Origin of the sequence: Variovorax sp. LjRoot84 (assembly GCF_964254305.1) — a bacterium.
GTDB lineage: Bacteria > Pseudomonadota > Gammaproteobacteria > Burkholderiales > Burkholderiaceae_C > Variovorax.
Genome location: NZ_CAXUTE020000001.1, coordinates 1097086 through 1200648 on the forward strand (window position 1 = coordinate 1097086; position 103563 = coordinate 1200648).

116 protein-coding genes, 3 tRNA genes and 2 pseudogenes (2 of these 121 cut by a window edge) are annotated in these 103563 nt (G+C 67.6%); 56 read left to right on the plus strand and 65 right to left on the minus strand.

Annotation, left to right across the window (positions count from 1 at the left end; all coding sequences use genetic code 11):
• The 4 genes from ACSQ9I_RS05485 to ACSQ9I_RS05500 all read left to right on the plus strand — a co-directional run.
• On the plus strand, window positions 1-288 hold the 3' portion of the coding sequence (locus ACSQ9I_RS05485; protein WP_436312500.1) for a 3-oxoacid CoA-transferase subunit A. The gene continues 414 nt to the left of window position 1, outside the view; the window shows 288 of its 702 coding nt (coding positions 415-702); its start codon lies off the left edge, out of view; it ends in the stop codon at window positions 286-288.
• A 2-nt stretch (window positions 289-290) separates the two neighbouring features.
• Window positions 291-935, plus strand: coding sequence for a 3-oxoacid CoA-transferase subunit B (locus ACSQ9I_RS05490; protein WP_093111553.1), 645 nt, complete (start codon window positions 291-293; stop codon window positions 933-935).
• Window positions 936-960: 25 nt separating this feature from the next.
• Window positions 961-2166 (plus strand): 3-oxoadipyl-CoA thiolase, encoded by a 1206-nt coding sequence (gene pcaF, locus ACSQ9I_RS05495; protein WP_436312501.1) that lies wholly within the window; start codon window positions 961-963, stop codon window positions 2164-2166.
• A 121-nt stretch (window positions 2167-2287) separates the two neighbouring features.
• Entirely contained in the window at window positions 2288-3265 is a 978-nt protein-coding gene (locus ACSQ9I_RS05500) for a Bug family tripartite tricarboxylate transporter substrate binding protein (RefSeq protein WP_436312502.1), read from the plus strand.
• Here ACSQ9I_RS05500 and ACSQ9I_RS05505 read toward each other — a convergent pair.
• Together ACSQ9I_RS05505 and rtcR are read right to left on the minus strand one after the other, a co-directional pair.
• Window positions 3262-4203, minus strand: coding sequence for an ornithine cyclodeaminase family protein (locus ACSQ9I_RS05505; RefSeq protein ID WP_436312503.1), 942 nt, complete (start codon window positions 4201-4203; stop codon window positions 3262-3264). The two genes, ACSQ9I_RS05500 and ACSQ9I_RS05505, sit on opposite strands and share 4 nt — an antisense overlap.
• A 13-nt stretch (window positions 4204-4216) precedes the next feature.
• On the minus strand, window positions 4217-5818 hold the full coding sequence (gene rtcR / locus ACSQ9I_RS05510) for an RNA repair transcriptional activator RtcR (protein ID WP_436312504.1): 1602 nt from the start codon (window positions 5816-5818) through the stop codon (window positions 4217-4219).
• 216 nt (window positions 5819-6034) lie between these two features.
• Here rtcR and ACSQ9I_RS05515 point away from each other — a divergent pair, with 216 nt between their 5' ends.
• From ACSQ9I_RS05515 to rtcA, 3 genes are read left to right on the plus strand one after another with little or no spacing between them, the layout of a single operon-like run.
• A complete protein-coding gene (locus tag ACSQ9I_RS05515) occupies window positions 6035-7258 on the plus strand; it encodes an RtcB family protein (protein ID WP_436312505.1) in 1224 nt (407 codons plus the stop codon).
• 18 nt (window positions 7259-7276) lie between these two features.
• On the plus strand, window positions 7277-7918 hold the full coding sequence (locus tag ACSQ9I_RS05520; protein ID WP_436312506.1) for a zinc-ribbon domain containing protein: 642 nt from the start codon (window positions 7277-7279) through the stop codon (window positions 7916-7918).
• Between the two features lie 42 nt (window positions 7919-7960).
• Window positions 7961-8998: an RNA 3'-terminal phosphate cyclase gene (gene rtcA / locus ACSQ9I_RS05525; RefSeq protein ID WP_436312507.1), complete on the plus strand. Its 1038-nt coding sequence runs from the start codon at window positions 7961-7963 to the stop codon at window positions 8996-8998.
• 10 nt (window positions 8999-9008) lie between these two features.
• Here rtcA and ACSQ9I_RS05530 read toward each other — a convergent pair whose 3' ends face one another.
• Window positions 9009-9458, minus strand: a complete 450-nt coding sequence (locus ACSQ9I_RS05530) for a MarR family winged helix-turn-helix transcriptional regulator (protein WP_436312508.1) — start codon at window positions 9456-9458, stop codon at window positions 9009-9011.
• 73 nt (window positions 9459-9531) lie between these two features.
• On the opposite strand from ACSQ9I_RS05530, the gene ACSQ9I_RS05535 reads away from it, so the two are divergent.
• The 5 genes and pseudogenes from ACSQ9I_RS05535 to ACSQ9I_RS05555 all read left to right on the plus strand — a co-directional run bounded on the left by ACSQ9I_RS05535 (window position 9532) and on the right by ACSQ9I_RS05555 (window position 12702).
• A complete protein-coding gene (locus ACSQ9I_RS05535; RefSeq protein WP_436312509.1) occupies window positions 9532-10521 on the plus strand; it encodes a Bug family tripartite tricarboxylate transporter substrate binding protein in 990 nt (329 codons plus the stop codon).
• Window positions 10522-10528: 7 nt separating this feature from the next.
• A complete protein-coding gene (locus ACSQ9I_RS05540) occupies window positions 10529-11500 on the plus strand; it encodes an amidohydrolase family protein (RefSeq protein WP_436312510.1) in 972 nt (323 codons plus the stop codon).
• Window positions 11497-11733 carry an NAD(P)-binding protein gene (locus tag ACSQ9I_RS05545; RefSeq protein WP_436312511.1) on the plus strand — a complete coding sequence of 79 codons (237 nt, stop codon included), beginning with the start codon at window positions 11497-11499 and terminating at the stop codon, window positions 11731-11733. Before ACSQ9I_RS05540 ends, ACSQ9I_RS05545 begins: the two co-directional genes overlap by 4 nt.
• Window positions 11657-12337 (plus strand): annotated as a pseudogene (locus ACSQ9I_RS05550) (hypothetical protein); the annotation flags it as partial. The gene ACSQ9I_RS05545 and the pseudogene ACSQ9I_RS05550, both read left to right, overlap by 77 nt.
• A 92-nt stretch (window positions 12338-12429) precedes the next feature.
• Window positions 12430-12702 (plus strand): hypothetical protein, encoded by a 273-nt coding sequence (locus ACSQ9I_RS05555; protein ID WP_436295687.1) that lies wholly within the window; start codon window positions 12430-12432, stop codon window positions 12700-12702.
• Between the two features lie 7 nt (window positions 12703-12709).
• Here ACSQ9I_RS05555 and ACSQ9I_RS05560 read toward each other — a convergent pair whose 3' ends face one another.
• Both ACSQ9I_RS05560 and ACSQ9I_RS05565 read right to left on the minus strand, forming a co-directional pair.
• Window positions 12710-13171, minus strand: coding sequence for a hypothetical protein (locus tag ACSQ9I_RS05560; RefSeq protein ID WP_436312512.1), 462 nt, complete (start codon window positions 13169-13171; stop codon window positions 12710-12712).
• A gap of 109 nt (window positions 13172-13280) precedes the next feature.
• The gene (locus ACSQ9I_RS05565) at window positions 13281-14915 is read right to left on the minus strand and encodes an adenylate/guanylate cyclase domain-containing protein (RefSeq protein WP_436312513.1); all 1635 of its coding nucleotides are present in this window, start codon (window positions 14913-14915) and stop codon (window positions 13281-13283) included.
• 52 nt (window positions 14916-14967) lie between these two features.
• Between ACSQ9I_RS05565 and ACSQ9I_RS05570 the strand changes: the two genes are divergently transcribed.
• Complete coding sequence (locus tag ACSQ9I_RS05570) at window positions 14968-15681, plus strand: Crp/Fnr family transcriptional regulator (RefSeq protein WP_436302959.1); 714 nt, start codon at window positions 14968-14970, stop codon at window positions 15679-15681.
• A gap of 9 nt (window positions 15682-15690) precedes the next feature.
• Here ACSQ9I_RS05570 and ACSQ9I_RS05575 read toward each other — a convergent pair whose 3' ends face one another.
• Window positions 15691-16137, minus strand: coding sequence for a DoxX family protein (locus ACSQ9I_RS05575; RefSeq protein WP_436302960.1), 447 nt, complete (start codon window positions 16135-16137; stop codon window positions 15691-15693).
• Window positions 16138-16301: 164 nt separating this feature from the next.
• Between ACSQ9I_RS05575 and ACSQ9I_RS05580 the strand changes: the two genes are divergently transcribed.
• The 3 genes from ACSQ9I_RS05580 to ACSQ9I_RS05590 all read left to right on the plus strand — a co-directional run bounded on the left by ACSQ9I_RS05580 (window position 16302) and on the right by ACSQ9I_RS05590 (window position 17759).
• Window positions 16302-17060, plus strand: coding sequence for a sulfite exporter TauE/SafE family protein (locus ACSQ9I_RS05580; RefSeq protein ID WP_093111528.1), 759 nt, complete (start codon window positions 16302-16304; stop codon window positions 17058-17060).
• 84 nt (window positions 17061-17144) lie between these two features.
• Entirely contained in the window at window positions 17145-17363 is a 219-nt protein-coding gene (locus ACSQ9I_RS05585; RefSeq protein WP_093111630.1) for a hypothetical protein, read from the plus strand.
• Between the two features lie 27 nt (window positions 17364-17390).
• Window positions 17391-17759 carry a hypothetical protein gene (locus tag ACSQ9I_RS05590; RefSeq protein WP_093111526.1) on the plus strand — a complete coding sequence of 123 codons (369 nt, stop codon included), beginning with the start codon at window positions 17391-17393 and terminating at the stop codon, window positions 17757-17759.
• Here ACSQ9I_RS05590 and ACSQ9I_RS05595 read toward each other — a convergent pair.
• The 7 genes from ACSQ9I_RS05595 to ACSQ9I_RS05625 are packed head-to-tail and all read right to left on the minus strand — an operon-like array spanning window position 17756 to window position 26130.
• Window positions 17756-18238 carry a MarR family winged helix-turn-helix transcriptional regulator gene (locus ACSQ9I_RS05595; protein ID WP_093111524.1) on the minus strand — a complete coding sequence of 161 codons (483 nt, stop codon included), beginning with the start codon at window positions 18236-18238 and terminating at the stop codon, window positions 17756-17758. The genes ACSQ9I_RS05590 and ACSQ9I_RS05595 overlap by 4 nt on opposite strands.
• A 49-nt stretch (window positions 18239-18287) precedes the next feature.
• The gene (locus tag ACSQ9I_RS05600) at window positions 18288-20009 is read right to left on the minus strand and encodes an acyl-CoA dehydrogenase family protein (protein WP_436315714.1); all 1722 of its coding nucleotides are present in this window, start codon (window positions 20007-20009) and stop codon (window positions 18288-18290) included.
• Entirely contained in the window at window positions 20009-21709 is a 1701-nt protein-coding gene (locus ACSQ9I_RS05605) for a tannase/feruloyl esterase family alpha/beta hydrolase (protein ID WP_436312514.1), read from the minus strand. Before ACSQ9I_RS05605 ends, ACSQ9I_RS05600 begins: the two co-directional genes overlap by 1 nt.
• Window positions 21710-21711: 2 nt before the next feature.
• Window positions 21712-22704 (minus strand): Bug family tripartite tricarboxylate transporter substrate binding protein, encoded by a 993-nt coding sequence (locus ACSQ9I_RS05610; RefSeq protein ID WP_436311903.1) that lies wholly within the window; start codon window positions 22702-22704, stop codon window positions 21712-21714.
• Between the two features lie 26 nt (window positions 22705-22730).
• Window positions 22731-23495 (minus strand): SDR family NAD(P)-dependent oxidoreductase, encoded by a 765-nt coding sequence (locus ACSQ9I_RS05615; RefSeq protein ID WP_436302964.1) that lies wholly within the window; start codon window positions 23493-23495, stop codon window positions 22731-22733.
• Entirely contained in the window at window positions 23492-25357 is a 1866-nt protein-coding gene (locus tag ACSQ9I_RS05620; RefSeq protein ID WP_436312515.1) for a feruloyl-CoA synthase, read from the minus strand. Before ACSQ9I_RS05620 ends, ACSQ9I_RS05615 begins: the two co-directional genes overlap by 4 nt.
• On the minus strand, window positions 25354-26130 hold the full coding sequence (locus ACSQ9I_RS05625; RefSeq protein WP_436312516.1) for a crotonase/enoyl-CoA hydratase family protein: 777 nt from the start codon (window positions 26128-26130) through the stop codon (window positions 25354-25356). Before ACSQ9I_RS05625 ends, ACSQ9I_RS05620 begins: the two co-directional genes overlap by 4 nt.
• Window positions 26131-26233: 103 nt before the next feature.
• Here ACSQ9I_RS05625 and ACSQ9I_RS05630 point away from each other — a divergent pair, with 103 nt between their 5' ends.
• Window positions 26234-27100 carry an amidohydrolase family protein gene (locus ACSQ9I_RS05630; protein WP_436293935.1) on the plus strand — a complete coding sequence of 289 codons (867 nt, stop codon included), beginning with the start codon at window positions 26234-26236 and terminating at the stop codon, window positions 27098-27100.
• 6 nt (window positions 27101-27106) lie between these two features.
• Here ACSQ9I_RS05630 and kefC read toward each other — a convergent pair whose 3' ends face one another.
• Both kefC and ACSQ9I_RS05640 read right to left on the minus strand, forming a co-directional pair.
• Complete coding sequence (gene kefC / locus ACSQ9I_RS05635; RefSeq protein ID WP_436312517.1) at window positions 27107-28957, minus strand: glutathione-regulated potassium-efflux system protein KefC; 1851 nt, start codon at window positions 28955-28957, stop codon at window positions 27107-27109.
• A gap of 2 nt (window positions 28958-28959) precedes the next feature.
• Window positions 28960-29598 (minus strand): NAD(P)H-dependent oxidoreductase, encoded by a 639-nt coding sequence (locus ACSQ9I_RS05640; protein ID WP_436312518.1) that lies wholly within the window; start codon window positions 29596-29598, stop codon window positions 28960-28962.
• 70 nt (window positions 29599-29668) lie between these two features.
• Here ACSQ9I_RS05640 and ACSQ9I_RS05645 point away from each other — a divergent pair, with 70 nt between their 5' ends.
• From ACSQ9I_RS05645 to ACSQ9I_RS05655, 3 genes are all read left to right on the plus strand, one after another.
• Window positions 29669-30289 (plus strand): ParA family protein, encoded by a 621-nt coding sequence (locus tag ACSQ9I_RS05645; RefSeq protein ID WP_093109067.1) that lies wholly within the window; start codon window positions 29669-29671, stop codon window positions 30287-30289.
• A gap of 159 nt (window positions 30290-30448) precedes the next feature.
• Window positions 30449-30907: a MaoC family dehydratase gene (locus ACSQ9I_RS05650; RefSeq protein ID WP_170855672.1), complete on the plus strand. Its 459-nt coding sequence runs from the start codon at window positions 30449-30451 to the stop codon at window positions 30905-30907.
• Window positions 30908-30983: 76 nt separating this feature from the next.
• Window positions 30984-31862, plus strand: a complete 879-nt coding sequence (locus tag ACSQ9I_RS05655; RefSeq protein WP_436312519.1) for a LysR family transcriptional regulator — start codon at window positions 30984-30986, stop codon at window positions 31860-31862.
• A gap of 20 nt (window positions 31863-31882) precedes the next feature.
• Here the strand turns inward: ACSQ9I_RS05655 and ACSQ9I_RS05660 are convergent, their stop codons facing one another.
• Window positions 31883-32344: a tRNA (cytidine(34)-2'-O)-methyltransferase gene (locus ACSQ9I_RS05660; RefSeq protein ID WP_436312520.1), complete on the minus strand. Its 462-nt coding sequence runs from the start codon at window positions 32342-32344 to the stop codon at window positions 31883-31885.
• A 95-nt stretch (window positions 32345-32439) separates the two neighbouring features.
• Window positions 32440-33158 (minus strand): annotated as a pseudogene (locus ACSQ9I_RS05665) (ComF family protein).
• A 22-nt stretch (window positions 33159-33180) separates the two neighbouring features.
• Between ACSQ9I_RS05665 and ACSQ9I_RS05670 the strand changes: the two are divergent.
• The 8 genes from ACSQ9I_RS05670 (at window position 33181) to ACSQ9I_RS05705 (ending at window position 39514) form a co-directional block, all read left to right on the plus strand.
• Window positions 33181-34095, plus strand: coding sequence for a biotin synthase (locus ACSQ9I_RS05670; RefSeq protein ID WP_436312521.1), 915 nt, complete (start codon window positions 33181-33183; stop codon window positions 34093-34095).
• A 123-nt stretch (window positions 34096-34218) separates the two neighbouring features.
• Window positions 34219-34695, plus strand: coding sequence for a DUF2244 domain-containing protein (locus tag ACSQ9I_RS05675; protein ID WP_214698851.1), 477 nt, complete (start codon window positions 34219-34221; stop codon window positions 34693-34695).
• A gap of 63 nt (window positions 34696-34758) precedes the next feature.
• Window positions 34759-35937 carry a cytochrome c oxidase subunit II gene (gene coxB / locus ACSQ9I_RS05680; protein WP_436312522.1) on the plus strand — a complete coding sequence of 393 codons (1179 nt, stop codon included), beginning with the start codon at window positions 34759-34761 and terminating at the stop codon, window positions 35935-35937.
• A 49-nt stretch (window positions 35938-35986) separates the two neighbouring features.
• Window positions 35987-37618 carry a cytochrome c oxidase subunit I gene (ctaD, locus tag ACSQ9I_RS05685; RefSeq protein ID WP_093109061.1) on the plus strand — a complete coding sequence of 544 codons (1632 nt, stop codon included), beginning with the start codon at window positions 35987-35989 and terminating at the stop codon, window positions 37616-37618.
• Between the two features lie 13 nt (window positions 37619-37631).
• A complete protein-coding gene (locus tag ACSQ9I_RS05690; protein ID WP_212733682.1) occupies window positions 37632-37742 on the plus strand; it encodes a cytochrome oxidase small assembly protein in 111 nt (36 codons plus the stop codon).
• Window positions 37743-37744: 2 nt separating this feature from the next.
• The gene (locus ACSQ9I_RS05695) at window positions 37745-38371 is read left to right on the plus strand and encodes a cytochrome c oxidase assembly protein (RefSeq protein ID WP_436312523.1); all 627 of its coding nucleotides are present in this window, start codon (window positions 37745-37747) and stop codon (window positions 38369-38371) included.
• Window positions 38368-38577, plus strand: coding sequence for a DUF2970 domain-containing protein (locus ACSQ9I_RS05700; protein WP_093109059.1), 210 nt, complete (start codon window positions 38368-38370; stop codon window positions 38575-38577). Before ACSQ9I_RS05695 ends, ACSQ9I_RS05700 begins: the two co-directional genes overlap by 4 nt.
• Before the next feature lie 55 nt (window positions 38578-38632).
• Window positions 38633-39514 (plus strand): cytochrome c oxidase subunit 3, encoded by an 882-nt coding sequence (locus tag ACSQ9I_RS05705; RefSeq protein ID WP_093109058.1) that lies wholly within the window; start codon window positions 38633-38635, stop codon window positions 39512-39514.
• Window positions 39515-39585: 71 nt separating this feature from the next.
• Here the strand turns inward: ACSQ9I_RS05705 and ACSQ9I_RS05710 are convergent, their stop codons facing one another.
• On the minus strand, window positions 39586-39807 hold the full coding sequence (locus ACSQ9I_RS05710; RefSeq protein ID WP_436312524.1) for a twin transmembrane helix small protein: 222 nt from the start codon (window positions 39805-39807) through the stop codon (window positions 39586-39588).
• 108 nt (window positions 39808-39915) lie between these two features.
• On the opposite strand from ACSQ9I_RS05710, the gene ACSQ9I_RS05715 reads away from it, so the two are divergent.
• From ACSQ9I_RS05715 to ACSQ9I_RS05735, 5 genes are read left to right on the plus strand one after another with little or no spacing between them, the layout of a single operon-like run.
• Window positions 39916-40638, plus strand: coding sequence for an SURF1 family protein (locus ACSQ9I_RS05715; protein WP_436293927.1), 723 nt, complete (start codon window positions 39916-39918; stop codon window positions 40636-40638).
• Window positions 40580-41305: an SCO family protein gene (locus tag ACSQ9I_RS05720; RefSeq protein ID WP_436312525.1), complete on the plus strand. Its 726-nt coding sequence runs from the start codon at window positions 40580-40582 to the stop codon at window positions 41303-41305. Before ACSQ9I_RS05715 ends, ACSQ9I_RS05720 begins: the two co-directional genes overlap by 59 nt.
• 9 nt (window positions 41306-41314) lie before the next feature.
• Window positions 41315-42502 (plus strand): COX15/CtaA family protein, encoded by a 1188-nt coding sequence (locus tag ACSQ9I_RS05725; protein ID WP_436312526.1) that lies wholly within the window; start codon window positions 41315-41317, stop codon window positions 42500-42502.
• Window positions 42499-43404, plus strand: coding sequence for a heme o synthase (cyoE, locus tag ACSQ9I_RS05730; RefSeq protein ID WP_436302976.1), 906 nt, complete (start codon window positions 42499-42501; stop codon window positions 43402-43404). Before ACSQ9I_RS05725 ends, cyoE begins: the two co-directional genes overlap by 4 nt.
• Before the next feature lie 8 nt (window positions 43405-43412).
• The gene (locus tag ACSQ9I_RS05735) at window positions 43413-44018 is read left to right on the plus strand and encodes an SCO family protein (protein WP_436306261.1); all 606 of its coding nucleotides are present in this window, start codon (window positions 43413-43415) and stop codon (window positions 44016-44018) included.
• Between the two features lie 65 nt (window positions 44019-44083).
• Here the strand turns inward: ACSQ9I_RS05735 and rpoH are convergent, their stop codons facing one another.
• The 3 genes from rpoH to ftsY all read right to left on the minus strand — a co-directional run bounded on the left by rpoH (window position 44084) and on the right by ftsY (window position 46834).
• On the minus strand, window positions 44084-45025 hold the full coding sequence (gene rpoH, locus ACSQ9I_RS05740; protein WP_436312527.1) for an RNA polymerase sigma factor RpoH: 942 nt from the start codon (window positions 45023-45025) through the stop codon (window positions 44084-44086).
• A gap of 167 nt (window positions 45026-45192) precedes the next feature.
• A complete protein-coding gene (locus tag ACSQ9I_RS05745) occupies window positions 45193-45654 on the minus strand; it encodes a DUF962 domain-containing protein (RefSeq protein WP_093109052.1) in 462 nt (153 codons plus the stop codon).
• Between the two features lie 61 nt (window positions 45655-45715).
• The gene (gene ftsY, locus ACSQ9I_RS05750) at window positions 45716-46834 is read right to left on the minus strand and encodes a signal recognition particle-docking protein FtsY (RefSeq protein WP_436312528.1); all 1119 of its coding nucleotides are present in this window, start codon (window positions 46832-46834) and stop codon (window positions 45716-45718) included.
• A 29-nt stretch (window positions 46835-46863) separates the two neighbouring features.
• Here ftsY and ACSQ9I_RS05755 point away from each other — a divergent pair, with 29 nt between their 5' ends.
• The 8 genes from ACSQ9I_RS05755 to pcp are packed head-to-tail and all read left to right on the plus strand — an operon-like array spanning window position 46864 to window position 54128.
• Window positions 46864-48303 carry a M16 family metallopeptidase gene (locus ACSQ9I_RS05755; protein WP_093109050.1) on the plus strand — a complete coding sequence of 480 codons (1440 nt, stop codon included), beginning with the start codon at window positions 46864-46866 and terminating at the stop codon, window positions 48301-48303.
• Between the two features lie 14 nt (window positions 48304-48317).
• A complete protein-coding gene (locus ACSQ9I_RS05760; protein ID WP_436312529.1) occupies window positions 48318-49754 on the plus strand; it encodes a M16 family metallopeptidase in 1437 nt (478 codons plus the stop codon).
• A 40-nt stretch (window positions 49755-49794) separates the two neighbouring features.
• Window positions 49795-50436 carry an RsmD family RNA methyltransferase gene (locus ACSQ9I_RS05765; RefSeq protein ID WP_436312530.1) on the plus strand — a complete coding sequence of 214 codons (642 nt, stop codon included), beginning with the start codon at window positions 49795-49797 and terminating at the stop codon, window positions 50434-50436.
• Between the two features lie 44 nt (window positions 50437-50480).
• Entirely contained in the window at window positions 50481-50984 is a 504-nt protein-coding gene (gene coaD, locus ACSQ9I_RS05770; protein ID WP_093109048.1) for a pantetheine-phosphate adenylyltransferase, read from the plus strand.
• Window positions 50981-51634, plus strand: a complete 654-nt coding sequence (pxpB, locus tag ACSQ9I_RS05775) for a 5-oxoprolinase subunit PxpB (protein WP_436312531.1) — start codon at window positions 50981-50983, stop codon at window positions 51632-51634. The genes coaD and pxpB overlap by 4 nt, the downstream gene beginning before the upstream one ends.
• On the plus strand, window positions 51634-52701 hold the full coding sequence (locus tag ACSQ9I_RS05780) for a biotin-dependent carboxyltransferase family protein (RefSeq protein ID WP_436312532.1): 1068 nt from the start codon (window positions 51634-51636) through the stop codon (window positions 52699-52701). The genes pxpB and ACSQ9I_RS05780 overlap by 1 nt, the downstream gene beginning before the upstream one ends.
• Before the next feature lie 24 nt (window positions 52702-52725).
• A complete protein-coding gene (pxpA, locus tag ACSQ9I_RS05785) occupies window positions 52726-53466 on the plus strand; it encodes a 5-oxoprolinase subunit PxpA (protein ID WP_093109092.1) in 741 nt (246 codons plus the stop codon).
• 20 nt (window positions 53467-53486) lie between these two features.
• Window positions 53487-54128 (plus strand): pyroglutamyl-peptidase I, encoded by a 642-nt coding sequence (pcp, locus tag ACSQ9I_RS05790; RefSeq protein WP_436315715.1) that lies wholly within the window; start codon window positions 53487-53489, stop codon window positions 54126-54128.
• On the opposite strand, the gene ACSQ9I_RS05795 is transcribed toward pcp, so the two are convergent.
• Window positions 54125-54838, minus strand: a complete 714-nt coding sequence (locus tag ACSQ9I_RS05795; RefSeq protein WP_436302985.1) for an alpha/beta fold hydrolase — start codon at window positions 54836-54838, stop codon at window positions 54125-54127. The genes pcp and ACSQ9I_RS05795 overlap by 4 nt on opposite strands.
• A 71-nt stretch (window positions 54839-54909) precedes the next feature.
• Between ACSQ9I_RS05795 and ACSQ9I_RS05800 the strand changes: the two genes are divergently transcribed.
• Window positions 54910-55581, plus strand: a complete 672-nt coding sequence (locus tag ACSQ9I_RS05800; protein WP_436293920.1) for a histidine phosphatase family protein — start codon at window positions 54910-54912, stop codon at window positions 55579-55581.
• Here the strand turns inward: ACSQ9I_RS05800 and ACSQ9I_RS05805 are convergent.
• On the minus strand, window positions 55576-58626 hold the full coding sequence (locus ACSQ9I_RS05805; RefSeq protein ID WP_436312533.1) for a transglycosylase domain-containing protein: 3051 nt from the start codon (window positions 58624-58626) through the stop codon (window positions 55576-55578). The two genes, ACSQ9I_RS05800 and ACSQ9I_RS05805, sit on opposite strands and share 6 nt — an antisense overlap.
• Window positions 58627-58738: 112 nt before the next feature.
• Here ACSQ9I_RS05805 and ACSQ9I_RS05810 point away from each other — a divergent pair, with 112 nt between their 5' ends.
• A complete protein-coding gene (locus ACSQ9I_RS05810) occupies window positions 58739-59104 on the plus strand; it encodes an SPW repeat protein (protein WP_093109043.1) in 366 nt (121 codons plus the stop codon).
• A gap of 27 nt (window positions 59105-59131) precedes the next feature.
• On the opposite strand, the gene ACSQ9I_RS05815 is transcribed toward ACSQ9I_RS05810, so the two are convergent.
• Entirely contained in the window at window positions 59132-60490 is a 1359-nt protein-coding gene (locus ACSQ9I_RS05815; protein WP_436312534.1) for a tetratricopeptide repeat protein, read from the minus strand.
• Between the two features lie 104 nt (window positions 60491-60594).
• Complete coding sequence (locus ACSQ9I_RS05820) at window positions 60595-60993, minus strand: tautomerase family protein (protein WP_436312535.1); 399 nt, start codon at window positions 60991-60993, stop codon at window positions 60595-60597.
• Between the two features lie 108 nt (window positions 60994-61101).
• On the opposite strand from ACSQ9I_RS05820, the gene ACSQ9I_RS05825 reads away from it, so the two are divergent.
• Window positions 61102-61968, plus strand: coding sequence for a LysR family transcriptional regulator (locus ACSQ9I_RS05825; protein WP_436293916.1), 867 nt, complete (start codon window positions 61102-61104; stop codon window positions 61966-61968).
• Window positions 61969-61992: 24 nt separating this feature from the next.
• Here ACSQ9I_RS05825 and ACSQ9I_RS05830 read toward each other — a convergent pair whose 3' ends face one another.
• The 6 genes from ACSQ9I_RS05830 to ACSQ9I_RS05855 form a co-directional block, all read right to left on the minus strand.
• On the minus strand, window positions 61993-63399 hold the full coding sequence (locus ACSQ9I_RS05830; protein WP_436312536.1) for an amidase: 1407 nt from the start codon (window positions 63397-63399) through the stop codon (window positions 61993-61995).
• Between the two features lie 55 nt (window positions 63400-63454).
• On the minus strand, window positions 63455-64945 hold the full coding sequence (locus tag ACSQ9I_RS05835; protein ID WP_093109039.1) for an ABC transporter substrate-binding protein: 1491 nt from the start codon (window positions 64943-64945) through the stop codon (window positions 63455-63457).
• An 84-nt stretch (window positions 64946-65029) separates the two neighbouring features.
• Entirely contained in the window at window positions 65030-65833 is an 804-nt protein-coding gene (locus ACSQ9I_RS05840) for an ATP-binding cassette domain-containing protein (protein WP_436312537.1), read from the minus strand.
• Window positions 65830-66816, minus strand: a complete 987-nt coding sequence (locus ACSQ9I_RS05845) for an ABC transporter ATP-binding protein (protein WP_436312538.1) — start codon at window positions 66814-66816, stop codon at window positions 65830-65832. The genes ACSQ9I_RS05840 and ACSQ9I_RS05845 overlap by 4 nt, the downstream gene beginning before the upstream one ends.
• 10 nt (window positions 66817-66826) lie before the next feature.
• A complete protein-coding gene (locus ACSQ9I_RS05850) occupies window positions 66827-67708 on the minus strand; it encodes an ABC transporter permease (protein ID WP_436293912.1) in 882 nt (293 codons plus the stop codon).
• Entirely contained in the window at window positions 67705-68655 is a 951-nt protein-coding gene (locus ACSQ9I_RS05855; protein ID WP_093109035.1) for an ABC transporter permease, read from the minus strand. Before ACSQ9I_RS05855 ends, ACSQ9I_RS05850 begins: the two co-directional genes overlap by 4 nt.
• Window positions 68656-68799: 144 nt before the next feature.
• Between ACSQ9I_RS05855 and ACSQ9I_RS05860 the strand changes: the two genes are divergently transcribed.
• Complete coding sequence (locus ACSQ9I_RS05860) at window positions 68800-69060, plus strand: YfhL family 4Fe-4S dicluster ferredoxin (protein ID WP_093109034.1); 261 nt, start codon at window positions 68800-68802, stop codon at window positions 69058-69060.
• Between the two features lie 188 nt (window positions 69061-69248).
• Here the strand turns inward: ACSQ9I_RS05860 and ACSQ9I_RS05865 are convergent, their stop codons facing one another.
• From ACSQ9I_RS05865 to ACSQ9I_RS05900, 8 genes are all read right to left on the minus strand, one after another.
• Window positions 69249-69509, minus strand: coding sequence for a hypothetical protein (locus ACSQ9I_RS05865; protein ID WP_093109033.1), 261 nt, complete (start codon window positions 69507-69509; stop codon window positions 69249-69251).
• Between the two features lie 31 nt (window positions 69510-69540).
• On the minus strand, window positions 69541-70173 hold the full coding sequence (gene pth / locus ACSQ9I_RS05870) for an aminoacyl-tRNA hydrolase (protein WP_436293910.1): 633 nt from the start codon (window positions 70171-70173) through the stop codon (window positions 69541-69543).
• Window positions 70174-70251: 78 nt separating this feature from the next.
• The gene (locus tag ACSQ9I_RS05875; protein ID WP_436302996.1) at window positions 70252-70914 is read right to left on the minus strand and encodes a 50S ribosomal protein L25/general stress protein Ctc; all 663 of its coding nucleotides are present in this window, start codon (window positions 70912-70914) and stop codon (window positions 70252-70254) included.
• Window positions 70915-71010: 96 nt separating this feature from the next.
• Window positions 71011-71985, minus strand: coding sequence for a ribose-phosphate pyrophosphokinase (locus ACSQ9I_RS05880; RefSeq protein WP_126838506.1), 975 nt, complete (start codon window positions 71983-71985; stop codon window positions 71011-71013).
• Window positions 71986-72063: 78 nt separating this feature from the next.
• A tRNA-Gln gene (locus tag ACSQ9I_RS05885) sits at window positions 72064-72140 on the minus strand.
• A 68-nt stretch (window positions 72141-72208) separates the two neighbouring features.
• The gene (gene ispE / locus ACSQ9I_RS05890) at window positions 72209-73069 is read right to left on the minus strand and encodes a 4-(cytidine 5'-diphospho)-2-C-methyl-D-erythritol kinase (RefSeq protein WP_436312539.1); all 861 of its coding nucleotides are present in this window, start codon (window positions 73067-73069) and stop codon (window positions 72209-72211) included.
• Complete coding sequence (locus tag ACSQ9I_RS05895) at window positions 73066-73557, minus strand: lipoprotein insertase outer membrane protein LolB (protein ID WP_436312540.1); 492 nt, start codon at window positions 73555-73557, stop codon at window positions 73066-73068. The genes ispE and ACSQ9I_RS05895 overlap by 4 nt, the downstream gene beginning before the upstream one ends.
• Entirely contained in the window at window positions 73554-75377 is a 1824-nt protein-coding gene (locus ACSQ9I_RS05900) for a tetratricopeptide repeat protein (protein ID WP_436312541.1), read from the minus strand. The genes ACSQ9I_RS05895 and ACSQ9I_RS05900 overlap by 4 nt, the downstream gene beginning before the upstream one ends.
• An 81-nt stretch (window positions 75378-75458) precedes the next feature.
• On the opposite strand from ACSQ9I_RS05900, the gene mutM reads away from it, so the two are divergent.
• The 3 genes from mutM to mutY all read left to right on the plus strand — a co-directional run bounded on the left by mutM (window position 75459) and on the right by mutY (window position 79364).
• Entirely contained in the window at window positions 75459-76274 is an 816-nt protein-coding gene (gene mutM, locus ACSQ9I_RS05905; RefSeq protein ID WP_093109027.1) for a bifunctional DNA-formamidopyrimidine glycosylase/DNA-(apurinic or apyrimidinic site) lyase, read from the plus strand.
• A gap of 71 nt (window positions 76275-76345) precedes the next feature.
• Complete coding sequence (locus ACSQ9I_RS05910) at window positions 76346-78307, plus strand: dynamin family protein (RefSeq protein WP_436312542.1); 1962 nt, start codon at window positions 76346-76348, stop codon at window positions 78305-78307.
• A gap of 25 nt (window positions 78308-78332) precedes the next feature.
• Window positions 78333-79364: an A/G-specific adenine glycosylase gene (gene mutY, locus ACSQ9I_RS05915; protein ID WP_436315716.1), complete on the plus strand. Its 1032-nt coding sequence runs from the start codon at window positions 78333-78335 to the stop codon at window positions 79362-79364.
• 13 nt (window positions 79365-79377) lie between these two features.
• Here mutY and rapZ read toward each other — a convergent pair whose 3' ends face one another.
• Genes rapZ through ACSQ9I_RS05930 form a run of 3 tightly spaced genes read right to left on the minus strand, consistent with a single transcriptional unit; the run spans window position 79378 to window position 82830 of the window.
• Complete coding sequence (gene rapZ / locus ACSQ9I_RS05920; RefSeq protein WP_436303001.1) at window positions 79378-80253, minus strand: RNase adapter RapZ; 876 nt, start codon at window positions 80251-80253, stop codon at window positions 79378-79380.
• Complete coding sequence (gene recN / locus ACSQ9I_RS05925) at window positions 80250-81932, minus strand: DNA repair protein RecN (RefSeq protein WP_093109023.1); 1683 nt, start codon at window positions 81930-81932, stop codon at window positions 80250-80252. Before recN ends, rapZ begins: the two co-directional genes overlap by 4 nt.
• Before the next feature lies 1 nt (window position 81933).
• Window positions 81934-82830, minus strand: a complete 897-nt coding sequence (locus ACSQ9I_RS05930; protein ID WP_093109022.1) for an NAD kinase — start codon at window positions 82828-82830, stop codon at window positions 81934-81936.
• 28 nt (window positions 82831-82858) lie between these two features.
• Here ACSQ9I_RS05930 and hrcA point away from each other — a divergent pair, with 28 nt between their 5' ends.
• Both hrcA and ACSQ9I_RS05940 read left to right on the plus strand, forming a co-directional pair.
• Entirely contained in the window at window positions 82859-83863 is a 1005-nt protein-coding gene (gene hrcA / locus ACSQ9I_RS05935) for a heat-inducible transcriptional repressor HrcA (RefSeq protein WP_093109021.1), read from the plus strand.
• A 34-nt stretch (window positions 83864-83897) separates the two neighbouring features.
• Window positions 83898-83974: transfer RNA gene (locus tag ACSQ9I_RS05940), tRNA-Ile, on the plus strand.
• 35 nt (window positions 83975-84009) lie between these two features.
• On the opposite strand, the gene ACSQ9I_RS05945 is transcribed toward ACSQ9I_RS05940, so the two are convergent.
• Entirely contained in the window at window positions 84010-84288 is a 279-nt protein-coding gene (locus tag ACSQ9I_RS05945; RefSeq protein ID WP_093109020.1) for a hypothetical protein, read from the minus strand.
• A gap of 253 nt (window positions 84289-84541) precedes the next feature.
• Between ACSQ9I_RS05945 and ACSQ9I_RS05950 the strand changes: the two genes are divergently transcribed.
• Window positions 84542-84618, plus strand: a tRNA-Arg gene (locus tag ACSQ9I_RS05950).
• A 91-nt stretch (window positions 84619-84709) separates the two neighbouring features.
• On the opposite strand, the gene ACSQ9I_RS05955 is transcribed toward ACSQ9I_RS05950, so the two are convergent.
• Together ACSQ9I_RS05955 and ACSQ9I_RS05960 are read right to left on the minus strand one after the other, a co-directional pair.
• Entirely contained in the window at window positions 84710-85834 is a 1125-nt protein-coding gene (locus tag ACSQ9I_RS05955; RefSeq protein ID WP_436312543.1) for a tyrosine-type recombinase/integrase, read from the minus strand.
• Window positions 85835-86148: 314 nt separating this feature from the next.
• Entirely contained in the window at window positions 86149-86469 is a 321-nt protein-coding gene (locus ACSQ9I_RS05960; protein WP_436312544.1) for a hypothetical protein, read from the minus strand.
• A 23-nt stretch (window positions 86470-86492) separates the two neighbouring features.
• Between ACSQ9I_RS05960 and ACSQ9I_RS05965 the strand changes: the two genes are divergently transcribed.
• Both ACSQ9I_RS05965 and ACSQ9I_RS05970 read left to right on the plus strand, forming a co-directional pair.
• Window positions 86493-87140, plus strand: coding sequence for a hypothetical protein (locus ACSQ9I_RS05965; protein ID WP_436312545.1), 648 nt, complete (start codon window positions 86493-86495; stop codon window positions 87138-87140).
• A 105-nt stretch (window positions 87141-87245) separates the two neighbouring features.
• Window positions 87246-87815 (plus strand): hypothetical protein, encoded by a 570-nt coding sequence (locus ACSQ9I_RS05970; protein ID WP_436312546.1) that lies wholly within the window; start codon window positions 87246-87248, stop codon window positions 87813-87815.
• Window positions 87816-87817: 2 nt separating this feature from the next.
• Here the strand turns inward: ACSQ9I_RS05970 and ACSQ9I_RS05975 are convergent, their stop codons facing one another.
• From ACSQ9I_RS05975 to ACSQ9I_RS06030, 12 genes are all read right to left on the minus strand, one after another.
• Complete coding sequence (locus ACSQ9I_RS05975; protein ID WP_436312547.1) at window positions 87818-88540, minus strand: hypothetical protein; 723 nt, start codon at window positions 88538-88540, stop codon at window positions 87818-87820.
• Window positions 88530-88805: a hypothetical protein gene (locus ACSQ9I_RS05980; protein ID WP_436312548.1), complete on the minus strand. Its 276-nt coding sequence runs from the start codon at window positions 88803-88805 to the stop codon at window positions 88530-88532. The genes ACSQ9I_RS05975 and ACSQ9I_RS05980 overlap by 11 nt, the downstream gene beginning before the upstream one ends.
• Before the next feature lie 294 nt (window positions 88806-89099).
• Window positions 89100-89306, minus strand: coding sequence for a hypothetical protein (locus tag ACSQ9I_RS05985; RefSeq protein WP_436312549.1), 207 nt, complete (start codon window positions 89304-89306; stop codon window positions 89100-89102).
• Window positions 89303-89449 carry a hypothetical protein gene (locus ACSQ9I_RS05990; RefSeq protein WP_436312550.1) on the minus strand — a complete coding sequence of 49 codons (147 nt, stop codon included), beginning with the start codon at window positions 89447-89449 and terminating at the stop codon, window positions 89303-89305. The genes ACSQ9I_RS05985 and ACSQ9I_RS05990 overlap by 4 nt, the downstream gene beginning before the upstream one ends.
• A 2-nt stretch (window positions 89450-89451) precedes the next feature.
• A complete protein-coding gene (locus tag ACSQ9I_RS05995) occupies window positions 89452-89658 on the minus strand; it encodes a hypothetical protein (RefSeq protein WP_436312551.1) in 207 nt (68 codons plus the stop codon).
• 18 nt (window positions 89659-89676) lie between these two features.
• On the minus strand, window positions 89677-92541 hold the full coding sequence (locus ACSQ9I_RS06000; protein WP_436312552.1) for a toprim domain-containing protein: 2865 nt from the start codon (window positions 92539-92541) through the stop codon (window positions 89677-89679).
• A 5-nt stretch (window positions 92542-92546) separates the two neighbouring features.
• Window positions 92547-92867 carry a hypothetical protein gene (locus tag ACSQ9I_RS06005; protein WP_436312553.1) on the minus strand — a complete coding sequence of 107 codons (321 nt, stop codon included), beginning with the start codon at window positions 92865-92867 and terminating at the stop codon, window positions 92547-92549.
• 110 nt (window positions 92868-92977) lie between these two features.
• Entirely contained in the window at window positions 92978-93406 is a 429-nt protein-coding gene (locus tag ACSQ9I_RS06010; RefSeq protein ID WP_436312554.1) for a hypothetical protein, read from the minus strand.
• Between the two features lie 97 nt (window positions 93407-93503).
• Complete coding sequence (locus ACSQ9I_RS06015; protein WP_436312555.1) at window positions 93504-93827, minus strand: ogr/Delta-like zinc finger family protein; 324 nt, start codon at window positions 93825-93827, stop codon at window positions 93504-93506.
• The gene (locus ACSQ9I_RS06020; RefSeq protein WP_436312556.1) at window positions 93824-94027 is read right to left on the minus strand and encodes a hypothetical protein; all 204 of its coding nucleotides are present in this window, start codon (window positions 94025-94027) and stop codon (window positions 93824-93826) included. Before ACSQ9I_RS06020 ends, ACSQ9I_RS06015 begins: the two co-directional genes overlap by 4 nt.
• A gap of 50 nt (window positions 94028-94077) precedes the next feature.
• Window positions 94078-94278, minus strand: a complete 201-nt coding sequence (locus ACSQ9I_RS06025) for a hypothetical protein (protein ID WP_436312557.1) — start codon at window positions 94276-94278, stop codon at window positions 94078-94080.
• Between the two features lie 29 nt (window positions 94279-94307).
• On the minus strand, window positions 94308-94514 hold the full coding sequence (locus ACSQ9I_RS06030; protein WP_436312558.1) for a hypothetical protein: 207 nt from the start codon (window positions 94512-94514) through the stop codon (window positions 94308-94310).
• A 76-nt stretch (window positions 94515-94590) separates the two neighbouring features.
• Between ACSQ9I_RS06030 and ACSQ9I_RS06035 the strand changes: the two genes are divergently transcribed.
• Entirely contained in the window at window positions 94591-94935 is a 345-nt protein-coding gene (locus tag ACSQ9I_RS06035) for a helix-turn-helix domain-containing protein (protein WP_436312559.1), read from the plus strand.
• 179 nt (window positions 94936-95114) lie between these two features.
• On the opposite strand, the gene ACSQ9I_RS06040 is transcribed toward ACSQ9I_RS06035, so the two are convergent.
• The gene (locus ACSQ9I_RS06040) at window positions 95115-96491 is read right to left on the minus strand and encodes a hypothetical protein (RefSeq protein WP_436312560.1); all 1377 of its coding nucleotides are present in this window, start codon (window positions 96489-96491) and stop codon (window positions 95115-95117) included.
• A 169-nt stretch (window positions 96492-96660) separates the two neighbouring features.
• On the opposite strand from ACSQ9I_RS06040, the gene ACSQ9I_RS06045 reads away from it, so the two are divergent.
• Together ACSQ9I_RS06045 and ACSQ9I_RS06050 are read left to right on the plus strand one after the other, a co-directional pair.
• Complete coding sequence (locus ACSQ9I_RS06045; protein WP_436312561.1) at window positions 96661-97149, plus strand: hypothetical protein; 489 nt, start codon at window positions 96661-96663, stop codon at window positions 97147-97149.
• Window positions 97150-97180: 31 nt separating this feature from the next.
• Window positions 97181-97843 (plus strand): hypothetical protein, encoded by a 663-nt coding sequence (locus tag ACSQ9I_RS06050; RefSeq protein WP_436312562.1) that lies wholly within the window; start codon window positions 97181-97183, stop codon window positions 97841-97843.
• A 44-nt stretch (window positions 97844-97887) separates the two neighbouring features.
• Here ACSQ9I_RS06050 and ACSQ9I_RS06055 read toward each other — a convergent pair whose 3' ends face one another.
• From ACSQ9I_RS06055 to ACSQ9I_RS06085, 7 genes are all read right to left on the minus strand, one after another.
• Complete coding sequence (locus tag ACSQ9I_RS06055; RefSeq protein WP_436312563.1) at window positions 97888-98928, minus strand: phage late control D family protein; 1041 nt, start codon at window positions 98926-98928, stop codon at window positions 97888-97890.
• A 2-nt stretch (window positions 98929-98930) separates the two neighbouring features.
• On the minus strand, window positions 98931-99347 hold the full coding sequence (locus tag ACSQ9I_RS06060) for a phage tail protein (protein WP_436312564.1): 417 nt from the start codon (window positions 99345-99347) through the stop codon (window positions 98931-98933).
• 25 nt (window positions 99348-99372) lie between these two features.
• On the minus strand, window positions 99373-101883 hold the full coding sequence (locus ACSQ9I_RS06065; protein ID WP_436312565.1) for a phage tail tape measure protein: 2511 nt from the start codon (window positions 101881-101883) through the stop codon (window positions 99373-99375).
• Window positions 101884-101949: 66 nt separating this feature from the next.
• Window positions 101950-102066 (minus strand): GpE family phage tail protein, encoded by a 117-nt coding sequence (locus ACSQ9I_RS06070; protein ID WP_436312566.1) that lies wholly within the window; start codon window positions 102064-102066, stop codon window positions 101950-101952.
• 8 nt (window positions 102067-102074) lie between these two features.
• The gene (locus ACSQ9I_RS06075) at window positions 102075-102443 is read right to left on the minus strand and encodes a phage tail assembly protein (protein ID WP_436312567.1); all 369 of its coding nucleotides are present in this window, start codon (window positions 102441-102443) and stop codon (window positions 102075-102077) included.
• Between the two features lie 70 nt (window positions 102444-102513).
• Window positions 102514-103026 (minus strand): phage major tail tube protein, encoded by a 513-nt coding sequence (locus ACSQ9I_RS06080; protein ID WP_436312568.1) that lies wholly within the window; start codon window positions 103024-103026, stop codon window positions 102514-102516.
• Between the two features lie 44 nt (window positions 103027-103070).
• Window positions 103071-103563, minus strand: partial view of a phage tail sheath protein gene (locus ACSQ9I_RS06085; RefSeq protein ID WP_436312569.1) — the 3' end only. Its footprint extends 686 nt past the window's final position; 493 of the gene's 1179 nt are visible here — the last part of the coding sequence; its start codon lies off the right edge, out of view; it ends in the stop codon at window positions 103071-103073.

The window sequence follows — 103563 nt, forward strand, 5'->3', positions numbered from 1 at the left end:
ATCGACGGCAAGCAATACGTGCTGGAGTACCCGATCCGCGGCGATGTCGCGCTGATCAAGGCCGAGCGGGGCGACCGCTGGGGCAACCTCACTTACCGCAAGGCCGCGCGCAACTTCGGGCCGGTGATGGCCATGGCGTCCGACCGCACCATCGCCACCGTGCACGAGATCGTCGAACTCGGCGAGATGGACCCCGAGGCCATCGTCACGCCGGGCATATTCGTCCACCAGATCGTCAAGATCGAGCGCGTCGCCACGCAAGCCGGCGGCTTCAAGAAGGCAGCCTGACCATGAGCAACTACCAACGCCGCACCAAGGACCAGCTCGCCGCCCGCGTCGCGCAGGACATCTTCGACGGCGCCGTCGTCAACCTCGGCATCGGCCAGCCGACCCTGGTCGCCAACCACCTGCCGGCCGGCCGCGAGGTCATCCTGCACAGCGAGAACGGCATCCTCGGCATGGGCCCGGCGCCGGCCGAAGGCCAGGAGGACTATGACCTGATCAACGCCGGCAAGCAGCCGGTCACGCTGCTGTCCGGCGGCGCGTATTTCCACCATGCCGACAGCTTCGCGATGATGCGCGGCGGCCACCTCGACATCTGCGTGCTGGGCGCCTTCCAGGTCTCGGCCACCGGCGACCTCGCGAACTGGAGCACCGGCGAGGAAGGCGCCATCCCCGCGGTCGGCGGCGCGATGGACCTGGCCATCGGCGCCAAGCAGACCTGGGTGATGATGGATTTGCTGACCAAGAAGGGCGAGAGCAAGGTCGTCGCCCAATGCACCTATCCGCTGACCGGCATCGGCTGCGTGAAGCGCGTGTATTCCGACCTTGCCACCCTCGAATGCACGCCCTCGGGCTTGAAGCTGATCGACAAGGTCGAAGGCCTCGAGCATGCCGAGCTCGAAAAGCTGGTCGGCCTGCCGATCACCATCTGACGACAACTTCGACGAGAGACGCACCATGACGAATCAAGCCTTCATCTGCGACGCCGTTCGCACCCCCTTCGGCCGCTACGGCGGCGCCTTGTCGAACGTGCGCGCCGACGACCTCGGCGCGGTGCCGCTCAGGGCGCTGATGGAACGCAACAAGGACGTCGACTGGCAGGCCGTCAGCGACGTGCTCTACGGCTGCGCCAACCAGGCCGGCGAAGACAACCGCAACGTCGCGCGCATGTCGGCGCTGCTCGCGGGCCTGCCGCAGCAAGTCGGCGGCGGCACCATCAACCGCCTGTGCGGCTCGGGCCTGGATGCGGTCGGCACCGCGGCGCGCGCCATCAAGGCCGGCGAGACTGGCCTGATGATCGCGGGCGGCGTCGAGAGCATGAGCCGCGCCCCCTTCGTGATGCCGAAGGCCGAGAGCGCCTTCAGCCGCGCCAACGCGGTCTACGACACCACCATCGGCTGGCGCTTCGTCAACAAGCTCATGAAGGCGCAGTACGGCATCGACTCGATGCCCGAGACGGCCGAGAACGTGGCCACCGACTACAAGATCGAACGCGAGGCGCAGGACCGCATGGCGCTGGCCTCGCAGCAGCGCGCCGTGGCGGCGCAGAAGTCGGGCTTCTTCGATGCCGAGATCGTGCCGGTCAGCGTGCCGCAGAAGAAGGGCGACGCGATCGTGGTCGACAAGGACGAGCATCCGCGCGACACCAGCCTCGAGGCGCTGGCCAAGCTGAAGGGCGTGGTGCGGCCCGACGGCACCGTGACCGCCGGCAATGCCAGCGGCGTGAACGACGGCGCCTGCGCGCTGCTGCTGGCCGACGAGGCGCATGCGGCCAAGTACGGCCTCACGCCGCGCGCCCGCGTGGTCGGCATGGCCACGGCCGGCGTGCCGCCGCGCGTGATGGGCATCGGCCCGGCGCCCGCCACCGAGAAGGTGCTGAAGCTCACCGGCCTCACGCTCGACCAGATCGACGTGATCGAACTCAACGAAGCCTTTGCCGCGCAGGGCCTGGCGGTGTTGCGCCTCCTGGGCCTGAAGGACGACGACGCGCGCGTCAACATCAACGGCGGCGCGATCGCGCTCGGCCATCCGCTGGGCGCCAGCGGCGCGCGCCTCGCGACCACCGCGGTGAATCAGCTCCACAAGCAGGGCGGCCGCTATGCGCTGTGCACCATGTGCATCGGCGTGGGGCAGGGCATCGCCGTGATCCTGGAACGCGTCTGATCGGACTCGCCCGAAGCGACCAGCTGCCGGGCCTACTGCGGCAGCGGGCGACCGGTGCGCGCGCTGGTCCCGCCGCTTGAATCCGCGCCTGAATTTCTTTCTACAACTCCGGAGACTTCCCATGTTTTTCAGATCCTTGATGGCGGTCGCGGCCCTGGCTGCCGCCAGCCTGATGCCCGCGACCGCCAGCGCGCAGCAGTTCCCCACCAAGCCGGTGCGCATCATCACGCCCTTCCCGGTGGGCGGCGGACCGGACGGCGTGGCGCGCCTGGTGGCCGACAAGCTCTCGCGCGCCTGGGGCCAGCCGGTGGTGGTCGAGAACCGGCCCGGCGGCAATGGCTTCATCGCCATCGATGCCTGGAAGCGCGGCGCCAAGGACGGGCACGACCTGCTGGTGCTCGACAACGTGCACCTCGCGGCCTATCCGGCGCTGTTCAAGAAGCTGCCCTACGACCCGAACAAGGACTTCGACGCGCTGCTGCCGCTGTTCAAGGCGTACTTCTTCTTCACCGTGCCGGCCGACAGCAAATACAAGACGGTGGGCGACCTGATCGCCGACGCCAAGGCCAACCCGGGCAAGCTCAACTACGGCTCCTGGTCGGTGGGCAACCCGGTGCATCTGGGCTCGGAACTCTTCGAATCGGCCACCGGCACGCAGATGGAGCACGTGATCTACAAGGAGACCACGCAGCTCTACACCTCGGTCTCGACCGGCGAGCTGGCCTTCGCGCTCGGCACCAGCGCCACCGCCGGTCCGCTGCAGCGCGCCGGCAAGCTGCGCCTCCTGGCGGCGGCGGCGCCCAAGCGCGTCGCAGCCTTCCCCGAGGTGCCGACGGTCGGTGAGTCTGGCGGCCCGCAGGGCTTCGAGGTCACCGGCTGGAACGCGATCGCGGTGCCGCAGGGCCTGCCGGCTGCCGTGACCGACAAGATCAAGCGCGACATCGAGAAGGGGCTGGCCGAGGCCGACGTGCAGGAGAAGTTCAAGAGCTTCGGCTACGAACCCTTCCCGACCACGCGCGAGCAGTTCAACCAGTTCGTGCAGAGCGAGACCAGGCGCTTCGGCGACGTGATCAAGAAGGCGAACGTCTCGCTGGACTAGGGCTCTTGCTGAGCGGCCTGCCACACCAGCGTGGCGGCCGCGAGGTCTTCGAGCGCGCTGCCGACGGCCTTGAAGACGGTGCGCTCGCTGTCGTCGGCGCGTCCGCAGTGCGTGCCGCGGCACAGCTCGGCGAGCGTGGCCTGCACGTCATCGCGCGAAAGCGTGCCGGCCGCGATCGCATCGAGCAGGTCGCCGGCCTTCTGCAACGCTTCGTCGGTGTCGACGAAGGTCCGCGCACCGGCGAAGCAGGCTGGGTCGGCCTCGCGCATCTGCGGCGCGAAGCTGCCGATCAGGTCCAGGTGCGAGCCCGGCGCCAGCCACCCGCCTTGAACGAGCGGCGTGGTGGCGAGCGTCGCGCAGCTCACGATGTCGGCGTTGCGCGCGGCGGCCTCGAGATCGGTCACGGCTTGCGCGTTCCAGCCTTCGCTGCGCCATTGCGCCGCCAGCGCCTGCGCGCCCTCGGGCCGGTGGTTCCACACCCGCACTTCGTCGATCGCCCGCACGGTGGCAAGCGCGGCCGGCAGCAGGCGCGCGACGCGGCCGGTGCCGAGCACGAGCAGGCGCCGCGCATCCGAACGCGCGAGGAAGGAAGCGCCGAGCGCCGAAGCCGCCGCCGTGCGGTGGGCGGTGATCTCGTTGCCGTCCATCACCGCGAGCGGCACGCCGGTGTGTGCGTCGTAGAGCACGTAGGTCGCATGCAGGCCGGGCAGGCCGTGCGCACTGTTGCCGGGAAAGATGTTGATGGTCTTGATGCCGAGGAAGCCCGCATCGCTCCAGGCCGGCATGATCAGCACCGTGCCGCGGTCGGCGCCGGCTTCGATGGCATGCACATGGCGCGGCGGCACCTTGGCCTCGCCGGCGAAGGCGTCGCGCAAGGCGGGAACCAGGCGGGCCAACTGCAGTGCGCTGCGGGTGCTGTGCTCGTCGAAATGTTTCATGGCGTGGTCGGCCTCAGGCAGAAACCAGCTGGCTCCATTGGAGTCCGTATTTGGCGAGGTACTTGCGCAGGCGGTCGGCGTCGTTGACCACCGTGCGCTGGCCGCGCGAAGCCTGGAACAGCTGGCGCCCGGCATCCGAGAGCGTACGCGCGTCGCGGCAGACGCGCACCACCGCTTCGAGCTGAATCCGATCGAACAGGTCCAGCTCCGCCTCGCGCTCGGCGCCGAGCAGGGCGCCGAGATCGATCGCATCCTGCCCACCCGAGGGCGCGGCGCGCTTCCAGAGCCAGCGCAGGCGTGCGATCTCGGCCTGCACCAGCTCGCCGGTGATGCGCCCGCCATCGGCCAGCGTTGCGAGCCGCGTCACGCTGGCCGAGAGATCGCGGAAGTTCCCGCTCCAGAGCGCCTCGTCGCTGCGCGCGAAGCGCAGGTAGGCGGCGCGCGCCTCGGCATTGAAGCGTGCCACGCGGTGGTTCTCGGCGGCGTAGAGCGCGAGCAGATGGTCGATGTTGGGCTCGATGTCCTCCGGCCGTCGGGCGAGGCCCGGCAGGTCGTAGGTCCAGAGGTTGATGCGCGCGAACAGATCTTCGCGAAAGCGCCCGCCGGCCACGTCGGCGCGCAGATCGCGGTTGGTGCCGGCGATCAGCTGGAAGTCGCTTTCCACTTCGCGGTCCGAGCCCATCGGGAAGAAGCGCTTCTCCTCGATTGCCTTCAGCAGCATCGCCTGTTCGTCTGCGCCGAGTTCGCCGATCTCGTCGAGAAAGAGAACGCCCTGGTGCGCGCTTCGCAGCAGGCCGGCGCGCTCCGCCGCCGCGCCGGTGAAGGCGCCTTTCTTGTGGCCGAACAGCGTGGATGCCGCGCCGTCGCCGCGCAGGGTGGCGCAGTTCACCTCGACGAAGGCGCCGGTTGCCTGATGGCGCGTCTTCTTGAGCTCGAACATGCGACGCGCGAGGAAGGACTTGCCCGCGCCCGTGGGACCGACGAGCAGGATCGGCGCGCGCGAGCGCACGGCGACGCGCTCGATCTCGTCGATCAGTGCATTGAAGCGCGGGTTGAGCGTCGCGATGCCGCTCTTGAGGAAGGCGACCGCATCGCGCTGCTCGGCTTCGAAGCGCCGCGCGATCGCGTCGTAGCGCGAGAGGTCGAGGTCGATCAGCGTGCAGTCGCCCGGGTCGCCGGCGCGCTGCCGCTTGGGCGGCGCGGTCTGCGCGAGCACGCCCGGGATGGCGCGCGACTCCGCCAGCAGGAACATGCAGATCTGCGCTACGTGCGTGCCGGTCGTGATGTGCGTCCAGTACTGCTCGCGCTCGGCGTCGAAGGGATAGGCGCGCGCCCAGTCGTAGAGGCGGGTGTAGACCTCGCCGAAATCCCAGGGATCGGCGATGTCCATCTCGACCAGCCCGACCTGGGTTTCGGGCGAAACTGTCGCGATGTCGGCCTGGACTCTTTCTGCGAGCGCCTTGTGCCGCAGCGTATGGATCAGCTCCATGCGCGCGATCACCATGTCCTCGTGCTGCGTCAGCGAGACGGTGGGGCGCCATTTCTCCCAACGCCCGGCGCCCTGTCCGGCGTCGAGCTGGGTGCCGAGGAAGCCGATGACGACGATGGGTTTCATAGAGATAAAAAACTAGCGAGTATTCTAGTCTCTGGCAGCCTGCCTTCGACGGTGTCCTTAGGACGCCAAAGAAAAATCCTTTTCCATCAACGACTTGGTCTTTGCTGGCATTGCCTGCTCCGCATTGGCACACTCTTCGCAGACAAGACGGCAAGCGCCGTTGTGGCGTGAGTCGGGGAGGGTGCAATCGGCACTCTCCCGAGCGAGAGAAAAGACATGGAACAGAACTACGAGCTGCACGAAGTCGAGAACGGCGTCCCGGTGAAGATGTGGACCCGCGGCGTGCCCGTCGAAGACGAAGCGCAGAAACAGCTGGAGAACGCGGCGCGCCTGCCCATTGTGTTCAAGCACATCGCGGCCATGCCCGACGTGCACTACGGCATCGGCGCGACCGTGGGCTCGGTGATCCCGACCTTCAGGGCCATCATCCCGGCCGCGGTCGGCGTGGACATCGGCTGCGGAATGATGGCGTGCAAGACCACGCTGCAGGCGAACGACCTGCCCGACAACCTGGGGCCGCTGCGTGCCGCGATCGAGAAGGCCGTGCCGCATGGGTCCAACCCGAAGCGCCAGGGGCGGGACAAGGGCGCGTGGGAAACCCCGCCCGACGAGACCGACGCCGCGTGGGCGAGGCTCGTTCATGAGTTCGACGCGATCTGCGAGGACTACCCGCGCCTGAAGAACACCAACAACCACAAGCACCTGGGAACGCTGGGCACCGGCAACCACTTTATCGAGGTCTGCCTCGATCAGGCGGGCGCCGTGTGGTTCATGCTGCACTCGGGTTCGCGCGGCGTGGGCAATGCGATCGGCACGCACTTCATCGAGCTCGCGAAGAAGGATGCCGAGCAGCACCAGCGCAACCTGCCCGACCAGGACCTGGCGTACTTCGAGGAAGGCGCCAAGTACTTCGGGGACTACGTGCGCGCGGTGGGCTGGGCCCAGAAGTTCGCGCGTGCCAATCGCGAAGTGATGATGCAGCGCGTGGTCGCGGCCGCGCGCAAGGTCGTCGCCAAGCCTTTCGAGGCGCATGTGGAAGCGGTGAACTGCCACCACAACTACGTGAGCCGCGAAACGCACTTCGGCCAGGACGTGCTCGTGACCCGCAAGGGCGCCGTGAGCGCGAAGGCGGGCGAACTCGGCATCATCCCGGGCAGCATGGGCGCCAAGAGCTACATCGTGCGCGGCAAGGGCAACCCCGAGAGCTTCATGAGCTGCAGCCACGGCGCCGGCCGCAAGATGAGCCGCACCAAGGCGAAGAAGCTCTACACCGTGGCCGACCAGATCGCCGCCACCGCCGGCGTGGAATGCCGCAAGGACGCCGACGTGATCGACGAGATCCCGATGGCCTACAAGGACATCGACGCCGTGATGGAGGCGCAGAAGGACCTGGTGGAGGTGGTGTACACGCTCAAGCAGGTGGTGTGTGTGAAGGGGTAGCCCAGACGGGATCGACGAATGAAAAGCAACAAGCAGCGCCGCGCCGAGATCAAGGGGCGGCGCCTCGAACGTGCTGGGAAACTTGCTGCGCTGCTGAGCGGGCAGGACGCGCGGCATCTGGTCGCCGGTGCGCGGCTTGCCGGCATGGAGCTGGCCGACCAGGACGTGCTGGCGCGCTACAACAACACCTATGGGCTGTTGCCCACCTTCTATGTCGACCTGGCCTTCACCTGCCGCGACTGCGGCATCGAGGAGGTCTGGACCGCCAAGCAGCAGAAGTGGTGGTACGAAGTGATCCACGGCCATATCGACAGCACGGCGGTGCGTTGCCGTGCGTGCCGCCGCGCGTATCGCGAACAGCGACAGCCCGCGAACGCCGGCGAGGGCGCCAACCTGCTGCGCGAACGGACGCAGCGGCTGCGCACGCTGGGTACGGCGAACCCGAATGCCGAGGCGCTGGCCGAGATCGACGCGGCCCTTGAAAGCAAATGGTGGAGTCTGCGGGTTATCGCCATCGAGACCATGGGACGCTGGGGCGGGGCACTACAGGTCGAGCGGCTCGAGGCGCTTGTGGCGGGCCGCGCGGGCCATGGGTATTGGAGCTGGGAGCGTGTTGCGGGCGATGCCGCTGCCAAGGCCCTGGTGCGCGGAAAGCAGTGACGTGATGCGCGTTCGAACAACAGGATGATGAGGACAGAAGAAGTGATCGAACTCGACGGCTCCGAAGGCGAGGGCGGCGGCCAGATCCTGCGCACCGGCCTCGCGCTCGCGATGGTCACGGGCCAGCCGCTGGCGATCGATCGCATTCGCGCCAGGCGGCCCAAGCCGGGGCTGATGCGCCAGCACCTGGCCTGCGTGCTGGCGGCCGTGGAACTGAGCGGCGCGCAGATCGAGGGCGCCGAGCTCGGTTCGCAGCGGCTGCGCTTCGTGCCCGGCCCCGCGCGCGCCGGCGACTACCGCTTTGCGGTCGCCAGCGCGGGCAGTTGCATGCTGGTGCTCCAGACGGTGCTGCCCGCGCTGCTGCTGGCCGATGCGCCGAGCCGCGTCTCGCTCGCCGGCGGCACGCACAACCCGATGGCGCCGCCCTTCCATTTTCTCGATCTTGCCTTTGCACCGCTGGTGCGCCGCCTGGGCGCGGACCTGCAGCTGGTGCTGCATCGCTGCGGCTTCTATCCGGCCGGGGGCGGTGCGGTCGAAGCGACCATCGTGCCCTGCGCCGGATCGCTCAGGCCCTTCGATCTGCTGGCGCGCGGTGCGCTGCAGGCGGCACATGGCGAGTGCCTGGCGCCGGGGCTTGCGCGCCATGTCGCGGTGCGCGAGCTCGGCACGCTCGGCAGCGCGATGGGCTGGTCCGTCGAGCAGCTGCGCCACGGTGTGGTGCGGCAGAACGAAGGGCCGGGCAATGCGCTCATGGCCGTCTTCGCCTACGAGCACGTCACCGAGGTCTTCACGGCCTTCGGCGAGAAGACGCTTTCCGCCGAGCAGGTGGCGCATCGGCTCGTGAAGGAGGTGCGCGCCTTTCAGAAAAGCGGGGCTGCAGTCGGGTCGCACCTGGCGGACCAGCTCGCGCTGCTTCTTGCGCTCGCGGTGTGGCAGCGCAAGGAAGCCGCGGCCTTCAGCTGCAGCGAAGTGACGCAGCACACGCGCACCAACTGCGCGGTGATCGAGCGCTTCCTGCCTGTGCGCTTCGCGATCTCGCAGGGCGCCGAAGCTGCCATGGTGCAGGTGGCGCCGGCCTGAGCGTCCTGCTCTATGCCAGCGGCGTCGCGTTGTCGTAGATGCGCAGCAGCATCTCGCGCAGCAGCTTCACCTCGCTCGCGCTGAAGTCCGAGAGCGCGATGGCTTCGTAGTGCTTGGCGAGCGGAATGATCTCGTGCGTGAGCTCGAGGCCGAGCGGCGTGAGCGCGAGGCGTATCGCGCGGCCGTCCGTACCGCACTTCTCGCGCCGCACGAGTTCCAGCGTCGCCAGCCGGTCGACGATGCGCGAGAGCGCCGACAGGTCGTTCGAGGAATGCAGCGCGAGCTCGGAAAGCGTCTGGTCCGGCGTGTGCTGCAGCGAGGCGCACACGCGCCATTCGACGAGGCTCAGGCCGTAGGGCTTGAGCGCCTTGGAGAAGGCATTGCCCATGCGCGCGCCGGCGCGTGCCAACAGGAAGGGAATCGCCTTCTCGAGATCGTGATCCTGGACTAGGGTTTTCATGAACAAATACTTGCTGATTCAAGTATAGAGTGCGCCCAATTGCTTGAATATTCAAGTAACTAAAGAGGCAATCATGAACCTTTTCCGCTCCCGCTGCACGGCTCTTCTGCTCGCGCTTTCGGCCGGCGCCGCCACGCCGCTTGCCCATGCGCAGGGCGCTGCGGCCAGGTGGCCGGCCCAGCCGGTGCGCTTCGTCGTTCCCTTCCCGGCGGGCTCGGCGCCCGACGTGCTGATCCGGCATGTGAGCGTCAAGCTCGGCGAGAAGTGGGGGCAGGGCGTGATCGTCGACAACAAGCCGGGCGGCAGCGGCGTGATCGGCATGAACGCCATCCTCGCCGCGCCCGCGGACGGCGCCACCTTCGGCTTCGTGCAGGGCTCGGCGATCTCGGTCGCGCCGAGCACCATCAAGGGCGTGAACTACGACTTCAACCGCGACTTCGTGCCGGTCACGTTGGCCGCGGTCGCGCCTTTCATGCTGGCGGTGCCGGGCGATTCGCCCTACAAGACGCTGGCCGATTTCATCGCTGCTGCCAAGGCGAAGCCGCAGAGCATTGAGGTGGCCGACAACGGCCGTGGCACGTTGCCGCATCTTGCATCAGCGCTGCTCGGGCTGCAGTCGGGCGCGCAGTTCCTCGAGGTGCACTACCCCGGCGGCGCGCAGGCGATGCAGGCCATGCTGGGCGGCCAGACCAAGATGATGGTCGAGACCTACAACGTGGTGGCGGGCAACGTGCAGGCTGGCAAGATGCGCATCCTCGCGAGCATGGGCGACCGCGCCGAGCCCGGGCTCGAACAGTTTCCGCTGGCCAGCAGAACGGTGCCCGGCGCGGTGGCGCACGGCTGGTTCGCGGTGATCGCGAAGAAGGGCGTGGACCCGGCCGTCCTCGCCAGGCTCAACAAGGACATGGGCGAGGCGCTGCTCCTGCCCGACGTGGTGGCCAAGTCGCGCGAGCTCGGCACCTACCCGCGCCCGGGCACGTCAGAGCAGCTGGCCCAGTACATCGCCGATGACCGCAAGACCTGGCAGGGCGTGCTCGACAAGCTCAACATCAAGCCGGAGTGAACAGTGGATGAAGAACAAGATCGCGCTCGAGGAGCATTTCGCCATCGACCTCACCGTCGGCGACTCGGAGGTCTATGCGCGGCCGGAGGTCTGGGCCGGCCTGAAGAGCAATCTGCTCGACTTCGAGCAGCAGCGCATCGAGCAGATGGATGCCTGGGGTACCGAATACGCAATCCTCTCGCTCAACTCGCCGGCGGTGCAGGCCATTCCCGATCCACGCCGTGCCGTCGAAGTGGCGCGGCGCGCGAACGAGGTGCTGGCCGAGCAGGCGGCGCGCCGGCCGACACGCTTCGGCGGCTTCGCGGCGCTGCCGATGCAGGACCCTGAAGCGGCGGCGCGCGAGCTCGAACGCTGCGTGAAGGAGTTCGGCTTCCACGGCTTCCTGGTCAACGGCTTCTCGCAGGTCGGCGACGAACGCACCGTCGTCTACTACGACGCGCCTCGGTTCGCCGACTTCTGGGCCGCGGCCGCGGCGCTCGGCAAGCCCTTCTACATGCACCCGCGCGACCCGCTGCCGGCACGCGAGCCGATCTACGACGGCGCGCACTGGCTCACGGGGCCGACCTGGGCCTTTGCCGTGGAGACCAGCATCCACGCGCTGCGGCTGTTGTCGAGCGGCCTCTTCGACCGGCATCCCGGGTTGCAGATGATCCTCGGCCACTTCGGCGAAGGCATCCCCTTCAACATGTGGCGCGTCGACCACATCTTGCGCAAGGGGCGGCGCGGCATGCCGTGCGAGAAGCAGATTGGCGACTACCTGCGCAGCAATGTGCACATCACGACCAGCGGCAACTTCCGCACGCCCACCTTGCTCTCGACGATGCTGGAAGTGGGCAGCGACCGCATCATGTACTCGGTGGACTACCCCTTCGAGAAGCACGAGGATGCGGCGAGCTGGTTTGACCATTGCGAGATCAGCGACAACGACCGGCTGAAGATCGGCCGGGACAACGCGCGTAAGCTTTTCAAACTGCCATGAAAACAGCACTCGACAGCCGACCCGTGCTGATCGCCGGCGGCGGCATCGGCGGCCTGGCGGCGGCGCTCGCGCTGGTGCGCGAGGGCTACAACGTGAAGGTGATCGAGCAGTCCGCCCACATCGGCGAGATCGGCGCCGGCATCCAGCTCAGCCCCAATGCCTTTGCGGCCTGGATGCGCTGGGCGTCGGCGCGAACCTGCGCGCCCGGGCCGTCTACACCGACGAGATGGTGATGTTCGATGCCATCGATTCGAAGCGCGTGATCGGCATCGCGCTCGATGCGCGCTTCAGGGAGCGCTTCGGCAACCCGTACACGGTGATCCATCGCGCCGACATCCACGGCGCGCTGCTCGAAGGGGTGCAGGCCACCACCGAAGGCATCGAGTTCCTCACCTCGACCAAGGTGGTGCACATCGAGCAGAGCGACGACGGCGTCACGCTGATCGACGCGCAGGGCGGCCGCCAGGCCAGGCCGTGATCGGCTGCGACGGCGTGCGTTCGGCGGTGCGCCAGCAGTACGTGGACGACGGCATCCACGTCTCGGGCCACGTGGTGTTCCGCGCGGTGATCGACACGGCCGAGTTCCCCGAGGCGCCGCGCTACACAGCGCCCTGCATCTGGGTCGGGCCCAACTGCCACCTGGTGCACTACCCGCTCAAGGGCGGCGACAAGTTCAACCTGGCGGTCACCTTCCACAGCGACCGGCCCGAGGAGTGGGGCTCGATGGACGGCGACCCGTCCGAAGTGCAGCGCTACTTCCGCCCCACCTGCGAAGCGGTGCAGCAGATCCTGCGCATTCCGAAAGCCTGGAAGCGCTACCCCACAGCCGACCGCGATCCGATCGAGCGCTGGACCTTCGGCCGCGCGACCCTGCTCGGCGATGCCGCGCATCCGATGGTTTATCTCAGTACCTGGCGCAGCGCGCCTGCATGGCCTGCGAGGATGCCGTCACGCTGGCGCTCGCGCTGCGGCGCGAAGGCGGCGACTGGGGCCGCGCGCTGGTGCTCTACGAGCGCTCGCGCGTCGCGCGCACGGCACGCGTGGTGCTGTCGGCGCGCGAGATGGGCCGCATCTACCACGCCAAGGGCGTCGAGCGTCTGGTGCGCAACGAGATGTGGAAGGGCCGGCCGCAGGAGCGCTTCTACGACGCGCTCGAGTGGCTCTACGGCTGGACGGCCGGCACCTGCCTGGCGGACGATTGACGCTCGCTCACTCGGCCGCTGGGCCGTTCTTCCGACGCGCGCTCGCCAACGCGCTGCCGCGAATGCCTTCGATGCGCTGCACCTCGGCCATGTAGGCATCGCTGTTGCGCGCCTGCCGGTAGGCGGCCATGCGGCGCGCGTACTCGGGGCCTGCCGCGTCGGGGCTGTCGATGCGTGCATAGTCGCCCAGGCCGGCCTTGTTGTAGAGGCTCAGGTCGGCCAGCACTTCGGCCCGGCTCATCGCGCCGACGGCGACGGCGGCGGTGGCCGGCGTGCCGACCCACTGTTCCTGCGGCGTCCGCGCCACACTCATCGAGCGCTGCAGCTCGGCCGTGACCTCGCTGCGGCTCATCGTGCTGCCGGTGGTCGCGATCGGCGCGCCGACCCAGGCTTCGGCCGGCACGGTCTGGGCCGACGCGGCGCCGGCGAGAAGAAGGGCGGAGATGCCCAGGAGTTGCTTGGCTTGCATGATCGAGAGTCCTTTCACTGCTGCAGGTGGGCTGCGGGGATCGCTGCCACCATGGAATGCAGTGTGGATTCCGGCTGCGTTTCGGGCTGTGCGTTTGCGCACGCTTTATTCAAGGTGCGGGTCGTGGCACGTGCAGCACCGCGAGCGGCTCCGAGCGGCCGCGCACCGTCACCATCTCCGGCTCGCCCAGCGTGTCGGCGATGCCGGCCTGCTCGGCCGCGAAGACGGAGATCACGAGCCGGGTCTCGGCCACCTTGGACTGGTCCTGCAATCGGCTCGCCGTGTTGACCACTTCGCCGACCGCGGTGAAGGTGGTGGTTTCCAGATAGCCCACCTCGCCCACGGCCGCGCGGCCCGCGTGCAGGCCCATGCCGAAATCGAGGCGCTGGCCGAACTGCGATTCGAAGCCGGCGCTCCATGCGTCCATGCGTTCGCCGATCAGCTCGGCCGCGCGCATGGCCTGGCGGCATGCGGTCGGCAGGTCGACATCCAGTCCGAAGATCGCCATCACGCTGTCGCCGATGAACTGGTTCGGCACGCCGCCGCTCTCGCGCACCGCGGCGCCGACGATCGCGAAATAGCGGTCGAGCACATACACCAGGTCGAAGGGCCATTGCCGCTCCGACAGGCCCGACCAGCGGCGCAGATCGACGAAGAGGATGGCGATGTCGTGCTCCCGGCCCAGGCGGCCGGGCTGGGCGCCGGCGCGGGGCGCGAACAGGGGCGTCACCGCCAGATCGCCGTGCGGGCGAAGCTGGCATGCCAGCCGCACGTCATCCGGCGCGCGCACCCGCTCCAGCGTGCGGCGCTCGTCGTGGCCCGGCGCTTCGGCATGCGCGGCCGGCCCGAGCACGCGCACGCGGCAGGTGGAGCAGCGCGCGCGTCCGCCGCAGACCGACAGGTGGGCGATGTCGTGCGCGCGGCTGGCTTCGAGCACGCTCCAGCCGAGCGGGACGCGGACCGTGCGGTCCGGGTAGCGCAGCTCGATCGATGCCTTGCGCGGCCGCCGTTCGTACCAGGCGCGCAGCTGGCGCGCAGCGAGCAGGGCCAGCAGCGCCAGCGCATAGAACCACTTGACGTCCTGCTCCGTCGCGTCGAGCGCTGCTCTCTGCACTGCCGTCGGCATCTGGGCCGGCAGCGTGCCGGTCCATTGCAGTTCGCGGCCCATCGCGAAGAAGCCGAGGGCAGCGAGCACCGGCAGCAGCACGGCCGCGGCAAAGAGCAGATGGAAATGCCGCCGGTAGGCCGGGCGGACGCGCAGCGCCAAGTGCAGCCCGAGGCAGCCGTGCGTCCACGCGGCCAGCATCATGGCCAGCTGGAAGCTCGCAGCGCCCGGACTCCAGAGGCCGCGGATCACGCGGGCATAGGAAGCGTCGATCGCGAAGGCCTCGTAGGCCCAGCGCATCGCCGTCAGATGCGCGGCCAGCAGCAGCGGCAGCGCGAAACCGAGCAGCAGCCGCACGGCCTCCATGGGCGGCATGCGCAGGCTGCGCCGTTCCCACAGTGCCACCGCGGCCAGCACCACGTGCACCGCCGCCGCACCGTACAGCAGCACGCTGCCCGCGACGCCGTGCCAGAAGGTAGAGACGGCCTGCAGCGCAGCTTCGGCGGTCGCCAGCGAAACGAGGCCCAGCGCATGGTTGCTCAGGTGCGCCGCCACGTAGCCCATCAGGACCACGCCGCTCGCCCATCGGAAATTGCGCCGCGAGGGAAAGCGCAAGCGGGTCGGGGAACGGCTGTCCATGGTCGGGCTCCAAGCGGCACCCGAGCATAATGCCCGCCCCGGCCGACCCTGCATGACCCCTTCCCCTCACCGCTCCAGCCTCGCGCTGCGGAAGATCCCGCTGTTCGAAGGCCTGTCCGACCGCCGCCTCGAGCTGCTCGCCCAGGCCTGCCGCTGGCACAGCGTGGCGGCGCGCAAGCCGCTCCTGTTGCGCACACAGGACGATGGCGAGGTCTACTTCCTGGTGTCGGGGCGTGCCCGCATCACGACCTACTCGGCCAATGGGCGGCAGGTCACTTTCCGCGACTGCGGCGAAGGCGAGCACTTCGGCGATATCGCCGCTATCGACGGCGGACCGCGCTCGGCCGATGTGCTGACGCTGGAGCCCTGTGTCGTCGCCAGCCTCGACCGGACAGCCTTCATGAGGCTGCTGCGCGAGGAGCCGCTGGTAGCCGAGCGTGTGATGCGCCGACTGACTCAGCTGGTGCGGCAGCTGTCCGAGCGCGTCATCGACCTCAGCACGCTCGGCGTGCAGAACCGCCTGCATGCCGAGCTGCTGCGCATGGCGCGCGCGGCCGGCATCGCCGGCAACCGGGCGCGCCTGGAGCCGGCGCCGCGCCACGCCGAGCTGGCCAGCCAGATCAGCACCAACCGCGAACAGGTCACGCGCGAGCTCAATGTGCTGGTGCGCGAGGGCCTGCTGGCGAAAGAAGGCCGGGCCCTGATCGTGACCGATGCCGAGCGCCTGGCCCGCATGGTGGCTGAGGTGCGCGGCGAGCCTGGCTGATCGACCGTCTCAGTTGAAGCGACCGGTTGCGCCGCCCACGCTCAAGCGGCCCGCGCCCAGCAGCGCGACGGCCAGGGCGCCGGCCAGGTAGAGGCCCTGCAGTTCGAGCGCCCAGCCGCCGCCCTGCTTGGCCAGCGCGAACAGGCCGCTCATGTGCACCAGGCCGATCGCGACCACCATGTTGAAAGCGACGATGCCGGCCGCGGCGCGCGTCCAGAAGCCGGCGAGCATCAGGAGCGGCGCCAGCACCTCGCCCACATAGACTCCGTAGCCGATGCCGCCGGGTAGGCCGGCGCGTTCCAGCGCGCCGATGACGAAGCCCGGTCCGCTCGTGAGCTTGTTGATGCCGTGCAGCAGCACGAGCAGCGCGATCGATGCGCGCAGCAGGAACTTGCCCGCGTCCTCGCGCAGCGCGCCGATGGAGGTTGGCGCGGCCATCAGGGCCTGGGTATTCATTCAGCGATCCTTTGATGAGACGTAAAGACTGTCGAGTCTGCGGATGCCGGCAGCGCGAGTCGGTGCGTTTACGCACATTTTTTGGAGGAAGGCGGCGGCCGCCGCATCCTGCTACGCTCGGCGCACCCGCCTGCACGGCGCGGCCGCTCGCCTTTCTCTTTCCCATGGCTCTCCCCATCATCACCGACCCGCATTTCTATGCGGTCGCCGTTCCTGCCGTGCTGATGCTCGGCGTCAGCAAGAGCGGTTTCGGCGCCGGCTTCGGTTCGCTGGCGGTGCCCCTCCTGGCCCTGGCCGTCACGGTGCCGCAGGCGGCAGCGATCCTGATGCCGGTGCTGCTGCTTATGGACCTGCTGGGGCTCGCCGCCTTCCGCCGCGACTTCGACCGCTCGCTGCTGCGCTTCCTGATTCCCTTCGGCCTCGTGGGCACGGTGGTCGGCACCTTGCTGTTCCGCGTGCTGCCGGCGCACACGGTAGCCGGCATCGTCGGCATCTTCACGCTGCTCTTCCTGGCGCAGCGCCTGCTGTTCCCGCCGCGCTCGGACGATCCGCCGCCGTCGAAGACGGCCGGCGCGGTGCTGACGGCCATCGGCGGCTTCACCAGCTTCATCGCTCATGCGGGCGGACCGCCGGTCAATGCCTATGTGCTTCCATTGCGGCTCACGCCGGTGGCCTATACCGCGACGCTGGCCTATTTCTTCTTCGTGGTGAATCTGAGCAAGTGGATTCCCTACGCGTGGCTCGGCCTGCTCGACTGGCGCAACATGGCGACTTCGCTGGTGCTGCTGCCGCTCGCGCCGTTCGGCGTGTGGCTCGGCGTCCGGATCGCACGCCGCATCGATGCCGTCTGGTTTTACCGTTTCGTCTACCTCGGCATGCTGCTGACCGGACTCAAATTGAGCTGGGACGGATTCCTCTCGTGACACGTATTTGACATATGCCCGCGCGGCCGTGTAATGCAAAGCTCTACGATTGCCGCGGTCCCTTGGCGTGTGCAGAATTTCGGGATGTCCGAACAGATGACGACGCCCGCCAAGCTCGAAGATTCCGAGCTGCAAAGCCTTGCTGCCGAGTGGCGCATCCGCGCCATGCAGGGAGACCAGCTTGCGCATCGCATGGCCCAGGCGCTCGAAGCCGAGCAGCGTCGCCGCATCCGCGACACCGGCCTGCAGCCGCTGCCGCCGGCCCGTTCTTCCGCCGCCGCGCCGTGGTGGAAGTTCTGGTAATCGACGCCAACGTTTTTTTGACTCGCCATGGACTTTGCGATCGTCCTCGCCTTGCTCAGCCTCTTTGGCGCGACCCTTCTTTCCAACCTTCTGGCGCGCCGGCGCGAAAAAGCCCTGGAGTTCGATCCCTTGACGAGCGAGGCGCGCGAACTGCTGCTGCGGGAACGCGCCGCGCCCGTTCCGCTGTGCCCCACGCTCTCGCCCGAACACTGGGCGCGTATCGAAGCCGCGCAACCTTCATGGCGGCGGCAGGTGTTCGAGGCGGCGCGGGCGCGCTACTTCGAGGCGCGCAACGCTTTTTCCCGCAACGACATCGACGGCGAGCTCTACTACCCGAATCCCGCTGTGGTCGCCGGTGCGGCGCACCAGGTGCTGGTGCTCACGGAACGCTTCTAGTGGTAGATCTTCTGCAATAAGCGGATCAGCGTCTCGCGCTCGCGCGTCGTGAGGCGCGCGCTGGCATCCGCCTCCAGTTCGACCACCGTCCGCTCCGCGTCGCGCACCAGGGAAACGCCCGCCGGCGTCAGATGCAGGCCGATCGCGCGGCCATCGTGCGGATGGGGGCGCCGCTCGATCAGGCCGCGGCTGTCCATCGCCGAGATCAGGCTCACCAGGTTCGGCGGCAGGATGTCGAGCGTGGCGCACAGCTGGCGCGAGGTGGCGCCCGGGTTGTGTGCGAGCAGCGAGAGCACCGAGAAGTCCACCTGCTTGAGACCGTAGGCCGCCATGCGCTCCGCGAACACCGTGCTCACGGCCAGCCAGGCGCGCCGCGCGTTGTAGCCGACCAGGGCTTCGAGCACGCGGGTATCGAGTTGGTCGGCGCGCGGTGGCGCAACGGCGACGGCGGAAGCGGATTTCTTGCGGGAGACTGCCATGGTCGGAGGGTAACTGGCTTGGGCGGGTCGCGCATCTGGCGAGCGTCGCTCAGGTGCCAGCTTGCGTGACGGCCTCGCAGGCGCGCTTGACGATGCCCAGGCGCATCTCGAATTCGGGCAGCACCCAGCGGCGGAACGCCGCGGCGGGCTTCGACCAGCGTAGCTCGCCTGGCGCAGTCCGCTCGATGCGCGCCCAGGCCCAGGCCAGCATGGCCAGCATCACGACCCGCAGGTAGTCGTCGGCCACTTCATAAGGCAGCGCGGCATCGGTGCCGGCTGCCATGACGACCGTGGTGCCGAGGTAGCGCAGCTGCGCGAGCCGGCGCTGTACCTCGGCCTCGATCTCGCGCGAGGCATCGAGCTCGTCGCGCAGTTCGATCAGGAGCGCCGACATGCCGGCGCCGCCGTCGGGCAGCAATTTGCGCACCAGCAGGTCGATGGCCTGGATCTCGTTGGTGCCCTCGTAGATCATGGTCACGCGCGCATCGCGCAGCACCTGCTCGATGCCCCACTCGCGCACATAGCCATGGCCGCCGAAGACCTGCAGGCATTCGCTGGCGCCCTGAAAAGCCTGCTGCGTGCAGGCTGCCTTGAGCACCGGCGTGACCAGCGCGCACCAGCGTTGCGCCCGTTCCCGCGCCTTGGCATCGGCGTCGTGCCGGGCGATGTCGAGCTGCAGCGCGGTGCGGTAGGCGAGGAGCCGCGCGCCATCGATCCAGGCGCGCTGCGTGTCGAGGATGCGGCGCATCGCCGGATGCTCGGCGATCAGGTCGGCCGGCCCAGAGCCGCGGCTCGCAGGCGCCGGCCCGGGTGCGCGCATCTGGCGCCGCTCGTGCGCGTAGGCCTCGGCCTTCTGCCAGGCCGCGTCGAGCAGGCCGATGCCCTGCAGCGCCACATGCAGCCGCGCCGCGTTCATCATCACGAACATCGCGGCCAGCCCGCGGTTCGGCTCGCCGATCAGCCAGCCGGTGGCCTCGTCGAAGCGCATCACGCAGGTCGGACTGCCGTGCAGACCCATCTTTTCCTCGATGCGCTCGCAGTGCACCGCGTTGCGCGTGCCGTCGGGCAGCACCTTGGGCACCAGCACCAGCGACAAGCCCTTGGGGCCGGCCGGCGCATCCGGCAGCCGGCACAGCACCAGGTGCACGATGTTCTCCGTGAGATCGTGTTCGCCGCCCGAGATGAAGATCTTGCCGCCGGCCACGCGATGGCTGCCGTCGGGCTGCGCCACCGCGCGCGTGCGCACCTGGCCCAGATCGCTGCCGGCATGGGCCTCGGTCAGGCACATGGTTGCGAGCCATTCGCCGCTCGCGATCTTCGAGAGGTAGCGCTGTTTCAGTTCTTCGCTGCCGTGGTGCTTGAGGCATTCGTAGGCGCCATGCAGCAGGCCGGGCGCCATCGTGAGGCCGTGGTTGGCCGCGCTGAGCCATTCGAACAGGATCGCTTCGAGCACGGCGGGCAGGCCCTGGCCGCCGTCTTCGGGCGCGGCCGAGAGCGCGAGCCAGCCGCCTTCGCTGAGGCCCCGGTAGGCCTCGCGAAAACCGGGTGGCGTGCGCACCTCGCCGTCGGCGAAATGGCAGCCCGCTTCGTCGCCCGTGCGGTTGACCGGCGCGATGACCTCGGCGACGAACTTGCCGGCTTCGTCGAGCACCTGCGCCTGCAATGCGTCGTCGAACTCGGCAAAGGGCGCGAGTGCGCGCAGGCGCGGGGTCGCGCCGAGCACGGCTTCCAGCAAGAAGCGGACTTCATCGGGGCGGGGCTGGTAGGTCATCATCGGCAGGCGAAGCTGGCCGCTCTTTCGGGATCGCCGCCGGTGTAGGCCGCGACACGCGGATAGGGGCACAGCGGCCGGGTGCGGCGGGCCGACCAGTCGGCAGGCAGCTCGGCGTTGACCGCGTTGGCGCCCGGGCCGCGCGCGGCGGCGATCACCGATTGCGGCGCCTGGCCCTGCTCGACCCAGCCCACGAGCGCGCTCAGCATGTCGAACTGGTCGGTGGCCGGGCCGCCAGAGCAATGGTTCATGCCCGGCACCGGAAAGTAGCGCGCGAAGGACGAGGCATCGCCCCGGTTGGCGGCCTGCAGGCGCTCGTACCAGGCGGCGGTGTCGTCCGACGAGAACACCGGATCGCTGGTGCCGTGGTAGACGACCATCCTGGCGCCGCGGTCGCGCAGCGCGCTCAGGTCCGCGGCATCCGGCGGCGCCATGAAGGCCATGGCCGAGTCGCGGTAGATGCCACTGGTGGCCTCGATCAGCGGCGCGTCGCGGTCCATGTCGAAGCCCAGCGCGAAGGGCAGGCCGCCCGGCCGGTCGGCCAGCGGCGGCGTGCTGAAGATCAAGGCCACCGCGCCGGCATCGCGCGTCGGCGGGCTCGCGAATTTCCACTCGCGCCAGTTGCTGCCGGCGATACCGGCGTCGAAGGGGAAGCTGCTGTAGATCGTCCGGCCGCTGCTGTTGCGGGCGCCGGCGAAGACGTTGGCGAGCGCGCTCTTCTGGGCCGGGGCGAGGCAGCTGCCGTCGCGCGCGCCGGTGCAGGTGGGCACGTCGGCGTCGAGCCGGAAGCGCGCCTGGCAGGCCTTCACGTCCGAGACGATGCCGTCCGCCAGCCCGTCGAGGGCATCGCAGCGCGCCAGCACGCGCCGGGCCACCAGCTGCATCTCCGCGGGCGTGAAGGCGCTCTGGAGATCGGGCTGTCCGGCCGGCGTGGAGGCGCTCGCCGCCTTGGCGTATTGCTGGGCGCCGTAGAGCTGCGCCACGGCCGCCTTCGGCAGGTTGAAACCGGGGTTGCCGGCCAGGATGCCGTCGTACTGGCCGGGCGACCGGGCCGCCGCCACCATCGCATGCCGGCCGCCGTTGGAGCAGCCGCCGATGTACGAACGGTCCGGGCCGCGGCCGTAGGCCTGCGCGATCAGGTACTTGGCCATCGGCGTGAGTTGCGCGACCGCGTTGTAGCCGTAGTCCAGGCGCGCCTGCGGATCGATGCCGAAGCGCGGCCCCAGCGAACCCGCGTGGCCGGCATCGGAACTGATGACGGCGAAGCCCATCTGCAAGGCGCTGCCGACCGGCCCACCGCCGCCGATGCCGCCCACGGCCGGTACCACCGCGCCGTCGAGCCCGCCGTTGGCCTGGTAGAAGAAGCGGCCGTTCCACGCCAGCGGCAGCCGCATCTCGAAGCCGATGGCGTAGCTGTTGCCGTCGACTGTGCTCACGCGTTCGTTCATGCGGCCTTGCACCAGGCAATGGGCCGGCGCTGCAAGGCGCGCATTGCCGACGGCGACGGTGCCGGCGGGTACTTCGACGGCGCTCGTGTAGACCGTATCCGGGCGCGCGGCCTTCGCCGCGAGGTCGGTGCACGACAGCAGTGGCCCCGGGCGGGCGGCGCCGAGCCTGGGGGCGTGGGCACCGGGGCCTGCCGAGGTGCAGGCGACGAGCACCGCGACCGCGCCCAGCGCGGTCCAGCAGGCCGTTTTCATCGTCAGGACTCTGCGGTGAAGCCGACCTTCTTGACCAGCGGACCCCAGCGCTCGAACTCGGCGCTTTGCGAGCGGGCCATCTCCTCGACGGTGGAGCCCTGGGCGATCAGGCCGACCACCGCCAGGCTGTCGATGACGGACTTGTCCTTGATCGCGGCGTTGATGGACGCGTTGGCGGCGGCGATCACCGAGGCCGGCGTCTTGGCCGGCGCGTAGAAGCCGAACCACTCTTCGGTGGTCAGTTCCGGAAAGCCCTGTTCGGCCAGGGTCGGGACCTCGGGCGAAAACGGCGAGCGCGCCTTGCCGGAGGTGGCGATGAGGCGCAGCTTGCCCGCCTTGTGGTTGGCGATGAAGTCGCCGCTGGGCGTGATCATCGAGGCGATCTGGCCGCCCACCACGTCGGTCACGCCGGGGATGGAGCCGCGGTAGGGCACGTGCTTGAGCTCGACGCCGTTGTTGATGCCCAAGAGCGCGCCGATGAAGTGCGGCGTCGAGCCGGCCGCCGGCGACCCGTAGCTCGCGTCGTTGGGGTTGGCCTTGGCCCAGGCCAGGAAATCCTTCACCGTCTTGACGTTGGCCGGCACCAGCGGTCCGACCGCCAGGCCGTGGTGCATCACCGCGGCGATCGACACCGGCGCAAGGTCCTTGACCGGGTCGTAGCTCAGCTTCTTGTAGATGTGCGGGTAGATCGAGGTGCAGGAGAAGGGCGTGAGCGCCAGCACGCTGCCGTCGGCCGGTGCCGCCTTGAGCAGCTCCAGCGCGATGCGTCCGCCCGCGCCGGGCTTGTTCTCGACCACGGCCGCGTTGCGGGTGTAGGAAGAGCCGGCCAGCTTTTCGCCGACGCGGCGCGCCACGCCGTCGCCGGCGCTGCCGGCCGGGAAGCCGTAGAGGATCTTGACCTGCTCGATGGTCTGGGCCAGCGCGGCCAAGGGGTGCAGGGCAGCGAGCGCGGCTGCGCCGCCCAGGGTGTGGAGGAAGTGGCGGCGATCGGTCATGGTGTGTCTCCTTGTCTTCGCGAAATTCAGCGCGGCGCCATGCGCAGCGCGCCGTCCAGGCGAATGACTTCGCCGTTGAGGTGGCCGTTGGCGACGATATGGCAGGCCAGCTCGGCGAACTCCGAGGGCTTGCCCAGGCGCGGCGGGAAGGGGATCGATGCGGCCAGCGATTGCTGGATCGCTTCGGGCAGTTCCTTCAACAGCGGCGTCGCGAACAGGCCCGGCGCGATGGTGCACACGCGGATGCCGTGCTGCGCGAGGTCGCGCGCCATCGGCAGCGTCATGCCCACCAGGCCACTCTTCGAGGCGCTGTAGGCCTGCTGGCCGACCTGGCCGTCGAAGGCCGCGACCGAGGCGGTGAAGAGCATCACGCCGCGTTCGCCGCCTTCGAGCGGATCGAGCTTTGCGCATTGCGCCGCATAGAGGCGGCTGATGTTGTAGGTGCCAACCAGGTTGACGTTGACCACGCGCACGAAGTCTTCGAGCGGCGCCGCGTTGCCGTCCTTGCCGACGATGCGCTTGGCGCTGCCGATGCCGGCCACGTTCATGAGGATGCGCGCGGGGCCGTGCGCGGCCGCGGCCTTGTCGAGTGCGGCGTTGACGCTGTCGGTGTTGGTGATGTCGCAGGCGCAGGCGATGCCGCCGATCTCGGCCGCGACCTTTTCGGCCAGCGCGGTGTTGACGTCCAGCACGGCGACCCTTGCGCCCAGGCGCGCGAGTTCGCGCGCGGTGGCCTCGCCCAGGCCCGATGCGCCGCCGGTAACGAGCGCGGCTTGTCCTTGGATGTTCATGCTTTGTCTCCTTGGGGTTTCAACGTGAAGGGCAAGGTGCCGGCGTGCAGCGCATCCACCGTGTCGGCGCGGTGCTTGAGCACGGAGCGCTGGTTGATCGAACCCTTGTCGGTGACCTCGCCCTTGTCGATCGAGGGCGGCTCGAAAACCAGGGCGAGGCGCGCGATGCGGTTGGCGCTGCCGGTGGCGCTCTTCGCGAGCTCGTCGACGACGCGCTGGAAATGCGCCTGCACCGACGCGCTCTGGACCACCTCGCGCATCGGCGCATCGGGGCCGAGGCCGGCGAGCTGGCGCACCTTCGGCGTCGAGAAGATCAAGGCGCCAACCTCCTTGAGGTTGAGTCCGGTCAGCACCGCATCCTGCACGTACGGCGCGCCGGCCGCGATGATTTTCGCGCGCAGCGGGCCGACGCTCACGAAGGTGCCGGTCGCGAGCTTGAAGTCCTCCGCGATGCGGCCGTCGAAGCGCAGGCCGCGGTGGATGTTGTTGTCGTCGATCCACTTCACCGCGTCGCCGGTGCAGAAGAAGCCCTCTTCGTCGAAGGCCTCGGTCGTGGCCGCGGGCGAACGCCAGTAGCCCGGCGTGATGTTGGGGCCGCGGTAGCGGACCTCGGTCTTGCCGTCGACCTCGATCAGCTTGATCTCGATGCCCGGCGCCGGCAGGCCCAGGTCGCCCGACTTCACCTCGGGGCCGGTGACATAGAGCGCGAAGGGGCCGGATTCGGTCATGCCCAGGCCGGTGCCCATCACGATGCGTTCGCCGACCTCGGCCTCCTGCGTCTTGTGCAGGCTGTCCCAGATGGGCTGCGAGAGCGCGGCGCCCGAGTAGAAGAACATCTTCACGCGCGACAGCAGGTTGCGGCGCAGCACCGCGTCGGTCTCCATCGCCTGCGCGATGGCCTCGAAGCCGGTCGGCACGTTGAAGTAGATGGTGGGCGCGATCTCGCGCAGGTTGCGCAGGGTCTCGGCCATGCCGGCGGGCGTGGGCTTGCCGTCGTCGACGTAGAGCGAGCCGCCGTTGTCGAGCACGATGCCGACGTTGTGGTTGCCGCCGAAGGTGTGGTTCCAGGGCAGCCAGTCGATGAGCACGGGCGGGTCTTCGCCGAGCGCGGGGATCGACTGGCGCAGCTGCTGCTGGTTGGCGCACCACATGCGGTGCGTGTTGATCACGGCCTTGGGCAGCTTGGTAGAGCCCGAGGTGAAGAGGAACTTGGTGATGGTGTCGGGGCCGGTGGCCCGCAGCGCGGCATCGACGGCGGGCGTCGCGGACGTCGCGGCCAGCTGTTCGAACGAGGTGGTCTTGCGCCCCTCCAGCGTGCCCTCGACGAGCACGACCTCGACATCGGCCGGCACCGCGGCAGCGATCGCCTTGCCGAAGCGCGCGGCGTCGGCCGCGAACACCAGGCCGGGCGTCAGCGTGCCCAGCACGTGGCGCAGCTTCTCGAAGTCCTGGCTCACGAGCGAATAGGGCGGCGACACCGAGCAGTGCGGCACGCCGGCATGAAGGCAGCCGAGCGCCATCAGCGCGTGCTCGATGCCGTTCTCGCTCAGGATCGCGACCGGGCGCTCGGGGTCGAGGCCGCGGTCGAGCAGGGCTTGCGCGATGCTGCGTGCCTTCCGGAGTGCCTCGGCGTAGCTCACGCGGATCCAGTCGCCGGTGCTGCCGTCGGGCAGGCGTTCGCGGCGCGCGATGAAGGTGCGTTCCGGTGCCGCCTCGGCCCAGTGCAGCAGGCGGTCGGTCATGCGCTCGCAGTAGGGCGCCAGCGGCGTCTCGGCCTGCAGGTAGCGGGTGCCCGGCGCGCCCTCGCGCACCACGGCGCGCGTCACGCCGAAGGCAAGCGGGCGGTAGCGGACAGCGCTCATTCCTTGCTCACCTTGTTCGCACGGCCTTCGAGGAAGTCGCGCACGCGTTCCTTGGCCTCGGGCGCGCTCTGGGCGATGCCGGCCATCAGCGCTTCGGTGAAGAAGCCGTGGTCGGCCGGCTGCTCGGCGATGCGCGGCAGCGCGTGCATCAGCGCATAGTTGGTCAGCGGCGCATTGGTGGCGACGCGCGTCGCCAGCTCGATCGCTTTTTCCTGGGCCCGGCCTTCGGCGACCAGGTACTGCGCGAAGCCGGCGCGCTCGCCGTCCTCGGCGTTGTAGACGCGGCCGGTCATCATCATGTCGGTCATGCGGGCGGCGCCGATCAGCTTCGGGATCCGCACCGAGCCGCCGCCGCCGACGAAGATGCCGCGCGAGCCTTCGGGCAGCGCATAGAAGGTGGTGGTGTCGGCCACGCGGATGTGGCAGGCGCTCGCGAGCTCGAGCCCGCCGCCGACCACCGCGCCGTGCAGCGCCGCGATCACCGGCACCGGGCCGTACTGCACGAGGTCGAGCGCCGCGTGCCACAGCCGCGAATGGTGCAGGCCCTGGCCGGCGTCGCGCTCCTTCAGCTCGGCGAGGTCGAGGCCGGCACAGAAGTGCGGGCCGTCGCCGTCGATCACCGCGGCGCGCACGGTGGAAGGCAGGTTCTGGAAGGTGTCGCGCAGCGCGAGGATCAGCGCGTCGGAGAGCGCATTGCGCTTGGTTGCGCGTGTAAGGCGGATGATCGCGATGTCGTCGCGGATTTCGAGTTGAAGGTCGGCAGGATAGGTCATGGTTGCACTCCGGAGCATGATCGATTATGGTTATGGAAAATAACTAATTCAAGCTGCACTTCGCCCTTGAGCACTGGTATTTACCCGCATCGGAGACAAGACCATGGACCATCAGAACCTGATCGCCATCGACACCCACACGCATGCCGAAGTGAGCTGCTGGAACCCCTTCGACAATTACGGCGAGGAATACGACCGCGCGGCCGACAAGTACTTCCGGTCGAGCCGGCGCCCGACCATCCAGGAAAGCATCGACTACTACCGTGAAAGAAAGATCGGTTTGGTGATGTTCATGGTCGACGCGGAGTCGAACCTGGGCCGGCGCCGCATCCCGAACGAGGAGATCGCCGAGGCGGCGCAGAAGAACAGCGACATCATGATCGCCTTCGCCAGCATCGATCCGCACAAGGGAAAGATGGGCGCGCGCGAGGCGCGGCGGCTGGTCGAGGAGCACGGCGTCAAGGGCTTCAAGTTCCATCCGACGGTGCAGGGCTACCACCCCTACGACAAGATGGCCTGGCCGATCTACGAGGTGATCAACGAGTACGGCCTGCCGGCCGTGTTCCACACCGGCCACAGCGGCATCGGCTCGGGCATGCGCTGCGGCGGCGGGCTGCGCCTGGAATACAGCAACCCGATGCACCTGGACGACGTCGCGATCGACTTCCCCGACATGCAGATCGTGATGGCCCACCCCAGCTTCCCCTGGCAGGACGAGGCGCTCAGCGTGGCGACACACAAGCCCAACGTCTGGATCGATCTCTCGGGCTGGAGCCCCAAGTACTTTCCGAAGCAGCTGGTGCAGTACGCCAACACGCTGCTGAAGGACCGCATCCTGTTCGGCAGCGACTATCCGCTGATCACGCCGGATCGCTGGATGAAGGATTTCGAGGAGGCCGGCTTCAAGCCCGAAGTGATGCCCGGCATCCTCAAGGGCAACGCGGTGCGGCTGCTGAAGCTCGACCAGTAGCAGGTCTCAAGGGACCTGTTCTTCCTCTTCAGCGGCCGGGTCCCAGTCGCGGCCCGAACGCTTCTTGCGCTCCTCGCGCTCGCGTGCCAGCTGCTCCTGGAACTGCTGGCGGCCCTCCTTGGAGACCGCGATCAGCTTGGCGCGGTCCTTGTAGTGCGGGTAGATCTCGTACATCAGTTGGATGTTGCGGCGGCGAAAGCGCATCGCGGCCTCGCGCGCCTCGTGCGCCGGCCAGCCCAGCCCTTCGAGCACCGAGCGCGCGCTGCGCAGCGAAGACTCGAACAGCTCGCGCTCGATCGACTCCACGCCGCGGTCGAGCAGCTGGAACAGGTGGCCGACGTTGCGTGCCCGCGCCACGATGCGCGCGTTCGGGAAATGCTCGCGCGCGAGGTCGACGATGGTCAGCGACTGCTCGATGTCGTCGACCGCCACCACCAGCACGCGGGCGGTGCCGGCGCCGGCGGTGCGCAGCAGGTCGAGCCGGGTCGCATCGCCGTAGAAGACGCGGAAGCCGAGCTCGCGCAGGCTCTCGATGGTGTCGGGGTCGTGGTCGAGCACGGTGAGCGTCAGGCCTTGCGCGCTCAGCATGCGCCCGAGAATCTGGCCATAGCGGCCGAAGCCGCAGATCAGCACCTTGGCGTCCTGCTGCTCGGAGATTTCGTCCATCGAAACCGGGCCTTGCGCGCTGTAGCGCGGCAGCACCCACTTGTCGAGCGCCACCAGCAGGAGCGGCGAGATTAGCATCGAGAGCGCGACCGCGCCGATCAGGAAGGAGGCGACGCCCGGCGGCAGCACGTTGGGCCCGGCCGCCTGGAACACGACGAAGGCGAACTCGCCGCCCTGCGCGAGCAGCAGCGTGAACACCGGTCGTTCCTGGTAGGGCACGCCCATCAGCTTGGCCAGCGTGTAGATCACGACGAACTTGAACAGCATGAAGCCGGCCACCACCAGCGCCATCAGCCCCGGCTGGGCGATCAGCACGCCGAAGTCGATGCTCATGCCGACCGCGATGAAGAACAGGCCGAGCAGGAGGCCCTTGAAGGGTTCGATGTCGGTCTCGAGCTCGCGCCGGTATTCGCTTTCCGCCAGCAGCACGCCGGCGAGGAAGGCGCCCAGGGCCATCGACAGGCCGACGAACTGCATCAGCGCCGCGATCGCCACCACCAGCAGCAGCGAGGCGGCGGTGAAGATCTCGGGCGTGTTGCTGCGCGCGATCCAGCGCAGGATCGGCCGCACCGCGAGCCTGCCGCCGAGCACGATGCCTCCGACGACCGCGACGATCTTCAGGCCCTCGAGCGCACGGTCGGCGCCGGTGATGGCCGGGCCGGTGTCGGAGCCGACCGCCAGCAGGGGGAGCAGCGCGAGGATCGGGATCGCGGCCACGTCCTGGAACAGCAGGATCGAGAAGCCGGCCTGCCCGCTCGCGGTCGGCAGCAGGTTGCGCTCGCCCAGCACCTGGAGCGCGATCGCGGTCGAGGACAGCGCGAGCCCTAGCGCCGCGACCAGCGCCACGCGCCAGCTCGCGCCGGCCGCCCAGCCGACCAGGAACAGCACGACAGCGCAGGCCAGCACCTGGGCCGAGCCCCAGCCGAAGATCGGCCGGCGCAGGCTCCACAGGCGCTTGGGCTCCAGTTCCAGACCGACCAGGAACAGCATCAGCACCACGCCGAACTCGGCGAAGTGCAGGATGTCCACCACGTTGCTGACCAGGCCCAGCCCCCAGGGGCCGATGAAGATGCCGGCCGCCAGGTAGCCGATGATCGCGCCGAGGCCGAGCGCTTTCGACAGCGGCACCACGAGTACCGCGGCGCCCAGATAGATCAGGGAATTGACGAGCCAGGCCGGTGCATGTTCCATGCTCAGGCCTCTTCGTGTTCGTGCGGCCTGTCGGTGGCAGGCACCACGCAGCTGGGGCATCCCTCCATGTCTTCCAGCTCGGGCCAGTTCGGATAGGACGAGAGTCGCTCCGTGAAGACTTCGACGTGCGCCAGCAGCTCTTCCTGGGTGGCCCTGCGCGCGCCGTGGAACAGCAACGGCGGCAGGAATCGCATGCCGCACAGCGCGGCGGTCTGCTCGTAGGGCGGCAGGAAGGCGTCGAAGAAGTAGCGGTTGTAGCTCTGCGGGTGGTAGCTGTGCTCCGGCCCGCCGGTGGTCGCGACCAGCCAGCAGTCCTTGCCTTCCAGCGCCGACCCGCCGCCGTAGGCCCAGCCGTAGCTCAGCACCTCGTCGAACCAGAGCTTCTGCAGCGGCGGCATCGAGTACCACTGGATCGGATGCAGCAGCACCAGCAGGTCGGCGCGGGCCAGGCGGGCCTGCTCGGCCTCGACGTCGATCGCGTAGTCGGGATAGCTGGCATAGAGGTCGTTGGCGTCGACGCCGGGCACCTCGCGGGCCGCCTTGAGCAGGGCGAGGTTGGCGCGCGAATCGCGCCAGTGCGGATGGGCGGCGAGCAGATAGATGCTGGGTGGGGGGCTTCCCGGGCCTGTTGTTGTCATCATAGGCGCCGAACATAGCGCACTCCGCGCGCGGCTACCATGGCGCCTGTCTTTCGCATCCAAGGAGCCTGTCATGCCGGTGGTCCTGGTCGCCAATCCCAAGGGCGGGGTCGGCAAATCCACGCTCGCAACCAATATTGCGGGCTATTTCGCGAGCCGCGGCCATGCGGTGATGCTGGGCGACATCGACCGCCAGCAGTCGTCCAGGCTCTGGCTCGGCCTGCGCACGCCGCAGGCGCGCGAGATCAGGACCTGGGAGGCGTCGGACGACGGCAACGTGGTACGGCCCCCGCGCGGCACCACGCATGCCGTGATCGACACGCCCGCCGGTCTGCACGGTGCGCGCTTCAAGGACGTGGTGGCGGTGGCCGACAAGGTGCTGGTGCCGCTGCAGCCGAGCATCTTCGACATCTACGCGACGCGCGACTTCCTCGACAAGCTGCTGGCGCACCGCCATGCCGACAAGACAAAGATCGGCCTCGTCGGCATGCGCGTCGACGCGCGCACGCTGGCGGCCGATCGCCTGCGCGAATTCGTCGCCGGGCTCGGCGTGCCGGTGCTGGGCGAGCTGCGCGACACGCAGAACTACGTGCAGCTGGCGGCGCGCGGGCTCACGCTGTTCGACATCGCGCCGGGGCGCGTGCAGCGCGACCTCGAGCAGTGGGAGCCGATCCGCCAGTGGCTCGATTCATAAGCTCTCCCCCAGGCTTGCCCACTTCGTGTGGTCGCCAACCCCCTCACCGGGGGCAGCACCAGCGGCCCGGCAAAGCCGGTTCCGCCGTGTTTCCCGAATGGGGCGCCCTTGTCACGCCAGCTACAGCGGTTGCGGCGCCGGCCGGATAGAGTGAAGCGCATGAAAAAAACGTTCCAGACCCTTCAGGATCTCGCCGCCTGCGTTGGCCAGGAAGTCGCCGTGAGCGACTGGATCACCGTCACGCAGGAGCAGGTCAACCAGTTCGCGGAGGCGACCGGCGACCACCAGTGGATCCATGTGGATGTCGAGCGGGCCAAGGCCGGCCCCTTCGGCGGGCCGATCGCGCACGGCTTCCTGACCCTGTCGATGCTGCCGCGTTTCTATGAAACGGCCTTCGAGGTGGTCGAGTCGCGCATGGGCGTGAACTACGGGCTCAACCGGGTGCGCTTCATGACGCCGGTGCCCGTCGGCGGGCGCCTGCGCGGGCGCATGAAGCTGCTGAGTGCCGAGCCGATTCCGGATGATGGTCTACAGATGGTCTGGGAGACCACGATCGAGCTCGAAGGTGCGCCCAAGCCCGCCTGCGTCGCCGAATCGGTGGTGCGACGCTTCCGCTGAGCGGCGGCTTTTTCTCGGCGAAGCGAATCCGCCGGCCCGGCCGGCACGTAGGGTTCGCATGGACCGATTGCTTTCCATGCGCGTCTTCCAGCGCGTGATCGACGAAGGTGGTTTCGCGGCGGCCGCGCGGGCATTGGAGCTCTCGCCGGCGGCGGTCACCCGGCTGATCGGCGATCTCGAGGCGCATCTGGGCGCGCGCCTGATGCAGCGCAGCACGCGCAGCATCCACCTCACCGAGGCGGGCGCGGGCTACCTGGAAAGCTTGCGCACGATCCTGCGCGGCATCGACGACGCCGAGGCCGCCGCGGCGGGCAGCACGCGCGAGCTGCGGGGCACGCTGCACATCCTCTCGACGCCGGCGCTCGCCACCCATCTGCTGGCGCCGCGCATTGCCTCGTGGCGTGCGCTGCATCCGAAGCTGACGCTGGACATCGCCGTCGACCCTTTTCCGCGACAACGGGTCGAATCCGCCGACCTGAGCCTGCTGCTGCTGGAGGATGGTGCCGATCCGAATCTGGTCGTGAGGCCGCTGGCCCGCACCGACATGATCCTGTGCGCGGCGCCCGCCTACTTGCAGCGCGCAGGGACGCCGGCGCGGCCGGAAGACCTGGAGGGCCATGCCTACCTTCGCTTTCCGGGGGCGCGGCTTCGTCTGCAGGCGCGCGAGGGATCGGCAGTGCCGGTCGAAGTCGACATGCCCGTCGCGCTGCAATCGGCCAGCCTCGAACTGCTCTGTCAGGCCGCGATGGCAGGCGCGGGCATTGCGGCGCTGGCGAAGGTGTTGGTGGCGCCGCAGCTGGCCAGCGGCGCGCTGGTGCCGGTGCTGCCCGAGTGGACCGCCGGCCGCTTCACGATCTGCGCGGCGCTGCCCAGCCGCAAGTTGATGCCGGCGCGCACCCGGGCCTTCCTCGACTTTCTGGGCGAGCCGCTTTCGGCCCGGTGTCTGCCGGCTTGAGCAGAAGCCGGCCGCACCGCTCAGGCAAATCCGTTCTGCCGCCAAGCCTCGAAGACCGTCACCGCCACCGCGTTCGACAGGTTCAGGCTGCGCTGGCCCTCGCGCATCGGCAGGCGCAGGCGCTGCGGCGGCGCAAAGCTTTCGCGCAGTTCGGGCGCCAGGCCGCGCGTCTCCGATCCGAAAATCAGCCAGTCGCCGGGGCGGAAGGCGACGTCGTGGACCGCGCGCGTGCCCCGCGTCGTGAGCGCGAACAGGCGATCGGGCGCCGGCCGCTCGGCATCGAGCAGCATCTGCCAGCTCGCGTGGTGCCGGACTTCGGCGTATTCGTGATAGTCGAGCCCGGCGCGCCGCAGCAGCCGGTCGTCCATCGAGAAGCCGAGCGGCTCGACCAGGTGCAGGGTGCAGCCGGTATTGGCGGCGAGCCGGATCACGTTGCCGGTGTTGGGCGGGATTTCGGGCTCGACCAGGACGATGTGGAACATGGGGCGATTGTGCTCAGGTCGACGCAGGGCCGCCCCAAGACGACCTGCGGCCCCCTCGGGGGGCAGCGAGGACACGCAGTGCCGAGCGTGGGGGCCTATCCTGCGGGGGGATCCGTTCGTGCCAATACGACGGCGGTGATGTGCGCGGCGCCCGCCGTTCGCAGCACCTCCGAGGCCGCGAACAGCGACGCGCCGCTCGTCATCACGTCGTCCACCCGCACGATGCGCCGCCCCTGCACGGCCACTGCGCGCAGCGGTTCGAGCGCGAAAGCGCCGCGCAGGTTGCGCAGCCGCTTCGCCCGCGTCAGGCCGCTTTGCGCGGTCGTCTCCCGGGTGCGCAGCAGCCAGGTCGCGTCGACCTTGCGCGGCGCCAGCCGGCGTGCCAGCTCGTGCGCCTGGTTGAATCCGCGCTCGCGCAGCCGTGCCGGCGCCAGCGGAATCGGGAGCACCAGGTCGGCCTGCTCGATCGCCGGCTCGACCCAGGGTGCGCTGCGCAGCAGCGTCGAGAACGGTGCGGCCCAGCCTGCGTCGCCGCGGAACTTGAACTGCGCGATGCATTCCGGCCACGGCCAGTGATAGGCGCAAGCCGTCAGGCAGGCGTCGAGCGGCGGCGGGTGCAAGACGCAGTCGCCGCACTGCGCAACGCCGGCCGGCATCGCAGCGCACAGGTGGCGCAGCGCAAAACGGGTGGAGCGAAGCGCGTCACGCAGCCGTCGCACACCGGCCGCGAGGGCCAGGCGCGGCACACGGCGCACTGGCTCGGCAGGCGCTCGAGCAATGCGGAGAAAGGACGTTCGATCCGCGGCTTGAACATGGCTCAATATACTGAGCGCCCCATGGACACCGACCCTGCACAGCGCCCGCCGACCATCGACGCCACGGCGGCCGCACGCTGGAGCCGGCTCGCGCCGGCCTCGGGTTCGCCGTGGCTGCACGAAGAAATCGGCCGCCGCATGGAAGACCGGCTGCAATGGATCAAGGCAAGGCCGCGCAGCTGGGCCGACTGGGCGCCGCTGCACGGCGGCCTGGAGGTGCACTCGCAGGTCGTGCGCCGCTATCGCGATGCCAAGTCCTTCGTGATCGAGCCGGAAGCGGCGCTCGTACCGGCCACCGGCCAGGCGCTGGCGGCACCCTGGTGGAGCGCGCGGCGCTGGCAGGGCGCGCGGGCGAGCTTCGATCCGCCGCCCGAAGAGGGCGTCGACCTGCTGTGGGCCAACATGGCGCTGCACATGGCGGCCGATCCGCAGGCCCTGATCGCGCGCTGGCACCGCCTGGTGGCGACCGACGGCTTCCTGATGTTCTCCTGCTTCGGGCCCGACACCCTGCGCGAATTGCGCGTGCTGCACGAGCGCTTCGGCTGGCCCCCGCCCAGCCACGAGTTCACCGACATGCACGACTGGGGCGACATGCTCGTGGGCGCCGGCTTCGCCGAGCCCGTGATGGACATGGAGCGCATCATGCTCACCTGGCCCACCGCCGAGGCGGCGCTCGCCGAGCTGCGCACGCTCGGGCGCAACCTTCATCCGGCGCGTTTCCCCGGGCTGCGCGGCAAGGCCTGGCATCGGACGCTGTGCCGGGCGCTGCCCGATTTCGCGCTCTCCGCGGAAGGCGCCGGCCGGATCGCGCTGACTTTCGAGATCATCTACGGCCATGCCTTCAAACCCGCGCCGCGGGTGGCGCTGGCGGCCGAAAGCGCGGTCTCGCTGCGCGAGATGCGCTCCATGCTCCAGCGCGGCCGTCCGGGCGGCTGAGCCGCGCTTGCTCGACCCGCTACAATCCGGCGCTGCGTGAACTCCCGGGTATTGTCCCGTGATCGAGGCCTGTCGGACATGGGTTTGACATCGTTTCGACGCACCGATTTGCTGAACTCGCCCGTGTCGAATTCCGTGTTTCGTTTTGCCACTGTCTCAGGCCAGAGCATCCACTGGTTCCTGAAGCGCAACTGCTCGGTCACGCCGAGCCAGCTCGGCTGGCTTTATGCGTCGCTGTGCGTGGTGTCGCTCGGCATCGGAACCGTCTTCTGGCTGCATGGCGCGCCGCTCGTGCTGCCGTTCGCGTGGCTCGAACTGGCCGCCGTGGGCTTCGCGTTCCTGCTGTATGCGCGGCATGCGACCGACGGCGAAAAGATCGCGCTGCAGGGCGGCCGGCTGGTGGTCGAGCTCGAAAACGGCGGGCACTACGAGCGCACGGAATTCTTGCCGCACCAGGTGCGGGTCGAGCCGGAGGCCAGCGATCGCTCGCTGATCGAGGTTTCGGGTCAGGGTCGTTCGGTCAGGGTGGGGCGCTACGTGCGCCCGGAGTTGCGTGCGGCGCTGGCGCGCGAGATTCGCATGGCATTGCGCGGCGCCTGAGGCTCGGCGCAGTGCGGCACCGTGGGGACCGGTGGGTTAACTGGAAATGAAGAAGTGAACACGATGAAGAGCATTTGGCGCAACAAGCACTGGCCGGCGAATCTGCTGCTGGCGACCGGCGCGGCATTCAGCGGCGCGGCGCACGCGGTCAACGACCTGGCCGGCGGCCCGTCGGTGCGTCAGTTGAATCTGCCGACCGGTGTCACCAAGATCGCCGCGGAGCAGCATTTCCTGCACAACGCGATGATGATCCTGTGCACCGTGATCTTCATCGCCGTGTTCGCGGTCATGTTCTATTCGATCTGGAAGCACCGCAAGTCGGTCGGCCACAAGGCCGCCAACTTCCACGAATCGGTGGTAGTCGAAGTCATCTGGACCATCGTGCCCTTCATCATCGTGATCCTGATGGCGCTGCCGGCCACCAAGGTGCTGGTGGCCCAGAAGGACACCACCAACGCCGACCTCACCATCAAGACCACCGGCTACCAGTGGAAGTGGGGCTACGACTACATCAAGGGCGAAGGCGAAGGCCTGGCGTTCATCTCGACGCTCGACAGCTCGCACCGCGCGCTGTCCGATGCCGGCGCCAAGGGCGACGTGCCGGACGACTACCTGTTCAAGGTCGACTACCCGATGGTCGTGCCGGTCAACACCAAGGTGCGCATCATCACCACCGCCAACGACGTGATCCACGCCTTCGCCGTGCCGCAGCTCGGCCTCAAGCAGGATGCGATTCCGGGCTTCGTTCGCGACACCTGGTTCCGCGCCGAGAAGGTGGGCGACTACTACGGCCAGTGCCAGGAACTCTGCGGCAAGGAACACGCCTACATGCCGATCCACGTCAAGGTGGTCTCGGCTGGCGACTACACCGCCTGGGTGGATGCCAAGCGCAAGGAGGCGGCCGCCAAGCAGGACGACCCGAGCAAAGTCTGGACGCTGCCGGAAATCCTGGCCCGCGGCGAGAAGGTCTATGCGGCCAACTGCGCCGCCTGCCACCAGGCCAACGGCAAGGGCGCCGGCCCGATCAAGCCGCTCGACGGCGCAGCGGTCGTGCTGGATACCGATCACAGCAAGCAGGTCCAGGTGCTGCTCAAAGGCCAGAACAACGGCGCCATGCCCTCCTGGAAGCAGCTGAGCGACACCGACCTCGCGGCCGTGGCGAGCTTCACCAAGAACAGCTGGTCGAACAAGACCGGTCAGATCGTGCAGCCGGCCGAAGTGCTCGCGCAGCGCGGCAAGTAAGCCCCTGCCACCGCGACGCCACGACGAAGAGTTTGCAAGGAATATCAAGATGAGCGCAGTCCTCGACCCCCACGGTCACGCCCACGGCGACCATGCCCACGACGATCACCATGGCGCGCCGGCCGGCTGGCGCCGCTGGGTGTTCGCGACCAACCACAAGGACATCGGTACGCTGTACCTGCTGTTCTCCTTCACCATGCTGATGGTGGGCGGCGTGCTCGCGCTCCTGATCCGCGCCGAGCTGTTCCAGCCCGGCCTGCAAGTGGTCAACCCCGAGCTGTTCAACCAGTTCACCACCATGCACGGCCTGATCATGGTGTTCGGCGCGATCATGCCGGCCTTCGTGGGCTTCGCGAACTGGATGGTGCCGCTGCAGATCGGCGCCTCCGACATGGCCTTCGCGCGGATGAACAACTTCAGCTTCTGGTTGCTGATCCCGGCGGCCATCATGCTGGTGGGTTCCTTCTTCATGCCCGGCGGCGCGCCCGCCGCGGGCTGGACGCTCTACGCGCCGCTCACGCTGCAGATGGGCGCCTCGATGGACGCCGGCATCTTCGCGATGCACATCATGGGTGCCAGCTCGATCATGGGCTCGATCAACATCATCGTGACCATCCTCAATATGCGCGCCCCCGGCATGACGCTGATGAAGATGCCGATGTTCTGCTGGACCTGGCTCATCACCGCCTACCTGCTGATCGCCGTGATGCCCGTGCTCGCCGGCGCCATCACCATGACGCTGACCGACCGCCACTTCGGCACCAGCTTCTTCAATCCCGCCGGCGGCGGCGACCCGGTGATGTACCAGCACATCTTCTGGTTCTTCGGCCACCCCGAGGTCTACATCATGATCTTGCCGGCCTTCGGCATCATCAGCCAGGTCGTGCCGGCCTTCTCGCGCAAGCGCCTGTTCGGCTATGCCTCGATGGTTTACGCCACTTCGTCGATCGCGATCCTGTCGTTCATCGTCTGGGCGCACCACATGTTCACGACCGGCATGCCGCTCACCGGCCAGCTGTTCTTCATGTACGCGACCATGCTGATCGCGGTGCCGACGGCAGTGAAGATCTTCAACTGGATCGCGACGATGTGGCAGGGCTCGATGACCTTCGAGACCCCGATGCTGTTCGCCGTGGGCTTCATCTTCGTGTTCACCATGGGCGGCTTCACGGGCCTGATCCTCGCGGTCGCGCCCATCGACACCCAGCTGCAGGACACCTATTACGTCGTGGCGCACTTCCACTACGTGCTGGTGGCCGGCTCGCTCTTCGGCATGTTCTCCGGCTTCTACTATTGGGTGCCCAAGTGGACCGGCGTCATGTACAACGAGTGGCGCGGCAAGGTCCACTTCTGGTGGTCGCTGATTTCCTTCAACATCACCTTCTTCCCGATGCACTTCCTGGGTCTGGCCGGCATGCCGCGTCGCTATGCCGACTACCCGATGCAGTTCGCCGACTTCAATGCGGTGGCCTCCGTGGGTGCCTTCGCGTTCGGCCTGGCACAGGTCTACTTCTTCCTCTTCATCGTGCTGCCCACCATGCAGGGCAAGGGCGAGAAGGCGTCGCAGAAGCCCTGGGAAGCCGCCGAAGGCCTCGAGTGGGAAGTGCCTTCGCCCGCACCTTTCCACACCTTCGAGAACCCGCCGAAGCTGGATCCCACCGCCACCAAGGTGATCGGCTGAGAGGAATCGCGTCATGACGCCTGAACAAAAGAGGAACAACCGACGCATGGGGCTCACGCTGGCTTCCATCGCGGTGCTGTTCTTCATCGGGTTCATCGTTCGCATGGTCTGGATCGGACACTGAAGATGGGCATCGGCCAGCGCATCCGCCGCGAGAACGTCCGCATGGTCGGCAAGCTGGCCGTCGTGGCGGCCGGCATGTTCGCGTTCGGCTATGCGCTGGTGCCGATGTACCGCGCGATCTGCGAGATGACCGGCGTCAACATCCTGTCGCTGTCCGAACTCGCGGTGCCGGGCGGCGCCAGCGGCGGCAAGAACGTGCGGCTGCCCGACAACACGCAGGTCGACACCAGCCGCACCATCACGGTCGAGTTCGACGCCAACGTGCGCGGCCTCTGGGATTTCAAGCCGGCGCAAAGCTCGATGCAGGTGCATCCGGGTCAACTCAACACGGTGATGTACGAGTTCCAGAACGTGCAGAACCGCCGCATGGCCGCTCAGGCCATCCCGAGCTACGCGCCGCAGCAGGCCGCGCCCTACTTCAACAAGCTCGAGTGCTTCTGCTTCAACCAGTACACGCTCGATGCGGGCGAGAAGAAGCAGTGGCCGGTCGCCTTCGTGATCGACCCGAAGATCTCCAAGGACGTCAAGACGATCACGCTGTCGTACACCTTCTTCGAGGTCGGCGGCAAGACGCCGGCCGCCCCTGTGGCGGCCAATGCGGCGGCATCGGTTGCGGAGCCACGCTCATGACCGCGACCGAAACGCCCCGCAAAGGCTCCCTTTGGCGCACCGTCAAGGCAGTGGCCTGGGGCTTCTTCGGCGTGCGCAAGAACAGCGACTACCAGGAAGACATCACCAAGCTCACGCCGCTGCACATCATTGCCGTCGGCTTTGTCGCGGTGGTGGTGTTCGTCGTCGGGCTGATCCTCCTGGTGAAGTTCGTCGTCGCGCCCTGACAAGAAGATGCCTGCCCCACAGATTTGAATTGAGAGAAGAAAGCCAGGACCTGATATGAGTTCAACCGCCCACGGCACCACGCCCTACTACTTCGTGCCTCCGCCATCGGCCTACCCGGTCCTGGCCGCGACCGGCTTGCTCTTCGTCATCTTCGGTGCCGCCCAGTGGATCAACGGCCATCAGTGGGGCGCATGGTCGCTGGCCGCGGGCATGCTGCTGTGGCTCGGCACGCTGTTCGTCTGGTTCCGCCGGTCGATCAGCGAAAGCGAAGGCGGCCAGTACGGTCACAAGGTCGACCTCTCGTTCCGCTGGAGCATGAGCTGGTTCATCTTCTCCGAAGTGATGTTCTTCGGTGCCTTCTTCACTGCGCTGTGGTGGGCCCGCACGCATGCGCTGCCCTCGCTCGGCAGCCTCGACAACGCCCTGCTGTGGCCCGACTTCAAGGCCGTGTGGCCCACCGTGGCCGCCGGTGCAACGGGTTCGCCGGCCGACATCGTCGAGCCGTTCCAGACGGTCGGCCCCTTCTGGCTGCCGACCATCAACACGGCGCTGCTGCTGAGCTCGGGCGTCACGCTCACGATCGCCCACCACGCGCTGCGTGCGAACCACCGCGCCCAGGCCGTGCGCTTCATGTGGCTCACCGTGGTGCTCGGCGCCACCTTCCTCGGCGTGCAGGGTTACGAGTACCACCACCTGTACACCGACCTGAACCTCAAGCTCAGCTCGGGCGCCTACGGTTCCACCTTCTTCATGCTGACCGGCTTCCACGGCCTGCACGTGTTCATCGGCATGCTGATGCTGCTGTTCATCACCCTGCGGCTGCGCAGCGGCCATTTCACGCCGGAGCGCCACTTCGGTTTCGAAGGCGCCGCCTGGTACTGGCACTTCGTCGACGTGGTGTGGCTCGGCTTGTACTTCCTGGTCTACTGGCTTTGAGCATCCCCGACGGCACAACAAAAAAGCGCCGAAAGGCGCTTTTTTCATGGTGCTTGTGGAACGAGCACAACCTACTTGCCGAGCGGCAATCCCCCCGGCTGGATGTAGCCGAGCTTCCAGGCCGCCAGCAGGCAGAGGAACAAAACCACCGAGAGGCCGATCCGAACGGTGAGCGCGCGCACCATGCCGCCGCTCTTGGCGCGCCCCTCGCGGCCGTCCCGCAGCATGAAGAACAGCGCGAATCCGAGGCTCGCCAGGATGCCGACGAAGGCGAGGGCGACAAGGTATTTCATGCCCCCCATTATCGGCGGCCCGACCCGTCCCCTGACTTGAACGATGACTTTCGGCCCCCTGCGCACAACTCGCGCAGAGGGCGTTTCTGGCTGCTGACGGTGGCTGCCGTGCTCACCCTCGCCGCGACCGTTTCGCTGGGTCGCTGGCAGCTCTCTCGCGCCGCGCAAAAAGAGGCGTTGCAGGCGGAAATCGATGCGCAGAAGAATCTTCCGCCGATCGATCAGCAGGCCTTCCTCGCGCTCGACAAGGCCACGTCGGCCTTGCACCGGCCGGTGCGCCTGCGCGGGCTCTGGCTGGCGCCGCACACGGTCTACCTGGACAACCGCCAGATGCATGGCGTGCCCGGCTTCTACGTGCTCACGCCCTTTGCCGTCGAGGGCAGCGAGCAGACCGTGCTGGTGCAGCGCGGCTGGGTGCAGCGCAATTTCAATGACCGGGCGCAACTCGCGCCGGTCGACACGCCAGCCGGCCTGGTCGAGGTGACCGGCAGGATCGAGCCACCCCCCTCGCACCTGCTTGAACTGGGCAAGGCCGCACCGGGGGCGCCGGCGCAGCCCGGCGCGGGGTCTTCGCCCATCCGGCAGAATCTCGATCTTGAAGCGTTCCGCGCCGAAACCGGTTTGCCCCTGCGGACCGATGTCTCGCTGCAGCAGGCCGGGCCGGCTTCCGAGGGCTTGCAGCGCGACTGGCCGGCTCCCGCGCTGGGTGTCGAAAAGCACTACGGCTATGCGTTCCAGTGGTTCGGGCTCGCGACCCTCGTGGTATTCCTCTATGTCTGGTTTCAATTCATCGCCCCCTACCGCCGCGCGCGCCGTCTCCGCCGCAGCTGACGAGCCGCTCGGCCTGACCGTGCACTCGATGCCGTCGCCGCGCCAGGCCCTGGACGGCGCGGAAGGGCGTCGGACCGTGATCGGCCGCTGGAAGATGATCCTGGTCATGCTGTGCTGCGCGGCGCCGGTGATCGCTTCGTACTTCACCTACTACGTGATCCGGCCCGAGGGCCGGCGCGTCTACGGCGAGCTCGTCGATCCGCAGCGCAGCCTGCCCGACCTGGTCGCGACCACGCGCGATGGCGCCCCCGTCCGCTTGTCGACGCTCAAGGGGCAGTGGCTGCTGGTCGCGGTGGGGGATGCGGGCTGCGATGCGCTGTGCGAGCAGCAGCTCTATCTGCAGCGCCAGTTGCGGGAAAGCCTGGGCCGCGAAAAGGATCGGCTCGACCGCGTCTGGCTCGTGAGCGACGCCGCGCCCGTTCCCGAGCGCCTGAACAACGGCTTGCATGGCGCGACGGTGCTGCGCGTGCCGGCGACGCAATTGGCGCAGTGGCTGGCGCCAGCCTCCGGCCACGCGCTGGCGGAGCACCTGTATGTGGTCGATCCCATCGGCAATTGGATGATGCGTTTTCCCGCCCGCATGGATGCGGCCGGCGCCAGCCGGGCCAAGCGCGATCTCGATCGACTCCTGCGCGCCTCCGCGTCGTGGGACGAGCCGGGCCGCTAGCCGATCGTCATGGAAACGAGCTCGCTCTACGACCTCACGCCGATCGCCTGGCTCATGGGCGTCGGGGTGCTGCTCGCCCTCGGTCCGCTCGCCTGGGTCTGGCGGCGCAACACCGGTGCCGGCCCGGCCCGGCGGCTCTACGCCTTGACCGTGCTCACGCTCTTCCTGACCTTCGATCTCACGCTGTTCGGTGCTTTCACGCGGCTCACCGATTCGGGCCTGGGCTGCCCCGACTGGCCCGGTTGCTACGGCAATGCCAGCCCATTCGGCGCCAGCCACGACATCGCGATGGCCGAGGCCGCGCAGCCGACCGGCCCGGTGACACACAGCAAGGCATGGGTGGAAATGGTCCATCGCTACCTGGCCACCGGCGTCGGCGTGCTGATCCTCGCGCTGGCCGTCGCCACCTGGCGCGCGCGCTGGCGCCAGCGGCACGACGCGCAGCATGCGCGCGAACGGCCGCTCAGTGCCTGGTGGCCGGCCGCGACCCTGGTCTGGGTTTGTCTGCAGGGCGCCTTCGGTGCATTGACCGTGACCTGGAAGCTCTATCCCGCCATCGTCACGCTCCACCTGCTGGGCGCCGTCGTGCTGCTGGCGCTGCTGTGCATCCAAGCCGTGCGCTACCGGCAGGCGGCGGCGGAACGGCTGCCCACGGCCGTGCCGCCGATGCTGCGCAAGCTGTTGATCGCCGTGACCGCGTTGCTCGTGCTGCAGATCGCGCTCGGCGGCTGGGTCAGCACCAACTACGCGGTGCTCGCTTGCACCCAGTTCCCGATCTGCCAGAACAGCTGGTGGCCGCCCATGAACTTCACGCAGGGCTTCCAGATCTGGCGCTCGCTCGGCGAGTCGGCCAACGGCACGCCGATCGACTTCGCAGCGCTGACTGCCATTCACTACGTTCATCGGCTGATGGCCTACCTGGTGTTCGTCGCGCTCGGCGTGCTGGTCTGGCAGCTGCGTCGCTTCGCGCCGCTGCGCGCGCAGGCGAAATGGCTGGCCGGCCTGGCGCTGTTGCAGCTCGCGACCGGCCTCGGCAACGTGCTGCTCGGATGGCCGCTGGTGGCGGCCGTTCTTCATACCGGTGGCGCCGCTGCGCTCGCGGTGGTGCTGACCTGGGCGCTGTGCGAAAGCCGGGCCGAGCGCGCAGCCGTGCCGGCGGGCACTCGCGCCCCCCGCGGCAAGATGGAGGTCGCATGACCACGCCTGCATCGATCCACAGCCCGAGCACCGCCAGCGTCCTGCGCCAGTTCTATGCGCTGACCAAGCCGCGCGTCGTGCAGCTGATCGTGTTCTGCGCACTCATCGGCATGGTGCTCGCAGTGCCCGGCGTGCCCGGCCTGGCCGATTTGCAGCGCGGCGCGCTGGCCTGCATCGGCATCTGGCTGGTGGCCGGCGCGGCGGCGGCCTTCAACTGCCTGGTCGAGAAGGGCATCGATGCGAAGATGAAGCGCACGGCCTGGCGGCCCACCGCGCGCGGCCAGCTGAGCGACCGGCAGGCGCTGGTGTTCTCGGCCGCGCTGTGCGCTGCCGGCTCGGCCGTGCTGTGGTTCGCGGTGAACCCGCTCACGATGTGGCTGACCTTCGCGACCTTCGTCGGCTATGCCGTGGTCTACACCGTGATCCTCAAGCCGCTGACGCCGCAGAACATCGTGATCGGCGGCGCTTCAGGCGCGATGCCGCCGGTGCTGGGTTGGGCTGCGATGACGGGCGAGGTCGGGCCCGAGGCGCTGATCCTCTTCCTCATCATCTTCCTGTGGACGCCGCCGCACTTCTGGGCGCTCGCGCTGTATCGCGTCGAGGACTATCGCAAGGCCGGCCTGCCGATGCTGCCGGTGACGCACGGCAACGAGTTCACGCGGCTGCAGGTGCTGCTCTATACCTTCATCCTCTTCGCCGCCTGCCTGATGCCCTTCATCTACGGCATGAGCGGATGGCTGTACCTGGCGGTCGCCATCGGGGTGAGCATCGGCTTTACCGGCTACGCCTTCGCGCTGTGGCGCAACTACTCCGACGCGCTGGCGCGCAAGACCTTCCGTTTTTCACTGATCCATCTGAGCGTGCTGTTCGCAGCGCTGCTGATCGACCACTACCTGCGATGAACGAACTGATGAACAAGCGGCATGCACTTCGGTTGATGGCCTGGACCGGCCTCGCGGCGGCGGCGGGGTTGAACCTCGCGGCATGCTCGGAGAAAAAGCCCAGCTTCAATGCCGTGGACATCACGGGCGCCGACTACGCCAAGGGCTTCTCGCTGACCGATGCCGACGGCAAGCTGCGAACCCTGGCCGACTTCAAGGGCAAGGTCGTGGTGCTGTTCTTCGGCTATGCGCAATGCCCCGACGTCTGTCCGACGACCATGAGCGAGATGGCACAGGTCAAGCAGCAGCTGGGCGCCGACAGCGACAAGCTGCAGGTGCTGTTCGTCACGGTCGATCCGGAGCGCGACACGCCGGCGGTGATGAAGGCCTACATGGGCGCCTTCGATCCGGCCTTCGTCGCGCTGATTCCCACGCCCGAGCAGCTGCCGGCATTGGCGAAGGACTTCAAGGCCTACTACAAGAAGGTCGAAGGCAAGACGCCGACCAGCTACTCCATGGACCACTCGGCGGCCAGCTTCGTCTACGACACCGAGGGCCGGCTGCGACTCTATGCGCGCTACGGCGCGGGCGTGCCGGCGATGGTGTCGGACGTGAAGGCGCTGCTCAAGTCCTGACCGGACGCTGTCGAAGCAATGAAAAAGCCCGGCGACGGCCGGGCTTGATCGAGATCGAAGAGCACTCAGGCGAAGTCTGCCAGCGCCTTCTTCATCTTCTTCATGGCCGCCACCTCGATCTGGCGAATGCGCTCGGCGCTCACGCCGTACACCGCGGCCAGGTCGTGCAGCGTCATGCCGCCCGAGCCGTCGTCGTTGACCTTGAGCCAGCGCTCTTCCACGATGCGGCGGCTGCGCTCGTCCAGCGCTTGCAGCGCGGTCGAGATGCCGTCGGTCGACAGGCGGTCGCGTTGCCGCGATTCGAGCTGGGCGGTGGGCTCCTGCGTGGCGTCGGCCAGGTAGGCGATGGGGCCGAAACCGTCGTCGCCGTCGTCCGAGGGGCTCGGATCGAGCAGCACGTCGCCGCCGGACAGGCGCGTTTCCATCTCCAGCACTTCTTCGGGCTTCACGTTCAGGCGGGTCGCCATTTGCGAGACTTCGTCCGCGCTCAAGGTGTCGCGGTGCGTGTCGCCGTCGCCGGCGGCCGAGTCGGCCTTGAAGCTCTGCTTCATCGAGCGCAGGTTGAAGAACAGCTTGCGCTGAGCCTTGGTCGTCGCGACCTTGACCATGCGCCAGTTCTTCAGGATGTACTCGTGAATCTCGGCCTTGATCCAGTGCATCGCGTAGCTGACCAGCCGCACGCCCTGATCGGGGTCGAAACGCTTCACGGCCTTCATCAGGCCGACGTTGCCTTCCTGGATCAGGTCGCCGTGCGGCAGCCCATAGCCCAGGTACTGGCGGGAGATCGAAACCACGAGGCGCAGGTGCGAGAGGATCAACGCGCCCGCAGCTTCGAGATCGTTGTGGTCGCGCAAATGGCGCGCGAAACCCTGCTCTTCCTCGAGCGTGAGCAAGGGCAAGCGGTTGGCTGCCGAAATGTAAGCGTCCAGGTTACCCAGCGGAGGCACCATCGACCACGGATTGGCGACGGCAAGCTGGTTGGCAGACGCTCCGGACAGTGTTGTCATTGGGGGAACTCCTTCGTTGGCGGGCATATTAGCACTCGGTTTGAGGGAGTGCTAAGCCTAGGGTTCCCACCCATTTCCAATGGGGTTGATAGGCACAGCCTATTCCAACGCCGTCCTCATTTGGATGAGACGGTGTCTGATCCGGGTGACCGGGAAAGGTTTCCCGTCTACCAGCGCAGGCCGAGCCGCAAGAAGAGGCGCGACAGCACGAACAAGGGGCCGACCCAGAGGTACTGGATGTCCTCGAAGAAGGACGGCTTCTTGCCTTCGATCTTGTGGCCGATGAACTGGAAGATCCACGCCACGACGAAGATGACGGCGGAAACCGGCAACACAAGGTCTCCCATCGCATGCACCACGGCCAGCAGCAGCACCGTGCCGATCAGCATCGTGGCCAGGAAGGCCGGCGAGCGCAGCGTCGCGTAGTAGACCAGGCTGGCCGCGACGAAGGCGTAGGCCACCCAGGGGTGCAGCGCGAACAGCAGGCCGACGATGCTGAACATGATCGCGGGAATGGCGACCATGTGGATCGCCTCGTTGGTCGGGTTCTGGTGGCTTTCGCCGTAGTGGGCAAGCAGGCGGTCGACCTTGCGGTCGGTGCCGGTCAAGGGCGTGTCGGCGATGTGCATGGCAGTCTCCTGGCGGGCTCTGCGGCCCCGAAAGATGATGCCAGAAGCAGGGCCGCGGACGCTAGCCCATCAGGGCCTGGGCAAATTCGCGCGCCTTGAAGGTCTCCAGGTCCTCCAGCTTCTCGCCGACGCCGATGAAATAGACCGGAATCGGCCGCTCCCGGGCGATGGCGCACAGCACGCCGCCCTTGGCCGTGCCGTCCAGCTTGGTGATGACGAGGCCCGTCAGGCCCAGCGTCTCGTCGAAAGCCTTGACCTGGGCCAGCGCGTTCTGCCCGGTGTTGCCGTCGATCACCAGCAGCACCTCGTGCGGCGCGCTCGCGTCGGCCCGGTTGACGACGCGCTTGATCTTCTTCAGCTCGTCCATCAGGTGCAGCTGCGTCGGCAGCCGGCCGGCGGTGTCGACCAGCACCACATCCTTGCCGCGCGCCTTGCCGGCATTGACCGCATCGAAGCTCACGGCCGCCGGGTCGCCGCCTTCCTGGCTCACGATCTCGACCGTGTTGCGGTCGGCCCAGACCAGCAGCTGCTCGCGCGCCGCCGCCCGAAAGGTGTCGGCCGCGGCCAGCAGCACGGAAGCGCCCTCGTTGGCCAGGTGCTTGGTGAGCTTGCCGATCGAGGTGGTCTTGCCGGCGCCGTTGACGCCGGCCACCATGATCACGGTCGGCGTGTGCTCGCCGATCACCAGCGATTTTTCCAGCGGGCGCAGCAGGTCCGCGATGGCGTCGGCCAGGAGCAGCTTGACCTGCGAGGCCTCGGTCGCCATGCTGCTCTTGACGCGGCGGCGCAGATCCTCGAGCAGGTGCTCGGTGGCCTTGACGCCGGTGTCGGCCATCAGCAGCGCGGCTTCGAGCTCCTCGTAGAGCGCGTCGTCGATCTGCGCATTGACGAAGGCCGCGGTGATGCTGTTGCCGGTCTTGCGCAGGCCAGTCTTGAGCTTGCCGAGCCAGCCGCTGCGCTGCTCGGCCTCGGCTGGGGGCGTTTCGATGGGCGGTGGTGCGGGCGCGGCAGCGGGGGCTGGCGGCGGCTCGTCGGCAGACGGCTTGCCGCAAAACCAGCTCGAGGGCGAAAAGACCGACTTGGCGGGCGGCGGCGGCTCGACAGGCGGTGGGGCCGGCGAAGCCGCAGGTGCCAGGGCAGGGCTCTCGGCCGGCGGTTTTTTCTTGAAGAAACTGAACATTGGGGGGTTTTTACAATCCGAGCCATTCTATGAAACACCCCTCGCCACGCCGCGCTGCGTCTGGTGCGGTGCTGGCCTCGGTGCTGTTCGCACTGCCGATCCTGCCTGCACTTGCGCAGCAAACCCTGCCGGCCGCCTCCGTCCCTGCCCAAGCCCGACAGTTCACCCTCGCCAACGGCATGACCCTGATCGTCAAGCCCGACCGGCGCGCGCCGACCGCGGTGCAGATGCTCTGGGTGCGTGTCGGCTCGATCGACGAGGTCGACGGCACCTCGGGCGTGGCGCACGTGCTCGAACACATGATGTTCAAGGGCACCAAAGAACTGAAGGCCGGCGAGTTCTCGCGCCGCGTCGCCGCGCTCGGCGGGCGCGAGAACGCCTTCACCACGCGCGACTACACCGGCTACTACCAGCAGATCCCGGCCGACAAGCTGGAGCAGGTGATGAAGCTGGAGTCCGACCGCTTCGCGAACAGCCAGTGGCCGGACGACGAGTTCAAGCGCGAGATCGAGGTCGTCAAGGAAGAGCGCCGCTTGCGCACCGACGACCAGCCGCGCGCCCTGCTCGGCGAGCAGCAGAACGCCGCCGTCTTCATCGCCTCGCCCTACCACCGGCCCATCGTCGGCTGGATGAGCGATCTCGATGCAATGACGCCGGCCGATGCGCGCGCCTTCTTCCAGCGCTGGTACGTGCCGGCCAACGCGGCCGTGGTGGTGGCGGGCGATGTCGACGTCGAGAAAGTGCGCGCCATGGCCGAGAAGTACTACGGCCGCATTCCGAGCCGCGCGGTGCCCGAGCGCAAGCCCCGCATCGAACCCGCGCAACGCGGTATCCGCCGCATCGAGTTCAAGGCGCCGGCCGAGCAGGCCTACGTCTCGCTCGCCTTCCGGGTGCCGCAGATACCGGCCACCGACCAGTTCGACGGTGCGAGCGATTCCTATGCGCTGGTGGTGCTGTCCGCGGTGCTCGACGGCTACCCCGGTGCGCGGCTCGACCGCGCGCTGACGCAGGGTCCGGACCGCGTGGCCGATTCGGCCGGCGCGTACGCGGGCTTCGTCGGCCGCGGCCCGCAACTTTTCGTGCTCGACGGCGTGCCGGCCGCGGGCAAGAGCGCTGAAGCGGTCGAGGCCGCGCTGCGCGCGCAGGTGGCGCTGATCGCGCGCGAGGGCATCGGCGCGGCCGAGCTGGCGCGCGTCAAGACCCAGTGGGTAGCGAGCGAAACCTACAAGCTCGATTCGGTGATGTCGCAGGCGCGCGAACTCGGCAGCAACTGGATTCAGGGCCTGCCGCTCGACGCCAGCGCACGCATCATCGCGCGGCTGCAGGCCGTCACTGCCGAGCAGGTGCAGGCGGTGGCTGCCAAGTACTTCGGCGACGAACAGCTGACCGCCGCCGCATTGCGGCCGCTGCCGCCCGAGACGAATCGCCGCCCGCGCGGCTTTGCAGCGCCGGCCGGCGAGCTGCGCTGAAAGGGTTCCGCTTCATGCTGTCTCTCAAGAACAAGACTCTGCTGAGCGCCGTGCTGGCGGGCGCATCGGTCCTCTTCGGCGCCTCCGCCCAGGCCGCCATACCGATCGAGCATTGGGCGCTGCCCAACGGCGCGAAGATTTATCTCGCCGCCACCAACGCCTTGCCGATCGTCGATGTGCAGATCGATTTCGACGCCGGCAGCCGGCGCGATCCGCCCGCGCAGGCCGGCCTGGCGGGCGTGACGGCCGGCATGGTCGAGAAGGGTATTCGCGCGAGCGGGCGTCCCGCTGCCGGGCCGCCCCAAAGCGGGACAGCCCCCTCGGGGGGCAGCGAGGACACGTCAGTGCCGAGCTTGGGGGCCTATGACGCGGCGATGGACGAGAACGCGCTCGGCGAAGCCTGGGCCGATCTGGGCGCGAACTTCGATGCCAGCGCAGGCTCCGACCGCATGAGCTTCTCGCTGCGCACGCTGTCTCAGCCAGCATTGCTCGACAAGGCGGTGCGATTGGCCTCGCGCGAAATCGGCGAACCGGCCTTTCCCGAAGACGTGTGGAAGCGCGAGCGCGAACAGCTCAACGCGTCGATCCGCGAAGCCAACACCAAACCCGCGACCATCGCCGGCCGCGCCTTCTCGCAGGCGGTCTACGGCACGCATCCCTATGGCCAGGACACGACCGAGGCCACGTTGGCGCAGATCGACGTCGCCACGATGCGCCAGCGCTACGAGCAGCTCATCCTGCCTTGCCGCGCCAAGCTCAGCATCGTGGGCGCGGTCACGCGCGCGCAGGCGGAGGCTATCGCAACCACGCTGTTGTCGCGCCTGCCCATGGCGACCGAGCCCGGCGGCTGCACCGCGTTGCCGCCCGTGCCGCAGGTCGCCGCGCTCGCCGCGGCGAAGGAGGAACGCCTGCCTTTCGATTCGGCGCAGGCGCACGTGTGGATCGGCCAGCCCGGCTACCCGCGCAGCGACCCGGACCATTTCGCGCTCACGCTCGGCAACTACGTCCTCGGCGGCGGCGGCTTCGTTTCGCGCCTGACCGAGGAGGTGCGCGAGAAGCGCGGCCTGGCCTACAGCGTCTACAGCAGCTTCTCGCCGGGGCTGCACGCGGGCGCCTTCCGCATCGGCTTCCAGACCCGCCCCGACCAGGCCGCGGAAGCGGTGAAGGTCGCGCGCGAGGTGCTCGCGAAGTTCGTTGCCGAGGGACCGACCGCGGTCGAACTCAAGGCTGCCAAGGACAACCTGATCGGCGGTTTCCCGCTGCTGCTCGACAGCAACCGCAAGCTGCTCGGCAACGTGTCCAACATCGCGTGGAACGATCTGCCGCTCGACTATCTCGACACCTGGACCGCGCGCATGAACGCGGTCACCGCGGCCGACATCAAGGCCGCATTCGCGCGCAAGCTGCAGCCCGAGCGGATGGTGACGGTGGTGGTAGGCGGCAAGCCTTGAGGGGCAAGAGCTCATGCGTGGCTGACGTTAAGCTGTGCGCGTGAAAGCCATAGCCCGAACCACACCCCCTGCATCGCCCAAGCTCGCGAAGGCGCCCCGCGCCATCCGCATCATCGGCGGCCAATGGCGGCGCACGCGCCTTGCCGTGGCCGACAAGCCCGGCCTTCGCCCAACGCCCGATCGCGTGCGCGAGACGCTGTTCAACTGGCTTGCGAGCCTGGCGGGCGCCGGCGGCGGCGAGCTGCCGGGCTGGCATTGCATCGACGCCTTCGCCGGCACCGGCGCACTGGGCCTCGAAGCCGCATCGCGCGGCGCCGCTTCGGTGCTGCTGTGCGAGCAGGACGCGGCGCTGGTGGCGCAACTGCAGACATTGAAGACCAAGCTGGCGGCCGAAGCGGTGCGCATCGAGCGCGGCAACGGCGTCACCGCGCTGGAACGCGCGCCGGCCGGCAGCGCACATGCGGTCTTCCTCGATCCGCCCTTCGAGAACGCGGCGCTGTACGAGCCCGCGCTGCGCGCCGCCGCGCGTGCCCTGCAGCCAGGGGGCGTGATCTATCTCGAAGCCGCTCGTCGCTGGAGCGACGAGGAACTGGCCGCGCTGGGGCTCGCGGCCTATCGTTATCTCAAGGCCGGCGCGGTGCATGCGCATCTCCTGATACTTGCGACTGACAGCACTGCATAATCCGCCGGATCAGGCCGCATCAACTGCATGAGGAGGAAGCCACCATGTCCAGCAACGTGATCGCGGTATACCCCGGCACCTTCGACCCCATGACGCTCGGTCATGAAGACGTGGTGCGCCGAGCGACCCAGCTGTTTTCCAAGGTCATCGTCGCGGTGGCGGCCGGCCATCACAAGAAGGCCTTGTTCACGCTGCAGGAACGCATGGACATGGCGCGCACGGCGGTTCAGCCGTACAGCGACCAGGTCACCGTGGAAAGCTTTTCGGGACTCCTGCGCGATTTCGTCGTCGCGCGGGGCGGCAAGGCCATGGTGCGCGGCCTGCGCGCGGTGACCGACTTCGACTATGAGTTCCAGCTCGCCGGCATGAACCGTTCGTTGATGCCGGATGTGGAAACAGTGTTCCTGACGCCCAGCGACAAGTACCAGTTCATCTCGAGCACCTTCGTGCGCGAGATCGCGATGCTTGGCGGCGAGGTCGACAAGTTCGTTTCGCCCAACGTCCAGGACAGCCTGATGGCCAAGGTGCGGAGCCTCGGCCGCGAATGACGCCGCCCCGTCTCCATGCGCTGGGTGACGCCGCACTGCTGTGCGAACTCCCCGCACCGGCGACGCTGGCACAGCAGCAACAGATCTGGGCATTGGCGACCGAAGCGCTGCAGTGGCGCGGCGTCCACGAAGTCCTGCCCGGCATGAACAACCTGAGCCTGCTGTTCGACCCGGAGCAGATCGATGCTGCCGAGCTCGAGATGCAGGTGCTTTCCGCGTGGCCGCAACTGGCCGCGACCTCGATCCAGGGGCGCGAGATCGAGATTCCGGTCGCCTATGGCGGCGAGGCCGGCCCTGACCTCGCCGACGTGGCTGCGCACACCGGTCTGACGCCGGCCGAGGTCGTGCGGCGCCACAGTGCCGGCGAATACATCGTCTACCTGCTCGGCTTCCTGCCGGGCTTCGCGTTCCTGGGCGGGCTGCCGCCCGAGCTGGCGACGCCGCGGCGTGCCGAACCCCGCGTCGCGGTGCCGGCCCGCTCGGTCGGCATCGGCGGCGAGCAGACCGGCATCTATCCGCTGGTGTCGCCGGGCGGCTGGCAACTGATCGGGCGGACCTCGCTCGAGCTCTTCGACCCGCGCGCGGAGGAGCCGACCCTGCTGCGCCCTGGCGACCGCGTGCGCTTCCTCGTGGAAAGCCTCGACGCGTGATGTCGAGCGCCTCCCTGACGATCCTGCGCCCCGGCATGCTGGCCTCGGTGCAGGACCTGGGCCGCTACGGCCATCGCCAGCAGGGCATCTGCCCGGGCGGCGCGCTCGATGCGCTGGCCCTCACGCTGGCCAACCGGCTGGTCGGCAATGCCGACGGCGCGGCCGGCCTGGAGCTCACGATGGGCGGCTGCGAAATCCGGTTCGAATCGCCCACCCGCATCGCCCTGGCCGGCGATGACTTCGGCGCCCGGCTCGACGGTGCGCCGCTGTGGCCCTGCTGGAGCGTTCCGGTGGCGGCGGGCCAGGTGCTCAAGCTGGGCGGTGCCAACCAGTGGAGTTCCAAGGAAGGGCTGCGCAGCTGGCTGGCGGTGGCGGGCGGCATCGATGTGCAGCCGGTCCTCGGCTCGCGCAGCACCGACTTGAAGGCCGGCTTCGGCGGCCTTCTGGGCCGGGCGCTGAAGAAGAACGACCGGTTGCCCCTGGGCGTGCCGGCCCTGGATGCGCCACAGATGGCGCGCCGCGCCTTCGGTTTGCGCGCGCCCGAGTGGGAGCACGACGACGACGGCGCGCTGGTGCTGCGCGTCATGCCCGGCCCCGAGTTCGAGCAGTTCACCGTGGCCTCGCGCGAACTGCTGTGGCGTGAGCCCTGGCGCACCACGTCGCAGAGCAATCGCATGGGCAACCGGCTCGAAGGCCCCGAGCTCAAGCGTAAGCGCAGCGCCGACATGCTGTCCTCGGCGGTGATCCCCGGCACGATCCAGGTGCCGCCCTCGGGGCAACCGATCATCCTGATGGGCGATGCGCAGACCACCGGTGGCTATCCGCGCATCGGCGTCGTCATCCGGGCCGACCTCTGGAAGCTCGCGCGGGCGCCGCTCAACGGCCGGCTGCGGCTCGCGCCGGTCGATGCTGCAGCGGCGCTGGAAGCCTGGGCCGATCAGCAGCGCTACCTGGCGCAGGTGGCGCAAGCCCTGGCGTCTGCAGGCTGGCGCACGACAGCGCAAAATTCCCCCAAGGAAGCCTATGAACCCCCAGGCTCATCACTTCGTGTATTCGCTGCCCCCTGAGGCGGCTCTGCGGGAGGCATGACCATGCAGATTGACCTCAACGCCGATCTCGGCGAAGGCTGCGACAACGACGAAGCGCTGCTTCGCCTCGTGAGCTCGGCCAACATCGCCTGCGGCTGGCATGCGGGCGACGCCAAGACCATGCGCCAGTGCGTGCGCTGGGCCATCGCCAACGGCGTGGCGATCGGCGCGCACCCCAGCTTCCCGGACCGCGAGAACTTCGGCCGCAGCGAAATGCAGCTGCCGCCCGAAGAAATCGTTGCCGGCGTGCTCTACCAGGTCGGCGCGTTGGCGGCGATCGTCAAGGCCGAAGGCGGCACGCTGGCGCACGTCAAGCCGCATGGTGCGCTCTACAACCAGGCGGTGAAGGACCCGGTGCTGGCCGAGGCGATCTGCGAAGCGGTGCGGCGCTTCGACCCCGGCCTGCGCTTCTTCGGGCTTGCGGGCAGCGGCATGATCAGCGCCGCCGAGCGCGCCGGCCTGAAGCCGGTGGAGGAAGTGTTCGCCGACCGCGGCTACATGCCCGACGGCAGCCTGGTGCCGCGCAGCCGGCCCGGCGCCCTGATCGAGGATGAAGAGCAATCGCTGGCGCAGACGCTCTCCCTGGTGCGCGATCACAAGGTGACCGCCATCGACGGCACGGTGGTCGACGTCAATGCGCAGACCGTTTGCCTGCATGGCGACGGCGCGCATGCGCTGGAGTTTGCGAAGCGCATCCGCGAGCGCCTCGCGACCGAGGGCATTGCGGTCGCTGCCACGGTCTGATTTCGTCGCGCGCCGTGAACGTGCTGCTGACCGGCTTCGAGCCCTTCGACAAGGAAGCGCTCAATCCTTCATGGGAAGCGGTGCGCACGCTCGACGGCTGGCGCTGCGAAGGCGCCGCGGTGCATGCGCGCCGCATCTCCTGCGTGTTCGGCGCGGCGCTCACCGAGCTCGATGCCGCCATCGACGAACTGCGGCCGCAACTGGTGCTCGCCATCGGCCAGGCCGGTGGCCGCAGCGAGATCACGCCCGAGCGCGTCGCGATCAACATCGACGATGGCCGCATCTGCGACAACGCGGGCTGCCAGCCGATCGACGAGCCCGTGGTGGCGGGCGCGCCGGTCGCCTATTTCTCGAGCCTGCCGATCAAGGCCATGGTGCGCGATCTGCGCGCTGTAGGCATCCCGGCCGCGGTGTCGAACACGGCCGGTACCTTCGTCTGCAACCACCTGTTCTTCGGCCTCATGCACCGCATCGCGACGCGGCCGGTGCCGGGCATGCGCGGTGGCTTCATCCACACCCCCTATCTGCCGGAGCAGGCGGCGCGTTTTCCGGGCGCACCGAGCATGGCGCTCGACACCGTGATCGCGGCGCTGCGCATCGCGGTCGCCACATCGCTCGCGGTGCGCGAGGATGTGCGCGAAACGGGCGGGCAGTTGAACTAGGCTCTTGCCAACAGCAGGCGCTCGAGCCACGGAATCAGCGCGGCATTGACGAAGGCGGGCTTTTCCATGGTCAGCATGTGACCGCATTCCTCCACCCACACGAGTTCGGCCCGCGGCACGGTCTGCGCGATTTCCTGCGAGCATTCGGGCGGCGTCAAGCGATCGCCGTCGCCGCAGACCACGAGCACGGGGCAGCGCAAGGAGGGCAGATGCGGGCGCGCATCGGGGCGCTGCATCAGCGCGCGGTTCTGGCGAATCAACTGCTGCGCGCCGGCATCGAGCACGAGCTCGACATAGCGCTGCACCAGCGCCTTGTCGCCGGCCTGCGTCGGGTGAAAGGCGAAGCCCGCGTTGAATTCGATCACGTCGCGCGCCTCACCACGCTCGAAGAGCTCGATCGCCGATTCGCGCAGCTTGTACATGTCCGGCGTTTCCGGCCGCGCATTGGTGCCGAGCAGCGCGAGCCCCGCGATGCGCTCTGGCGCCTGGCGCGCGGCCTCCAGCGCGATCATGCCGCCCATCGAGGCACCGCAGAGGATCAGCGGGCCGGCATGCTCGCGCAGCACGGCTTCGGCCATGGTTTCGATGCGCTCGTGGCGCATGTGGGCGTCGCTCACATGCACGTCGAGCGTGGCGGGCAGGGCAGGCAGCTGCGCCTCCCAGAGGCGCTCGTCGCAGGCGAGGCCGGGCAACAGGACAAGACGGGACATCGGTGGATTCTCCGCGAAGAAACGGCTGCCTACATGCTGACATCTGCTGCGAGGAGAATAGAGGCCAGACCATGTCCACCGAAATCATCCTGATCCGCCACGGCGAAACCGACTGGAATCGCGAACTCCGCTTTCAAGGCCACATCGACGTCCCCCTCAACGACCTTGGCCATGAGCAGGCACGCCGGCTCGGACTGCGGCTCGCAGGCGAGCCGGTGCAGCACCTGATCAGCAGCGACCTGATGCGCGCGCAGCAGACGGCGGCGCCGGCCGCGCGCCAGCTCGAACTCGAGATCCTCACCTCGGCCGCGTTGCGCGAGCAGCACTTCGGCATCGTCGAAGGCATGCGCGCCGACGAGATCCAGAGCCTGCATCCGCGCGCCTGGGAAGACTGGCTCCAGTTCCGCGAAGACCATGCCATGCCCGAAGGCGAGTCGGCGCGCCAGTTCCACGCGCGCATCATCGAGGCGCTGGGCCGCATCGCCGGCGCCCATGCGGGACAGAAGGTGCTGGTGGTGACGCACGGCGGCGTGCTCGACATGGTCTGGCGCACCGCGCGCGGGCTGGGCTTGAACGGGCCGCGCCAGAGCGAGATTCCCAATGCGGGCTTCAATCGCATCCGCATGGCCGACGCCGCGGCGCCAGAACAGATCGAGATCGTCGACTGGGCCGACACGCGACACCTGGCCGATCTGCCGCCGCAGCCCACCTACGACCAGAGCCGCCATCTCAAGAAGTCATGACCGCCCGTTGTCGCCGCACCCATTGCGCTGGAGCACCGGCAGCAACTGCGGCCCGAACGACTTCAGCAACTGGACCGGCAGCGCGCTCGTGAAGCGGTAGCGCGCGGCGTGGGGCTCGCGCACGTACGCCAGGATCGTGCCGTAGTAGCGATCGCCGATCATGAAGACGAAGGTGGCCGAGCGGCCGATCTTGCGCTCGGCGATCACCTGGCCGCCGCGCCCCCTGAGTTCGTAGCGATGGTCGCCGGTGCCGGTCTTGCCGCCGATCTCGATCGCGCGGCCGTCTGCGCCCACGAGCGCACCCTTCAGGCGCCGTGCCGTGCCTTCGCGCACCACCGAGAACAGCGCCCGCCGCGCCGTCGCGGCCACCTCGGGCGGCAGCACCTGCAGGGCGGCCGGGCCACGCTGTTCGAGCCGGCTCTCGTAGGGCGTGTCGCGTGCGAAGTGCAGTGCGCCAACGCGCTGCACCGGCCGCCGCGCGCCGTCGTTGACCAGGATGCCCATCAGTTCCGCCAGCGCCGCGGGCCGGTCGCCCGATGCGCCGATCGCGCTCGCGTACGAGGGCGTCAACGACGCGAAGGGGTAGCCCAGGCGCTGCCATGAGCGATGGACCTGCGCGAAGGCGTCGCGCTCGAGCAGCTCGCGGATGCGCCGGTCCTGCGCGCTCTTGTGGCGCGTCTTGAAGAGCCAGGCATAGACCTCCTGGCGCTCGCGCGCGCTGGCGTCCAACGCCTGGGCCAGCGTCGCGTCCGGCTGCTGCCGCAGGAAGCCGACCAGCCAGAGCTCGAGCGGATGCACGCGGGCCACGTAGCCGCGGTCGGCGAGCGACAAACCGGCATAGGTGTTGCGCAGCGCACGCAGTGCGCGCGGCGAGCCGGCACCGCGGCCGAGCTTGCGCGCGAGCAGTTCGTCGAGCTGCGCATCGCCGGCTTCGGGTTCGATCGTGAACAGCACGCTCGCGAGGCGCGGCGCCGATGGCCGCACGCCGCGCAGCAGCAGCGCTTCGGCCTCGGCCGCCGACTTGCCCTTGTACTTGCGATGGAAGCGCGCGAGGTAGGCCGAGCCCTCGTTGTCGGCGAAGCGCGCAAGCATCTCGCGGCGGCGCGGGTCGGCCGGATCCTGCAGCAGGCGCTGGCCGTCGGTGGCTTCGCCGAACATCCGGTGGTACACGATGTCGCGCATCAACCGGATGAATACCAGGTTGACCGAATGATTGAAGGCTTCCTGCACGGTCATCGAAGCGGCGGCGTGCGTGCGATCGAAGTTCTCGAAGTGATGCAGGCCGCCGCCGGTGAAGAAGGCCTCGCCTTCGCTCGCCGAGTAGCGGCGCTGCATTGCAGCCTCCAGCATCGGTGCAAGGCTGCGGTCCTTGGCGTGCAGAAGGTACTGCCGTGCCCACGTGCCGAGCGGATCGCGATCGCTGGGCTTTAGCGCGGAGAGCGCGGGCGCGTCGAGCCCGACCCAGCGTTCATGCAGCTCGGCGACCAGTTCGAGGTAGCTGACCAGCGTGCGCAGCTTGGCCGTCGAGCCGAGATCTAGCCGGGCGCCCTGGTTCACATCGAAGGGCTGATCGATGTTGTCGGCCTGAACGCGCAGCAGGTTCGCGTGCGCGCCGCGCTCATACAGCGTGAAGCTGTAGATCAGCGGGCTGAGATTCGCGCCCGGATCCAGCCGGTGATCGCCGATGAGCCCTGCCGACTTCGCCGCGGCGGGCGTGCGCAGCCTGGTCAGCGCGTGGATGGCAAGCGCCTGGGCCTCGTTGTCGAGGCTGGTTTCCGCTTCGAGGTCGAGGCGTTCGAGGTCGTAGGCACGCGGCACATCCAGCAGCGTGGACACATGGGTGCGCAACGCGTTCACCGCCTTGCGTTGCACGAAGTCCGGGCGCGGCGCCGCCGGCAACTCGGCCTGCTGCTGCAGCGGGACTGCCAGCGCGGCATCGCGCAGCGCGGGCGCGATGATGCCCGCATCGCCCATCAGCCGCAGGTAGCTGTCGGTGAGCCGTGTCAGGCCCTCGCCGTTGCCGAGCAGATGCTGCGAGGGACGACGCTGCGCGATCATCAGCGACAGCGCCTGCTTGAACGCCACGGCCTGGCGGCGCAGCACCTCGTCCGAGGGCGCCGTCTCTCCGCCGGTGTCGGCCAGCAGACGATTGACTTCGCCGAACTCGCGCCCGTACCAGGTCCACAGGCCATCGCCCAGGCCATGCACTTCGCCGAATCCCGGGCGTGCCGCCAGGGGCACGGTGTCGAGGTAGTCGACGACGATCTGGCGGCGCCGTGCCAGCGTGTCGTCGCCGTCCTGGTAGGCACGCAGCGAGGCCGATGCCATCTGGCGCAGCTTGTCGCCGACCGAGGCCGTGCGACCCCCAGGCGAATGGCGGTACTTCTCGATCTGCGTGGCCAGCGTGCTGCCGCCGGAGGCCGGGCGCGTGACGTCGAGCGCCCGGTGCATCTGTTCGAGCGCGGCTTTCGCGAAGCGCTCCGGATCGATCGCGGGGTTGCGCTGCGGCGGCTGGGCATCCAGCAGATGGCGATCCTCGACGAAGAGCAGGGCATTGACCAGGAGCGGCGGCACCTCCTCGAAGCGTTCGTACACGCGCTGCGGCACGCGCGTGCGCAGCAGCGTCTGGGCGCGGCAGTCGCTCACCGTCAGGCCGGCCTGGTTCTTCTCGCGGTAAGGCCCGAAAAGCCCGCGTTCGTGCAGCTCGATCAGCCGCGGCGACATGCGTGCTTGGCGGGTCAGCACATAGCCCTGGGCCTGCAGGCGCTCGATGTAGTTGGGCAGCTGGCGGTAGCCCAGGCGCTCGTCGTAGGGTCCGCTATGGGGAAAACGGATGGCGGCGCTGGCGCCGGCATCGACGCTGAAGCGCGCGTCGCGGGCATAGTCGTGCCACAGCGCCGATTGCAGCCGCGAGGTCTTGAGCTCGTCCACGGCGAATGCGACGAGCGCAGCCACCCCGGCGAGCGCCGCGCCGAGCCAGAAGACCGTTCTGAACCTTGCCACGCTCTGCCTCGCAATGAGCCCGTACCGTGGGTTCGTCAGCATGAATGATGCTCCTTTCGGCGCTATTTGGCATAGCTCCCTAGGCCGGAAACTCGGCTGCCAAGCGCGGCTCCAACGGATGCCGGCGCCTTATTGCCGGCTGGAGGTACAGACCATGATGCAACTCAAGCATTGGCAAGACCCGGTCAACGGTGCGCTGGGTGTCTGGTTGGCTCTTTCGCCCTGGATCCTGGGCTACACCGGCGAGGCTGCTGCCATGCCGAACGCAGTGATCGTCGGCGTGGCGCTCATCGCCGCGGCCTTCGGCGCCATGCTGCTCCCCCAGGCCTGGGAAGAGTGGGTCGAAGCGGCATTGGGGCTCTGGCTGATGGCGTCCCCCTGGGTGCTCGGCTTCAACGCCCATGGCGACGCCATGCTCACGGCGGTCATTACCGGCCTCGTGGTCCTGGTGCTGGCGTTGTGGACGCTCCTGACCGACAAGGACTACAGCCGCTGGTGGCACGACCGGACCGCGCACTGACGGGGTGACCCCGCGTGCGGATAGCGCTCAGGCGGGATCTTTCGCCGCCGGCGCCCACCTGCCCGCCGCCCGCAAGCCCAGCGCGGTGTAGACCGCATCGGCCTGCCGGCGCAGGCGCAGCGATTCCGGCTGCCCGTTGACCTGCTGCTGCAGGATGCCTTGGGCACCGGCCATTGCGGCCTCGATGCCGCTGCGGATCAGCGCGTCGAGGAAGACCTGCTCGAACAGGTCGCGCTGCGCATGGCTGCCGCCGATCTCCATCAGGCGCGGGAGCGCCTGCCCCATCGATTCGATCGTTGCCCCGAAGTCGCCACGCGCATGGGCAAGAAGTCCATGCGCCGCGGGCACGCAGACGCGCTGCCAGGCGGCACGCGTCGAGGCCGGCGCACGCGGTGCGTAGGCCTCGATGTTGCGCAGCAAGGCCTCGGCCTCGGGCCGTCCGGCGCGAGCCAGGCCGTAGAGGTACTGCAGATCGAGGAAGGGCAGCACGTGGTCGTTGAGCCGCTGCGCGAGGTAGGCGGCCAGGTCCTGCCAGCGTTCGCCCACATCGATGCCCGCGAGCTCGAAGCGCGCGAGCAGCGATACCGCGCCGATCTGGTCCTGCGAATAGTCCTTGACCACGCCCCACACCTCCCGGTCGTAGACGGCGAGTGCCTCGTCGTCCCTGCCCAGGTCGATCAGGAACAGCGCCACGTGCCACCAGTTGTGCGTGACCATGAAGGAGTTGAGCCCGACCCAGGTGCCGCTCACCTCCTGCATGAAGGCCAGGCCCTCGGCGAGCCGGCCCTCGGTCAGCATGACGTGGCCGAGCGCATGGTGCGCCCAGGGCTCCTTGCGTTCCATCGCGATGGCGCGCCGCGCGCTGGCTTCGGCCTCGCGCATCAGATGGCATTGCTCGTAGCCGAAGGCGGCCATGCCGTGCAGGTAGGGCACGTCGGCGGCCGCGGGGAGCGCCGCCAGCGTGAGCCGCAGCATGCCGGGGCAGTCGCCGGTGTTGAAGCAGTGGTACTGGCCGAGCTTGACCGAGGCCAGGTCGCGCGGATGTTCGCGCGCCTGCTCCTGGTGCAGCGCGATCGCACGGGCGATGTCGCCATCCGCCCAGGCCGCGACCGCCGCGATGTAGCGCTGCTCGCGCGAGCTGGCGCGCGCTGCGCCGGCCTGCGCGCGTTCGAGAAAGGGGCGCGCGTTGGAGGCGGCGTCCCGCGATTCGGCAAACAGGTGCAGCGTTGCGCAATAGGCCTGCACGATCGGGCTCTCGTCCTGCGCGGCGGCCAGCACGTCGACTGCGCGCGCCTCGCAGGCGATGAAGCCTTCGACGAAGTCGTTGACCGCGCGCAGGCTGGCGGCGTCTGTCAGGCTGACCGGGTTGCCGAGGCTGTCTTGCATGAAGCCTATTTTGCCGCGCGGGCGCCGCCGGGCCGCCCCAAGGCGGGCCGCGCCTCCCCCTCGGGGGGTGGCGAAGCACACGGAGTGGCAAGCCGGGGGGCTTCTCACACCCCGGCCTGCTGGTGCCTGTACTCCTGTGTGAGGCCACCGTAGCCGTAGGCCGCGGCGCGCGCGTCGATCAGGTGCACATACGACACCTCGTGCAGGTTCTTGCGCAGCGCTGCCATCGCGGCGTGGATCTCGCGGAAATAGCGGGCCTTCTCCGCCTTGGTGTTGGTCTCGTCCGTGATGCTGATGTCCAGGTGGAAGGCCGACTTGCCGAGCTCGGCCAGCGATCGGCCGCCTACGAACCAGGCGTCATCAGCGATGTACTGCACCGCGACGGCGATCACCGGCAGCTTCTTGCCGAGCACGGTCTGGGTCAGTTCGGTCACCGTGTCGACGGTGCGGCGGGTGAGCTGGGCGTCGGGCTGGCCGGAGAGATGAATGACGATGTGAGGCATGGTTCTTTCCTTTTCGGTGGTTGGTGCCGCCATTGTGGAAAGATCGATGACATCGGAAAAGCGGGAAGATATGATGCTTGTCATCTGTTTTACGAATGGATAGAGCCAATGCAGACCTTCGACCTCGAGCAGCTGAGAACCTTCGTCGCTGTCACCGAAGCGGGCAGCCTCACGGCAGCGGCGCCGCAGATCTTCCTCTCGCAGTCCGCCGTCAGCGAGCAGATGCGCAAGCTCGAGGAGCGCGCCGGCCAGTCGCTGCTGACGCGCAGCAAGGCCGGCGTGGCGCCCACGGCAGCGGGCATCCGTTTGCTGGCGCATGCGCATCGGCTTCTGGCGCTCTCCGACGAAGCCTTCAGGGACATGCGCGGCGAGACGCTGCAGGGCGAACTGCGGCTTGCGGTCACCGACTATTTCAGGCCGGGCGATCTGACCCGGCTGTTGAGCCGCCTCGGCGAGAGCTATCCGCAGGTGCGTTTGCACGTGAGCATCCTCAAGAGCGGCGCGATCGAGGCCGGGTATGCGAAGGGCGACTTCGACGTCGGCCTGTCGATGCGCATCACCGGCACGCCGGGCGCCGCGGCCAGGTCGGATGCGCCGGTGCTGTGCCGCGAGTCGCTGGCGTGGATGGGCGCGGCCGGCCTGCGCATCGCACGCGGCGAGCCGCTGCGCCTGCTGGTCTTGCCCGACACCTGCTCGCTGCACCAGTTCACGGTGCAACTGCTGCAGAAGCGGCGCGTGCCCTACGCGGTGGCCCACGTGGCTTCGGGCGTGGCCGGCCTGCAGTCGGCACTGGCGGCCGGATTGGGCGTGGCCTGCCTCAACGAATCGGCGCTGTGCGAGGGCGTGGCGCGCCTGCCGCCACCGCATGGCCTGCCGGCGCTGCCGCGGGTGGCCTTCCATTTCCTGCCGGCCCGGCGCGGCGAATCCGATTTCGTCGCGCGTGCGCGTGAACTGCTGGCTTCGCACCTCGTCTGAGGTGCGGGGCCGGCAGCGCCAAGCTCAGGCGCCGGGCGGTTCCGGCCAGGGCCGCTGCGGCTCGCGGATCAGTTCGAAGGCACGCGAGATCTTGAGTACGCCGAGATCGTCGAAGCGCTGCCCCGCGATCTGCAACCCGATCGGCAAGCCTTCGCTGGTGTAGCCGCAATTGATCGACGCGGCCGGCTGCTCCGACATGTTGAAAGGCACGGTGAAGCCGATGTGCTCGAGCGGCCGCAGCGGGTCGTTGGTGGGCGAGGGCAGTTCGGCGGCTGCCGGGGAGTTCGGCGCGGTGGGCGAGATCACGTAGTCGAAGCTTGCGCAGGCCGCCACCGCCGCGACGCGCGTCGCATGGAACTGGCTGAAGGCGCGGAACACGTGTTCGCCGCTGAAGGCCGCTGCACTCTCGGCCCATTCGCGGATGTAGGGCAGGACCTTCGTGCGCTGCGCGGGCGGGAGCGCGTTCATGTCCACCAGCGAGCGCATGCGCCACAGGTGGTCCATGCCGTCGAGCATGGCCTGCGACATGAAGGGCTGCATCGGCTCGACGATGGCGCCGGCCTGCTCGAAGAGGCGCGCCGCATGCTCGACCGCCGCGCGGATCTCGGGCTCGACCGCGAGGCCGCAGCCGGCATCGAGCAAAAGGCCGATGCGCAGGCCGCGCAGGTGATCCGCAGCGACATCGAACTCGGACCACGCGATGTCCTGCGCCGGCAGGCTCATGCTGTCGCGCACGTCGGGCCGGGCCAGGGCTTGCATCATCAGTGCGGCATCGGCAACGCTGCGCGTCATCGGGCCGGCCGCACGGCCCATGTAGGGCGGATCGATCGGGATCCGGCCCAGGCTGGGCTTGAGCGTGAAGATGCCGCACCAGCCGGCCGGCAGCCTGAGCGAGCCGCCGATGTCGGTGCCGATGTGCAGCGGGCCGTAGCCTGCGGCCGCTGCGGCACCTGCGCCGGCGCTCGATCCGCCCGGGGTCTTGCGCAGGTCCCAGGGGTTGCGTGCCAGCGTGTGGAAGCTCGAGAGGCCGGAGGACAGCATCCCATAGTCGGGCATGGTGGTCTTGCTCACGATCACCACGCCGGCTTCCTTGAGGCGAGCGGCCGGCGGCGCATCGGCCGCGGCGGGACGCGGTTCGACGGCAGCCGTGCCGGCCGGCATCGGATCGCCGCGCGTCGCGATGTTCTCCTTGATCGTCGTCGGTACGCCGTCGAGCGGGCCGCGCGGCTCGCCGCGCCGCCAGCGCTCTTCCGAAGCGCGCGCCTGTTCGAGCGCGGCTTCGGGGCGCAGCAGCCAGGTGGCCTGCAGATGGGGCTCCCAGCGCGCGATGTGATCGAGCACGGCTTGCGTGACTTCGACCGGCGAGAGGCTGGCGTCGCGGTAGGCGGTGGCGAGTTCCTGTGCGGACAGGTCGTACAGGCGGGTGCTCACTCGGCAGCCTCCGCGCTGCGCGCTGCGGCATTCGCCTTGGGGGCGGCCCGGCGCCTCACGACCACGACAGCGCCGACAGATCGTTGGCGAAGATCGGCATGTCCTTCCAGAGTCCTTTCACGCCCTTCTTCGCGATGGTCGGGAACTGGGGCTGGAACAGGAAGCCGTTGGCCGCGTCGGCGGCGAGCAGCTTCTGCGCGTCGCCGAGCAGCTTGACGCGCTCGGCCGGATTGGGCGTGGTCTTGATCTTGTCGAACAGCGCGTTGAATTCCTTCGACTGGTAGCCCCAGTAGTAGTCCGACTTGGCGTAGTTGCCGAGATCGAAGGGCTCCACGTGCGAGATGATCGTCAGGTCGTAGTCCTTGTTGCCGTAGGTGCCGCTCAACCACTGCGCCCATTCGACGTTCTGCACCTTCACGGTGATGCCGATCTTGGCCAGCTGCGCGACGATCACCTCGCCACCCTGGCGCGCATAGGGCGGGGGCGGCAGCGTCATCGTGAGTTCGAGCGGCGTCTTGACGCCGGCTTCGGCGAGCAGGGCCTTGGCCTTCTCGATGTTGAAGGGATTGACGGCGGTGGTGTCCACGAAGCCGGTGGCGCCCGGCACGTAATGGCTGCCGATCGGCACGCCGAAGCCGTCGGCGGCGCCTTCGACGACGGCCTTGCGGTCGATGGCCGCCGAGATCGCGCGGCGCACGCGCACGTCGTCCAGCGGCTTCTTCTTGTTGTTGAAGGCCAGGATGGTCTTGGCGCGCGAGCCGCCGAGGATCACCTGGAACTGCGGGTTGTTCTTGAACTGCGGAACGATGCGCGTCGCCGCGCGCGGGAAGGCGTCGACGTCGCCGGCCAGGAGCGATGCGGCCTGCGCGGCCGGATCGGAAATGAAGCGGAAGGTGACCTTGCGAATCTTCGCCGCGCCGGGGTTGCGGAAGCCCTCCCACTTGCTCAGCGCCAGCGAAGAGCCCTTGCTCCAGCTGTCGAGCTTGTAGGGGCCCGTGCCGACCGGCTTGGTGGCGTTGGTGTCCGCGCTCTTGGGCTCGACGATGACGGCGGTGGCTTGGCCCAGCACGAACAGGAGGTCGGGGTCGATCTCCTTGTTGATGATCACCACGGTGTTGGCATCGACCGCCTGCGTTGTCATGTTGGCGAAGGTGCGCTTGTCCTTGTTGGTGCTCTTCTCGCCGCCGGCGCGGTCGAAGGAGAACTTGACCGTCTGCGCATTGAAGGGCTCGCCGTTCTGGAACTTGACGCCCTGGCGCAGCTTGAAGGTGTAGGTGCGCAGATCCGGCGACACCTCCCAGCTCTCGGCCAAGAGCGGTGTGACGCTGCCGTCGGCGTTGATCTTGGTCAGCGTTTCCAGCACGTTGTATTGCACGATCTCGGCGATCGCGGCAGCGGCGCCCGCGGTCGGGTCCAGGCCCGGCGGTTCCAGCGCCATGCCGAGTACGATCGAATCCTTGCGGCCCTGCGCCAGCGCCGCTTGCGGCAGCGCGAGCGGCACGGTGGCCAGTGCGGCGGTGGTCAGAAGGGTGCGGCGTTTCAACATGGTCAGGGCTCCAGGAAAAAACTGAGAAGAAGAAAGCAATCGTTACATCATGCGCGAGCGGCCTCGCCGGCGGCAAGCATTTGCTTATGGCCTGGCCGCAGGCTCAGCGCGTGGTACCGCAGCGAGCAAGGCTTGGGTATAGGGGTGTTCCGCATGCGCGAACAGTCGCTGCGGCGTGCCGCGCTCGACCACCAATCCGCGGTGCAGCACGCAGACCTCGTCGCACAGGTGGTTGACCACCGCGAGGTCGTGGCTGATCAGCAGGTAGCTGATGCCGAACTGCTGCTGCAGGTCCTGCATGAGGTTCAGCACCTGCGCCTGGACCGAGACGTCGAGCGCGCTCACCGGCTCGTCGGCCACGATCAGCTTGGGCCGCGTGATCAGCGCCCGCGCGATCGCGATGCGCTGGCGCTGGCCGCCGGAGAACTCGTGCGGGTATTTGCCGAGGTCGCTGGCCCGCAGGCCGACGGCGGCGAGCGATTCGGCGGCGCGCTCGCGCTGCTCGGCGCGACTGGTTTCGGCCAGCGCCTCGAGCGGCTCGGCGACGATGCGGGCCACGGTCTGGCGCGGGTCGAGCGAACCGTAGGGGTCCTGGAACACCATCTGCACGTCGCGCCGCGCCGCGCGCAGTTCTTCCTTGGGCAGCGCATGGAGGTCGCGCCCGAGCAGCTTGACGGTGCCCGAAGTGGGCTTGTCGAGCGCCATCACCAGACGCGCGATGGTCGATTTGCCCGAGCCCGATTCGCCGACGATGCCCAGGCTCCGTCCCGGGCGCAGGCTGAAGCTCACGCCGTTGAGCGCCTTGACTGTCGGCGGCGGTCCGAAGAGGCGCTCGCGCGGCAGCGTGTAGTGGCGGACCAGGTCGCTGACTTCGAGCAGAGCGGTCACGCAGTCACTCCTTCGGCGATCACGTCGTCGAGCCGGATGCAGCGCACCTGGTGGTTGTGCGGCATCTGCGTGGGCGGCGGACGCGTCGTATGGCAGTCGTCGATCGTGAAGCGGCAACGGCCCGCGAAGGGGCAGCCCGCCGGCAGGTCGACCAGCTCGGGCACGCTGCCCTTGATGGTCGCGAGCTTCAGGCCGCGCGGTGCGCCGAGCGCGGGGCGCGCGGCGAACAGGCCCTGCGTGTAGGGATGCGCACGTTCGGCAAAAACGGCCGCGGTCGGCCCGCTCTCGACCACGCTGCCGCCATACATCACGAGCATCTTCGAGACGTTCTGCGCGATCACGCCCAGGTCGTGCGAGATCAGGATCAGCGCCATGCCGCGCTCGGCCACCAGGCTCTGGATCAGCTCGAGGATCTGCTTCTGGATCGTGACGTCGAGCGCGGTCGTCGGCTCGTCGGCGATCAGCAGGTCGGGGCCGCAGGCCAACGCCATCGCGATGCCGATGCGCTGGCGCTGGCCGCCCGAGAACTGGTGCGGATAGGCATCGAGCCGCGATGCGGCATCGGGGATGCCGACGCGTTCGAGCAGCGCCAGCGCTTCCTTGCGCGCGTCGGCGTTCGACAGCCCGCGGTGCAGCCTGAGCGGCTCGCCGACCTGGCGCGCGATGGTGTGGACCGGGTTCAGTGCCGTCATCGGCTCCTGGAAGATCATGCCGATGCGGTTGCCGCGGATCTCGCACATCGCACGCTCGGACAGGCCGACGAGCTCGCTGCCGTCGAAGCGGATGCTGCCCGTGACCTTGGCGCTGGCCGGCAGGAGCCCCATCAGCGACTGCACCGTGATCGACTTGCCGCAGCCCGATTCGCCGACGATGCCCATCGTCTCGCCGCGCTCCAGCGTGAAGCCGATGCCGCGCACCGCCTCGGCGGGACCGCGCTGTGTCTGCAGCTGGACGTGAAGGTTGTCGACTTCGAGCAGAGGCATGGTGCGGGATCTAGCGGGCACGGGCCAGGCGCGGGTCCAGCAGGTCGCGCAGACCGTCACCGAGCAGGTTGAGGCCGAGCACTGCGAACGCGATCGCCATACCCGGAAAGACCGCCAGCAGCGGTGCCTGGAACATCATGGTCTGTGCCTCGCTGAGCATGCGGCCCCAGGAGGGCTGCGGCGGCTGCGTGCCGAGGCCCAGGTAGGAGAGGGCGGCCTCGGCCAGGATTGCGATCGCGAAGCGGATCGTGATCTGCACGATCAGCACGGCCGAGATGTTGGGCAGCACGTGCTGCATGGTGATCGCGAACGCGCCCTTGCCGCAGGCGCGCGCGGCCGCCACGTACTCGCGCGACCAGATCGCGTTGGCCGATGCGCGCGTGATGCGCGCGAAGGTCGGGATGTTGTAGATGCCGATGGCGATGATCGCGTTGACGATGCCGGCGCCGAACACCGCCGTCATCATGATGGCCGACAGGATGGCGGGAAAGGCCATCGAGAAGTCGGTGAAGCGCATGATCGCTTCCTCCACCCAGCCGCGCCGCGCCGCGGCGAGCAGGCCGAGCGCGGTGCCCACCACCAGGCCGATGCCGACCGCGATCACGCCGACCAGGATGGACGCGCGCGCCCCCACCAGCAGCAGCGAAGCCACGTCGCGGCCGAAGGTGTCGGTGCCCAGCCAGTGCGCGCCGTTCGGCGGCTTGAGTTTGTTGGCGATGTCCATCTCGTAGGGGGACCATGGCGTCCAGACCAGCGAGACGGCGGCCGCGAGCAGCAGCAGCAGCGTGAGCACGGCGCCGATGGTGAAGCTGCGATGGTGCAGTGCGCGGCGCCAGAAGCCGGGCACCTTGAAGGCGGCCGCACTCGGTACGGCGCTGGGAATTGCGCTCATATGTCGCTGGCCTTGATGCGTGGGTCGATGACGGCGTAGAGCACGTCGACCACGAAGTTGACGATGACGACCATCGCGGCCAGCAGCATCACGCAGTTGCGCACCACGATCAGGTCGCGGTTACTGATGGCCTGAAAGATCAGCCGGCCGAGGCCCGGCAGGTAGAACACGTTCTCCACCACGATGGTGCCGGCCAGCAGCTCGGAGAACTGCATGCCCATCACGGTGATCACCGGGATCAGCGCGTTGCGCAGCACATGGGTCCACAGCACGGCCCGCTGCGAAACGCCCTTGGCGCGCGCGGTGCGCACGAAGTCTTCGCGCATCACTTCGAGCACGGCCGAGCGCGTGATGCGCGCCAGGATCGCCGCCTGCACCACCGCGAGCGAGAGGGCCGGCAAGAGCAGCGCCTTGAGCCCCGCGAACACGCCTTCCTCCCAGCCTTCGAAGCCGCCGGCCGAGAACCATTGCAGCTGCACCGAGAAGACGAGGATCAGCAGGATCGCGAACCAGAAGTTGGGGATGGCGATGCCCACCTGTGTCAGGCCCATCAGGCCGACGTCGCCAAGCTTGTTGTGGCGCGCCGCCGCCGTCACGCCCACGATGAGCGCCAGCACGGTGGTGAGGGTCATCGCGAGCAGCGCCAGCGGCACGGTCAGCGCGAGGCGCTCGAGGATCAGGTCGAGCACCGGCGAGCTGTAGGCGTAGCTGTCGCCGAGCTCGCCGGTCAGCAGGCCGCCGATCCAGTGCCAGTAGCGGGTCCAGGCCGGCTGGTCGAGCCCGAGCTTGGCGGCCAGCGCCGCCACCGCGTCGGGCGAGGCGTCCGGGCCCATGAGCATCTGCGCGGCATTGCCGGGCAGGATCTCGAGCACGAGGAAGACGATGACGGAAGCGCCGATCAGGGTGGCGATCAGCGTCACGAAGCGCTTGAACAGGAACAGGCTCATAGGGCGGGGGGCAGCATAACCCGACGCAACGACCATGCTTGAACTGTTTGCCCCCACATTCGGCGCTTCGCGTCCTCAATGCCCCTCGTGGGGGCTTCGGCCGCCTTGGGGCGGCCCAGCGGCGGCCGGCGGATAATTCGCGCCATGGCCCTCATGATCACCGACGAATGCATCAACTGCGATGTGTGCGAACCGGAGTGCCCCAACGACGCGATCTACATGGGCGTGGAGATCTACGAGATCGACCCGCACAAGTGCACCGAGTGCGTCGGCCACTTCGACGAGCCGCAGTGCGTGCAGGTGTGCCCGGTGGCCTGCATCCCGAAGAATCCCGCGCATCTGGAGACGCGCGAGACCTTGTGGCAGAAGTTCCAGCGGCTGACTGCCGCCAAGGCGGCTTCCTAGCTTTTCGCCGGGCTCTTGCTGCCGGCCTTCGCGGCCTTTTTCCTCGCCGTTGCGACCGGGTCGTGCGCGCTGAAGTAGTCGGATTCCTTCTTGCTCTTCCTCTTTTTCTGCGCGACGCCCGGGCCTTGCGATGAATCCGGCTTCGCGTTGAGCGGATTGTTGTCGATCAGCGTGGCTGCGCGGCGTGCCTACGCGGCCTCCTGGCGGACACGCTCGCGCTCCAGCCGGTCTGCGGCAGCCCGGGCCTCGCGCGTCGCGCCATCGGCTTCGCGTTTTTGCGTCGCGTCGCGCGCGTCGTCGAGATCGATTGCCTTGCCATCCTTGCAGGGCTGGTCGGTGTAGGTGTTGCCGCAGCGCCAGGTCTCCGTGCCTGCGTGGGCTGCAAGCGGCGCCAGTTGAGCGCAGGCCGCCGCCAGGAGGGCGGCGATCGGTGCTGGTGACAGTTTCATTTTTTGTCTCTCTCCCTTGGTTCACGTTCCGCTAGCCCGCGGCGGGTGTACCCCCGTCGCCCGGCTCGCGCCGCGGCGGTTTGGGGCGCGGCGGCTTGCTCGTGTGAATGAGCAGGGTCGCCTTGTCCATCTCGCCGGCCACCAGAGCCGGGAAGGCATGCAGGGTGCGGGCGATCGCGTCGTCGATCGCTTCGCGTTGCTCCTTGAGCGGCTTCTTCAACACCCACCCGACCACCTCGGACTTCACGCCCGGATGGCCGATGCCGAGGCGCAGACGCCAGTAGTCGCCGGTGCCGAGCTGCGCGTGGATGTCGCGCAGGCCGTTGTGGCCGGCATGGCTGCCCCCGAGCTTCAGCTTGGCCTGGCCGGGCACCACGTCGAGTTCGTCGTGCACCACCAGGATTTCGTTCGGCTCGATCTTGAAGAAGCGGGCCAGCGCGGCAACCGACTTGCCCGAGAGGTTCATGAAGGTCTGCGGCTCGAGCAGCCATACGGGCTGCCCGCCCACCTGCATGCGCGCGACCAGGCCGTGGTAGGCGCGCTCGGGCGAGAGCGTGAGCTTGCGGTCGCGCGCGAGCGCATCGATCCACCAGAAGCCCGCGTTGTGCCGCGTGGCTTCGTACTCCGGGCCGGGGTTGCCCAGGCCGACGAACAACTTGATCATGGAGCCGGATTATCCGTGGCTGGCCCAAAGAAAACGGCCCGCGCGAGGCGGGCCGTTGGCTGGAGGGCGCGGGAAAAATTACTTCTTCTTGGCAGGCGCAGCCTTGGCGTCCGTCTTGGCGGCGGCCGGGGCGCCTTCTGCCGGGGCGGCGCCTTCGGCGGCCGGCGCGGCTTCTTCAGCGACCAGCGGCGGCACGGCCGACACGAGCACCGGGTTGACCTTGCCGTGGCTCACGAACTTCACACCCTTGGGCAGGGTGATGTCGTTGACGTGGAGCGTGGCGTTCTTCGTCAGGCCGGTGAGGTCGACCTCGATGAACTCGGGCAGGTCGGCCGGCAGGCAGCTGACTTCGATTTCGGTCATCACGTGGTTCACGAGGTTGTGGTCCAGCTTGACGGCCGTGGACTCTTCCTCGCCCTTGTAGTGCAGGGGCACCTTGACGGTCATGCGGGTGCGGGCATCGACGCGCTGGAAGTCGACGTGCTGCACGAGCGGACGGAACGGGTGGTATTGCACGTCGCGCAGCAGGACCTTGGTCGTGGCGCCGGCGAGTTCCATCTCGAGGATGGACGAGTGGAAGGCTTCCTTCTTGAGGGCATGCCACAGCGCGTTGTGATCGAGCTCGATCAGCTGCGGCTGGCCTTCGCCACCGTAGACGATACCGGGCGTCTTGCCCGTGATGCGGAGACGGCGGCTCGCACCCGTGCCCTGCTTTGCGCGCTCATAAGCGACGAATTTCATAACTACTCCTGTGGAAGTCGACCGCGACCAGTGCGACTCCGGTTTCAACATGGGCTCCTCGAAGAGAGCCCGGCTTCTTGCTCAGACCAGGCTCTTCTAAAAGAGATTTTCCTGGTCCGAAAACAAACTCATCACCGACTCGCCCTTGGCAATGCGCTGGATCGTCTCGGCGATCAGCGGCGCCACGGAGAGCTGGCGGATCTTGGTGCAGCCCGTCGCGACGCTGGACAGCGGGATCGTGTTGGTCACGACCACTTCGTCGAGCGCGCTGCCCTGGGCGATCCGCTCGATGGCGGGGCCCGAGAAGATCGGGTGCGTGCAATAGGCGTACACCTTCTTGGCGCCGCGTTCCTTCAGGACCTCGGCCGCCTTCACCAGGGTGCCGGCCGTGTCGATCATGTCGTCCATGATCACGCAGTTGCGGCCGTCGATCTCGCCGATCACGTGCATGACCTCGCTCACGTTGGCGCGTGGACGGCGCTTGTCGATGATCGCCAGGTCGCAATTCAGCTGCTTCGCCAGGGCGCGCGCACGAACCACGCCGCCGACGTCGGGCGAGACCACGATCAGGTCTTCGTAGTTCTGCTGGCGCAGATCGCCCAAGAGCACCGGCGACGCATAGATGTTGTCGACCGGAATGTCGAAGAAGCCCTGGATCTGGTCGGCGTGCAGGTCCATGGTCAGCACGCGGGCGACGCCCACCGTTTCGAGCAGGTTGGCCACCACCTTGGCCGAGATCGGCACCCGGCTCGAGCGCGGGCGACGGTCCTGGCGCGCATAGCCGTAGTAGGGGATCACCGCACTGATGCGCTCGGCCGAAGCGCGCTTGAGCGCGTCGACCATGATGAGCAGCTCCATCAGGTTCTCGTTGGTCGGCGCGCAGGTCGACTGGACGACGAACACGTCGCGCGCCCGCACGTTCTGGTTGATCTCGACGGTGACTTCGCCGTCGGAGAAGCGACCGACGCGGGCGGCGCCCAGCGAGGTGCCCAGATGCTGCGCGATCTCTGCGGCAAGGCCAGGGTTGGCGTTGCCGGTGAAAACCATGAAATCAGGGTGGTGAACCTGCATGAGCGTCCCGGCAAAATGCATCCGGCATTGCGAAATGGCCCTTTTGGAGGGCCGCCAATCTACGTGTCAATGAAGATTTGGCAGGGGAGAAAGGATTCGAACCTTTGCATGCTGGAATCAAAATCCAGTGCCTTAACCAGCTTGGCGACTCCCCTACACGGGTCGACGACCAAGGTCGTCAACCGATATATGTCGCATCAGATCACAAAAGCGCTCTGATCTTCTAGCCCGCCCAGCCCACCAGGGGATGAACGGCCAGATTGCTGCACTTGCGAACCTGCCAGCCCGAGGGCGCCGCGGCGAGTTCCGCTTCATGCGGCATCGCTGCGAACACCGAACTCCCCGAACCGGTCATCCGGGCCTGGAGTCCTTGGCGACCGAGCCATTCGATGGCCTCGGTGACCGCGGGACAAAGCCGCTCGGCAACCGGCTGCAGATCGTTATGACCGAAGTCAAAGCTGAAACTTGTGGCTCCAGCCCCGCTGTGTGCAGCAAAGCCCGAGATTATAGCAGCGGGTGTGGCGCGCTGAAGATCCGGCGCTGCAAAAATCAGACGGGTGTCCAGTCCCTCGGGCGGCTTGGCGACGGCAAAACAGCCTGGCGGCAGCTCGATGGGGGTGATCTCTTCGCCGATTCCCTCGACCCAGGCGTTCCGTCCGCGCAGGAAGAAGGGCACATCAGCGCCCAGCGTGAGGCCGATCTGCTCCAGTTTCAATAGCGGCAGCTTCAGGTCCCACAGGCGATTGAGCGCCAGGAGACAGGTGGCGGCATCCGAGGAGCCGCCGCCCATGCCGGCCTGGGCCGGCACCTGCTTGGCAATCCCGATATGGGCGCCCTGCGGGGTTTGCGCAAAGGCCTGGAGCGCCTTCGCGGCACGCAGCACCAGGTCGTCGGCCGGCAGTGCGGTGGTGAGGTCTTCGCGGGTGATGGCGCCGTCGCTGCGCGCTTCGACATGCAGGGTGTCGCACCAGTCGATCAGCATGAACACCGACTGCAGCAGGTGGTAGCCGTCCGCACGCCGGCCGGTGATGTGCAGAAAGAGGTTGAGCTTGGCCGGCGCCGGAAGGTCGTAGAGCGCCTTCATGCGCGTTCGAAGACGATGCGCAGATCGGCCCGCGGCTGAGGCGCGTCGCGGGTGGCCTGCAATCGTCCGGTGCCGATCTGGGACAGGTCTGGCCGCCAGCCCGGCACGCGCTCTTCGCGGCCGGCCAGCCAGCCGAACAGCGCAGCCACCGGAATGGCGGCACCCGTCGCCGCCTCGATGAGCGCGTCGAGCGAGTCGAAACGCCGCGTCTTGCTGCCGTCCTTCAACAGCGCTTCGCCGGGTGCCCAATGAAGCTGAGCCAGGGTGCTGCCGATCGGGCTGGTCAGCGTAAGTTCGCCGGCCCGTGGCGCGCCGCGCAGCTCGAACAGGGCCGAGAAGGTTTGTACCGGCTCGCTATCGATGCGCAGCGACAGCCGGCCGCTCCAGGCTTCCGCGCCGGTTGCGCTGGTCGGGCCGACCGGACTGGCGCAGCCTGCCAGCTGCAACACGCCGGCGCAGCCGGCGCTCAATGCCAGGCGACGGTTCAAAGCTTCACGCGCAGGCGCTTGAGCGTTTCCTGCAGCGTCTCGTTGTCGGCATCGACCAGGTGAGCTTCCTTCCAGATGGAAAGCGCACGATCGCGCTGGCCCTTGGCCCAGAGAACTTCGCCGAGATGCGCGCCGATCTCCGGGTCGGGCCGGCGCTTGTAGGCCGCTTCGAGGATGCGCATGGCTTCGTCGATGTTGCCGAGCCTGAACTCGACCCATCCGAGGCTGTCCGCGATGAACGGATCTTCCGGAGCCAGCTGCACGGCCTTCCGGATCAGCGTGCGCGCCTCTTCCAGCCGGACCTTGCGATCGGCCAGCGAGTAGCCGAGCGCGTTGTAGGCGTTCTGGTTGTCGGGCTTGAGCTCGATCAGGCGGCGCAGCAGGCGTTCCATTTCGTCGAGACGGTTCAGCTTCTCGGCCACCATGGCCCGGTCATAGATCAGGTCGGTGTCCTGAGGTGAGGCGGTGCTGGCCTCGGTCAACATGTCGTAGGCGGCCTGGTACTGCTTGGCATCGCGCAGCAGCTGGACCTCGGCCAGAAACTTCTGCTTCTTTTCGTCCGCAGTGCGTTCCGGCAAGCCGCGGACCAGCTCGCGGGCCTGGGGCAGCTTGCCCTGGCGCACCAGCAGTGCCGCGCGGCGTGTCTGCGCGCCTACCAGGTCTTCGGTGCTGTCGATGCGGCCCAGCCAGTGCTCGGCACCCGTGAAGTCTTTGCGGCGCTCCGCCAGTTGCGCCAGCAGCAAGAAGGCCTGGGTCTGCCCGCGGCTGCGCGCCTCGGCATCGCGCTGCGTGTCGGCCAGGCCGATGTAGCGCTTGAGCGAGCTTTCGGCCGCCGCGTCCTGGCGCGCCTGTGTCTGCAGGCTGCCGAGCAGCAGCCAGGGTTCGGGCAATTCGGGACGGGCCACGGTGAGCGCGGCGAGTTCCGCGCTGGCATCCTCATAGCGGCGCCCTTCCACCAGCACCCGTGCGTAGGCGACGCGCAGTTCCGGGAGTGCCTTGGGGCCCGCGAGGTAGCGCTTCACCAGCGGTTCGGCCAGCGGCTGGCCGGGGTCCATCAGTTCCAGAGCCAGCATGGCGGGGCCGTCTGAGGAAGGATCGGCTTCCTGGCCTCTTCGCGCCGCCTCGAGTGCGCCCGAGGTGTCGCCCGCTGCCAACCGCAGGCGGCCGACCGTGCTCCAGGCCGCACCGCCCGTCGCGGGGCTTTTGAGTTCGTCGGCCAACGCCTGTTCGACCACCGAAGCGGCGAGCTTCTTGTCGGTGGCTCGCGCATAGTTGCGCGCGATCACGGCCATGAGGAACGGACGTTCCACCTGCGGCGTGGCGGCCAGTTCAGCCCGCAGCGGTTCGGCGGTTTCGCCGATGCGGTTCAGCGCGATCAGGATTTGCAGCTCGAAACGCCGTGCCTCGCGCGACTCGGGCAGCGTTTCCTTCCAGGCGCGAGCAGCTGCCAGTGCGGCATCGCCGGAGCGCGCCTGCAATGCGATCTCGACCGCCCGCTGGAACAGCTTGCCGTCGCGCGACCTGCGCGCAGCATCGAGGACCAGCGCGTAGCCTGAGCCCGGATCGCCGGTGCGTGCGGTCAGCTCGCCCATCAGCACTTCGTAGAACAGCTCCGCCGTGAGCGCCGAGGCCTGGGCCTTTTCGGCGCGTTGGACCGCGGCGGCCGGTGTCGTTACCGCAGGCGCGGCCGGTTCGATGATGGGAGCTGGGCTGGTCGGTGCTGCAGGGACTGGCGTTCCGGGCTGCGCCTGGACGGCGAGCGCGGCAAGAGTCAGAAGCGCGGCCGCCGCAAGGCGGGATCGGCGGAGCGATGGGGTCATCGAACCATAATAATCCAGGCTTTTGAACGATGGTCACGCGGGGGCTTCGGCCTCGGCTTCTTTTCATGTCAGCCTTCGTCCATGCCGGAATTACCTGAAGTCGAAGTGACGCGGCTCGGCTTCGCCGATCGCATTGCCGGCGCGCGCATCGATGCCGTGCGCGTGGGCAAGCCGCTGCGCTGGGCGCTGGCCGTGGAGCCGGCTGAACTGGTGGGACGCACCGTGCGCGCCGTGCGCAGGCGCGGCAAGTACCTGCTGATCGACCTGGATGCCGGCCTCTTGCTGATGCACCTGGGCATGTCGGGCAGCCTGCGTTTCGATGCGGGCCTGCCTGCACCCGGTACACACGACCATTTCGACCTGGTGACCAGTCGCGGCACGCTGCGCCTCAACGACCCGAGGCGCTTCGGCGCAGTGGTCTATGTGCAGGACGAAGCCGCGCCGCTGGCGATCAAGCTGTTGGGCGGCCTGGGAATGGAACCCCTGGGCGAGGCCTTCGATATCGACCGCTTTTACGCCGGGCTGCGGCGGCGCCGGGCGCCGATCAAGCAGGTGTTGCTGGCCGGCGACGTGGTGGTGGGCGTCGGCAACATCTATGCCTCCGAGGCGCTCTTTCTTGCCGGCATCCGCCCGACGATGTCTGCTTCGCGAATCAGCCGGCCGCGCGCCGTGCGCTTGCATGCCGCGGTGCGGGAAATTCTGGCGCGGGCCGTCGAACGTGGCGGCAGCACCTTGCGCGACTTCTCCAATGTCGACGGCCAGAGTGGATACTTCCAGCTGGAAGCAACCGTTTACGGACGTACCGGGGAACCATGCCGCGTGTGTGCGACACCTGTCCGGCAGATGCGCCAAGGCCAGCGATCCACTTATTTCTGTCCAAAATGCCAAAAGCACTGAAAGCCCTACGGACAGATGAGGCGCCAAGCCCCGGTGGGTGCTATATTTTGTAAGCAACTTTTACATCGCCCTTGACACGTTCTTTCAATCAGCAATTCGACCAGCATGGCGCCTGGCGACGCAACTTCGCGCATCGCCTCAAATGGCTGTCGCGCTGGCTGGATGAGAACGAGCTGCTCGATCAGAGCGTGGCCGAGCGGTTGCGCGATCTGGAATCGCAGATGCGCACCAGCAAGGTCATGGTGGCCTTCGTCGCCGAGTTCTCGCGCGGCAAGTCCGAGCTGATCAATGCGATCTTCTTTGCCGCTTACGGGCGCCGCATCATGCCGGCCAGCGCGGGCCGCACGACGATGTGCCCGACCGAACTCGGTTACGACGCTGCCCATCTTCCCTGCCTGCGTCTGTTGCCGATCGAAACCCGGCTCGAGCCGTATTCGCTCTCTCATTGGCGTGACAAGCCCGAGCACTGGACCGAGATCTCGATCGACGTCGAGGATGCCGAGCAGTTGTCGCAGACGATGAACAAGGTGGCTGAAGTCCGATGGGTGCCCAAGGCCGAGGCGCGCTCGCTGGGCTTCTGGAACGACGATTCCCCCGAGGACAACCCGGTGCCCGACGCCGAGGGACGCGTCGAAATCCCGCGCTGGCGCCATGCGGTGCTGAACATGCCGCATCCGCTGCTCGAGCAGGGCCTCGTGATTCTGGATACGCCAGGACTCAACGCGATCGGCGCCGAGCCCGAACTGACCGTGAGCCTGATCCCGCAGGCCCACGCCGTGGTCTTCATCTTGGGCGCGGACACCGGCGTGACGCGCTCCGATCTCGCCATCTGGCGCGAGCACCTGATCACCGAAAGCGAGGCGGGCGAAACCCGCATCGTGGTGCTCAACAAGATCGACACCATGTGGGACACCCTCAGCACGCCGGCGCAGATCGACGCGCAGATCCAGCGCCAGCGCAAGGGCGCTGCCGAACTGCTCGGCGTGCCGCTGCCGCAGGTGCTGCCGGTGTCGGCGCAAAAAGGACTGCAGGCCAAGATCCGCCGCGATGTGCCGCTGCTGCAGGCAAGCCGGCTTCCCGCGCTCGAAGCCGTGCTGGGCGAGGGCCTGCTCGGCAAGCGCGAAAAGATGCTGCGGCTCGCCGTCGATGCGGGCATCGCGGCCCTGCAGGCCGAAGCGGCGCGCATCCTCAAGGTTCGCCAGCGCGATCTCTCGGAGCAGGCGCTGGAACTGCAGGGCCTGCGCGGCAAGAACGTGTCGGTCATCCGCCACATGCGAAGCCGCATCGAGCAGGAGCAAATCGAGTTCGAAGGCAGCAACGCGCGCATCCTGGCGCTGCGCTCGGTGCAGGGCAAGCTGTTGCGCGAGGTGTACGCGGTGCTCGGCAGCACCGCGCTCAAGGCCGACATGGGCCGCTTGGCCTCTGCGCTCAAGCGCCCGGGCATCAAGTTCAACGTGCGCAAGGTGTACGGACAAACCTTCGACTCGTTACGCAACAATCTGCGCGAGGTGCAGGCGACCACGGCCGAGATCCAGTCGATGCTGCACGCCACGTTCCGCCAGCTCAATGCCGAGCACGGCTTTGCGCTGCAGGCGCCGGCGGAGCCCGACCTGCTGGGCTTCGAACAGCAACTGAGCCAGATCGAGCGCAGCCACATCCACTACCTCGGCGTCGGCAACCTGCTCAAGCTCGCGCAGCCGGATTTCTGCGACAAGCTCGTGCGCGCGCTGGCAAGCCGGCTGCGCGTGGTCAACGAAGCAGCCATGACCGAGGTGGAGCGCTGGAGCAAGGGCGCCGGCGCCCAGCTCGATGCGCAGCTCAAGGAGCGCCGCCGCAATTTCACCAAGCGCATCGAGGCGGTCGAGCGCATTCAGGGCGCGGCGGGCAATCTCGATGAGCGCCTCGCCGAGCTCGCTGCCCAGGAAAGCGGTCTTACGGAACTGCACGTGCGACTGCGCGAATTCACCGGCCTGCTCACGAGCAATGAAGCGCCCACTGCCGCTGCGGCGCGCAACGAACTCAGTGCCGCCTAAAGATCCGGAACCAGCGGTGCGGGAGCTGGCGCCCTGCTTCGCCACGCACATCGTCGGCTGGCAACGCAGACATGGGCGCAGCGAGCTGCCATGGCAGAACACGCACGATCCCTATCGCGTCTGGCTTTCCGAGGTCATGCTCCAGCAGACCCAGGTGTCGACCGTGCTGGGCTACTTCGCGCGCTTTCTCGAACGATTTCCGACGGTGCAGGCTCTTGCCGCCGGCACCGAGGACGAGGTCTTCGGCTTGTGGAGCGGCCTGGGTTACTACAGCCGGGCGCGCAACATGCACCGCTGCGCGCAGGAGGTGGTCGAGCGCTTCGGCGGCGCATTTCCGCGCACCGCCGCCGAACTCCAGACTCTGCCCGGTATCGGCCGTTCGACAGCCGCCGCGATTGCTGCCTTCTGCTTTGGCGAGCGGGTCGCCATCCTGGACGGCAACGTGAAGCGGGTGCTTGCGCGGGTGCTGGCTTTCGAGGGCGATCTGTCGTCCGCCATGCAGGAGCGCGCTCTGTGGACCATGGCGGCCGAGATGCTGCCGCTGGCGACACAGCGGCGTGCCATCGCACGCTATACGCAGGGATTGATGGATCTGGGCGCCACCGTCTGCCTGCCGCGCAAGCCGAGCTGCATGATCTGTCCGGTCAACGAGCTGTGCGCGGCGCGGCGCGAGGGCGAGCCCGAGCGCTTTCCGGTCAAGACGCGCAAGCTCCGGCGCAGCGCCCAGTCGCTGTGGATGCTGCAGGCGCGCGATGTGCACGGCCGCGTGTGGCTCGAGAAGCGTCCCTCGCGCGGCATCTGGGCGGGGCTTTATTGCCTGCCGGTCTACGAGAGCCGGGCCTCGCTGCTGGACGAGCTGGCGCCCGACGACCGCAGGACCGCACGCGACGATGCGGCTTTCGTGCACGTGCTCACGCACAAGGATCTGCACCTGCATCCTGTGTCGGTCGAGTGCGTTGCTGCGCAGCCCCTCAGCGACGCCGGCGCATGGTTCGAGGCCGGCCGGTGGTCGACGCTCGGCCTGCCCGCGCCCGTGCGCAAACTGCTGACGGCTTAGGGCCTGAACAGGCCTAAACGCTGTCGAGTTCGCGATGCCGCTTGAGCGCCGCCCAGCGTGCGCCGAAGCCGCGCGCCAGCTGCTCGACGAGAAAGACCGAGCGGTGCTGGCCGCCGGTGCAGCCGATGGCTACTGTGACGTAGCTGCGATGGTCGCGGGCCAGCGCGTCGAGCCAGCGATCGAGGAACTGTTCGATATCGCCATACATGCGGGCGACATCATCGTGTTCGCGCAGCCAGTCGATCACGGCCGCGTCGCGCCCGGTCAGCGGTCGCAGCGCGGGCACGTAGTGCGGATTGGGAAGCATGCGCACGTCGAACACGTAGTCGGCATCGAGCGGCACGCCGCGCTTGAACGCAAAGGATTCGAACACCAGCGTGAGCGTGCTCTCCGGCGCCGCGATCAGTGCCTTGATGTAGCTCTGCAATTGGGCCGGGCGGATGATGCTGGTGTCGATCACGTCGGCCCCGTCGCGCAGATCGGCCAGCAACTCGCGCTCGAGCTCGATGGCCTGGATCAGCGCTCGCTGCTGCTCGGGGGAATCGGTCCGACCTTCCTGGCGCGACAAGGGATGGCGGCGCCGGGTCTCCGAATAGCGGCGCACCAGCGCATCGGTGGTCGAATCGAGGAAGAGCGAGCGCAGCGATATGCCGTCGCGCCGCAGGCCGTCGAGCTGCTGCGGAACGAGCGGCAACGAAACCCCGCTGCGCACGTCCATCGCGATCGCGACCCGCGGCGTCTGCTGTTGCCGCTGCAGCGCGATGAAGGGCGCAAGCAACTCGGGTGGCAGGTTGTCGACGCAGTAGTAGCCCGCGTCTTCGAGGGCATGCAGCGCGACGGACTTTCCTGAGCCGGACATGCCGGTGATCAGCACGAGTTCCAGGCTCACGACGAGGTCTCCGGCGTCTTCTTGCCGAGCATCTCGCGCGCGTGCGCGAGCGAGGTCTGCGAAACGCGCTCGCCGCCCAGCATGCGCGCGATCTCGCGCGGCCGGGTGTCCTCGTCGAGCACCGAGACACCGCTTTCCGTGCGAATGCCGTCCTGGCTCTTGGCGCTGGTCTGATGCTTGGCGACCAGCAGATGGTGGTCCGCACAGGCGGCGACTTGGGGCAGGTGGGTGACCGCCAGCACCTGGCGGTCGCGGCCCAGCTGCTTCATGAGGCGGCCGACGGTTTCGGCCACGGCGCCGCCGACGCCCGCATCGACCTCGTCGAAGATCAGCGTCTGTGCCGCGCCGAGCTGGCTGGTCGTGACCGCGATCGCCAGGGCGATGCGCGAGAGTTCACCGCCTGAAGCCACCTTGCCGATGGGGCGCGGCGTGCTGCCGGTGTGGCCGCTCACGAGAAAGGCGATGTCTTCGAGCCCGGCTCGGCCCGGTTCGGCGAGCGGCTCCAGTGCGACTTCGAAACGCCCGCCCTGCATGCCGAGGCCCTGCATGGCCTGCGTCACCGCCTGCGCCAGCCGCGGTGCCGCCTGCTTGCGCGCCTTGCCCAGCGTCTTGGCTTCTTTCATGTAGGCCTGCTGTGCCGTCTGTTCGGCACGCTCGAGGGCTTCGAGGTCGCTTTGCGCGTCCAGGGCTTGCAGCTCGGCCTGCCACCCGGCCAGCAAGGCGGGCAGCTCGGCTGGCGTGCGCTTGTAGCGGCGGGCGAGCGACATCCAGAGTCCCATGCGCTCGTCCAGTTCGGCAAGGCGCTCGGGGTCGGTGTCGGCCTGGCGCAGGTAGCCATGCAGCGAATGCGCAGCGTCTGAGGCTTGCGCCACGCTCGATGCCAGAACCTCGCCCAGCGCCTTGAACTCCGGCTCGATGTGCTCGCAATTCTGCAGCAGCGTGACAGCGCGGCTCAATGCGGCGAGCGCGCCGCTGTCGTCGTCTTCCAGGGCGCTGCATGCGCCCTCGGCGGCATCGATGAGCGCCTGCGCATTGGAGATGCGGGTGTGGCTGGCCGAGAGTTCCTCCCATTCGTCGGCGCCGGGCGCGAGCTTCATTACCTCGCCAACCTGCCACTGCAGTCGTTCTCGCTCGCGCTGCAGCGAGTCTTGCGCCGAGCGCGCCTTGTCGAGCGCAGCGATCGCCTGCCGCCAGTTCTGCCAGGCGCTGTCGAGCGCGGCAGTGCCGACACCGGCGTATGCATCGAGCAGGCCGCGCACGGCTTCGGGCCGGGTGAGGCTCTGCCAGGCGTGCTGGCCGTGGATGTCCAGCAACTGGTCGCCGAGCTCGCGCAGCTGGGTCGCGGTGGCGGGGCTGCCGTTGATCCAGCCGCGGCTGCGCCCCTGGAGGTCGACGGTGCGGCGCAGAAGCAGGACATCGCCCGCTTCGAAGCCACCTTCGTCCAGCCAGGCGGCCAGGGCAGGATCGGTGTCGAACTCCGCGCTCACGTCCAGGCGCTCGGCGCCTTCGCGCACGGCACCGGCATCGGCACGGTTGCCGAGCGCCAGCTGGAGCGCGTCGATCAGAATCGACTTGCCCGCGCCGGTTTCGCCGGTGAGGACGGTGAAGCCCGTGGAGAGATCGAGTTCGAGCGCGCGCACGATCACGAAGTCGCGCAGGGCGATGCGGCGCAATGCCATGTCAGGAACCTCCTTCGTTCCAGTGCAGCTTCTTGCGCAATGTGTCGAAGTAGCTCCAGCCTTTCGGATGCAGAAAACGCACGCGGTAGTCGGAGCGGCGCACCACGACCTGGTCGCCGATGGCAAGAGAAGCCAGTGATTGCATGTCGAAATTGGCGCTCGCGTCGCGCCCGCCCACCAGCTCGATCAGGACCTCGTCGGCATCCGGCAGCAGGATTGGGCGGTTCGAGAGCGTGTGCGGCGCGATGGGCACCAGCACCCATCCCGGGACCGCGGGATGCAGCAGCGGGCCGCCGGCCGACAGCGCGTAGGCGGTGGAGCCGGTGGGCGAGGCGATGATCATTCCATCGGCGCGCTGGTTGGCAACGAAATGGCGGCCGACCGAAACACGCAGTTCCACCATGCCCGAGGTGGCGCCGCGATTGACCACCACGTCGTTCATGGCGAGCGCATCGAACACCGACACGCCGTCGCGCATCACCTGGGCGTGCATGAGGCTGCGGTGGTCTTCCTCGTATTCGCCGGCCAGCATCGGGATCAGGGTCGCCTGGTAGTTGTCGAGGGAAATGTCGGTGATGAAGCCGAGCCGGCCGCGGTTGATGCCGATCAGCGGAACGCCGTAGCACGCCAGCTGGCGCCCGATGCCGAGCATGGTTCCGTCGCCGCCGACCACCAGGCCCAGATCGCATCGCTGGCCGATCTCTTCGACAGTCAGCGCGGGGTAGCGGGTCTGGCCGCACTCGCCGTCGCGCGGCTGTTCGACAAAGACCTCGCAGCCTTGCGCTTCCAGGAAGGCGCCGATGCCCTCCATGACCTCGTCCAGCGCGCCGGCCTGCGCCCGCGCGCCCGAAGCCTGGTATTTACCTATCAGGGCGACGCGCCGAAAGCTGGATGTCATGTACAAATTACAACATTAAAATCAGTCGATGCTGGACGATCGCGCCAAGTTGCTTCTCAAGACGCTGGTCGAGCGCTATATCGCCGAGGGCCAGCCGGTGGGCTCGCGCACGCTTTCCCGGGCTTCGGGGCTGGAGCTTTCGCCTGCGACCATCCGCAACGTGATGTCCGACCTCGAAGGGCTCGGGCTGATCGCCAGTCCGCACACCTCAGCAGGCCGCATTCCGACTGCGCGCGGCTATCGGCTTTTCGTCGACACCATGCTGACTGCCCAGCGCGAGCAGTTCACGCCGCCGAGCCTCGCGCCCGACCAGCCGCAGAAGGTGATCGCGAACGCGGCGAACCTGCTGTCGAACCTGTCGCAGTTCGTCGGCGTGGTGATGGCGCCGCGCCGCGCATCCGTTTTTCGTCAGATCGAGTTCCTTCGCCTTTCCGACCGCCGCCTGCTCGTGATCATCGTGTCGCCCGACGGCGATGTGCAGAACCGGGTGATCTTCCCCGAGGTCGACTATTCGCAGTCGCAACTGGTCGAGGCATCGAACTACATCAACACGCACTTTGCGGGTCTGTCGATCGAGCAGGTGCGCGATCGGCTTCAGTCCGAGATGGAGCAATTGCGCGGCGAGATCGCTGCGTTGATGCAGGCCGCTGTCCAGGTGAGTTCCGAGGTGCTGACGGAAGCCCAGGACGAAGTCGTGATCGCGGGCGAGCGGAATCTGCTGGCCGTCACCGATTTCTCCAGCGACATGAGCCACCTGCGTCGTGCGTTCGAGCTGTTCGAGCAGAAGGCCCAACTGATGCGCCTGCTCGACGTGTCGAGCAAGGCAGACGGCGTGCGCATCTTCATCGGCGGGGAAAGCCAGGTGGTGCCCTTCGACGACCTGTCGATCGTGAGCGCGAACTACGAGGTCGACGGCGAGGTGGTGGGCACGCTTGGCGTCATCGGTCCGACGCGCATGCCCTATGAGCGCATGATCCAGATCGTCGACATCACGTCGCGGCTGGTCACCAATGCGCTGAGCCACCGCAAATAGCGGCGCCCGGCGCCCACTAGAATCCCTGATGTGCGGGCCGTTAGCTCAGCTGGTTAGAGCAGCGGACTCATAATCCGTTGGTCGATGGTTCAAGCCCATCACGGCCTACCACCACGCCTTGTCGCCCTCAGTCGCGGGCCAACTCCTTAGGCCTTTGCCTGTGTCTCGATCCGGCGACCTGGATCCAGGGCATAGAGGACCGCTTTCTCGTCCTGGCCCTTGGTGGATGCGTCCCCGAGCGGCATTTGTGCCGAGCCGTAGAGCTCGCGCTCCAGTCTTTTGGCGCGTTCGGAATACATCCGGGCCAAGGCCCCGTGATGTTCGGCAGCAGCCTGATGCTCGATACGCGCGAGATGGGCCTCTTCGAGAAGCGCCATGACTCGCCTGAGGTGGCCGTTTCGATTGGGCTGGAAAAAGCTGAACATCGGGACCTCCATCCAATAAACCAATGAAAGCCGTTTTTAGCGCCAGTCGGCCAAGTGGCGCTGTAGGTGCAGTGCCCATGTGGTTGGAATGTCATGATTTAGTTCACATTTCTGCCAAGACTTTGATGCACAACTGACTCGACGTAGACTCACAGGCGGTTGATCGACGGCTCAAGTCCAGCACGATCTACTGCTCTCTTTCTTTCGCTGCCCAGCGATGGGGTGTTGCGAGGATGCTATAATCGCAAGCTGTGCGGCTGTAGCTCAGTTGGATAGAGTACTTGGCTACGAACCAAGGGGTCGTGGGTTCAATTCCTGCCAGCCGCACCACTCTCTTAAAGGGTTAGCTCGTTAGCGCGAGCTAACCCTTTTCCTTTTTGCGTGACTCTCTGCGTGACTTTTCAGGCCACGCCTCTCGCACCTATCCGTTCACCACACGCAGGACCGTCGTCCGGTCCCGCGCCGTATTGGCCCTGTTGGCCATCTTCACGAGCCGCTCGATCGTGGCCGTCGCATAGTGCTGCGGCATGCCCTCGATCGCGTGGCCCAGCAGCAGCGCCCGGTCTTCCTCCGATACACCGGCGTCGCGCAAACGCTGCCCGAAGGTGTGCCGAAGGTCGTGCACCCGGACCCGCTCGAGGCTTGCTGTCTTCCTCGCCAACTGGAACGCCGTGTTGTTCATCGTCGCCACCGGCTGGTAGGCCATTGCCGGTGCCTGGTCGAAGTTCTTCACGCGCTCGCGCCGGTAGACGAAGACGAACTCCTCGTGCCTGCCCCGGCAAGCCTCCACGATCTTCCAGGCCACGTCGTTCAGGATCAGCACGTGAGGGCGCTTCCCCTTGAATTCCTCGGCCGGGATCACGAACACGCTGCGCTTCAGCTCTGGTATCCGCCGCTCCCACGACCAGCGCAATCGACAGATGTTGTCGTCGCGCGCGCCAGTGTTGACGGCGAAGAGGAACATTTCCCGCAGGTGACTCGGCAGCAACATCATCAGCACTGCCTGCTGCTGCCAGTTGATCGGGTACGGCTGTCGCCGCTGCTCTTTCTCGTCCAGCATCTCGATCAGCGGGCTACTGGCCAGCCACGGCTTGCCGTCCGATCGCCAGACGCGGGCCGCGCGGTTCATCACCGTGCGAACGACCTCCAGGGAACGGTTGATGGTGGAGTTCTTCACCCCGTCATCCGCCCGGTCATCCTTGAAGCCCTCCATCGTCTCGTTGCACACCTCGGAGAGGGGCATGGTGCCGATGTAGGGCAGCAAGATGGTGACGTGGTAGCTGATCGTCTCCAGCGAGCGCACACCGCGCCGCTGGCACTCGATCAGGTACTTCTGCGCAGCAGCTGCGAACAGCTGCTGATCGCCTCGTCGAAGGTCGTTTTCCCGCTGGGCGTCGATCGCGGCCTGCCTGTCCCTGAGCCACGCTTCGGCCTCGTCTTGGGAGACCTTGCCGAGCCGCTCGTAGATCCGCTCACCTCGATACAACTTGTCGATGCTCCTGCTGCCGTCGCCGGCGAGCTGGATGCCTTTCGTCCTGGTTCGCATTCAGTAGCTCCTTTCCCGCTACGACCAGGGCGCCCACGGGTTTCAATATACACATCGGTCCACGCGTCCAGCTCGACGCGGTCGAAAGCGATGCCTCGATTGCCGATTGGCACCTCTGTCAAAACCGGTCGCACTTCGGCGTCGAAGCGGTTCCGGTCCATGCCGAGATAAGCGGGTGCATCGCGGTAGCGAATGAGGCGCGGGACGATCAAGCCGCTGCCTCCACCGGCACGCCGAGGAACTGCAGGTAGCCCTTCCACTCGCGCCTGGCCAGAACGGTGCGCACCGCCGCAGCGCTGCATAGAATTGGTCGCTCACGAGGAGGTGGCGTCATGGCTCATGTACCGATGGTTGTGCGCGTTGGATTTGGTCGCGCTGGGAGCGTTGATCGTGTCGAATGGGGCACGGCTGACACCGACACGAACGGCTGGGCGAAGCAGCCAGCGGTGACTGACGTAGTGAATGTGGTCGACCTCATCTTGCATGGCACAGAGGTTTGGACTCGGCTGCCTTCCGGGGCGTCCGGCCCGAAGGCCAAGGTTGTGCCGTCCAAGGCCGGCGGCGGAGTTGAAACCATTGAGCTGGATGACGACCACCGGACGGTTCATGACTTGGCCCGCCTGTAGTGTCTTCAACGCCTCTCTCCTGAAGTCTCATCGTGGCGGCAACAACCCCCAAGTCGAAGCCCTATTCGATCTCTATTCAAAGCTCCTACAAGCCATTTCCGATGCTTTGGCACGCGTCGAAGACTCTTCGAGAGATAGCAGGCTCCGGAGTTGATGGCAGCCGATGGGTGTCGCTTGGAGCGCTGACGACACTGGCGTTCGCGATTGAGGCTTTTTGCCAGACGGAGGGCCCGTTGCTCTTCGGCGAACAATGGCTTGGCGAGCGACGCATTGAGAAAGAGCCAGTACATGAGAAGCTTCGCTTGATCGCAGCGAGCGCCGGTGTGGAAGTCAACTATGGACGAAGCCCCTGGCAGCAGATCAGGCGCGTGCTCAGGGCTCGCAACGCACTGGCACACCCGAAGCCGACCGAGAAGCAACGTCGTGGCGTTGTTCACCTGGAAGACGGCGAGCATCCCATGGACAAAGGTCTTGCGCTGGTAGCTGAGCACTGGGAAACACTTCTTGATCTGGACACTGCTACCCAGGTCGCCGGCAGCGTCGAGCAGGGCCTCAAGTTGATCTGGAAGGGCCTCGGTAAGGCGGAGTGGAAGCTCTTCGCAGATGGCGGCTCCAGCTACATGATGTCCGCTCACGTCCCTCCGGCACCTCGACGGGCAAGCAAGTCGACGAAGACTTGACTTCTCGCGCCTATCCGCACGAGCGAGATTCCCACGGCGCGCACCCTGGTTCACTGCCACGTGATGCGCCCGGCATACTGGGAGCTCTAAATGATGGAGGTGGAGATGGCATACGACGTCTGGGAGACGTGCATGTTCGTGGACATCGGGCTCAAGACAGGGGCGTGCGCATCCTGGGTTCAAGCGTGGGGCAGCATGATTGCGATCCTGATGTCTGGCGTGATCGCCTGGTGGCAGATTCGTGCGGCCAGGCTCGGCACCTTGCGAAGCCAGCGGGAACGAGCTTTCGCGTTGGTGGAGTCCACCGCCGAAGTTGCCAGATCCTTTTCGATGGAGCTGGCTTCCATCGCAGCTGCATTCGATCAGGCACCGCAGCACGAGCCCTTCAAGAAGCGGCACTGGGACCTCGAACCCTTCAGGAACATCCAACTCTCCGCCTTGGCGATCCCGCTTCACGACCTTCCAGATCCCGAGACCGTGAAGCTGATGATTGGCTTCCGGAATCTTGTCGTCACAAGTCGTTCTGCTGTGGCGAGGCTCGCGAAGTTGCTTGACGATCCGGTCGAAGTCGCTTTCACCGCGAACCCCGTTGCCTTGGGACATCTTGTGGCAGCGGCTCAGGCCAATGACCAACGGTGGCGCGATGTCGTGTTGCGGCTTGCGAGAGACCGTTAGGCTCATTGCACCGACCCCACTGCTAGGGTCAGCTCGGCGACGCAGCGCAGCGTGGCTTCCGCAAGCGCTTCGAGGCTGCCGTCATTGACGATGTCGGCGTCGGCCTTGATGCGGTGATGCTGCTCGCTCACATGCGAAGCGGTATCCGCTGGCAGCGGCGCCACCTCGTGACGATGCACGCGCACGACCTTGGCGCCCAGGCGTCGGAGCACCGTTTCCTCGACGGGGTCGCGCAGGTCGGTGATCACGACGCGCGTCCAGCCCGACCCGACATGGCGGATGATCCAGCGCTCGACGATTCGGGCGTAGTACTCCGGGTCAAAGCGGCGCTGATAGGTTGCCCAGCGTTGCAGGGCCCAGCGCGGGCTGCGCGGTTCGAACAGGCTGTCGCCTCCGTCGACGCACCAGTGCAGGAAGCCCGGCACGTTGCACATGCCGGCAGCGAGCGCCGGGACCGGCCACTCCTTCGTCGGGCGGTCGGTGAGCATGCGCTGGTCGATGTGCCAGGCCTCGGCCACCTCGCGGCGCAGCGCGTCGGCGAAGGCGATGCTGCGGAAGCCATGCTTCGGTGCCAATACGCTCGCCACGGTGTCTTTGCCGACGTTGGGATAGCCCGTCAGGGCGAGGATGAGCGCCTTGCTCGTGGCGGTTGTGCCGCTGCTGCGCGCAGGTTGGAAGAGGGCAGTTGTCATTGTTGTGCTGCTGGTTAAAAAATCATTCGTCATCGCGCTCGCCGGCGGCGGCGCGCTTTCGGTCAAAGAGGGGCAGGCCCAGAAGGGGCGGCGGTAGCGGGCGCCGCGCAGGCTGGCGGGGCGCGAAGGCGGGCACAAGGCCGGCGGCGCTCGGATGGCTGACCGCGATGCGCACCAGGCGGCTGCGGCAGGCGTCCTGCATCACCGTCTCGAAGCTGTCGGTCCAGCGGAAGCGCCGCGCCATGCGCGCGCAGGCGTCGCGCAGCTGCTGGTCGGTGGGCTCGATCGCGTGGGCCATGGCGGCTTCCTGGCGCTCAGTGCCAGCCCGGCATGTCGAGATGCCGGGCATTGGGCCCGCAGCTGCCGTGTGCTGCGCGTGCGACCTCCAACGGTTCCGGCGGCCCAGCCTGCTGCCCGGCGGCCCGACCGCACATCAGGCGCTCGGCGCACGCCACCGAATGCGAGCACAGCTCGCAAGCGCGGAAGGTGGTGCCGAGCGGCTTGACCAGCGGCACTGCATGCCCAGTGCAGGGGGGCGAGCGACGCACGACCACCATGCGCTCCGTGCCCGGCCGCGCGCGATCGACGCCGATCACTTCGCACCTCGGGCGAACAAGGGCAGCACGTTGGTGTCCAGCTCAAGGCTTTGCTGCCCGCGTGCGGCACGGCGCTCGGCCTGCGCCTGCTGGCGCTTCGCGCGCTGGAAGGTCTTCTTGATGTCGGTCTGGGCCGAGTTCCGGTAGTGGAACTTCTTGTCGTAGATGCCGCGCGACGGAAAGACGATGCTCGGGCCGCTCATGCCGCCCTCCGCACGCTGAGTAGCCGGACCAGGCCGAAGCGATCGAAAGCGATGTCTTCGGCCGCAGCGCGCGACGCCGCGAGCTGGATGTATCGATGGAAAACGCCGACGGCGTCGATCACCTGCACCGTGAATGCGTGCATGGTCAAACCTCCTTTGCAGGGCTGGTGGTGGAAAAGGGGAAGGGCGCGGGCTCGACGCGGTCGACCAGCCGGCCCACGGCGGCCTCGGCGAGCCGGCGAGCCGCCTCGGCATCGCGTGCCCGCAGCTGGATGAACAAGGCGACGGGCGCCTGGCCGGGCACGGCGTGCCGGTAGTGGCAGCGGAAGGGCCGCGAAACGGTGATGTGCATGGGAGTGGGCTCCACGGGTCAGGAGGCACGCCGCGGGCGCTCGAACACCCAGCAGTGCACGGTCTTCGGCACCTCGGTGCCCGCGTCCTCGCGGGTGCGGATGGCGCTGCTCACGGACTTGACGTCCAGGAAGCGGCGGGATTTGCTGGTGCGCAGCACCTTCTTGAGGTCGGTCAGCAGCGGGATCTGCTGGCGGTGGAGGGCCGCCTTCTCGACGAACTCGTTGAGGTTGACAGCGATCTGCTTGTCATCGCGGCTGTGGTTGAGCAGTGGCCGGTCGAAGTGCTCGCCTCGGACGTTCGTGTAGCCGAGGGCGTCGAGGTAGTCGAAGGCCTCCCAGAACTCGTGCACCAGCGGGTGGTCGGCATTGATCGACTGCTGGCGCTCACGAGCCATGGCGACGATCTGTGCCTGTACCTGGTCGAACTGCTCGTCGGTCAGCTTGACCACGCTGCGCATGGCGGCGGCCATGGCGAGCAGCTGCGCGTGGTTCTTGGCGATCCGGGGCTTGTGGACACCCTCTTGGGCGAGCAGAAAGCGAATGTATTCGTCGTGCGCGCCGGTGATGGTCTGCATCACCTCGGCTTCGCGGCGCAGCGCGGCCAGGATGAAGCCGCTCACCTGTTCGATCTCGATCTTCTCGAGGGCCTTGGCGCTCTCGTAGCTCGCCGGCGTGAACCCCCGGGTGTCGAAGGTCATGTGGCAGATCCGCTCCATGATCGCCTGCGAGGCCTGCACCTGGTTGTTCTGGCTGATGACGATCGACGCGCGAAAGGGCGGGTCGTAGGTCTCATTGCCGCCGGTCTTCACGCCGGTGGTGCGGATGCTGTTGCCGTTGTAGGCGTCCTTCAGCTCATCCCAGTCGAAGGACTTCACGTGCGCCTGGCCGCCGCTCTTGGTCTCGCGGTCGGACTCGATCAGCACGATCGGCAGGTTGCTCACCTGGGTGAAGGTGCGCAGCCGCCCGGCGGCGGTGGACTTCGAGGGATCGAAGCCCTCGTAGTCGCGCCCGAAGAGCTTCCACAGGAACTGGATCAGCGTGGTCTTGCCCGACCCCGGCTCGCCGACGATCTCGAGGAAGGGAAAGCTCTGCTGCTCGGCGCGCACCTGCTCGGCGAAGAGGCTGCCGAACCAGTACGCGAGCGCGATGTAGCCCTTCGCGCCGAAGGCCCGCCACAGGTGCTGCTGCCAGCCGCGTTCGTAGCTCTCGCGGTCGGTGTTGATCTGCAGCTGGATCGACTTCTGGAGCGACTTGATCGAGAGCTTGTTGAACTCGAAATAGTCCTCTTTGTTGGCCTCGTGGATCTGGCCTTCGCGCACCGCGACCTTGCCGAGGATGTAGGCGCCGTGAGTTGCGCTGTAGCCGATGAAGTCGACGGTCTGGACGATCTTGATGTTGTCCAGCTGGCGCTGCATCATGGTTTCGAGCTGCGCGCTGCTTCCGCTGTAGATCGCGCCCGCGGCCATGTGCAGCAGCTGCTTCTTGAACTCGCTGCTGGTGGTCAGCTGGCCGGCGGTGAAGGTGCCCTTGATGTCGGGCCCGTCGTGGGGGAACGAGATCCGGAAGTAGTACCAGGCGTCGCCGGTGATCTCGTGGCGCTGGTAGTACAGCGCCTGCGGCTTGCAGTTCGCGATCGGCTGCAGGACGCCCGATTCCTTGAGCGCCTGCGTGCGCAGGTCCTCGTCGGACATGGGCTTTGTGTGGCCCTCCGCAATGGCCTCGCGGATGCGGTCCTCGGCCTTAGCGAAGCGATCGAGATCCAGCTTGAACCAGTACAGCCGGTTGCGGTGGTCGAAATCGAAGTCGGTCTTGCTGGTGTGGCCATAGATCAGCAGGGCCTTTTCCTGCGGGGTGGCGGCCAGCAGCAGGGCGCCCTGGTAGCGGTATTCCTTGAGATGCCCTTCATCCAACCGGGCGAGCTGGTGGGCGTCGTTCCAATCGGTCTTGCCCAGAGGCTTCTGCGGGATCTGGGCGGCCTCGCAGGTCCACCCAGCCTCGCGCGCGCGGCGCACATGCTTGAGCGTGAAGTCGCGGCCGGCGGCGTCGCCATCGAGCGCCCACACCAGCACGGGCATGTCGACGGCACCGTCTTGGGCATCAATCTGCGCCTTAAGGCTCGCGAGGGCCTTCTCGGGGTAGTTGTTGCAGCTCAGCAGCGCGACGGCGGCAACGTCGTGGTGCGCGAGCGCGATGGCGTCGAAGATGCCCTCGACGAGCCAGAGCTCCGCCGGCGGCGGCTGCTTCGCCAGGCGGTCCGGGTTGCCGGTGCCGGCGGCGCGCATGGCCTTCTGCAGCGCCTCCGAGAGAACGGTCTCGGGCGTGGCGTTGGCCGGCGCCTCGAACGACAGCGTGGGGAGCGACCACCAGGTGCCCGCGTAGGTGCCGCCGGCCTTGAAGTTCGCCTTCTTCTTTCCGAAGCGGTGGGGCTTGTCGATGATGCGTTCCCACCACGTGTCGGTGAGCTGAAAGCGCACGGTCGCGCTACCTGCACCGCGCCCCTGGTCGGCGCGCGGGTCGAAGTAGCTCTCCTGGGTGAACGTGCCCTTGATCAGCTCGAGGTCGAAGCCGCGGCCGATCCGCAGATAGGCCTCCGCCGCGGCATGCGGGTTCTGCTCGGCCGCGGGCTTGGCCAGCTCTGGCTGCTGGAAGCGCTCGCTCCAGCTCTCGAACAGGTCGGGGTACAGCTCCTTGGCATGTGCCTCACGGCCGCAGTTGTTCGATCGCTCGCACTTCACCACCCACGGGCTGGCGGCATAGGTCCACATGGACTTCTTGCCGCAGCTGGGGCAGATGCCTCGTCGCAGGAACTTGCCATCCGGCGAAACCTTGAAGTCGTAGTCGCGCTTCAGGCTCTCGGCGATTTCATCGAGAAGATCGGGCATCCTGCTCAACGGCCTCGCTGGGTCTGGGCGTCAAGCGCAGAGCGCACGGTCTCGGCCGTGTTGGCTGCATGGATCAGGTTCGCGGCAAAGGCGCGGGCATCGGTGGGCGTGAGGTGATAGAAGCCGTCGACGGGCGCCGTCGATGCACAGAGCAGGACATGGGGCGCCTGGCTCCTGTCCCTGTTGAAGTAGGAGTACACGTCGATCGACGGGCCCGGCACCGGAGTGGGATCGCCATGCGGCCTGTGATAAACGCCCTGGCCGTGGGCCTGCCAGTGGTTGCCGCTGGGGAAGAACAGGCGCGGTGGGATGCGGGAGAGGGACATGGCTCAGACGGGAAACAAGACGGTGAGGCCGGCGGCGGCGAGCGCGCATGCCGCGGCGAATGCAGAGGTCGCCAAGGCCAGGCCAAGGAGGGCGAAGGCGCGCGGCGCGATCACGCGGGAACTCCTACTGCCGCGGCAGGCGACGAGTCGGGCGCGGGAATCGCGAGCTCAAGTGGCTTGTCGACGTTGATGTGCAACCGCAGTCGGCCCTTGCCGACGACGACCGAAGAGAAGCTGCCGTGTTCGTTTCGCTCCACCTCATTGAAACCCTGGCCCAAGAGCAGGTCGAGCAGCCGCTGGTGGTTCAGAGAGCAGAAGATCCCGCAGGTCAGCCGCAGGGCCTTGTCGCCATAGTTGGATTCCAGGTCCCGCAGCCACAGGGTCAAGCCTGCGGCGCGGATGGCGGGCATGTAGGCGTCCAGCATCGCCAGCCGGGCCTCCATGCTCTTGATCTCCTTGATGCGCCGGGCATGGCGGGACTGCTCCTGCTGCATGCAGGCCTCGAAGAGCGTGGCGGGTTGGGGGGCGGCTTTCTTCATGGTCAGGAACCTCCGGGGTGAGCACATCCCGCAGTGCCTCCGAACAGGCACCGCAGGGTGGGGGGTGAAAAGGAAAGGGAGCGGAGCGCTCTGGCGGCTATGAGGGGCCGTCAGGCACCGCGGGCGCGAAGAGGTCCCGCGTGGTCGGGGGCGTCAGCATCGGCTTGTGCTCGACCGAGTCGCCCGAGCGGATCTGATGGGCGAGCACGTCGCGCCGAATGTGCGACGACAGCGGCAGGACCACCGTCGGATCGGGCGTCGAAGAAGGCGACAGCGTCAGGTCGGCCTCAGTGGACGCACGCCAGGTGTGGCCGCACTCGAAATTGCCGCACCTCACGTAGTGATGCGAGACGGTCGGGGACAGCACCTTCAGGGCCACGATCGTGCCCAGGTGCGAGCAGTGAGGGCAGCGCAGTCTCATTGCGGCACCACCGGCGCGACCTGCCGGTCGACAAGGTAGAGCGCGCGACCGCGCCCCGTAGATGTGCGCGCGGCGCGGCGCAGTCGCGCCTTCACCAGCCATTCGGCTGCGGCCTCGAGCGATGGCAGACCGCGCTGCTGCTGCACGCGCTCGATCAGCGTGCAGTCCGCGTCGGTCAGTGTGATGGTGTGCTCGGGCATCTTTTCGGCTGACGTTTTTGCGCTCTTGTGCTGCTCGTTGCGGCCTTCGTTCAAGCCGCCCGGCGGTCCAAACTCGGTTCATGAGTCAACGCCACAACCTGCTGCGCCTCCCGCATCACCAGCTCGCGCAGCAGCGTCGAGAGCTGCTCGCCCTGGTAGTTCGCCAGGGCAAGCACCAGGCCGTGCTCGTAGTCGTCCAGGCGCAGGGTGAGCCGGTTGCTGCGCACTCGCTTGGGGTCGGGGTAGGTCATGGTCTTTCCGGAGAGAGGAACGTGACGGATCAAGCCGCAAGCGGCTTCTTCGTGCGCTCGCAGTCTGCGAGGCCGCGCAAGAGCGCCAGGCGAGCGACGGAGGCAAGAGAGCGCTGTTCGCGCGCGGCGACCTTCTTGACCTGCTCGAGTTCCGCAGGCAAAAGGCGAAGAGCGATCGGCTTGTTGCTGACAGCGCCGTTAGGTGCGCGACGCGAAATCTTCGAAGCGGGCTTCATGGCGGCTATGCTTGTGAAACAGAAAAATGCACACTGGGGCGCATGGTAGAGCAGAAATCTGCTTATTGCAAGAGGAATGGAAGAAGAAATTCGCGTATCAATCGGCGCCCGTCTCAGAGAAGAACGGGAGAGGCTGAACTTGTCTCAGGATGCGTTCGCCAAACTTGGTGAGGCGTCGCTGCGCGCCGAGCAGGATTGGGAGCGCGGCGTATCTGCGCCTAAGGCGGATTTCTTGGCGGTGGCTGCTGCAAAAGGCGTGGACGTGCTCTACGTGCTAACCGGGCAACGAACGCCTCGAGCGGCGGAATCTCTCACTCCTGAACAGGCTGCGTTGGTAGACAACTACAACCACGCCGACGACGAAGGGAGGGCCGCCGCCCGGAGGGTACTTTCTTCGCTCGCGCAACAGAAGGCGGCGTGAGCTCTCTGGGTGGACGCGCGTCCTGCTTTGGCTGGCGCAAGGGCTGGTCCACTCCAGACAGGAAGATTTCCTTCAACGAATCGCTCGAGGCGCTCGGGCCGCGGCGAGTGTTTTCGCACGCCTCTAATGCAGGGCGTTCTGGGGGCAAGTTAGCGGGCCGGCCTATGGGCCTATGCAGCTTAGAGTTTCTTGCGCTGTACTTCCGTCAGCACCGCAGCCCCTTCACGAAGCGCTTTCACTTGTTGCGCCGCTTCTTGTTGCGCGGGACCGTCCGCAAGGGCTAGTTCCATCTCTTTTTGAAGAATGCGGTTGCATATGGTGCGCAGCCGTTGGTATTGTCCGCGCTCGTTCTCCTTGAATGCGCCTAGCCCGCGGTGCACGATCTTCGAGCGCACCTTGTAAATGTTCTTGAACTCCGCAGCGAGAGATTCACGCTCCTTAGCGCTGCTAGCGATTAGGTAGGCGCAGCGTGCGGCAAGCATGCCTATTACGCCCTCGCCACCGTCTTCCGTGCCGAGCAGGACTTCGGCACAGATGGCCAATTGCATGAAGCCCATCACGGCGTCGCGATTGGCTCGGCTGTCAAAGAGCCATCGCCCCGCGAGCATCAGCTGCGGCGCGCCCTCGTCCATGTCCAAGATATGGACGATGCTGCGCAGTTTCTGCACGACACGGCGTCTGCCCCTTGCATGCAAACGAATGCGGCGGAAAAGATCCCCCGCGCTGTCATCGACGGTGTCATCCGGCAGCGCTGTGAAGCCCTTCGCGCTGCGCTCGAACATGGTCATCTTCACGGGCCCTAAGGTGAGAGCATCCCAGCCGGCCTCGAGAAGCTCGATGCCCAGGCCCAAGCCGACGAACGCCTTAAACAGCGTGGTAAAGCGGTCGAGGGGCTGCGCTGGGTAGTAGGAATCGATGTACCCCTTGAGCTTCACGTATAGGAAGCTCTTGGTCCCTTCGGGCGGCGCGCGATCAAAGAGTTCGGACGACACTTCTGGTTGCTGCGTTGGCGGCCATGCGGCACCGAGCAACCCCAATCGTGGGGGCTGCGCCGATGGAGCTTCGATGGGCCGATCTGGAAAGCCCACGACCTTCTCATGCCATGTGCCGAGCACCGCTAGTTGGCGTCCGATGATGGGCTCGGCGCTGCTTCGATACAGCTCGCGAGTTAGGCTTTGCGGCAGATCGATAGACACCAGATACTCACGCGGCATTGCTGCCAGCATGTCCACGAAGCGCGTCGCAAGGCTTTCGACGTCCTTGTACTGATCCAATTCGCACAGCCGTGTCTTGCCGATCTTTTCAGTCGTGGCTATCGCCCGCAGATCCTCTGTCAGCATGCCCAGCAACAGGGGCATTAGCGGTCGTTCGCCCAGATAATTGTCGATCTGCGCCTTCAGCGCGTTGGGCGCTCCGCGCAGAGCCGCAGAGAACTGTTTGTCAATATCAAAGGCAGTCCGCACGTCGAGGCGCCCAGTCTCGGCCAGCCCGAGTGTGGGCAGCAGGGTGCGCAGCGTCCCCGTCAATTTGTCTCGAAGGCGTCCGTCCAGCTCCATAGGGTCATGTCCTCGTGTAAAAGCCCGCAGGGCAAACCGCCATGCGACGGCACGTGATGCCGGAATGTAGCGCCCTGAGTGCGGCCTGCACGCCCCACCAGCGACAGCACGTATAAACGGTGAAGGGGCGGCACATGTTCCGCACCGATCTAGAACGAGGGCGTAGACCATGGAAGAGGAACTCAAGTTGCCGCCCCTGCTGGCCGGCGTCCACGCGGGCGATGTCAGGTGGAAGCGCGTCGAGAAGATCGACCATGCGTTGCTAGGCTATTTCTTGTCGTGCCATCTCATCATCGAGCACTACATGAACGAGTTTCTGAAGACGCACTACCCGGGCCTCGACTGGGATGCTGCGCGGCCGAGCTTTGCTCAGCAGGTGGCGCTGCTGAGCAACATCGGCTTGCCCGAGCAGTTTGATTGCATTCCGGCCATCAAACACCTCAATGCCGTGCGCAACAAGCTGAGTCATCAGGTCGACTACCGAATCGACGCGCAGGCCCTGCTTCCGTTGATGCACTACTTGGAAAAGGCGTCGACAGTGAAGTTTCCCTCGCCCTCGCCAAAGGAAATCCTTCAGGGCTTCACTTCGATCTGCTGCGCGACCTTCGCGGGCAACATCTCGCGCACGGCCAGAGCGACGGGGCAGTCGCGTGGATAAGGAGTTGCCGAAAAAACCGGGGAATGGCTCAATGAGGGACGAACTGGGCACCACTGGCGCTGTGGTCGGCATGGTTGTGTTGACCTCCCTATTCGGGGGCCTCGCGCTGGCTATCTATCCAGGCTGGGCCGCCATCGGGGCCTGGCTCGACCGCGTCGACGCGCCCGCTTGGGTGCAGGCGGTGGGCTCCATCGCTGCGATCTTCGCCGCTGTCCTCATCTCTGTGTTTCAGCAGCGGCGCCAGGAGCGCATACGCAGGCAGGAATTACTCGACATCGAGCGGACGCGGCTGCAGGCGCTGCTCGTAGAGCTGAGTGAGATGGAGTACACGATCATGATGGCCGCCTCCAGCTACGACGGCTTTCTACCCACGCGCGACGTGCTGCTCAATGCGCTAAGGAATAGCCTGCAACGCGCCCAGCGTTATCACTTGTTCGACTTTCCGCGCTCGGAGCTGGTGCAGCCCTTCGCGGAGCTGACCTCGGCCATCAAGGTGATCATCGATACGCTCGATCCGCCGGAACGTGACATGCCACCAATGCACCCGGACAATGCCTACGATTTTGTGAATGAAAAGTGGCACGCAGCCGAGCGCGCGGTACTCTTGTGTAGGCGGCTGCTGGGCGAGGATGTGAGCGCAGAGGAGGCAAGGCAAAAGGCCTTCGTCACTATCTATTCCAAACCCATGCGATAGACCAGTATTGCCGAGAGAGGTCTTTCAGGCCACTGCTGCCTGGGCTATTCCTGAATCGCAATCGGCTCTTCGGCGGCTCCGCCAGCCGTCTCCAACTCGACGCGCGTCGTGAACCCGCCATCCGATGCCATGCTGTGGCACACCTTGATGGTCAGCCACTCGGTGTCGTCGATCTGCGGCTTCCATCCGCGCACGCGGACAGGCGACTGCGGCGCAAGCATCGGCTGCCCGAGCGCCAACGTCAGCTCGAAGGTCGCCGCACCTCGCTGGATGCGTCGCCATTCCGCTTGCGCGGCCGCGCGTGCATCGGCCTCGTTGGCGAAGCTCTCTTTCAGCCGCTTTGCATTGCCGCTGCGCCCGATCAGTACGCCGCGGCGCTTCGCCTGCTTCGGGTCGTGCCAGTAGGCGCGCACGCCGCTGTAGGCGTCGCGGTCGCTCGTGTGGTAGCGATGGTTGTCGCCATCCGCCCGAGTGATTTCCACCACCGGCAGGCTCTCGCCGGTTGAGGTGGTGGTGCCCATGATGGGCAAGAACAGGAGCCGCTCGTGCTTGATCGTGGCCACGGCATCGTGCAGCCTGGCCAGACGCGTGACAAAGTTGAGGTCGCTCTCGTTCGTCTGGTCGATATGCTGGATCTGGCGTGCGCCGAGCGCCGCATCCACCCGCGCCGTCAGCCGATGCCGCATGGCGATCTGCCGCAGGATCTCGCCCAGCGTGGTGCCGTGAAAGCTTCGCTCGACGCGCGTGCGCAGCGCCTGCCGCATCTCGGCGCTGCGCGCGCGAATGGTGACCTGGTCGGGCGTGCCGCTGTGCTCGGCCTCGTCGACGATGAACGTGCCCTTGTCGACCAGGTCGGTACCGCCCCAGCCAATCGCGAGTTGCAGCTCCCGGCCCTTGCCGGGAATCTCAAGGGCGCCATCGTGATCGGTCAGCGAAATGTCGAGCTGGTCTGCCTCCTCGCCGCGGCACTCGGTCAGGGTCAGGCTGATGAGGCGCGCGTCGACTGCGGGCGTGATGTCACGGTCCCCGATCTTCAGGCGGTAGGTGGGCGCTGGGTGCGCCGGACGCTGGTCTCCGGTCGCCACGATCAGGCCGCCTCTTGGTCGTCGCCGATCGCGTCGGTGCGGTCATCGTCCACACGTGCGAGCTGCAGCTGAAACTCGATACGACGCGCCGTGCCGTCCTGCATGAACAGCGTCTTCGTCTCATTGAGGCTCTCGATGACGAACTGGCCGTAGACGATGCCATTGCCGTCCACCAGCGGCCATGCAGCGCCCGCATTCGCCATCTCGCGCAGCTCATCCAGGGCGGCGGTGCTGCCGGTCAGCTCGGGCGCGAGCAGGCCCGAGAGGTTGAAGGTGTCGTCGCCCGGCCCCACGAACTGTCGGCTCGGCCGTGCACCGATGCGGCTGTTGCTGGCGTGTCGCCAGCTGGTCTGCCGCTGCAGATCCTGATAGGCGAGGGTGGGCAGGCTAAAAACGAACTGCCCGAAGGCCATCATCATGTCGAGGTTCTCCGCTTGATGTCGCTCAATCGATGTCGTACAGCGAGGACCGGCTGGCTGCGCCCTTGGCCCGTTGCCGGCGGTCCAGCTCGGCGGATACGGCGCGCGCGATGGCCCGCGGGTCCATGCCGGGCGACGGGTGAATGTTGATCGTGATCGTGTCGCCGCCGATCGCCGTGGGCTGGCCTGGGCTGGCGCTGATCGGCGGCCGACTGTCGATCCGCGGCATGGTGCCGGCACCGGCGGTCGCGAGCGGCAGTGCGGAAGCGGCTGCAGCAGCCACGCCAAGCGCCGCCTGGCGCACGTAGCCCTGGCGGCTCGCGATGCCGAGCGCGGCGCCGTTGCTGATCTCGCCCCCGGCCTCCATGAAGACGCGGCTCGGGCTGTGGATGCCGAGCTTTTCCTTGAACCAGCCGAGCGCGGCGCCGGCGGCGTTGGTGATCGCATCGCGCACCGCGCCGAGCCCGGCCGTGATGCCGTTGGCCATGCCGCGGACGATGTCCGCGCCGGCGTTGTAGAACGACGTCGCCAGGCCTGTGACCCACGCCAGGGCGGTATTGAAAGTGAGCCTGACCTTGTCCCAGAGCTGCGAGAAGAAGGCAGTGATCGGCCCCCAATACTTGTAGATCAGGAAAGCCGCCACAGCGATGCCCGTGATGAGCAGTCCGATGGGGTTTATGAGCAGCGCCCGCCCGACGAACAGGATGGCGGAGCCGGCCAGCCGAAGTCCGGTGGCCAGGGCGCCCAGGATGGGGCCAGCGAAGGGCGCGATCACCGTCGCCAGGCGCGCGAAGAGGAAGCGCATGAGCAGCATCTTCCCGACGATCAGGGCGACCGGCAGCAGGATGGCGCCGAGCGCCGCGACCAGGGCCGATGCATAGAGCGCGAACTTCATGAGGCCGCCGACAAGCGCGGGGTTCTGCTGTACCCACCTGGTGAACCGTTCGACGAGCGGGCTGACGGTCTGCATCAGGTCGGCGAGCACCGGTGCCAGCGACTCCCCGAGGACGGCGCTGAGATTGAAGATGCGGTTCTGCATCATCTGCCACTGCGCCGACTGGGTGCCGGTGCGCGCCGAGAACTCGCGACGCATCGAACCGCCCGCCTGCGCGCCGTTCGCCAGCTCGAGCTGCCGGCGGAACTCTTCAGGCTTGTCGACCAGCTTGGCCAGCGAGTCCGAGTGCTCCAGGCCGACCAGTTCGACCATCACGCCGATCTGCTTGTCCTTGGGGAGCTTGCGCACCGCGTCGATCACCTTCAGCAGCGTGCCGGTGGCGTCCGTCGACATGCCCTTCTGGATGCCTTCCGTGGTCAGCCCGATCTCGGCCACCGCCGCATGAAACTTCTTCGTGCCCTTGGTGGCTGCCGCGAGCTTCTGCACGATGGAGTTGGTAGCGGTGCCCGCGGTCTCGGCGCGCTCGCCCAGCGTGAGCAGCGTGGAGCCGAGCGCGGCGGCATCGCGGGCTGACATCCCGGTGGTGGACACCACGCCCGAGGTGCGATTCAGGACGCTGATGATGTCGGCGCCCTTGCTGATCGCGTTGTCGTCGAGGTAGTTGATGGCGTCGGCGAGGCCTTCGATCTGCGTGATCGGGATCTTGAAGTTCTTGGCCACCTTGCCCATCGATTCGGTGATCTCGTCCGGCACTGCATCGAAGGCCGTTGCCATCATGGCCGCCAGCCGCGTGAATTCCTTGAGCTCGGCGGTTGGCACTTCCATCCGGGCGGCGGCCGTGACCATCTCCGAGATGTTCGTGGTGGCGATCGGGATCTGGCCGCTCAGTTCGCGCACCTGTGCCTCGATCGCGCGGTAGACGGGCGTCAGCTTGCCGAGCTCGTTGCGCGCTCCTGGCACCTGGCGCGCAACACCGAGCATCGCGTCCTCGTGCGCCGAAAACGCGGAGGAGGGCGCCAGGACGCCGCGCACGGCCCGGGAGCCAACCGCCTGCATGGCGAGCCCGCTACCGGCCGCGATGCCGGTGTGCAGCATCGCCTTGGCGTGGCGCGAGCGCATCTCGGCGAGGCGCCGCTGCTGGGCGCCCTGTGCCTTGAGCTTCTCGGTCTGCTCGACCACGCTGCGTGTCGTCGCCTCGATGTCGGTGCGCAGCCGTCGCTCGTGCGCGCCCAGGCTGCTCGCGCTGATGCCGGCGGCCGTGAGCTTGTCGCGCAGGGCCTGTACGCGGGCACTCTGGCGCTGATGCTGCTCGGACAGCGCCGCCGCCTCGCGCTTGGCCGCGGCGAAGTCCCGCGCCATGGCCTTCGTGGGCGGCCCGACCTGGCCAATGGTCTGGGCGAGCCGGTGCACGCGCGCCTGCGCGTCGGAGAGCTTCGCGGTGGTGTCCTTGAGGCCGGTGCGCAGCTCGCGGAACTCGCCCACAGCTTTCTGCTGGGCGTTGAGTTCCTTCAGCTCGTCGCGGGCATCCCGCAGCGCCCGCGCGGTCTTGCTGCTGCTGTCGGTGACGCGCTTGAACGGGCCGGTGGCCTTGTCGATGGCCTGCAGGATGACCTGCAGGCGCAGGTCAGAGCTGCCCGACATCGGGGCCTCTGGAGAAGATCGGCAGCGGGACGTGGCGCATGGTGCAAAAGGGGCTTACTTCGGGGGCTACTTCGGAGGCTCATGGCGTTCGCGGGCGCGCTCGCGCCACTCCATCAGTTCGCCGACGCTCAAGTCCTCCAGCTGGGCCGGTGCCCAGTGGAAGACGAAGGCGAGGTCGGCCATCGCGTCCTCTACGCGGTCGGGGATTCCGGCGCCCGGTCCGCCTTCGGAAGCAAAAAATTGCTCACCTCGGTGCCGAGCTGCAGCAGGTCGGAAGGTTCGAGCGCGCTGACCTCAGGCTTCGTCAGCGTCGGCACGGTGATGCGCGGCAGCACGGTCTGGAGTGCCACCACGTCCATCTGCAGCAGCGCGACGAGAGAGACGCCGCGCAGCTCGCCGGAGCGGGGCTTCCGCACGATCACGCTGGGAATGGTCTGGCCGCCGCGCACGACCGGCGTGTCGAGCTTCACTTCGCTAGGCTGAAATGCCGCGGCCGCGTCGGTGGAGCTGTCGAGCAGCTGGGGGGCGGAGGTGGGGAGGGCTTCGTCTTGAGCGTTCATGGTCGAGCTGGTTCGTACGAGAGAGGGGGGGCCGGCCGCGCGCGGTCGACCCGGGGAAGGTCAAAGGGAATCAGAGCAAGCCGAGCGCCAGGCGCGTCTGCGCCAAGCGATCGACGCCGTCGACGATCTCGATCAGATTGACAAAATCGATCTCGATCAGCACCGAGCCGTCCATCGTGAGCTTGTAGTAGCTGAGCGCGGACTTGACCTTGATCTCGGTGTTCTCGCCGGCCTTGGCGGTACCGAAGTCGATCTCCTGATGGCGGCCGCGCACGACGATCTCGACGGGCGTGGCGAGGGCCGCGTCGTCGGCCTGCAGTGCGCCGGCGAAGCGCAGCAGCACGCCGTCGTGCGTCGGCGCGCCCCACTGCGAGAAGAGGCTGCGCATGTAGCCGGCGGCAGTCCATTCCATCTCCAGCGCCTCCATGCCGTGATCGAGCTGGATCGGGCCGTTCATGCCGCCGGCGCGGTATTCCTCCATCTTGCGGGTGAGCTTCGGCGGCGAGGCCTCGGGCACCTCGCCGAGGTAGCCGTTGCCGTCATTGAAGAGAATGAAATTCTTGAGTTTGCGGGGCAGGGACATGGGTAGCGTTCCTCAGTTGATCGGGGGATGAATCGGCCAGCCGTTCAGGACGCAGCCACGCGCGTGGCGAAGTCGGCGTAGTAGCGGTCGGTGATGCGCTGACGGAAGGTCAGGTCTTCAATCGGCGGCAGGGGCGTGTAGTCGTAGTCGATGACCAGCTTGCCGTCCTTGAGCGTGTCGGCCTGGTTGATCTCCTCGTCGTACCAGGCGCTGCCGTCGAGGATGTAGCCGGCGGTCTTCAGGTAGCGGAACTTGGCGTTCACGCCCTCGAGGATGTCCTTGACGATGCTCGGGTGCAGCGGCTTGTCGACGGCCCACATGTGCGCCTCGGCCATGGTGTCGGCCAGCACCTGCGCGGTGCGGGTGGCCGACTCGAAGGCGAACAGCGGATCGTCGCTGCAGGTGCGCGAACCCCAGAAGCGGTAACCGCTGCTGTTGATGAGGGTCGTCACGTCGCCCGCGTTGAGCACGCCGGCATCCGTGTTGGGGTTCTGCAGATCCCAGAAGATGTCGCGGCTGATGCCGGTGACGCCGTTC

Excerpts from the sequence above, each read along its gene's own strand:
- ACSQ9I_RS05490 (WP_093111553.1), top strand. The coding sequence starts at position 291 with ATGAGCAACTACCAACGCCGCACCAAGGACCAGCTCGCCGCCCGCGTC.
- pcaF (WP_436312501.1), top strand. The coding sequence starts at position 961 with ATGACGAATCAAGCCTTCATCTGCGACGCCGTTCGCACCCCCTTCGGC.
- ACSQ9I_RS05500 (WP_436312502.1), top strand. The coding sequence starts at position 2,288 with ATGTTTTTCAGATCCTTGATGGCGGTCGCGGCCCTGGCTGCCGCCAGC.
- ACSQ9I_RS05505 (WP_436312503.1), bottom strand. The coding sequence starts at position 4,203 with ATGAAACATTTCGACGAGCACAGCACCCGCAGCGCACTGCAGTTGGCC.
- rtcR (WP_436312504.1), bottom strand. The coding sequence starts at position 5,818 with ATGAAACCCATCGTCGTCATCGGCTTCCTCGGCACCCAGCTCGACGCC.
- ACSQ9I_RS05515 (WP_436312505.1), top strand. The coding sequence starts at position 6,035 with ATGGAACAGAACTACGAGCTGCACGAAGTCGAGAACGGCGTCCCGGTG.
- ACSQ9I_RS05520 (WP_436312506.1), top strand. The coding sequence starts at position 7,277 with ATGAAAAGCAACAAGCAGCGCCGCGCCGAGATCAAGGGGCGGCGCCTC.
- ACSQ9I_RS05530 (WP_436312508.1), bottom strand. The coding sequence starts at position 9,458 with ATGAAAACCCTAGTCCAGGATCACGATCTCGAGAAGGCGATTCCCTTC.
- ACSQ9I_RS05535 (WP_436312509.1), top strand. The coding sequence starts at position 9,532 with ATGAACCTTTTCCGCTCCCGCTGCACGGCTCTTCTGCTCGCGCTTTCG.
- ACSQ9I_RS05540 (WP_436312510.1), top strand. The coding sequence starts at position 10,529 with ATGAAGAACAAGATCGCGCTCGAGGAGCATTTCGCCATCGACCTCACC.
- ACSQ9I_RS05545 (WP_436312511.1), top strand. The coding sequence starts at position 11,497 with ATGAAAACAGCACTCGACAGCCGACCCGTGCTGATCGCCGGCGGCGGC.
- ACSQ9I_RS05555 (WP_436295687.1), top strand. The coding sequence starts at position 12,430 with ATGGCCTGCGAGGATGCCGTCACGCTGGCGCTCGCGCTGCGGCGCGAA.
- ACSQ9I_RS05560 (WP_436312512.1), bottom strand. The coding sequence starts at position 13,171 with ATGCAAGCCAAGCAACTCCTGGGCATCTCCGCCCTTCTTCTCGCCGGC.
- ACSQ9I_RS05565 (WP_436312513.1), bottom strand. The coding sequence starts at position 14,915 with ATGGACAGCCGTTCCCCGACCCGCTTGCGCTTTCCCTCGCGGCGCAAT.
- ACSQ9I_RS05570 (WP_436302959.1), top strand. The coding sequence starts at position 14,968 with ATGACCCCTTCCCCTCACCGCTCCAGCCTCGCGCTGCGGAAGATCCCG.
- ACSQ9I_RS05575 (WP_436302960.1), bottom strand. The coding sequence starts at position 16,137 with ATGAATACCCAGGCCCTGATGGCCGCGCCAACCTCCATCGGCGCGCTG.
- ACSQ9I_RS05580 (WP_093111528.1), top strand. The coding sequence starts at position 16,302 with ATGGCTCTCCCCATCATCACCGACCCGCATTTCTATGCGGTCGCCGTT.
- ACSQ9I_RS05585 (WP_093111630.1), top strand. The coding sequence starts at position 17,145 with ATGTCCGAACAGATGACGACGCCCGCCAAGCTCGAAGATTCCGAGCTG.
- ACSQ9I_RS05590 (WP_093111526.1), top strand. The coding sequence starts at position 17,391 with ATGGACTTTGCGATCGTCCTCGCCTTGCTCAGCCTCTTTGGCGCGACC.
- ACSQ9I_RS05595 (WP_093111524.1), bottom strand. The coding sequence starts at position 18,238 with ATGGCAGTCTCCCGCAAGAAATCCGCTTCCGCCGTCGCCGTTGCGCCA.
- ACSQ9I_RS05600 (WP_436315714.1), bottom strand. The coding sequence starts at position 20,009 with ATGACCTACCAGCCCCGCCCCGATGAAGTCCGCTTCTTGCTGGAAGCC.
- ACSQ9I_RS05605 (WP_436312514.1), bottom strand. The coding sequence starts at position 21,709 with ATGAAAACGGCCTGCTGGACCGCGCTGGGCGCGGTCGCGGTGCTCGTC.
- ACSQ9I_RS05610 (WP_436311903.1), bottom strand. The coding sequence starts at position 22,704 with ATGACCGATCGCCGCCACTTCCTCCACACCCTGGGCGGCGCAGCCGCG.
- ACSQ9I_RS05615 (WP_436302964.1), bottom strand. The coding sequence starts at position 23,495 with ATGAACATCCAAGGACAAGCCGCGCTCGTTACCGGCGGCGCATCGGGC.
- ACSQ9I_RS05620 (WP_436312515.1), bottom strand. The coding sequence starts at position 25,357 with ATGAGCGCTGTCCGCTACCGCCCGCTTGCCTTCGGCGTGACGCGCGCC.
- ACSQ9I_RS05625 (WP_436312516.1), bottom strand. The coding sequence starts at position 26,130 with ATGACCTATCCTGCCGACCTTCAACTCGAAATCCGCGACGACATCGCG.
- ACSQ9I_RS05630 (WP_436293935.1), top strand. The coding sequence starts at position 26,234 with ATGGACCATCAGAACCTGATCGCCATCGACACCCACACGCATGCCGAA.
- kefC (WP_436312517.1), bottom strand. The coding sequence starts at position 28,957 with ATGGAACATGCACCGGCCTGGCTCGTCAATTCCCTGATCTATCTGGGC.
- ACSQ9I_RS05640 (WP_436312518.1), bottom strand. The coding sequence starts at position 29,598 with ATGATGACAACAACAGGCCCGGGAAGCCCCCCACCCAGCATCTATCTG.
- ACSQ9I_RS05645 (WP_093109067.1), top strand. The coding sequence starts at position 29,669 with ATGCCGGTGGTCCTGGTCGCCAATCCCAAGGGCGGGGTCGGCAAATCC.
- ACSQ9I_RS05650 (WP_170855672.1), top strand. The coding sequence starts at position 30,449 with ATGAAAAAAACGTTCCAGACCCTTCAGGATCTCGCCGCCTGCGTTGGC.
- ACSQ9I_RS05655 (WP_436312519.1), top strand. The coding sequence starts at position 30,984 with ATGCGCGTCTTCCAGCGCGTGATCGACGAAGGTGGTTTCGCGGCGGCC.
- ACSQ9I_RS05660 (WP_436312520.1), bottom strand. The coding sequence starts at position 32,344 with ATGTTCCACATCGTCCTGGTCGAGCCCGAAATCCCGCCCAACACCGGC.
- ACSQ9I_RS05670 (WP_436312521.1), top strand. The coding sequence starts at position 33,181 with ATGGACACCGACCCTGCACAGCGCCCGCCGACCATCGACGCCACGGCG.
- coxB (WP_436312522.1), top strand. The coding sequence starts at position 34,759 with ATGAAGAGCATTTGGCGCAACAAGCACTGGCCGGCGAATCTGCTGCTG.
- ctaD (WP_093109061.1), top strand. The coding sequence starts at position 35,987 with ATGAGCGCAGTCCTCGACCCCCACGGTCACGCCCACGGCGACCATGCC.
- ACSQ9I_RS05690 (WP_212733682.1), top strand. The coding sequence starts at position 37,632 with ATGACGCCTGAACAAAAGAGGAACAACCGACGCATGGGGCTCACGCTG.
- ACSQ9I_RS05695 (WP_436312523.1), top strand. The coding sequence starts at position 37,745 with ATGGGCATCGGCCAGCGCATCCGCCGCGAGAACGTCCGCATGGTCGGC.
- ACSQ9I_RS05700 (WP_093109059.1), top strand. The coding sequence starts at position 38,368 with ATGACCGCGACCGAAACGCCCCGCAAAGGCTCCCTTTGGCGCACCGTC.
- ACSQ9I_RS05705 (WP_093109058.1), top strand. The coding sequence starts at position 38,633 with ATGAGTTCAACCGCCCACGGCACCACGCCCTACTACTTCGTGCCTCCG.
- ACSQ9I_RS05710 (WP_436312524.1), bottom strand. The coding sequence starts at position 39,807 with ATGAAATACCTTGTCGCCCTCGCCTTCGTCGGCATCCTGGCGAGCCTC.
- ACSQ9I_RS05720 (WP_436312525.1), top strand. The coding sequence starts at position 40,580 with ATGTCTGGTTTCAATTCATCGCCCCCTACCGCCGCGCGCGCCGTCTCC.
- ACSQ9I_RS05725 (WP_436312526.1), top strand. The coding sequence starts at position 41,315 with ATGGAAACGAGCTCGCTCTACGACCTCACGCCGATCGCCTGGCTCATG.
- cyoE (WP_436302976.1), top strand. The coding sequence starts at position 42,499 with ATGACCACGCCTGCATCGATCCACAGCCCGAGCACCGCCAGCGTCCTG.
- ACSQ9I_RS05735 (WP_436306261.1), top strand. The coding sequence starts at position 43,413 with ATGAACAAGCGGCATGCACTTCGGTTGATGGCCTGGACCGGCCTCGCG.
- rpoH (WP_436312527.1), bottom strand. The coding sequence starts at position 45,025 with ATGACAACACTGTCCGGAGCGTCTGCCAACCAGCTTGCCGTCGCCAAT.
- ACSQ9I_RS05745 (WP_093109052.1), bottom strand. The coding sequence starts at position 45,654 with ATGCACATCGCCGACACGCCCTTGACCGGCACCGACCGCAAGGTCGAC.
- ftsY (WP_436312528.1), bottom strand. The coding sequence starts at position 46,834 with ATGTTCAGTTTCTTCAAGAAAAAACCGCCGGCCGAGAGCCCTGCCCTG.
- ACSQ9I_RS05755 (WP_093109050.1), top strand. The coding sequence starts at position 46,864 with ATGAAACACCCCTCGCCACGCCGCGCTGCGTCTGGTGCGGTGCTGGCC.
- ACSQ9I_RS05760 (WP_436312529.1), top strand. The coding sequence starts at position 48,318 with ATGCTGTCTCTCAAGAACAAGACTCTGCTGAGCGCCGTGCTGGCGGGC.
- coaD (WP_093109048.1), top strand. The coding sequence starts at position 50,481 with ATGTCCAGCAACGTGATCGCGGTATACCCCGGCACCTTCGACCCCATG.
- pxpB (WP_436312531.1), top strand. The coding sequence starts at position 50,981 with ATGACGCCGCCCCGTCTCCATGCGCTGGGTGACGCCGCACTGCTGTGC.
- ACSQ9I_RS05780 (WP_436312532.1), top strand. The coding sequence starts at position 51,634 with ATGTCGAGCGCCTCCCTGACGATCCTGCGCCCCGGCATGCTGGCCTCG.
- pxpA (WP_093109092.1), top strand. The coding sequence starts at position 52,726 with ATGCAGATTGACCTCAACGCCGATCTCGGCGAAGGCTGCGACAACGAC.
- ACSQ9I_RS05795 (WP_436302985.1), bottom strand. The coding sequence starts at position 54,838 with ATGTCCCGTCTTGTCCTGTTGCCCGGCCTCGCCTGCGACGAGCGCCTC.
- ACSQ9I_RS05800 (WP_436293920.1), top strand. The coding sequence starts at position 54,910 with ATGTCCACCGAAATCATCCTGATCCGCCACGGCGAAACCGACTGGAAT.
- ACSQ9I_RS05805 (WP_436312533.1), bottom strand. The coding sequence starts at position 58,626 with ATGCTGACGAACCCACGGTACGGGCTCATTGCGAGGCAGAGCGTGGCA.
- ACSQ9I_RS05810 (WP_093109043.1), top strand. The coding sequence starts at position 58,739 with ATGATGCAACTCAAGCATTGGCAAGACCCGGTCAACGGTGCGCTGGGT.
- ACSQ9I_RS05815 (WP_436312534.1), bottom strand. The coding sequence starts at position 60,490 with ATGCAAGACAGCCTCGGCAACCCGGTCAGCCTGACAGACGCCGCCAGC.
- ACSQ9I_RS05820 (WP_436312535.1), bottom strand. The coding sequence starts at position 60,993 with ATGCCTCACATCGTCATTCATCTCTCCGGCCAGCCCGACGCCCAGCTC.
- ACSQ9I_RS05825 (WP_436293916.1), top strand. The coding sequence starts at position 61,102 with ATGCAGACCTTCGACCTCGAGCAGCTGAGAACCTTCGTCGCTGTCACC.
- ACSQ9I_RS05835 (WP_093109039.1), bottom strand. The coding sequence starts at position 64,945 with ATGTTGAAACGCCGCACCCTTCTGACCACCGCCGCACTGGCCACCGTG.
- ACSQ9I_RS05845 (WP_436312538.1), bottom strand. The coding sequence starts at position 66,816 with ATGCCTCTGCTCGAAGTCGACAACCTTCACGTCCAGCTGCAGACACAG.
- ACSQ9I_RS05850 (WP_436293912.1), bottom strand. The coding sequence starts at position 67,708 with ATGAGCGCAATTCCCAGCGCCGTACCGAGTGCGGCCGCCTTCAAGGTG.
- ACSQ9I_RS05855 (WP_093109035.1), bottom strand. The coding sequence starts at position 68,655 with ATGAGCCTGTTCCTGTTCAAGCGCTTCGTGACGCTGATCGCCACCCTG.
- ACSQ9I_RS05860 (WP_093109034.1), top strand. The coding sequence starts at position 68,800 with ATGGCCCTCATGATCACCGACGAATGCATCAACTGCGATGTGTGCGAA.
- ACSQ9I_RS05865 (WP_093109033.1), bottom strand. The coding sequence starts at position 69,509 with ATGAAACTGTCACCAGCACCGATCGCCGCCCTCCTGGCGGCGGCCTGC.
- pth (WP_436293910.1), bottom strand. The coding sequence starts at position 70,173 with ATGATCAAGTTGTTCGTCGGCCTGGGCAACCCCGGCCCGGAGTACGAA.
- ACSQ9I_RS05875 (WP_436302996.1), bottom strand. The coding sequence starts at position 70,914 with ATGAAATTCGTCGCTTATGAGCGCGCAAAGCAGGGCACGGGTGCGAGC.
- ACSQ9I_RS05880 (WP_126838506.1), bottom strand. The coding sequence starts at position 71,985 with ATGCAGGTTCACCACCCTGATTTCATGGTTTTCACCGGCAACGCCAAC.
- ispE (WP_436312539.1), bottom strand. The coding sequence starts at position 73,069 with ATGAAGGCGCTCTACGACCTTCCGGCGCCGGCCAAGCTCAACCTCTTT.
- ACSQ9I_RS05900 (WP_436312541.1), bottom strand. The coding sequence starts at position 75,377 with ATGACCCCATCGCTCCGCCGATCCCGCCTTGCGGCGGCCGCGCTTCTG.
- mutM (WP_093109027.1), top strand. The coding sequence starts at position 75,459 with ATGCCGGAATTACCTGAAGTCGAAGTGACGCGGCTCGGCTTCGCCGAT.
- recN (WP_093109023.1), bottom strand. The coding sequence starts at position 81,932 with ATGGCATTGCGCCGCATCGCCCTGCGCGACTTCGTGATCGTGCGCGCG.
- ACSQ9I_RS05930 (WP_093109022.1), bottom strand. The coding sequence starts at position 82,830 with ATGACATCCAGCTTTCGGCGCGTCGCCCTGATAGGTAAATACCAGGCT.
- hrcA (WP_093109021.1), top strand. The coding sequence starts at position 82,859 with ATGCTGGACGATCGCGCCAAGTTGCTTCTCAAGACGCTGGTCGAGCGC.
- ACSQ9I_RS05945 (WP_093109020.1), bottom strand. The coding sequence starts at position 84,288 with ATGTTCAGCTTTTTCCAGCCCAATCGAAACGGCCACCTCAGGCGAGTC.
- ACSQ9I_RS05955 (WP_436312543.1), bottom strand. The coding sequence starts at position 85,834 with ATGCGAACCAGGACGAAAGGCATCCAGCTCGCCGGCGACGGCAGCAGG.
- ACSQ9I_RS05970 (WP_436312546.1), top strand. The coding sequence starts at position 87,246 with ATGGCATACGACGTCTGGGAGACGTGCATGTTCGTGGACATCGGGCTC.
- ACSQ9I_RS05975 (WP_436312547.1), bottom strand. The coding sequence starts at position 88,540 with ATGACGAATGATTTTTTAACCAGCAGCACAACAATGACAACTGCCCTC.
- ACSQ9I_RS05980 (WP_436312548.1), bottom strand. The coding sequence starts at position 88,805 with ATGGCCCACGCGATCGAGCCCACCGACCAGCAGCTGCGCGACGCCTGC.
- ACSQ9I_RS05985 (WP_436312549.1), bottom strand. The coding sequence starts at position 89,306 with ATGAGCGGCCCGAGCATCGTCTTTCCGTCGCGCGGCATCTACGACAAG.
- ACSQ9I_RS05990 (WP_436312550.1), bottom strand. The coding sequence starts at position 89,449 with ATGCACGCATTCACGGTGCAGGTGATCGACGCCGTCGGCGTTTTCCAT.
- ACSQ9I_RS05995 (WP_436312551.1), bottom strand. The coding sequence starts at position 89,658 with ATGCACATCACCGTTTCGCGGCCCTTCCGCTGCCACTACCGGCACGCC.
- ACSQ9I_RS06000 (WP_436312552.1), bottom strand. The coding sequence starts at position 92,541 with ATGCCCGATCTTCTCGATGAAATCGCCGAGAGCCTGAAGCGCGACTAC.
- ACSQ9I_RS06005 (WP_436312553.1), bottom strand. The coding sequence starts at position 92,867 with ATGTCCCTCTCCCGCATCCCACCGCGCCTGTTCTTCCCCAGCGGCAAC.
- ACSQ9I_RS06010 (WP_436312554.1), bottom strand. The coding sequence starts at position 93,406 with ATGAAGAAAGCCGCCCCCCAACCCGCCACGCTCTTCGAGGCCTGCATG.
- ACSQ9I_RS06015 (WP_436312555.1), bottom strand. The coding sequence starts at position 93,827 with ATGAGACTGCGCTGCCCTCACTGCTCGCACCTGGGCACGATCGTGGCC.
- ACSQ9I_RS06020 (WP_436312556.1), bottom strand. The coding sequence starts at position 94,027 with ATGCCCGAGCACACCATCACACTGACCGACGCGGACTGCACGCTGATC.
- ACSQ9I_RS06025 (WP_436312557.1), bottom strand. The coding sequence starts at position 94,278 with ATGACCTACCCCGACCCCAAGCGAGTGCGCAGCAACCGGCTCACCCTG.
- ACSQ9I_RS06030 (WP_436312558.1), bottom strand. The coding sequence starts at position 94,514 with ATGAAGCCCGCTTCGAAGATTTCGCGTCGCGCACCTAACGGCGCTGTC.
- ACSQ9I_RS06035 (WP_436312559.1), top strand. The coding sequence starts at position 94,591 with ATGGAAGAAGAAATTCGCGTATCAATCGGCGCCCGTCTCAGAGAAGAA.
- ACSQ9I_RS06040 (WP_436312560.1), bottom strand. The coding sequence starts at position 96,491 with ATGGAGCTGGACGGACGCCTTCGAGACAAATTGACGGGGACGCTGCGC.
- ACSQ9I_RS06045 (WP_436312561.1), top strand. The coding sequence starts at position 96,661 with ATGGAAGAGGAACTCAAGTTGCCGCCCCTGCTGGCCGGCGTCCACGCG.
- ACSQ9I_RS06050 (WP_436312562.1), top strand. The coding sequence starts at position 97,181 with ATGAGGGACGAACTGGGCACCACTGGCGCTGTGGTCGGCATGGTTGTG.
- ACSQ9I_RS06060 (WP_436312564.1), bottom strand. The coding sequence starts at position 99,347 with ATGATGATGGCCTTCGGGCAGTTCGTTTTTAGCCTGCCCACCCTCGCC.
- ACSQ9I_RS06065 (WP_436312565.1), bottom strand. The coding sequence starts at position 101,883 with ATGTCGGGCAGCTCTGACCTGCGCCTGCAGGTCATCCTGCAGGCCATC.
- ACSQ9I_RS06070 (WP_436312566.1), bottom strand. The coding sequence starts at position 102,066 with ATGGCCGACCTCGCCTTCGTCTTCCACTGGGCACCGGCCCAGCTGGAG.
- ACSQ9I_RS06075 (WP_436312567.1), bottom strand. The coding sequence starts at position 102,443 with ATGAACGCTCAAGACGAAGCCCTCCCCACCTCCGCCCCCCAGCTGCTC.
- ACSQ9I_RS06080 (WP_436312568.1), bottom strand. The coding sequence starts at position 103,026 with ATGTCCCTGCCCCGCAAACTCAAGAATTTCATTCTCTTCAATGACGGC.